This is a genomic window from Sphingopyxis sp. GW821-FHT12F08, from assembly GCF_058806755.1.
This window is the reverse complement of record NZ_JBXAQA010000006.1, coordinates 223,165-333,152: the sequence shown is the minus strand read 5'-3', so window position 1 is coordinate 333,152 and position 109,988 is coordinate 223,165. Positions and strand designations below refer to the sequence as shown.

General features: G+C 67.1%; 117 protein-coding genes (2 of these 117 only partly in view). 58 read left to right on the top strand and 59 right to left on the bottom strand.

Annotation, left to right across the window (positions count from 1 at the left end; all coding sequences use genetic code 11):
• From AC1RNQ_RS17705 to AC1RNQ_RS17675, 7 genes are all read right to left on the bottom strand, one after another.
• A protein-coding gene (locus AC1RNQ_RS17705; protein ID WP_493173207.1) for a GMC family oxidoreductase N-terminal domain-containing protein crosses the window boundary here: on the bottom strand, nt 1-1,004 show its start. It extends 1,018 nt beyond the left edge of the window; the window shows 1,004 of its 2,022 coding nt (coding positions 1-1,004); the start codon lies at nt 1,002-1,004; its stop codon lies beyond the left edge, outside the window.
• A gap of 82 nt (nt 1,005-1,086) precedes the next feature.
• Complete coding sequence (locus AC1RNQ_RS17700) at nt 1,087-1,581, bottom strand: hypothetical protein (protein ID WP_493173205.1); 495 nt, start codon at nt 1,579-1,581, stop codon at nt 1,087-1,089.
• Between the two features lie 59 nt (nt 1,582-1,640).
• Nucleotides 1,641-2,213, bottom strand: coding sequence for a hypothetical protein (locus tag AC1RNQ_RS17695; RefSeq protein ID WP_493173203.1), 573 nt, complete (start codon nt 2,211-2,213; stop codon nt 1,641-1,643).
• A gap of 92 nt (nt 2,214-2,305) precedes the next feature.
• Complete coding sequence (dmeF, locus tag AC1RNQ_RS17690; protein WP_493173201.1) at nt 2,306-3,214, bottom strand: CDF family Co(II)/Ni(II) efflux transporter DmeF; 909 nt, start codon at nt 3,212-3,214, stop codon at nt 2,306-2,308.
• A gap of 86 nt (nt 3,215-3,300) precedes the next feature.
• Nucleotides 3,301-3,723 carry a VOC family protein gene (locus AC1RNQ_RS17685; protein WP_493173199.1) on the bottom strand — a complete coding sequence of 141 codons (423 nt, stop codon included), beginning with the start codon at nt 3,721-3,723 and terminating at the stop codon, nt 3,301-3,303.
• 49 nt (nt 3,724-3,772) lie between these two features.
• The gene (locus AC1RNQ_RS17680) at nt 3,773-5,869 is read right to left on the bottom strand and encodes a malate synthase G (protein WP_493173197.1); all 2,097 of its coding nucleotides are present in this window, start codon (nt 5,867-5,869) and stop codon (nt 3,773-3,775) included.
• A 102-nt stretch (nt 5,870-5,971) separates the two neighbouring features.
• The gene (locus tag AC1RNQ_RS17675) at nt 5,972-7,618 is read right to left on the bottom strand and encodes a phage tail sheath family protein (protein ID WP_493173195.1); all 1,647 of its coding nucleotides are present in this window, start codon (nt 7,616-7,618) and stop codon (nt 5,972-5,974) included.
• 334 nt (nt 7,619-7,952) lie between these two features.
• Between AC1RNQ_RS17675 and AC1RNQ_RS17670 the strand changes: the two genes are divergently transcribed.
• The 5 genes from AC1RNQ_RS17670 (at nt 7,953) to AC1RNQ_RS17650 (ending at nt 13,674) form a co-directional block, all read left to right on the top strand.
• Nucleotides 7,953-8,651: a spermine/spermidine synthase domain-containing protein gene (locus AC1RNQ_RS17670; protein WP_493173193.1), complete on the top strand. Its 699-nt coding sequence runs from the start codon at nt 7,953-7,955 to the stop codon at nt 8,649-8,651.
• Between the two features lie 289 nt (nt 8,652-8,940).
• Nucleotides 8,941-10,152 carry a hypothetical protein gene (locus tag AC1RNQ_RS17665; protein WP_493173191.1) on the top strand — a complete coding sequence of 404 codons (1,212 nt, stop codon included), beginning with the start codon at nt 8,941-8,943 and terminating at the stop codon, nt 10,150-10,152.
• Nucleotides 10,153-10,208: 56 nt separating this feature from the next.
• Nucleotides 10,209-11,420: a hydrolase gene (locus AC1RNQ_RS17660; RefSeq protein WP_493173189.1), complete on the top strand. Its 1,212-nt coding sequence runs from the start codon at nt 10,209-10,211 to the stop codon at nt 11,418-11,420.
• Nucleotides 11,417-12,415, top strand: coding sequence for an arginine N-succinyltransferase (locus AC1RNQ_RS17655; RefSeq protein WP_493173186.1), 999 nt, complete (start codon nt 11,417-11,419; stop codon nt 12,413-12,415). Before AC1RNQ_RS17660 ends, AC1RNQ_RS17655 begins: the two co-directional genes overlap by 4 nt.
• An 8-nt stretch (nt 12,416-12,423) precedes the next feature.
• A complete protein-coding gene (locus AC1RNQ_RS17650) occupies nt 12,424-13,674 on the top strand; it encodes an N-succinylarginine dihydrolase (RefSeq protein ID WP_493173184.1) in 1,251 nt (416 codons plus the stop codon).
• Between the two features lie 164 nt (nt 13,675-13,838).
• Here the strand turns inward: AC1RNQ_RS17650 and AC1RNQ_RS17645 are convergent, their stop codons facing one another.
• The 3 genes from AC1RNQ_RS17645 to AC1RNQ_RS17635 are packed head-to-tail and all read right to left on the bottom strand — an operon-like array spanning nt 13,839 to nt 15,475.
• Nucleotides 13,839-14,279: a hypothetical protein gene (locus tag AC1RNQ_RS17645; RefSeq protein WP_493173182.1), complete on the bottom strand. Its 441-nt coding sequence runs from the start codon at nt 14,277-14,279 to the stop codon at nt 13,839-13,841.
• A 23-nt stretch (nt 14,280-14,302) separates the two neighbouring features.
• Nucleotides 14,303-14,911, bottom strand: coding sequence for a TetR/AcrR family transcriptional regulator (locus AC1RNQ_RS17640; RefSeq protein ID WP_493173180.1), 609 nt, complete (start codon nt 14,909-14,911; stop codon nt 14,303-14,305).
• 9 nt (nt 14,912-14,920) lie between these two features.
• A complete protein-coding gene (locus AC1RNQ_RS17635; RefSeq protein ID WP_493173178.1) occupies nt 14,921-15,475 on the bottom strand; it encodes a DUF4287 domain-containing protein in 555 nt (184 codons plus the stop codon).
• 104 nt (nt 15,476-15,579) lie between these two features.
• Between AC1RNQ_RS17635 and AC1RNQ_RS17630 the strand changes: the two genes are divergently transcribed.
• A complete protein-coding gene (locus tag AC1RNQ_RS17630; protein WP_493173176.1) occupies nt 15,580-16,278 on the top strand; it encodes an NRDE family protein in 699 nt (232 codons plus the stop codon).
• A gap of 81 nt (nt 16,279-16,359) precedes the next feature.
• A complete protein-coding gene (locus AC1RNQ_RS17625) occupies nt 16,360-18,063 on the top strand; it encodes a hypothetical protein (RefSeq protein ID WP_493173174.1) in 1,704 nt (567 codons plus the stop codon).
• 44 nt (nt 18,064-18,107) lie between these two features.
• Here the strand turns inward: AC1RNQ_RS17625 and infC are convergent, their stop codons facing one another.
• Nucleotides 18,108-18,644, bottom strand: a complete 537-nt coding sequence (gene infC / locus AC1RNQ_RS17620; protein WP_493173172.1) for a translation initiation factor IF-3 — start codon at nt 18,642-18,644, stop codon at nt 18,108-18,110.
• A 166-nt stretch (nt 18,645-18,810) separates the two neighbouring features.
• Nucleotides 18,811-20,043: a penicillin-binding protein activator gene (locus AC1RNQ_RS17615; RefSeq protein WP_493173170.1), complete on the bottom strand. Its 1,233-nt coding sequence runs from the start codon at nt 20,041-20,043 to the stop codon at nt 18,811-18,813.
• Between AC1RNQ_RS17615 and rsmI the strand changes: the two genes are divergently transcribed.
• From rsmI to AC1RNQ_RS17595, 4 genes are all read left to right on the top strand, one after another.
• Entirely contained in the window at nt 20,027-20,887 is an 861-nt protein-coding gene (gene rsmI, locus AC1RNQ_RS17610; RefSeq protein ID WP_493173168.1) for a 16S rRNA (cytidine(1402)-2'-O)-methyltransferase, read from the top strand. The genes AC1RNQ_RS17615 and rsmI overlap by 17 nt on opposite strands.
• Nucleotides 20,884-21,234: a YraN family protein gene (locus AC1RNQ_RS17605; protein ID WP_493173166.1), complete on the top strand. Its 351-nt coding sequence runs from the start codon at nt 20,884-20,886 to the stop codon at nt 21,232-21,234. The genes rsmI and AC1RNQ_RS17605 overlap by 4 nt, the downstream gene beginning before the upstream one ends.
• A 153-nt stretch (nt 21,235-21,387) precedes the next feature.
• Entirely contained in the window at nt 21,388-22,338 is a 951-nt protein-coding gene (gene gshB, locus AC1RNQ_RS17600) for a glutathione synthase (protein WP_493173164.1), read from the top strand.
• Between the two features lie 233 nt (nt 22,339-22,571).
• Complete coding sequence (locus tag AC1RNQ_RS17595; RefSeq protein WP_493173162.1) at nt 22,572-23,171, top strand: DedA family protein; 600 nt, start codon at nt 22,572-22,574, stop codon at nt 23,169-23,171.
• Between the two features lie 197 nt (nt 23,172-23,368).
• On the opposite strand, the gene AC1RNQ_RS17590 is transcribed toward AC1RNQ_RS17595, so the two are convergent.
• The 6 genes from AC1RNQ_RS17590 to AC1RNQ_RS17565 all read right to left on the bottom strand — a co-directional run bounded on the left by AC1RNQ_RS17590 (nt 23,369) and on the right by AC1RNQ_RS17565 (nt 27,995).
• Nucleotides 23,369-24,259 (bottom strand): tyrosine-type recombinase/integrase, encoded by an 891-nt coding sequence (locus AC1RNQ_RS17590; protein WP_493173160.1) that lies wholly within the window; start codon nt 24,257-24,259, stop codon nt 23,369-23,371.
• Between the two features lie 112 nt (nt 24,260-24,371).
• Nucleotides 24,372-25,517, bottom strand: coding sequence for a radical SAM family heme chaperone HemW (gene hemW, locus AC1RNQ_RS17585; RefSeq protein WP_493173158.1), 1,146 nt, complete (start codon nt 25,515-25,517; stop codon nt 24,372-24,374).
• Nucleotides 25,518-25,530: 13 nt separating this feature from the next.
• The gene (locus AC1RNQ_RS17580) at nt 25,531-25,797 is read right to left on the bottom strand and encodes a hypothetical protein (protein ID WP_493173156.1); all 267 of its coding nucleotides are present in this window, start codon (nt 25,795-25,797) and stop codon (nt 25,531-25,533) included.
• Nucleotides 25,794-26,429 (bottom strand): RdgB/HAM1 family non-canonical purine NTP pyrophosphatase, encoded by a 636-nt coding sequence (rdgB, locus tag AC1RNQ_RS17575; protein WP_493173154.1) that lies wholly within the window; start codon nt 26,427-26,429, stop codon nt 25,794-25,796. Before rdgB ends, AC1RNQ_RS17580 begins: the two co-directional genes overlap by 4 nt.
• A 1-nt stretch (nt 26,430) precedes the next feature.
• Nucleotides 26,431-27,147, bottom strand: a complete 717-nt coding sequence (gene rph, locus AC1RNQ_RS17570; protein WP_493173152.1) for a ribonuclease PH — start codon at nt 27,145-27,147, stop codon at nt 26,431-26,433.
• A 47-nt stretch (nt 27,148-27,194) separates the two neighbouring features.
• The gene (locus tag AC1RNQ_RS17565; RefSeq protein ID WP_493173150.1) at nt 27,195-27,995 is read right to left on the bottom strand and encodes a dienelactone hydrolase family protein; all 801 of its coding nucleotides are present in this window, start codon (nt 27,993-27,995) and stop codon (nt 27,195-27,197) included.
• Between the two features lie 247 nt (nt 27,996-28,242).
• Between AC1RNQ_RS17565 and hrcA the strand changes: the two genes are divergently transcribed.
• Together hrcA and AC1RNQ_RS17555 are read left to right on the top strand one after the other, a co-directional pair.
• Nucleotides 28,243-29,286 carry a heat-inducible transcriptional repressor HrcA gene (gene hrcA, locus AC1RNQ_RS17560; RefSeq protein WP_493173148.1) on the top strand — a complete coding sequence of 348 codons (1,044 nt, stop codon included), beginning with the start codon at nt 28,243-28,245 and terminating at the stop codon, nt 29,284-29,286.
• 4 nt (nt 29,287-29,290) lie between these two features.
• Complete coding sequence (locus AC1RNQ_RS17555) at nt 29,291-29,854, top strand: nucleotide exchange factor GrpE (RefSeq protein ID WP_493173146.1); 564 nt, start codon at nt 29,291-29,293, stop codon at nt 29,852-29,854.
• Nucleotides 29,855-30,013: 159 nt separating this feature from the next.
• Here the strand turns inward: AC1RNQ_RS17555 and def are convergent, their stop codons facing one another.
• Nucleotides 30,014-30,547, bottom strand: a complete 534-nt coding sequence (gene def, locus AC1RNQ_RS17550) for a peptide deformylase (protein WP_493173144.1) — start codon at nt 30,545-30,547, stop codon at nt 30,014-30,016.
• A 121-nt stretch (nt 30,548-30,668) separates the two neighbouring features.
• On the opposite strand from def, the gene AC1RNQ_RS17545 reads away from it, so the two are divergent.
• On the top strand, nt 30,669-30,890 hold the full coding sequence (locus AC1RNQ_RS17545; RefSeq protein WP_493173142.1) for a hypothetical protein: 222 nt from the start codon (nt 30,669-30,671) through the stop codon (nt 30,888-30,890).
• Nucleotides 30,891-30,896: 6 nt separating this feature from the next.
• On the opposite strand, the gene recR is transcribed toward AC1RNQ_RS17545, so the two are convergent.
• Nucleotides 30,897-31,493 carry a recombination mediator RecR gene (gene recR, locus AC1RNQ_RS17540; protein WP_493173140.1) on the bottom strand — a complete coding sequence of 199 codons (597 nt, stop codon included), beginning with the start codon at nt 31,491-31,493 and terminating at the stop codon, nt 30,897-30,899.
• 156 nt (nt 31,494-31,649) lie between these two features.
• Between recR and fmt the strand changes: the two genes are divergently transcribed.
• Both fmt and truA read left to right on the top strand, forming a co-directional pair.
• On the top strand, nt 31,650-32,570 hold the full coding sequence (gene fmt / locus AC1RNQ_RS17535; protein ID WP_493173138.1) for a methionyl-tRNA formyltransferase: 921 nt from the start codon (nt 31,650-31,652) through the stop codon (nt 32,568-32,570).
• A 94-nt stretch (nt 32,571-32,664) separates the two neighbouring features.
• Complete coding sequence (gene truA / locus AC1RNQ_RS17530) at nt 32,665-33,405, top strand: tRNA pseudouridine(38-40) synthase TruA (RefSeq protein WP_493173137.1); 741 nt, start codon at nt 32,665-32,667, stop codon at nt 33,403-33,405.
• Nucleotides 33,406-33,511: 106 nt separating this feature from the next.
• Here the strand turns inward: truA and AC1RNQ_RS17525 are convergent, their stop codons facing one another.
• On the bottom strand, nt 33,512-34,042 hold the full coding sequence (locus AC1RNQ_RS17525) for a CarD family transcriptional regulator (RefSeq protein ID WP_493173135.1): 531 nt from the start codon (nt 34,040-34,042) through the stop codon (nt 33,512-33,514).
• 311 nt (nt 34,043-34,353) lie between these two features.
• On the opposite strand from AC1RNQ_RS17525, the gene AC1RNQ_RS17520 reads away from it, so the two are divergent.
• Nucleotides 34,354-35,172, top strand: a complete 819-nt coding sequence (locus tag AC1RNQ_RS17520) for an SDR family NAD(P)-dependent oxidoreductase (RefSeq protein WP_493173133.1) — start codon at nt 34,354-34,356, stop codon at nt 35,170-35,172.
• Between the two features lie 19 nt (nt 35,173-35,191).
• Here the strand turns inward: AC1RNQ_RS17520 and AC1RNQ_RS17515 are convergent, their stop codons facing one another.
• The 6 genes from AC1RNQ_RS17515 to hisG form a co-directional block, all read right to left on the bottom strand.
• A complete protein-coding gene (locus tag AC1RNQ_RS17515; RefSeq protein ID WP_493173131.1) occupies nt 35,192-37,258 on the bottom strand; it encodes an alpha/beta hydrolase family protein in 2,067 nt (688 codons plus the stop codon).
• 194 nt (nt 37,259-37,452) lie between these two features.
• Nucleotides 37,453-39,567: a sodium-translocating pyrophosphatase gene (locus tag AC1RNQ_RS17510; RefSeq protein WP_493173129.1), complete on the bottom strand. Its 2,115-nt coding sequence runs from the start codon at nt 39,565-39,567 to the stop codon at nt 37,453-37,455.
• A 183-nt stretch (nt 39,568-39,750) separates the two neighbouring features.
• Nucleotides 39,751-40,680 carry a thiamine-phosphate kinase gene (gene thiL / locus AC1RNQ_RS17505; RefSeq protein ID WP_493173127.1) on the bottom strand — a complete coding sequence of 310 codons (930 nt, stop codon included), beginning with the start codon at nt 40,678-40,680 and terminating at the stop codon, nt 39,751-39,753.
• A gap of 117 nt (nt 40,681-40,797) precedes the next feature.
• Nucleotides 40,798-41,250: a transcription antitermination factor NusB gene (gene nusB / locus AC1RNQ_RS17500; protein WP_493173125.1), complete on the bottom strand. Its 453-nt coding sequence runs from the start codon at nt 41,248-41,250 to the stop codon at nt 40,798-40,800.
• Between the two features lie 7 nt (nt 41,251-41,257).
• On the bottom strand, nt 41,258-42,550 hold the full coding sequence (gene hisD / locus AC1RNQ_RS17495) for a histidinol dehydrogenase (protein WP_493173123.1): 1,293 nt from the start codon (nt 42,548-42,550) through the stop codon (nt 41,258-41,260).
• Nucleotides 42,537-43,193 carry an ATP phosphoribosyltransferase gene (gene hisG / locus AC1RNQ_RS17490; RefSeq protein ID WP_493173121.1) on the bottom strand — a complete coding sequence of 219 codons (657 nt, stop codon included), beginning with the start codon at nt 43,191-43,193 and terminating at the stop codon, nt 42,537-42,539. Before hisG ends, hisD begins: the two co-directional genes overlap by 14 nt.
• Nucleotides 43,194-43,232: 39 nt before the next feature.
• Here hisG and AC1RNQ_RS17485 point away from each other — a divergent pair, with 39 nt between their 5' ends.
• Nucleotides 43,233-44,312, top strand: a complete 1,080-nt coding sequence (locus AC1RNQ_RS17485) for a DUF2332 domain-containing protein (protein ID WP_493173120.1) — start codon at nt 43,233-43,235, stop codon at nt 44,310-44,312.
• A gap of 179 nt (nt 44,313-44,491) precedes the next feature.
• Here the strand turns inward: AC1RNQ_RS17485 and AC1RNQ_RS17480 are convergent, their stop codons facing one another.
• The gene (locus AC1RNQ_RS17480; protein WP_493173119.1) at nt 44,492-44,944 is read right to left on the bottom strand and encodes a DUF1465 family protein; all 453 of its coding nucleotides are present in this window, start codon (nt 44,942-44,944) and stop codon (nt 44,492-44,494) included.
• Nucleotides 44,945-45,076: 132 nt separating this feature from the next.
• Nucleotides 45,077-45,274 carry a YdcH family protein gene (locus AC1RNQ_RS17475; RefSeq protein ID WP_493173117.1) on the bottom strand — a complete coding sequence of 66 codons (198 nt, stop codon included), beginning with the start codon at nt 45,272-45,274 and terminating at the stop codon, nt 45,077-45,079.
• A gap of 139 nt (nt 45,275-45,413) precedes the next feature.
• On the opposite strand from AC1RNQ_RS17475, the gene AC1RNQ_RS17470 reads away from it, so the two are divergent.
• Nucleotides 45,414-45,572: a DUF465 domain-containing protein gene (locus tag AC1RNQ_RS17470; protein WP_077028729.1), complete on the top strand. Its 159-nt coding sequence runs from the start codon at nt 45,414-45,416 to the stop codon at nt 45,570-45,572.
• 77 nt (nt 45,573-45,649) lie between these two features.
• Here the strand turns inward: AC1RNQ_RS17470 and AC1RNQ_RS17465 are convergent, their stop codons facing one another.
• The 3 genes from AC1RNQ_RS17465 to AC1RNQ_RS17455 all read right to left on the bottom strand — a co-directional run bounded on the left by AC1RNQ_RS17465 (nt 45,650) and on the right by AC1RNQ_RS17455 (nt 48,255).
• The gene (locus AC1RNQ_RS17465) at nt 45,650-46,021 is read right to left on the bottom strand and encodes a PilZ domain-containing protein (RefSeq protein WP_493173116.1); all 372 of its coding nucleotides are present in this window, start codon (nt 46,019-46,021) and stop codon (nt 45,650-45,652) included.
• A 140-nt stretch (nt 46,022-46,161) separates the two neighbouring features.
• A complete protein-coding gene (dksA, locus tag AC1RNQ_RS17460; protein WP_077028727.1) occupies nt 46,162-46,623 on the bottom strand; it encodes an RNA polymerase-binding protein DksA in 462 nt (153 codons plus the stop codon).
• A gap of 714 nt (nt 46,624-47,337) precedes the next feature.
• The gene (locus tag AC1RNQ_RS17455) at nt 47,338-48,255 is read right to left on the bottom strand and encodes a hypothetical protein (protein WP_493173114.1); all 918 of its coding nucleotides are present in this window, start codon (nt 48,253-48,255) and stop codon (nt 47,338-47,340) included.
• 493 nt (nt 48,256-48,748) lie between these two features.
• Between AC1RNQ_RS17455 and AC1RNQ_RS17450 the strand changes: the two genes are divergently transcribed.
• The 7 genes from AC1RNQ_RS17450 to AC1RNQ_RS17420 all read left to right on the top strand — a co-directional run bounded on the left by AC1RNQ_RS17450 (nt 48,749) and on the right by AC1RNQ_RS17420 (nt 54,622).
• Nucleotides 48,749-49,075: an ArsR/SmtB family transcription factor gene (locus AC1RNQ_RS17450; protein WP_493173113.1), complete on the top strand. Its 327-nt coding sequence runs from the start codon at nt 48,749-48,751 to the stop codon at nt 49,073-49,075.
• A gap of 2 nt (nt 49,076-49,077) precedes the next feature.
• Complete coding sequence (locus tag AC1RNQ_RS17445; RefSeq protein ID WP_493173111.1) at nt 49,078-49,536, top strand: SRPBCC domain-containing protein; 459 nt, start codon at nt 49,078-49,080, stop codon at nt 49,534-49,536.
• A gap of 188 nt (nt 49,537-49,724) precedes the next feature.
• Nucleotides 49,725-51,005, top strand: a complete 1,281-nt coding sequence (gene serS / locus AC1RNQ_RS17440) for a serine--tRNA ligase (RefSeq protein WP_493173110.1) — start codon at nt 49,725-49,727, stop codon at nt 51,003-51,005.
• A gap of 99 nt (nt 51,006-51,104) precedes the next feature.
• Nucleotides 51,105-51,878 (top strand): 5'/3'-nucleotidase SurE, encoded by a 774-nt coding sequence (surE, locus tag AC1RNQ_RS17435; protein ID WP_493173108.1) that lies wholly within the window; start codon nt 51,105-51,107, stop codon nt 51,876-51,878.
• The gene (locus AC1RNQ_RS17430; protein WP_493173327.1) at nt 51,875-52,474 is read left to right on the top strand and encodes an SOS response-associated peptidase; all 600 of its coding nucleotides are present in this window, start codon (nt 51,875-51,877) and stop codon (nt 52,472-52,474) included. Before surE ends, AC1RNQ_RS17430 begins: the two co-directional genes overlap by 4 nt.
• A 40-nt stretch (nt 52,475-52,514) precedes the next feature.
• Complete coding sequence (locus AC1RNQ_RS17425) at nt 52,515-53,570, top strand: peptidoglycan DD-metalloendopeptidase family protein (RefSeq protein WP_493173106.1); 1,056 nt, start codon at nt 52,515-52,517, stop codon at nt 53,568-53,570.
• The gene (locus AC1RNQ_RS17420) at nt 53,567-54,622 is read left to right on the top strand and encodes a potassium channel family protein (protein WP_493173104.1); all 1,056 of its coding nucleotides are present in this window, start codon (nt 53,567-53,569) and stop codon (nt 54,620-54,622) included. The genes AC1RNQ_RS17425 and AC1RNQ_RS17420 overlap by 4 nt, the downstream gene beginning before the upstream one ends.
• Here AC1RNQ_RS17420 and AC1RNQ_RS17415 read toward each other — a convergent pair.
• Nucleotides 54,619-54,945: a DUF423 domain-containing protein gene (locus AC1RNQ_RS17415; RefSeq protein WP_493173325.1), complete on the bottom strand. Its 327-nt coding sequence runs from the start codon at nt 54,943-54,945 to the stop codon at nt 54,619-54,621. The genes AC1RNQ_RS17420 and AC1RNQ_RS17415 overlap by 4 nt on opposite strands.
• A gap of 61 nt (nt 54,946-55,006) precedes the next feature.
• Here AC1RNQ_RS17415 and AC1RNQ_RS17410 point away from each other — a divergent pair, with 61 nt between their 5' ends.
• The 3 genes from AC1RNQ_RS17410 (at nt 55,007) to rimO (ending at nt 57,676) form a co-directional block, all read left to right on the top strand.
• Nucleotides 55,007-55,504, top strand: a complete 498-nt coding sequence (locus tag AC1RNQ_RS17410) for a DUF1761 domain-containing protein (RefSeq protein ID WP_493173102.1) — start codon at nt 55,007-55,009, stop codon at nt 55,502-55,504.
• Nucleotides 55,505-55,593: 89 nt separating this feature from the next.
• A complete protein-coding gene (locus tag AC1RNQ_RS17405; protein WP_493173101.1) occupies nt 55,594-56,283 on the top strand; it encodes an alpha/beta hydrolase in 690 nt (229 codons plus the stop codon).
• A 19-nt stretch (nt 56,284-56,302) separates the two neighbouring features.
• Entirely contained in the window at nt 56,303-57,676 is a 1,374-nt protein-coding gene (gene rimO, locus AC1RNQ_RS17400; protein WP_493173100.1) for a 30S ribosomal protein S12 methylthiotransferase RimO, read from the top strand.
• A 108-nt stretch (nt 57,677-57,784) separates the two neighbouring features.
• Here the strand turns inward: rimO and AC1RNQ_RS17395 are convergent, their stop codons facing one another.
• Entirely contained in the window at nt 57,785-58,315 is a 531-nt protein-coding gene (locus AC1RNQ_RS17395) for an OB-fold protein (RefSeq protein ID WP_493173098.1), read from the bottom strand.
• Nucleotides 58,316-58,912: 597 nt separating this feature from the next.
• Between AC1RNQ_RS17395 and AC1RNQ_RS17390 the strand changes: the two genes are divergently transcribed.
• Nucleotides 58,913-60,382, top strand: coding sequence for a DUF4403 family protein (locus AC1RNQ_RS17390; protein ID WP_493173097.1), 1,470 nt, complete (start codon nt 58,913-58,915; stop codon nt 60,380-60,382).
• 1 nt (nt 60,383) lies between these two features.
• Here AC1RNQ_RS17390 and AC1RNQ_RS17385 read toward each other — a convergent pair whose 3' ends face one another.
• Together AC1RNQ_RS17385 and AC1RNQ_RS17380 are read right to left on the bottom strand one after the other, a co-directional pair.
• Nucleotides 60,384-61,397 carry an inorganic phosphate transporter gene (locus AC1RNQ_RS17385; RefSeq protein WP_493173096.1) on the bottom strand — a complete coding sequence of 338 codons (1,014 nt, stop codon included), beginning with the start codon at nt 61,395-61,397 and terminating at the stop codon, nt 60,384-60,386.
• A gap of 15 nt (nt 61,398-61,412) precedes the next feature.
• A complete protein-coding gene (locus tag AC1RNQ_RS17380; protein WP_493173094.1) occupies nt 61,413-62,537 on the bottom strand; it encodes a DUF47 family protein in 1,125 nt (374 codons plus the stop codon).
• 187 nt (nt 62,538-62,724) lie between these two features.
• Between AC1RNQ_RS17380 and AC1RNQ_RS17375 the strand changes: the two genes are divergently transcribed.
• Nucleotides 62,725-64,284: a flavin-containing monooxygenase gene (locus tag AC1RNQ_RS17375; RefSeq protein WP_493173093.1), complete on the top strand. Its 1,560-nt coding sequence runs from the start codon at nt 62,725-62,727 to the stop codon at nt 64,282-64,284.
• Here AC1RNQ_RS17375 and AC1RNQ_RS17370 read toward each other — a convergent pair whose 3' ends face one another.
• Nucleotides 64,285-64,854 carry a hypothetical protein gene (locus AC1RNQ_RS17370; protein WP_493173092.1) on the bottom strand — a complete coding sequence of 190 codons (570 nt, stop codon included), beginning with the start codon at nt 64,852-64,854 and terminating at the stop codon, nt 64,285-64,287. It abuts the gene before it with no gap.
• A gap of 238 nt (nt 64,855-65,092) precedes the next feature.
• On the opposite strand from AC1RNQ_RS17370, the gene AC1RNQ_RS17365 reads away from it, so the two are divergent.
• A complete protein-coding gene (locus tag AC1RNQ_RS17365) occupies nt 65,093-66,574 on the top strand; it encodes a hypothetical protein (RefSeq protein WP_493173090.1) in 1,482 nt (493 codons plus the stop codon).
• A gap of 283 nt (nt 66,575-66,857) precedes the next feature.
• Here AC1RNQ_RS17365 and AC1RNQ_RS17360 read toward each other — a convergent pair whose 3' ends face one another.
• The 3 genes from AC1RNQ_RS17360 to AC1RNQ_RS17350 are packed head-to-tail and all read right to left on the bottom strand — an operon-like array spanning nt 66,858 to nt 68,848.
• Entirely contained in the window at nt 66,858-67,040 is a 183-nt protein-coding gene (locus tag AC1RNQ_RS17360; RefSeq protein WP_037511241.1) for a DUF3008 family protein, read from the bottom strand.
• A gap of 24 nt (nt 67,041-67,064) precedes the next feature.
• Entirely contained in the window at nt 67,065-68,000 is a 936-nt protein-coding gene (locus AC1RNQ_RS17355; protein WP_493173088.1) for an SDR family oxidoreductase, read from the bottom strand.
• A gap of 8 nt (nt 68,001-68,008) precedes the next feature.
• Complete coding sequence (locus tag AC1RNQ_RS17350) at nt 68,009-68,848, bottom strand: DUF4163 domain-containing protein (protein WP_493173086.1); 840 nt, start codon at nt 68,846-68,848, stop codon at nt 68,009-68,011.
• A 55-nt stretch (nt 68,849-68,903) separates the two neighbouring features.
• Here AC1RNQ_RS17350 and AC1RNQ_RS17345 point away from each other — a divergent pair, with 55 nt between their 5' ends.
• The 3 genes from AC1RNQ_RS17345 to argC all read left to right on the top strand — a co-directional run bounded on the left by AC1RNQ_RS17345 (nt 68,904) and on the right by argC (nt 72,259).
• Nucleotides 68,904-70,316 carry a leucyl aminopeptidase family protein gene (locus AC1RNQ_RS17345; RefSeq protein ID WP_493173084.1) on the top strand — a complete coding sequence of 471 codons (1,413 nt, stop codon included), beginning with the start codon at nt 68,904-68,906 and terminating at the stop codon, nt 70,314-70,316.
• 76 nt (nt 70,317-70,392) lie between these two features.
• Nucleotides 70,393-71,334: a C40 family peptidase gene (locus tag AC1RNQ_RS17340; RefSeq protein ID WP_493173082.1), complete on the top strand. Its 942-nt coding sequence runs from the start codon at nt 70,393-70,395 to the stop codon at nt 71,332-71,334.
• A 4-nt stretch (nt 71,335-71,338) separates the two neighbouring features.
• Nucleotides 71,339-72,259 carry an N-acetyl-gamma-glutamyl-phosphate reductase gene (gene argC, locus AC1RNQ_RS17335; RefSeq protein WP_493173080.1) on the top strand — a complete coding sequence of 307 codons (921 nt, stop codon included), beginning with the start codon at nt 71,339-71,341 and terminating at the stop codon, nt 72,257-72,259.
• Nucleotides 72,260-72,263: 4 nt separating this feature from the next.
• Here argC and AC1RNQ_RS17330 read toward each other — a convergent pair whose 3' ends face one another.
• Nucleotides 72,264-72,494 (bottom strand): hypothetical protein, encoded by a 231-nt coding sequence (locus AC1RNQ_RS17330; RefSeq protein WP_493173323.1) that lies wholly within the window; start codon nt 72,492-72,494, stop codon nt 72,264-72,266.
• Nucleotides 72,495-72,648: 154 nt separating this feature from the next.
• Here AC1RNQ_RS17330 and AC1RNQ_RS17325 point away from each other — a divergent pair, with 154 nt between their 5' ends.
• The gene (locus tag AC1RNQ_RS17325; protein WP_493173078.1) at nt 72,649-73,992 is read left to right on the top strand and encodes a PQQ-dependent sugar dehydrogenase; all 1,344 of its coding nucleotides are present in this window, start codon (nt 72,649-72,651) and stop codon (nt 73,990-73,992) included.
• 11 nt (nt 73,993-74,003) lie between these two features.
• Here AC1RNQ_RS17325 and AC1RNQ_RS17320 read toward each other — a convergent pair whose 3' ends face one another.
• Nucleotides 74,004-74,375, bottom strand: coding sequence for a hypothetical protein (locus tag AC1RNQ_RS17320; protein WP_493173076.1), 372 nt, complete (start codon nt 74,373-74,375; stop codon nt 74,004-74,006).
• 38 nt (nt 74,376-74,413) lie between these two features.
• A complete protein-coding gene (dnaN, locus tag AC1RNQ_RS17315) occupies nt 74,414-75,529 on the bottom strand; it encodes a DNA polymerase III subunit beta (RefSeq protein ID WP_493173074.1) in 1,116 nt (371 codons plus the stop codon).
• A gap of 173 nt (nt 75,530-75,702) precedes the next feature.
• Here dnaN and AC1RNQ_RS17310 point away from each other — a divergent pair, with 173 nt between their 5' ends.
• Both AC1RNQ_RS17310 and AC1RNQ_RS17305 read left to right on the top strand, forming a co-directional pair.
• The gene (locus AC1RNQ_RS17310) at nt 75,703-76,200 is read left to right on the top strand and encodes a hypothetical protein (RefSeq protein ID WP_493173073.1); all 498 of its coding nucleotides are present in this window, start codon (nt 75,703-75,705) and stop codon (nt 76,198-76,200) included.
• Nucleotides 76,201-76,587: 387 nt separating this feature from the next.
• Complete coding sequence (locus tag AC1RNQ_RS17305) at nt 76,588-78,180, top strand: hypothetical protein (RefSeq protein WP_493173071.1); 1,593 nt, start codon at nt 76,588-76,590, stop codon at nt 78,178-78,180.
• Here AC1RNQ_RS17305 and AC1RNQ_RS17300 read toward each other — a convergent pair.
• On the bottom strand, nt 78,134-79,051 hold the full coding sequence (locus AC1RNQ_RS17300) for a LysR family transcriptional regulator (protein WP_493173069.1): 918 nt from the start codon (nt 79,049-79,051) through the stop codon (nt 78,134-78,136). The two genes, AC1RNQ_RS17305 and AC1RNQ_RS17300, sit on opposite strands and share 47 nt — an antisense overlap.
• Before the next feature lie 151 nt (nt 79,052-79,202).
• Here AC1RNQ_RS17300 and AC1RNQ_RS17295 point away from each other — a divergent pair, with 151 nt between their 5' ends.
• Complete coding sequence (locus AC1RNQ_RS17295) at nt 79,203-79,532, top strand: UrcA family protein (RefSeq protein WP_493173067.1); 330 nt, start codon at nt 79,203-79,205, stop codon at nt 79,530-79,532.
• Nucleotides 79,533-79,686: 154 nt separating this feature from the next.
• On the opposite strand, the gene AC1RNQ_RS17290 is transcribed toward AC1RNQ_RS17295, so the two are convergent.
• Entirely contained in the window at nt 79,687-80,802 is a 1,116-nt protein-coding gene (locus tag AC1RNQ_RS17290; protein ID WP_493173065.1) for an amidohydrolase family protein, read from the bottom strand.
• A 180-nt stretch (nt 80,803-80,982) separates the two neighbouring features.
• On the bottom strand, nt 80,983-81,393 hold the full coding sequence (locus AC1RNQ_RS17285; RefSeq protein WP_493173063.1) for a winged helix-turn-helix transcriptional regulator: 411 nt from the start codon (nt 81,391-81,393) through the stop codon (nt 80,983-80,985).
• Nucleotides 81,394-81,508: 115 nt separating this feature from the next.
• Between AC1RNQ_RS17285 and AC1RNQ_RS17280 the strand changes: the two genes are divergently transcribed.
• The 3 genes from AC1RNQ_RS17280 (at nt 81,509) to rlmN (ending at nt 84,205) form a co-directional block, all read left to right on the top strand.
• A complete protein-coding gene (locus tag AC1RNQ_RS17280) occupies nt 81,509-82,252 on the top strand; it encodes an SDR family oxidoreductase (RefSeq protein WP_493173061.1) in 744 nt (247 codons plus the stop codon).
• Between the two features lie 186 nt (nt 82,253-82,438).
• The gene (locus AC1RNQ_RS17275; RefSeq protein WP_493173059.1) at nt 82,439-82,783 is read left to right on the top strand and encodes a hypothetical protein; all 345 of its coding nucleotides are present in this window, start codon (nt 82,439-82,441) and stop codon (nt 82,781-82,783) included.
• A 174-nt stretch (nt 82,784-82,957) separates the two neighbouring features.
• Entirely contained in the window at nt 82,958-84,205 is a 1,248-nt protein-coding gene (rlmN, locus tag AC1RNQ_RS17270) for a 23S rRNA (adenine(2503)-C(2))-methyltransferase RlmN (protein ID WP_493173057.1), read from the top strand.
• Nucleotides 84,206-84,208: 3 nt separating this feature from the next.
• Here rlmN and AC1RNQ_RS17265 read toward each other — a convergent pair whose 3' ends face one another.
• Together AC1RNQ_RS17265 and AC1RNQ_RS17260 are read right to left on the bottom strand one after the other, a co-directional pair.
• On the bottom strand, nt 84,209-85,999 hold the full coding sequence (locus AC1RNQ_RS17265; protein ID WP_493173055.1) for a caspase, EACC1-associated type: 1,791 nt from the start codon (nt 85,997-85,999) through the stop codon (nt 84,209-84,211).
• Between the two features lie 8 nt (nt 86,000-86,007).
• Complete coding sequence (locus AC1RNQ_RS17260; RefSeq protein ID WP_493173053.1) at nt 86,008-86,394, bottom strand: hypothetical protein; 387 nt, start codon at nt 86,392-86,394, stop codon at nt 86,008-86,010.
• Between the two features lie 211 nt (nt 86,395-86,605).
• Between AC1RNQ_RS17260 and AC1RNQ_RS17255 the strand changes: the two genes are divergently transcribed.
• Entirely contained in the window at nt 86,606-87,061 is a 456-nt protein-coding gene (locus tag AC1RNQ_RS17255) for an outer membrane protein (protein ID WP_493173051.1), read from the top strand.
• 82 nt (nt 87,062-87,143) lie between these two features.
• Here the strand turns inward: AC1RNQ_RS17255 and AC1RNQ_RS17250 are convergent, their stop codons facing one another.
• Together AC1RNQ_RS17250 and AC1RNQ_RS17245 are read right to left on the bottom strand one after the other, a co-directional pair.
• Nucleotides 87,144-88,091: a CorA family divalent cation transporter gene (locus AC1RNQ_RS17250; RefSeq protein ID WP_493173321.1), complete on the bottom strand. Its 948-nt coding sequence runs from the start codon at nt 88,089-88,091 to the stop codon at nt 87,144-87,146.
• A 144-nt stretch (nt 88,092-88,235) separates the two neighbouring features.
• The gene (locus AC1RNQ_RS17245) at nt 88,236-88,949 is read right to left on the bottom strand and encodes an arylesterase (protein ID WP_493173049.1); all 714 of its coding nucleotides are present in this window, start codon (nt 88,947-88,949) and stop codon (nt 88,236-88,238) included.
• 16 nt (nt 88,950-88,965) lie between these two features.
• On the opposite strand from AC1RNQ_RS17245, the gene AC1RNQ_RS17240 reads away from it, so the two are divergent.
• Together AC1RNQ_RS17240 and AC1RNQ_RS17235 are read left to right on the top strand one after the other, a co-directional pair.
• A complete protein-coding gene (locus AC1RNQ_RS17240; protein WP_493173047.1) occupies nt 88,966-89,682 on the top strand; it encodes an ABC transporter ATP-binding protein in 717 nt (238 codons plus the stop codon).
• Entirely contained in the window at nt 89,682-92,183 is a 2,502-nt protein-coding gene (locus AC1RNQ_RS17235) for an ABC transporter permease (RefSeq protein ID WP_493173045.1), read from the top strand. The genes AC1RNQ_RS17240 and AC1RNQ_RS17235 overlap by 1 nt, the downstream gene beginning before the upstream one ends.
• A gap of 3 nt (nt 92,184-92,186) precedes the next feature.
• Here the strand turns inward: AC1RNQ_RS17235 and AC1RNQ_RS17230 are convergent, their stop codons facing one another.
• From AC1RNQ_RS17230 to thrS, 5 genes are all read right to left on the bottom strand, one after another.
• A complete protein-coding gene (locus AC1RNQ_RS17230; RefSeq protein ID WP_493173043.1) occupies nt 92,187-92,552 on the bottom strand; it encodes a type II toxin-antitoxin system VapC family toxin in 366 nt (121 codons plus the stop codon).
• Nucleotides 92,549-93,013, bottom strand: a complete 465-nt coding sequence (locus AC1RNQ_RS17225) for a DUF7662 domain-containing protein (protein ID WP_493173041.1) — start codon at nt 93,011-93,013, stop codon at nt 92,549-92,551. The genes AC1RNQ_RS17230 and AC1RNQ_RS17225 overlap by 4 nt, the downstream gene beginning before the upstream one ends.
• 73 nt (nt 93,014-93,086) lie before the next feature.
• Entirely contained in the window at nt 93,087-93,845 is a 759-nt protein-coding gene (locus AC1RNQ_RS17220) for a sulfite exporter TauE/SafE family protein (RefSeq protein WP_493173039.1), read from the bottom strand.
• Nucleotides 93,842-94,684, bottom strand: a complete 843-nt coding sequence (locus AC1RNQ_RS17215; protein ID WP_493173319.1) for a metallophosphoesterase — start codon at nt 94,682-94,684, stop codon at nt 93,842-93,844. Before AC1RNQ_RS17215 ends, AC1RNQ_RS17220 begins: the two co-directional genes overlap by 4 nt.
• Nucleotides 94,685-94,686: 2 nt before the next feature.
• Nucleotides 94,687-96,705 carry a threonine--tRNA ligase gene (thrS, locus tag AC1RNQ_RS17210; RefSeq protein ID WP_493173037.1) on the bottom strand — a complete coding sequence of 673 codons (2,019 nt, stop codon included), beginning with the start codon at nt 96,703-96,705 and terminating at the stop codon, nt 94,687-94,689.
• Between the two features lie 153 nt (nt 96,706-96,858).
• On the opposite strand from thrS, the gene AC1RNQ_RS17205 reads away from it, so the two are divergent.
• The 10 genes from AC1RNQ_RS17205 (at nt 96,859) to AC1RNQ_RS17160 (ending at nt 101,506) form a co-directional block, all read left to right on the top strand.
• Nucleotides 96,859-97,263, top strand: a complete 405-nt coding sequence (locus tag AC1RNQ_RS17205) for a MerC domain-containing protein (protein WP_493173035.1) — start codon at nt 96,859-96,861, stop codon at nt 97,261-97,263.
• A 66-nt stretch (nt 97,264-97,329) separates the two neighbouring features.
• Nucleotides 97,330-97,728 carry a VOC family protein gene (locus tag AC1RNQ_RS17200; RefSeq protein WP_493173033.1) on the top strand — a complete coding sequence of 133 codons (399 nt, stop codon included), beginning with the start codon at nt 97,330-97,332 and terminating at the stop codon, nt 97,726-97,728.
• An 86-nt stretch (nt 97,729-97,814) separates the two neighbouring features.
• Nucleotides 97,815-97,979: a hypothetical protein gene (locus tag AC1RNQ_RS17195; protein ID WP_493173032.1), complete on the top strand. Its 165-nt coding sequence runs from the start codon at nt 97,815-97,817 to the stop codon at nt 97,977-97,979.
• Between the two features lies 1 nt (nt 97,980).
• Complete coding sequence (locus tag AC1RNQ_RS17190; RefSeq protein WP_493173030.1) at nt 97,981-98,589, top strand: hypothetical protein; 609 nt, start codon at nt 97,981-97,983, stop codon at nt 98,587-98,589.
• Complete coding sequence (locus AC1RNQ_RS17185; RefSeq protein WP_493173028.1) at nt 98,586-98,777, top strand: helix-turn-helix transcriptional regulator; 192 nt, start codon at nt 98,586-98,588, stop codon at nt 98,775-98,777. Before AC1RNQ_RS17190 ends, AC1RNQ_RS17185 begins: the two co-directional genes overlap by 4 nt.
• A 64-nt stretch (nt 98,778-98,841) precedes the next feature.
• Entirely contained in the window at nt 98,842-99,096 is a 255-nt protein-coding gene (locus tag AC1RNQ_RS17180; RefSeq protein WP_137865696.1) for a DUF6356 family protein, read from the top strand.
• A 179-nt stretch (nt 99,097-99,275) separates the two neighbouring features.
• Complete coding sequence (locus tag AC1RNQ_RS17175; protein ID WP_493173026.1) at nt 99,276-100,028, top strand: alpha/beta fold hydrolase; 753 nt, start codon at nt 99,276-99,278, stop codon at nt 100,026-100,028.
• Between the two features lie 14 nt (nt 100,029-100,042).
• The gene (locus AC1RNQ_RS17170; RefSeq protein ID WP_493173024.1) at nt 100,043-100,480 is read left to right on the top strand and encodes an acyl-CoA thioesterase; all 438 of its coding nucleotides are present in this window, start codon (nt 100,043-100,045) and stop codon (nt 100,478-100,480) included.
• Nucleotides 100,481-100,650: 170 nt separating this feature from the next.
• Nucleotides 100,651-101,088, top strand: a complete 438-nt coding sequence (locus tag AC1RNQ_RS17165) for a VOC family protein (RefSeq protein ID WP_493173022.1) — start codon at nt 100,651-100,653, stop codon at nt 101,086-101,088.
• 7 nt (nt 101,089-101,095) lie between these two features.
• Entirely contained in the window at nt 101,096-101,506 is a 411-nt protein-coding gene (locus tag AC1RNQ_RS17160; protein ID WP_493173020.1) for a VOC family protein, read from the top strand.
• On the opposite strand, the gene AC1RNQ_RS17155 is transcribed toward AC1RNQ_RS17160, so the two are convergent.
• Nucleotides 101,503-103,185, bottom strand: a complete 1,683-nt coding sequence (locus AC1RNQ_RS17155) for a sensor domain-containing diguanylate cyclase (RefSeq protein WP_493173018.1) — start codon at nt 103,183-103,185, stop codon at nt 101,503-101,505. The two genes, AC1RNQ_RS17160 and AC1RNQ_RS17155, sit on opposite strands and share 4 nt — an antisense overlap.
• Nucleotides 103,186-103,311: 126 nt before the next feature.
• Here AC1RNQ_RS17155 and gloB point away from each other — a divergent pair, with 126 nt between their 5' ends.
• Both gloB and AC1RNQ_RS17145 read left to right on the top strand, forming a co-directional pair.
• Nucleotides 103,312-104,046 carry a hydroxyacylglutathione hydrolase gene (gene gloB, locus AC1RNQ_RS17150; protein ID WP_493173016.1) on the top strand — a complete coding sequence of 245 codons (735 nt, stop codon included), beginning with the start codon at nt 103,312-103,314 and terminating at the stop codon, nt 104,044-104,046.
• Nucleotides 104,047-104,107: 61 nt separating this feature from the next.
• The gene (locus AC1RNQ_RS17145; protein WP_493173014.1) at nt 104,108-104,542 is read left to right on the top strand and encodes a hypothetical protein; all 435 of its coding nucleotides are present in this window, start codon (nt 104,108-104,110) and stop codon (nt 104,540-104,542) included.
• Between the two features lie 81 nt (nt 104,543-104,623).
• Here the strand turns inward: AC1RNQ_RS17145 and AC1RNQ_RS17140 are convergent, their stop codons facing one another.
• The 3 genes from AC1RNQ_RS17140 to AC1RNQ_RS17130 form a co-directional block, all read right to left on the bottom strand.
• Entirely contained in the window at nt 104,624-106,453 is a 1,830-nt protein-coding gene (locus AC1RNQ_RS17140; RefSeq protein ID WP_493173012.1) for an AMP-dependent synthetase/ligase, read from the bottom strand.
• A 215-nt stretch (nt 106,454-106,668) separates the two neighbouring features.
• Entirely contained in the window at nt 106,669-108,360 is a 1,692-nt protein-coding gene (ggt, locus tag AC1RNQ_RS17135) for a gamma-glutamyltransferase (protein ID WP_493173010.1), read from the bottom strand.
• A 127-nt stretch (nt 108,361-108,487) separates the two neighbouring features.
• Nucleotides 108,488-109,558, bottom strand: coding sequence for a quinone-dependent dihydroorotate dehydrogenase (locus tag AC1RNQ_RS17130; RefSeq protein WP_493173008.1), 1,071 nt, complete (start codon nt 109,556-109,558; stop codon nt 108,488-108,490).
• Nucleotides 109,559-109,638: 80 nt separating this feature from the next.
• Here AC1RNQ_RS17130 and AC1RNQ_RS17125 point away from each other — a divergent pair, with 80 nt between their 5' ends.
• On the top strand, nt 109,639-109,988 hold the start of the coding sequence (locus tag AC1RNQ_RS17125; protein WP_493173006.1) for a DUF885 domain-containing protein. It continues 1,471 nt past the right edge of the window; only the first 350 of its 1,821 coding nucleotides appear in the window; it begins with the start codon at nt 109,639-109,641; the stop codon falls past the right edge of the window.

Below are 109,988 nucleotides of genomic sequence, written 5' to 3'. Positions count from 1 at the left end.
GCGCGCTTTTCGCACGGGTCGGTCGACGCGGCGGCATGCGCGTGCCAGCCGCCCAACAGGTGCGTGCCATTGTGACGCCCGCTGCGCGGTTCGGCGCGCGCGATGCCGAGCTTCGCCTGCACCGCGTCGTAACTCGCATGAAACGCGGCGGCGTCGATCGGCGCGCCGATGCTCGCCCATTTGGCCAACACGTCGGGCGCGTCGGGATGCGTCCGCCCGGGCTCGTTGATGCGCAGGCAGATGCCGTTGTTGACCGTCGATGAGCCGCCGACGCAGCGCCCCTGGAAGATCACGAAATCGCTGTTGGTCGTGGTCTGCACCCCGCCATGCTTGTAGAGCGCAGCGATCATCTCGAGCTCGTGATGGGTGATGCGCGGCGAGGGATAGAAGGGTCCCGCCTCGACGATCAGCACCTTATAGCCCTGCGCCGCGACATTATGCGCCGCGACCGCGCCGCCCGCGCCCGATCCGATCACGACGACGTCATATTCGTCGGCGAGCGTCGCGGCGTCGAGGATATGGTCGGCGTGGATTTCGCGCCCCGCGACGTCTTCGATCTCGAGTTCGGGCGGGACGATGCGGTCGCGGAACTTGGGCAGGGTGAAGCCGATCTGGGCATGCACCGGGTTCGTCTTGTTGGCGACCTGCCCGGCGTCGCGCGGCTGGTCGCCGCCCTGCCAATAGCCGTAATAGCAGGCGTAGATGATCCCGCGCAGCCGCGCCATGTCCTGGAACAGGTCGAAGTCGCTGTTCTGCAGGCGATTCGCCACGCGTTCGGCGCGGGTTTCGACCTCGAGTTCGACGAACACCGGCCCCAGCGCCAGCTCGGTCATGTCGAGCGAGAATTGCAGCTCGTCGAGCTTGGTCCCGCCGACCTTGCCGAACAAGGTCGCGACATTCTGAACGACGTCGTCGGCGGTGATGACCATGTCGACGTCGTGGAACAGCGCCTCGGTCAGCGTCTTCAGAAATTTGAGTTGCCCGAAATTGAACGGTGCCGTCATCGCCCTGCCCCCCTACTGTCCCTCACCCCAGATGCGGGCCTATAAGGAGGAAAAGCAAGGCGGTATTGTACCGGAACGGCAGCTATACTTCGCCCTCGAACATATCCTCGCGCCAGGCCGCGCGATCCGTCTCGCCGCGGGGCGAGGCGAGATAGCGGCTCCACGCCGCGCTTTCGTGCGCGACGATGCCGAGCTCCCATACACAGAAGGTCGGGCGCACGACCCCGGCGGCGGGCGGATAGGCGGGATCGAAGGCTTCGAAGGCGGTCATATCGCCCATGCGGTACCACACCGCCTCCCACAATTCGTTCGAACCGCGCCACACCGAGGCGAGCAGGAAGTGGAAATCGGCGCCGCAGCGGTGGAGGATGACGAAGCCGCAATCGCCCTCGGTTATGTCGGCGGCGGCGGGCGCGGCGAACCAGGCGTCGGCCTGCGCGGCCACCGTGTCGGGCACCGGCGCATCGGGGGCGGTCAGGTGGTAGAGCTTGAGCGCCGCGCCCCCTGCCTCGCGTAGGCCCGCGAAGCGCGCGTGCTTGGCATAGTGGCGATAGGCGGGATCGACAGCGGCGGACATGGCGAACTCCTTTTTGTTCGTTCTATGTTCTAATTGCTGCCATCGATGCTGGCAAGCGCTCAGGCGGCGTCGCGTGCCGCCTTGAGGAACAGCCCGGCCGACAGCAGCCACAGCGCGGCGAAGAGGCTCGTTCCGAGCACCGCCTCGTAAAGCCCCGCCGCGCCCGCCGAACCGAGCCCCGCCGCGAGCGCCGCGACGCCGATGCCGACCTGCACCACCGCGACCGCGGCCATCGTGCGCGCCATGCCCGCGGCGCGATATTTGCCGATCGCCGCGCCGACGATCGCGACGAGCAGCACCGCGGCGAAGAGCAGGTTCCAGACATTGCCCTCGTCGCCGAGGAAGCCGACCGCGCCATTGACCCACACGAGCAGCAGCCCCGCGAGCAGGCCGACCGCGGCGCCCGCGCGATAGAAGATGTTGCGGCTCATCCGCACCGCGACCTCGAAGCCGCAGCCGACGGTGCCGAACATCGCGCCGGCGACGAGGAAATCGCCGGCCGTCCACATCACCCCGTCGGTAAACCGCATCGCGACCAGCGGCACCGCGAGCAGCGCGAGCGCCCCGCCCCAGCCGATCAGCCGCCAGGGCATGCCGCCGCGCTTGCCCGTTTCGTTCGTCATAACGCTCATGAAAGCCTCCCGGAAAATGGAGGCCATGCCGTGCCCACCGCCGCGGGTGAGCGTCATGAGCGAAAGCTGAGCAATCGCTGAAAAGCGCGGGCTCAGCGCACCGCGACGGTCAGGTGGCCGATGCCCGCTATATGTTCGAGCCGGTCGCGGACCGCGGCGCAGGGCAGCGCGCCCTCAACCTCGACGATCGCGGCGTGCGCGCCGGGGCCGACGCGCCAGACGTGGAGGTCGACGAGGCGCACGCCGTCCATCGCCGCGACCTCGCGCTGGACCGCGTCGGCGATGCGCCCGTCGGTCTCGTCGAGCAGCACCGCGGCGGTGTCGCGCATCAGGCTCCACGACCAGCGCGCGATGACGATCGCCCCGACGATGCCCATCGCGGGGTCCATCCAGCGCATGCCGAGATAGCGCCCCGCGAGCAGCGCGGCGATCGCGAGCACCGAGGTCAGCGCATCGGCGAGCACATGCAGATAGGCCGAGCGGAGATTATTGTCGTGGCCATGCGCGTGGTGGCGATCATGGCCATGATGGTCGTGATCATGCTGGTGGCCATGGTCGCGCCCGCCCATCAGCAGCAGCGCGCTGACGATGTTCACCGCCAGGCCGATGACGGCGACCAGTGTCGCGCTGGCGAAATCGACGCGTTCGGGATCGATCAGCCGCAGCACCGATTCGACCGCGATGCCGATCGCGAACAGGCCGAGGATCAGCGCCGAGGCGAAGCCGGTGAGGTCGCCGACCTTGCCCGTCCCGAAGCTGTAGCGCGGATTGTCGCGGTGGCGCTTGGCATAACCATAGGCGACCGCCGCGAGACCCAGCGCGCCGGCGTGCGTCGCCATATGGAAGCCGTCGGCGAGCAACGCCATCGACCCGGTAACATAGCCCGCGACGATCTCGCCGACCATCATCACCGCGGTCAGCGCGACAACCCACAGGGTGCGCCGCGCATTGTCGTCGTGCGACGCGGCGAGGAAGTCGTGATTGTGCGGCGCGGCGGTCATGCGCTTCAATCGAATAGTATTTTGCCGCGTAACGCAAGGCGTGTCGGGTCGGGGTGGGTCGGCGGGGCAGCTCTTCTTGCGAGCAGTCAGGTGCCGAAGGTCACCAGCCCGCGCGCGTCAATCGTCCACGCCGGGTTCCAGGCGATTTCCCAAGCGTGGTCGTCGGGATCGGCGACATAGCCGCGAAAACCGCCGGGCGGCGGCGCATCGGGCGCGCGCAGCAGGGTACCCCCGGCGGCGAGGAGCCGGTCGATCGCGGGCTGCACCTCGGCCTCCGAGCCGACATTGTGCGCGAGCGAAAAGGCGCTGGGACGCCGGAGCCCGCTGCGGTTCATGTCGGTCTCGAGCGCGGGCTGGAGGAAGGTGCCGAGCATCAACCCGTTCATCTGATAGAAGATGATCTCCTCATTCTCGAACACCGGCGCCCAGCCGAAACCCTCGACATAGAAACGCCGCGATGGCGCAAGCGCGGCGACGCCCAGAGTGATGACCGAGATTTGCTGCTGCATGCGACGGCTCCTTTGCTGCGCCAACGCGGCGCGGCGAAGGGCGTTCCGGTCAGGCCCCCGCCTTCCTCTTCCGGCGATAGGCATGCAGCAACGGCTCGGTGTAGCCCGACGGCTGCACCACGCCCTCGAAGATCAGCGCACGGGCGGCCTGCCAGGCGATGCCGTCGGGGGTCAGTACCTCATACAGCGGGTCGCCCGCGTTCTGCGCGTCGACCTTGGCCGCCATGCGCGTCAGCGCGGCGTCGACCTGTGCCTCGCTGCACACGCCGTGGAGCAGCCAGTTGGCGAGCGCCTGGCTGGCAATCCGCAAGGTCGCGCGGTCCTCCATCAGCCCGACATCGTCGATATCGGGGACCTTCGAGCAGCCGACCCCCTGGTCGATCCAGCGCACGACATAGCCCAAAATGCCCTGGCAATTATTGTCGAGCTCGCGGGTGATCTCGGCCGCGCTCCAGTTGCGCCCCGTCGCGACCGGGATGTTCAGCAGCCGGTCCAGCGACGGCACCGCCTCGCCCGCGATCTCCTTCTGCCGCGCGAAGACATCGACCATGTGATAGTGCAGCGCGTGCAAGGTCGCCGCGGTCGGCGACGGCACCCACGCGGTGTTCGCGCCCGATTTCGGATGGCCGATCTTCGCCTCGAGCATCGCTTTCATGAGGTCGGGCATCGCCCACATGCCCTTGCCGATCTGCGCCTTGCCCGAAAGCCCGCAGGCGAGGCCGATACGCACATTGCGATCCTCGTAGCTAGCGATCCAGTCGCTCGCCTTCATCTCGCCCTTGGGGATCATCGGCCCCGCGCGCATCGAGGTGTGGATCTCGTCGCCGGTGCGGTCGAGGAAGCCGGTGTTGATGAAGACGATGCGGTCCTTCACCGCATGGATGCACGCGGCAAGGTTCGCGCTGGTGCGGCGCTCCTCGTCCATCACCCCGACCTTGATCGTGTGGCGCGCGAGGCCGAGCATATCCTCGACCGCGTCGAACAGCCGGTTCGTGAAGCCGCATTCCTCGGGCCCATGCTGCTTGGGCTTGACGATATAGATGCTGCCCGCGCGGCTGTTCTTCAGGTCGCCGAGGCCCTTCAGATCGTGGAGCGAACAGAGGCTGGTGAACACCGCGTCGCAAATCCCCTCGGGCACTTCGCTGCCGTCGGCGAGCCGGACCATCGGGGTCGTCATCAGATGGCCGACATTACGCACGAACATCACGCTGCGGCCCGGCAGGACGAGATTTTCGGCCGCGGGTGTGACCCAGTAGCGGTCGGGCTCCATCGCGCGGGTGACGGTCTCGCCGCCCTTGTCGAAGCGCTCGACGAGATCGCCGCGCATCAGCCCGAGCCAGTTGGCATAGCCGAGGACCTTGTCCTCGCCGTCGACCGCCGCGACACTATCCTCAAGGTCGATGATCGTCGTCAGCGCCGCCTCGAGCCGCACGTCGGCGATGCCCGCGGGATCGGTCTTGCCGATCGGATGCGTCAGGCTGCGCACGACATGGATGTGCAGGCCGTTGTGGCGCAGCAGGAAATCACTGTCCATCTTGCCCGCGAGCTGCGCGGAATCGGCGAGCTCGAGAACCTTGCCGTCCCAATCGGCCCACGAACCCGACGCCAGCGGCACCGTTTCGTCGAGGAACGCCTTGGCGCGCGCGATCACCGCCGCACCGCGCTCCGCATCATAGCCGCCGGGCTTCGCCGGCGGTGCGGCGAGCGCGTCGGTGCCGTAGAGCGCGTCGTAAAGGCTGCCCCAGCGCGCATTGGCGGCGTTGAGCGCGAAGCGCGCGTTCAGCGCGGGCACGACGAGTTGCGGCCCCGCCATCGTCGCGATCTCGGGATCGACGTTCGTCGTGCCGACCTGAAACGGCGCGGGTTCGGGCGCCAGATAGCCGATGTCGCGAAGGAACGCCTGATAAGCAGCAGCGTCATGCGGCTGTCCGGCCCGGGCCTCGTGCCAAGCGTCGATCTGCGCCTGCAAATCCTCGCGCTTCGCGAGCAGCGCCGCATTTTCGGGAGCGAACCTGCCGAGCAGCGCCGCGAAGTCGCTCCAGAATTTGTCGGCGTCGAGCCCGGTTCCGGGCAGCGCGCGATCCTGCACGAAATCGACCAGCCGCGCATCGATCGACAGCCCGTGGCGGTCCAGAAATTCGGTCATTTAAGTACCCTTTGGTTCGGCGCGTTCGCGCCTGTTGGTCCGGGGAGGAAAGGGTGCCGCCCTATGCCGCGAATGGCGCATATTGGCAATGGGCGATGGCGGCTAGCTGCCCATCGTCTGACTGAACGTCAGCACGATGAATTCGGCCGGATGCGTGATCGCCAGCGTCACCGAAACGATCATGGTGCCGTCGAGGACATTCTGCCCCGTCATCGTCGTACCGAGGCCGCACTGCACCCGAAAGGCATCGCTTGCCTTGTCGCCCACCAACCCGCCCTGCTGCCACAGGCCTGTCAGGAAGCCGGAAATCGCGGCGCTGACCGTCGCCCAGGTGGTCGCGTCGTTGGGCGCGAAGGCAAAGGATTGCAGCGCAGACTTGATCGACTGCCCGATATAGATCAACTCGCGCCGCACCTGGACATAGCGATAATCTAGGCTGTTGCCGTTCAGCGTCCGCGCGCCCCACACCACGACCCCACGCCCCGGCTGCGACCGCAATATGTTGATCGCCAGCCCGTTGACCGGGGCGTTAAAACCGCCCTGCTCGTCGTCGGTGAAGACCCACAATGGCGAGGCTACCGAGGCGAGCGCGATATTCGCCGGCGCGCTCCACACGCCGTTTAGTGCGTCGTTCTGCACCCATATGCCCGCGACGATGCCGCTCGGCGGCTGGACGTTCAGCGCATCGGCCATCGCCTGCTCGATCCGCCGATACAGCGGCAGCGTGCTAGAGAGCAGATCGTCGAGCGCGGTCTGCCATTCCGCCAGCGTCTGGGGCGGCGCGAGCGGTGGATAGGCCGACCCGTCGGCCGAATATTGCGCGCCATTGCCGCTGATCCCCGCCGACGGCGGAAAGGCGGTCGCGATCGCCGCCTGCACCGATGCCAGTAGCTCGCCCCGATAGAGCGGAATCGCGCTCGCCGTCAGCAGGCCATTGATCGCATCGTTGCCGCCGTCGCCGGCCGCGAGCAACTGGGTGTAGCTGGTGTCGCTCAACGCGACGATCGATGCATTGACCGCGGGCGCATAGGCGGCGCCATAGCTGACGCCGGCAAGCGCCGGGGCGATGGCGGTCCAGAAGTCGTTCTGCGCAGCGGTCAGCAATGTGAAGCTATCGGCCGCGAGGCAGCCCGGCAGGTCGAGGATCGCGACACGGTCCTGCAAATTGTCCGCCTGCGTCAGCATCGCGCAGGCGACGCTGGCGTAATCGGCGAGGTCCAGCTGGCACGCCTCGGGCACCACCAGCATCGTCGGCCCGATCGCATAGCCCGCGGCATTGACCCCGCCGATCAGCGCGGCGGCGCCGATGGCGCCCGGCGGCGCGCTACCGATGGTCGCTTCGCTGACCGGGTAGTCGCCGTCGACATAGCTGCCCACCGAGACGACGAAACAGTCGCCACCGCCATTGGCGAAGAACAGGCGCATCTGCCAATGGAGGTTGAAGGCGTCGGGCCCCGCGGCTCCGGCCGCGGGCGCGAGCGAGAAGCCGTCCGGCGCCGCCGCATCGGTCGCGACTGCAAAGCGCCGCGCCGCCGGACCGCCGAAATAGCTCGCGAACTCGGCCATCGACGCAATCGCCACCGGCGTGTTGTACAGCGACGCCCCCGTCACCGGATCGCCCGCATATTGCGTATATCCGACGAAGATGGGCACCGCGGTCGCGACACTGACGATCGCGTTGCCGAAGGCATCGACCTCGGTGACATAGACCCCCGGCGTTGATCGGTTCAGATAAGATCCGCTGGCCATCGACAATCCCCCTGCGGCCTTGTGGCAGAGAATGGGCCCGGCAGCCACCGGATGATGAGGAGTATGGTCGGGATAGGGAGCTGCCGCCAAAGTTCCTCCCCGGAACGGGGAGGTGGCAGCCCGCGGGGCTGACGGAGGGGTCGAAACCTCGCGTCATGACGCACCGTCCCGACCCCTCCACCATGCTTCGCATGGTCCCCCTCCCCGTTCCGGGGAGGAACCGGGAACGTCCGCTTCCGCCCAAAACCGGCCGTCAACACCCGACACCCGGCACAATCGCCGCATCTCCGCCGAGGGGTGCAAAACCCCGCCTCGCCGCCTATACGCCCCCGCCATGACTCCGCGCGAACTCCTCGCCACGGCGGCCGTCCCCGGCGGCGGCACACTTCGCCTGTTCCGGCGCGGCGCCGATTATTTCATCACGCTGGGGCACAGCGAGCTGATGACCAGCCGGATGAGCGGGTCCGAGGAAGCGCTCGCCGAAATGAGCTGCGACCGGCTCGGCGGAAATGCGGCGCCGCATTTGCTGGTCGGCGGTTACGGCATGGGTTTCACGCTGCGCGCCGCGTTGGCGCGGTTGGGACCCGACGCCCGCGTCACCGTGGCAGAGCTGGTGCCCGAGGTGATCGACTGGGCGCGCGGGCCGATGGCGGCGCTGACCGCGGGATGCCTGGGCGACCCGCGCGTCGATGTCGTGCTGGGCGATGTCGGGGCGGTGATCGGCGGAGCCCCGGCGCGCTTCGACGCGATATTGCTCGACGTCGACAACGGACCCGACGGGCTGACGCGCGAGGGCAACGACCGCATCTATTCGATGGCCGGCCTCGCCCGCGCCCGCGCGGCGCTGCGGCCGGGCGGTATCCTGGCGATCTGGTCGGCGGCGCCCGACGCGCGCTTCACCCGCCGGCTGAAGGAGGCGGGCTTCGCGGTCGAGGAGGTCCCGGTGCGCGCGCGGAGCGGCGGCAAGGGCGGTCGGCACATCATCTGGTTCGCGGGGGCGCTAGGGCGGGGCCTCCGGTCCGGCGCGGCATAGGCGGGTTTCGGATGGAACACGACATTCGCGTGATCCACATCCGTCACCCCGGGCTTGACCCGGGGCCTGCCTTGTCTTGAAGAAAAAGGCGGATCCCGGATCAAGTCCGGGATGACGAAGAGTGGGACAGCAGGGTCCGCTCCCCACCCCAAAGCCGGCACGCTCCCCCCGCGCTCCCGCCCCCGATCCCGCTCACCGTGCCCCGCGATCCCGCCTGGCCGGGGCGAGGCTTGCCGCGGCGCCGCGCCATGCTATGCGGACGCGCCTCCCCATCATGGAAAGATCGATCGTGCAGAAGTTGATTGGACGCCGCGCCCTCGCCGTTGCCGCGCTGCTGCTGGCTGCGGCCCGGCCCCCGCTCGCGGCCGCCCAAGAGGCGAGGACGCGCGTCGCGATCCTCGGGGTCGACCATGCCGCGCAGCTCGTCGCCGAAAAGGATCAGCCGGGGACGCTCGCCGCGTGGCTCGACATGGCGAAGCCCGACGCGGTCTGTATCGAGCGCCCGCCCGAACAGGCGTCGCGGCACGATTATTACGAGTTCACCTACGAGGTGCAGGGCATCATCCTGCCCTGGGCGGCGGCGCGCGGGACCGATCTCTGTCCGATCGACTGGACCCCGCCGATGGACGACCAGCTGCTCGGCTTCGGGCTCGACCTCGACACCCCGCCCGAAGTCCGTAGGGCCCAGGGGTTCCAGGGGTTCCTGACCTTTTCCGATCCCAAGACCCTCGGCTGGGATTTCTTCGCCGCCGAGGATCCTGCGACGCTCGCCCCGCTCCAAAAATGGGCGGGCGAGCCCGCGCCACGCACCGACCGCGACTTGCCGCGCCGCCTCTATCTCTATCGCACCTATATGCAGGCGCAGCGCATCCGCGCCGCCGCGAAGGCGCGCCCGGGCAAGATGGTCGTCGTCGTCGTCGGCTATTTCCACAAGCCCGATATCGAGGCGATTCTTCAGCACGACGCGGCGATCGAACTCGTCGCGCCGACAAGCCTCGGCCGCCCCGACGAGGCGACGGTGCGCGCCGCGACCACCCCCGAGCATCGCGGCGCGATCCTGGCGTTCAACCTGCTCGGCATGCAGGCGGGCACGGGCAATGTGAATTGGGATTGGGTGGGGCGTGTGCTCGCCGATTTCGGCAATGCGAGCCCCGAAGCCAAGCTGTTCGAAACGCGCCATGCGCTGCTGACGGGCAACATCGCGCCCACGGAAGCCGCGCGGCGCTACGAAGCGATCGCCGCCGATCCCGCCGCGGCGACGCCGCTCACGTGGAACGGCGTCAAGGACGGCGCGCGGATCGACAGCTTCTTCGACCCCTTCGGCAATCTCGACGTCCGCCAACGCGCGCGCGCCGAGCTGGCGCGCAGCCTGTTCGCGCTGGGCAAGGCGAAGCAGGCCGAGGCCGAACTCGCCCGCCTCGTCGCCGAGCTATCCCCGCGCAAAGCGCTACAGCTGCACGGCTATACACCGCTGTTAAGGCCGGCCGCGAAGGCGCCCTGACGCCCCGGCTCCGACAGGGGGTGCAAAACCCTTTCCCCGCTCGCTATAGCGATCCGATGACCACCCTCACCGCCCCCGAAAGCGCGACGCTCGAAGTCGCCGCCGATGCGCCGATGCTCGCGCTGGTCGAGCGCTGGGCGGCGGTGAACAGCGGGACGGGCAATCTCGCGGGGCTGAAGACCGTCGCGGGCATGCTCGCCGATGCCTTTGCCGTGCTGCCCGGCGATATCCGCCTCGTCGCGCCCGATCCGGTCGAGAGCGTCGATGCCGCGGGCAACATCCGGACCACGCAGCGCGGCGATCACCTACACCTCCGCGTGCGGCCCCAAGCGCCGGTGCAATTGCTGCTGACCGGCCATATGGACACGGTGTTCGCCGCCGATCATCCGTTCCAGACCTTGCAATGGCTGGAGCCCGGCATACTCAACGGCCCCGGCACCGCCGACATGAAGGCGGGCATCTCGGTGATCCTCGCCGCGCTGACCGCGCTCGAAGCCTCGCCGCTCGCGGAGCGCGTCGGTTACGACGTGATGATCAACAGCGACGAGGAGACGGGCAGCCACGCCTCCGCCGCGCTGATCGCCGAGCTGGCGCAGGACAAGACCGCCGCCCTCACCTACGAACCCGCGCTTCCCGACGGCACGCTGGCGGGCGCGCGGCCGGGGAGCGGCAACTTCAGCGTCATCATCCACGGCCGTTCGGCCCATGCCGGACGCAACCCCGAGGAGGGTCGCAACGCCTTGCTCGCCGCCGCCGACCTCGCGCTGCGGCTCGCGAAGCTCAAATCCCCCACGCTCAAGGTCAACCCGGCGAAAATCGACGGCGGCGGGCCGAACAATGTCGTGCCCGACAGCACGATCCTGCGCGTCAATATGCGCCCCTCGACCCCCGAGGCGATGGTCGCGGCCGAGGTGGCGCTGCGCGATGCGATCGCCGCGGTATCGCGCGACCACGACGTCCACTGCCACCTCCACGGTGGTTTCAACCGCCCGCCCAAGCCGCTGGACACCGCCGCGACGCGATTGTTCGAGCTGGTGCGCGACTGCGGCGCCGACCTCGGCCTGCCGCCGATCGGCTGGAATGCGACCGGCGGCGTGTGCGACGGCAATAATATCGCGGCGTGCGGCGTGCCCGTGGTCGACACGATGGGCCCGCGCGGCGGCGCGATCCACAGCGCGGACGAATTTCTGATCGTCGACAGCCTCGCCGAGCGGGCGCAATTGTCGGCGCTGACCATGTTGAGAATAGCGGAACGGGGGACGGCGTGAATTATGTGATCCGGGCGGCCAAGCCGGGCGATTTGCAGAGCATTTACGAAATGGCGAAGCTGACCGGCGGCGGCTTCACCAACCTGCCCCCCGACAGACAAGCGCTGCGCGCCAAGCTCGAACGCACCGAGGCGTCGTTCGCGAGCGAGAAGGAATATCCCTCGGATGAGCTTTACCTGCTCGTGCTTGAGGACCTCGACAGCGGCGAGGTGCGCGGGACATGCCAGGTCTTCGGCCAGGTCGGCCAGCGCTGGCCCTTCTATAGCTACCGCATCGGCACCGACAGCAAGCATAGCGAGCAGCTCGGCCGCACTTTCCACGCGCAGGTGCTGATGCTCAGCAACGACCTCAACGGCGCGAGCGAGGTCGGCGGATTGTTCCTCCACCCCGCGGCGCGCGCCGGCGGACTCGGGCTGCTGCTCGCTCGCTCGCGTTATCTGTTCATCGCGCGGCACCGCGCGCGCTTCGGCGACCGCATCCTCGCCGAGCTGCGCGGGGTGATCGACGAAGCGGGCGGTTCGCCCTTCTGGGACGGGGTCGCAGGCAAATTCTTCGGGATGAGCTTCCAGGAAGCCGACCAGTTCAACGCGGTGCACGGCAACCAGTTCATCGCCGACCTGATGCCCAAGCACCCCGTCTATATCGCGATGCTGAACGACCATGCCCGCAGCGTCATCGGCGTGCCGCACCCCAGTGGGCGCGCGGCGATGCGGATGCTCGAGAATGAGGGCTTCGCGTTCGAAAATTATGTCGACATCTTCGACGGCGGCCCGACGATGACCGCGCGCACCGACCAGGTCGCGAGCGTGCGCGACGCGAAGCATGTCGAGGTGAAGGGCATCGCCGACGGCAACGAAGATGCGCTGGTCGCGACGGGGAAGCTCGCCGATTTCCGCTGCTGCTTCGGCAAGGTCGGCGACGGCACGCTCGACGCCGAGGCCGCGGGCCGGCTGGGCGTGGCGGCGGGCGACGCGATCAGCTGGATCGGACGCTAGGACCCCATATGCTCACCGAAATCAATTTCGACGGAATCATCGGCCCAACCCACAACTACGCGGGGCTCAGCCGCGGCAATATCGCGTCGGCGAGCAACGCAGGCGACGTGTCGCAACCGCGCGCCGCGGCGCTGCAGGGCCTCGACAAGATGCGCCACAACCTCGCGCTCGGGCTGCCGCAGGGTTTCTTCGCGCCGCTCGACCGGCCCGACGCGCCGTGGCTAGAAGTGCTGGGAACGATGCCCGAAGCCGCCGAGCCGCATCTGCGCGCGCAGGCATGGTCGGCCTCGTCGATGTGGGCCGCGAACGCCGCGACGGTCTCGCCCGCGCCCGACAGCGGCGACGGCAAATGCCACCTGACCGTCGCGAACCTCGTCACCATGCCGCACCGCAGCCACGAGTGGCAGGGGACGCTGAAGCAGCTGCGGTTCGCCTTCGCGAACCCGGCCTTCGCGGTGCACGGCCCCGTCCCGGCGCCCTTCGGCGACGAGGGCGCGGCGAACCATATGCGATTGTGCGAGAGCCATGACGCGGCGGGGGTCGAGATCTTCGTCTATGGCGTCGGCGGCGGGCGCTATCCGGCGCGCCAGCATCTCGACGCGTCGAAGGCGGTCGCGCGCCACCACCGGCTCGATCCGGCGCGCACGCTTTTCATCCGCCAGTCGGACACCGCGATTCAGGGCGGCGCCTTCCACAACGACGTCGTCGCGGTCGCCAACGAGCGCGTGCTCTTCACCCACGAAACCGCCTTCCACGACCGCGAGGCGGCGCATGCCGAAATCCGCGCGGCTTTCCCTGCGGTCGAGATCGTCGAGGTTCCTGCCGAGGCCGTCAGCCTGCCCGACGCGATCAAATCCTATCTGTTCAACGCCCAGCTCGTCAGCCTGCCCAACGGCGGCGGCATGGGCCTGGTGCTGCCGACCGAGGCGCAGGCGACGCCAGCGGTGTGGGACTGGCTGGAGGCGCATGTCGCCGGCAACGGCCCGATCCGCCGGCTGCTCCCCGTCGATGTCCGCCAGTCGATGGCGAACGGCGGCGGCCCGGCGTGCCTGCGGCTGCGCGTCGTCGCCGATCCGGCGACGGTCGATCCGCGCTTCATGGCCGATGCGGATAAGCTCGACCGGATTTCGGAGGTGGTGGCGCAGCACTGGCCCGAGGCGATCGCCGCGCGCGACCTCGGCTCGGTGGGGCTGACCGCCGATGTCCGGCGTGCGCGCGCGGCGCTGCTAGCGGCGCTGGGGCTGGACGAGCTGGCGTAGAACGGCGGGTTATTGGCAAACCCGCTCTCTCCCCTTCAGGGGAGAGATACGCAGGCTTGCCGGTTTACCGGCTAGCCGGAGTTGAGAGGGGGTTGGATGCATTCCCCCTCTCCCAACCCTCTCCCCTGAAGGGAGAGGGCTTTGTCACATCCAAACCACCAATCTCAGCGCAGCACGCCCTTCGCCTTCATCGCGCGCGCGTAGAAGATCAGCGCGAGCAGGATCACCCAGATGGTGATGCTGATGTACAGCGGAACGTCGCCCAAGGCCTCCTTGAAGGCATCGCCATTCGCGACAAGCTGATAATAGGTCACGCCGGCGAGCCCCACCGCCGACACGAGGAAGGCCGTCAGCGCATGGCGCGACCGGAACAGCAGCAGCAGCAGCGAGCCGAGGAACGACCCGAAACCGCCGAGCGCCCAGCAGAGGTTCGACCAGGCTGGCGCGCCGAGGACGAGCGCGCGCTGCGCCTCGTTATATTGCGACAGCCAGGCTTCGCTCTGCAAATTGGTCATCGTGAAATCGACCACTGGAAAGGCGTTCCACAGCAAGGACAGCGCACCGATGACCCACAGGTGCCACGGCGTTTTTACAGCGTCGGTCATGATCTTCTCCCCCTCCGGAAAACTCAGGCGAAGCTACCAGATTTTGCGCCCGCCAGCAACGTGGTGATATAGTCGCGCAATACAGCGATGTTGCGGTCGAAATAGCCGATGTCGCGATAGGTGCGCGCCTGCATCACCGCGCCTTCCATCACCGTCAGCACGAACTCGCCGAGCGCCTTCGCGTCGCGGCCGGGCGGCAGGCGGTCGGCGGCCGCATCGAAACAGCCGGCGATCGCGGTGGACCAGTTGGTGAAGTTCGCCGCCATCAGATCGCGCACCACCGGGTCGGGCTCGTGGATCTCGAGCGCGAGGCTGCCGATCGGGCAGCCGTAAGTGCAGTCGGTGACGATCAGGTGCGTGCGATAGCCCGCCAGCAGCGCGAATATCTTGTCGATCGGGTCGTCGACCCCCTCCCAGTTCGGCGCGAGCAGCATCTCGTCGATGCCGTCGCGATAGAGTTCGAGCACGCCGACGAGCACGTCCTGCTTGCCCGGGAAAAAATGATAGAGGCTGCCCGAATGGACCTGGCTGCGCGACAGAATGTCGGAGACCGAGGTCGAGAGATAGCCCTTCTCCCAGAACAGCTCCATCGCGGTCATCAATATGCGGTTGCGCGTATCGGCGGCGTTCATGGCATCCTCCTATCCGGCGCGGTCATAGGCGGCGCGCAGCCAGCCCGCCACCTGGTCGTCGGCCTCGGCCTCGGCGGCGATGCGTATGCGGTGCGACACCATCGCGTTCCAGCTGCCTGCGAGCTCGAGCCGCCCCGCGGGCGCCTCGCCCTTGAGCGCGAGGCCGATGTCGAAGCGGTCCTTGGTCGAGGGCATCAGCAGTGCGAACTGCTTCTTGCGGCGAAGGCTGACATAGCCCTTCTTGGGCGCCAGTTCGACGTCGCCGCCGAACCCTTGCACCAGCGTCACGAGCCGGTCGTAGAGCGGGCGCCAATGCGCCTTGGCCCCGTCGAACGCCGCCGCGACCAGCGCGTCGTCGTCGTGCGACAGCGAGGAGGAGGCGTTGGCGGCGTGCACCACCATATTGGCATAGCCGTGCCCCAGCCCGTGCTCGGCCTTCAGATGACCCACCAGCGCCATATGCCCGCCGATCCCGCTCGCCCGCGCCACCGCGATCCATTCGTCGAGCGTCTTGCCCGTCTTCGCGCGGAGATTTTCCGCCATCGTCGCAAATTCGTCGGCCATCCTATGCCTCCCTGGGCGAGTCTTCCAACGACTTGATTGAATACTCAATCAAGTCGTTCGTCAAGCGCCTTGGCAAAAGGCGCGCCAGCCCCGATATGCGCGCCATGTGCGTCGTCGCCCTCGCCCACCGCGTCCATCCCGACTGGCCCTTGATCCTGGTCGGCAACCGCGACGAGTTCCACGGCCGCCCCGCCGCGCCGCTGCACGCGTGGGACGATGGCAGCGGCATCGTCGCGGGCCGCGACCTGCAGGCGGGCGGGACCTGGCTCGGCGTGCACGCACCGAGCGGCCGCGCGGTGGTCGTTACCAACGTCCGCGGCACGATGCCCGATCCCGCGAAGGAATCGCGCGGTGCGCTCGTGACCGACATGCTACGCGGATCGGGGCGCTTCGCCGATCCGCCGGCCGAGGACTTGGGGCGTTTCAACGCCTTCAACCTGTTCGCGGTCGGCGATGGCGCAGCGCGCCTCTTCACCAACCGCCCGGTGCCGCTGATCATGGATCTGGAACCCGGCGTCCACGCGCTCGCCAACGAACCCGTCGACCAGCCCTGCCCGCGCGCCGAGCGGCTGCGCGCCGCGCTCGCGGCGACGGTCGCGGCGGGCGCCGATCCCGAAACCCTGCTCGATACGCTGGCGGCCGAGGACGATCCCGCGCTGTTCCTGCGCGGCGACGTCTATGGCACGCGCGCCTCGACTTTGGTCGCCATCGCCGCGGACGGGCGCGTTTATATGGCCGAGCGCCGCTATGCCGCGGGCGGCGCACCCGCCGGAACGACCGCGCTCGACTTCATAATCGGCTGACCCGCCGCGCCCGATTTTCCCGCTCGACGAATGGCTTGGCGCCCGCCATGAACGGAGCCGGGACAGGGGGAGATTTCCGGGGTGGCGACAATGCGTGCGATGATGCTGGCCGCGGCGATGAGCGCGGCGGTTATGGCGCCAGTTGCACTGGCCGACGACAAGAAGCCGGGACTCGAGGATTTCGTCGCCTGCGACCGCCAAGGCTATCCCGAACGCGACGACGGCTATGGTGACGTCACCTGGACCCCGCAGCCGGCCTTCGGCCCCGGGCGCCAGTCGGAATTGTTCGCCGTACGCAACACGACCTCGCTCGGCGGGACGCGCGCCGCGGCGTGCGACCGCGCGTTGCAGAACCCGGCGCTGCTGCCGCAGCAATTCCCGCGGCGTGCCAATCTGCTACGCGCCCGCGCCTTTCACCAGGCCAAGACCGGCGAGTTCGACGCGGCGCTGGCCTCGCTCGATGCAGCCGACGCCGAGCTGGCGAAGACGCCGGTGTGGATCGACCAGGAAAGCTTCGTGACCGGGAGCGACATGCTGCGCGCCCACCTGCTGATCGAAAAGGGGCGCAAGGACGAGGCGGGCGAAATCGTCACGCGCTTCGCCGCGCGCTGGCCCTATTCGGACATGGTCCAGGTCGCGGCGCAGGCCTATCGCATGCGGATCGACGGCAGCCGCGAGAATGAGCTGAAGCTGCTCGACCAGCGCAACATCCGCTCGCCGCTGTTTCTCTATCGCCAGGTTGCGCGCGCCGCGGCCTTCGGCAAATATGACGTCGTCGACCGGCTCGCCGGGCTGATCCGCACGACGCCGCCCGAGCCGCTGCCCGGCTGGACGCCGTCGCCGCGGCCACGCGACCAGAACCCGCTAGTCCTCGACGCGCAGATGGCCGGGCTCTGGGCCTATGCCGCGCTCGTCCAGGGCCGCCCCGCCGACGCCGCGCCGCGGCTGGGCGCGATGCGCGCGCGGGTCGCGGCGACGATGACCCCGCCGCCCCCGCCGCCCGAGGGCAAGCAGCAGCGCAAGTCGGTGACCGAGGATTATCAGCTGCGCCTCAGCATCGCGGGCCATGCCAACCGCGCGCTCGACCAATGGGCCGAGGCGATCAAGCTGCGCGGCGAGATCGCCACCATGGATGCCGCGGCGGCGTTCGGCAAGATCGAGACCAGCAACCTGCCGCCCCCCGCGATCCTGGATCTGATCCGCACGCTCGCGCTGCTCGACAAGGACAATCCCGAGGCGAAGACGGCGATCGCGCAGTTCGAGACGATGATCGACGGCGAGGCCGAAAAGGCACGCTTCCTCTACCTCGACGATGTGTATCGCGCGGTCCCCGACCTGATGACCAAGGCCGAACTGCCGGGGTTCAAGCGCTCCGACGGCGTGTGGCTGACCAACGACAACGGCTATTCGGCGAAGCGCGAGGGGCCCGAGGACAGCGACATCTGGACGGTGCGCTTCACCCACGCCTGGGCGCCCGCGCATGTCGTCGACGAACTGCTCGAAATGGCCTGCGCCAAATATGCCCGCGACAAGGGCTATGACGGCTTCATCTTGCTGAACCGTCAGCTCGTCCAGCGCACCTACACCGGCTATGTGGCGGGCGCCGCGGGGTTCGAGGCGGGGGCGCGGCTGGTCTTCGTGCGCAAGGCGGCGCTTCCGCCCGAATATGAGGGCGAACGCTGGCGCATCGTCGACGCCGCGACGACCTTCGACCAGATCTATGCGAAGCATTTCGCCCAGCAGGCGAAGATCAAGGCCGAGAAGGGCTACAAGCTGCGGCCCTAGAGCGAGACCGTCGGGCCACCGCGCGGCGGCGGCCCGTCGGCGCCTCACTTCGGCGCGAGCACCATCAGCATCTGCCGGCCTTCGGTGCGCGGGTGCGCCTCGACCTTGGCGATTTCGGCGGTCATCTCGGCGACGCGCTGCAACACGTTGAGGCCGAGCTGGGTGTGGCTCATCTCGCGGCCGCGGAAACGCATGGTCATCTTGACCTTGTCGCCCTCGCCCAGGAAGTCGAACACCTTGCGCATCTTCACGTCGAAATCATGATCGTCGATGTTCGGACGCATCTTGATCTCCTTGATCTCCTGCGTCTTCTGGCTCTTGCGCGCGAGGTTCGCCTTTTTCTGCGCCTCATATTTGAACTTGCCGACGTCGAGGAACTTGCACACCGGCGGATCGGCGTTCGGAGACACTTCGACCAGGTCCAGCCCGACGGATGCGGCCTGCTCGATCGCTTCGGCCGTCAGCATTACGCCCAGATTTTCGCCTTCCTCGTCGATCACACGAACTTTGGGAGAGGCGATGAATTCATTGTATCGCGGGCCGTTTTTCGGCGGCAGCGGCGCCATCGGGCGGCGGGTCATGGGCGGTGGTATAGCTGTATCTCCTGGTCGTTATAGGGACGCGCGGAATCGATGCGTCGCGCGCGCCATGCTCATATAGTGAACGCGCGGCCAGCGTAAAGGCTGCGTGCGTCGCCGCGCTGCCGCTTTTTCGCCGACTGTGGCGGCTAAGTCACTACCTTCGGCGTCAGGGCCATTTGGCCGGCGCGGGGTCGATGACGCGGAAGCCGCCGGCGCCGACCTCGCTGACCTCGAGCGCGCGGATCGCAATGCCGCGGTTGTTGAAGCGGAAAATGCCGTCGATCCCGCCGAAACCATCGGCGGCGAGCAGCCGGCTCGCCGGAAAGGCGGTCCCCGGCTTCCACTCGCGCGCGATGCGCACCGTCAGCAGCACCGAATCATACCCCAGGCTCGCCAGCCGGTACGGCGCGCGGCCGTAACGCGTGCGATAGCTGCCCGCCATCTGGCCATAGAGGCCGTCGGAAACGCTCGCGAACCACGAGCCGCGCATCGCGGCGTTGCTGCCCAGCGACGCCTCGGTGTTCCAGAGCTCGGTGCCGAGGATCTGCTTGCCGCCGGTGCCCTTGACGATCGGCACCGCGCGGATCGCGTTGCTACCCGAATCGGCGATCAGCACCGCGTCCATCGCGCCCGCATTGGCGATCCGCCGCGCCGCGCCGGTCAGCGCGGTCGCGCTGCGGTCGTAGCTTTCGACCGCGACGAGCGTGCCGCCCGCCTCGGTCACCGCCGCGCGGAACGCCGCGGCCGAGCGGTCGCCATAGACATTCCTGGGCACCAGCGCGCCGAAGCGGACGTGCCCCTTTCCGCGCGCATAAGCGACGACGCGCTCGACCGACTGGCCGGGGACGAAGCCCATGATGAAGACGCCGTTGCCCGCGACGCCGCTGTCGTTCGAGAAGCTCAGCACCGGCACCTTCGCCTCGCGCGCGATCGGCGCGACCGCGGTGACGTCCTCGGTCAGAAGCGGCCCGAGGATCAGCTTGTTGCCGTCGGCGATCGCCTGCCGAGCCGCCGCCGCCGCACCGAGCGCAGTGTCGTAAGTGGTGATGCGCACGCGCTCGGTCTTGGTGTCGAGCAGCGCCAGCGTCGTCGCATTGGCGATCGCGTTGCCGACGTCGGCGTTGGGGCCCGTCTGCGGCACCAGCAGCGCGACGCGGTGGCGGTCGGTGTCGGTCGGCAGTCCGGGTTCGATCCCGGTTTCGGGCGGGCGCTCGGGCGGCGGCGCTTCGACCGGCCCGGTCGCCTTGGGCACCATCTGGCACGCCGCGAGGAAACCCGCCATCGCGCCCGTCATCGCAAACTTCGCCGCCATGCGCAGCATCTGCCGCCGCGGCGACGCAATCTTTTGGCGCTGCGCCGCAGTTTCTGCCATCTGCTGCGTCATGCCGAAATCCACCATCTCAGATTCTCCCTTGCCCGGTCTCTATATCGTCGCGACCCCCATCGGCAACCTCGGCGACATATCCGCGCGCGCCGCGGCGACGCTCGCGCGCGCCGATGTGATCGCCGCCGAAGACACGCGTGTGACGGCGAAGCTGCTGGCGCACCTGGGTTTGCGGATTTCGATGACCCCCTATCACGACCATAGCGACGAACGCACCCGCGCCGCGCTGGTTGCGCGGATGGAACAGGAAGTCGTCGTCCTGGTTTCCGACGCGGGTACCCCGCTGATCAGCGACCCCGGCTACAAGCTGGTGCGCGACGCGCGTGCGGCGGGGCGGCATGTCACCACCCTGCCCGGCCCCTGCGCCGCGATCGCCGCGATCACCCTGTCGGGGCTGCCGAGCGACCGCTTTCTCTTCGCGGGTTTCCTGCCGAACAAGGCCAAGGCGCGGACCGACACCATCGCCGAATTCGCGGGACTGCGCGCCAGCCTCGTCTTCTACGAAAGCGGCCCGCGCCTGTCCGCCGCGCTCGCAGCGCTCGCCGAGGGGCTCGGCGACCGCGACGCCGCGGTCGCGCGCGAGATCAGCAAGCTCTACGAGGAATGCCTCACCGGCACGCTCACCGAGCTTTCGGCGCGCTACGCCGAGGCGCCGCCCAAGGGCGAGATCGTGATCGTCGTCGGCCCGCCAGGCGAGGCCGCAACCGAAGAGGCCGACGACGCCACGCTCGACGCGGTTTTGCGCGAAGCGATGGCCGACAAGCCGGTGGCCCAGGCGGCCAAGACGGTCGCCAAGCGCTTCGGGCTCGACCGCCACGAGGTTTACGCCCGCGCGCTCGCGCTGAAGGACGCCGGGTGAAACGCGCCGAGGCCGAGGCGCGCGGGCGCAAGGCCGAGCGCCGCGCCGCCTGGTGGCTCCGCCTCCACGGCTGGCGCATCCTCGGCCAGCGGCTCCGCGTGCCCGTCGGCGAGGTCGACCTCGTGGCGCGGCGCGGCCGCATGGTCGCCTTCATCGAGGTGAAGTGGCGCGACAAGGCCGAAGACCTCGATCTCGCGATCGATCCCTGGCGCCTGCGCCGCGTCGCCGCCGCCGCCGAAATGCTGTCCCCACGCTTCGCCCGGCCGCAGGACGACATCCGGATCGACGTGATGCTCCTTGCGCCCGGCCGCCTGCCACGCCATCTGGTCCACGTCTGGCAGCCTTAGGGGTGCGGCAACATAGCTCTTGTCGTCATCCCGGCGAAGGCCGGGATCTCGCCGGTGCGTTCTGTTGCGACGACGAGATCCCGGCCTTCGCCGGGATGACGAAGTGGGTTGGACGGCGCAGATCTTCGCGTGGGTCCAGATAAGGAGCAAGACATGACCCTCCGCGCCGCGGTGCAAATGGACCCGATGGATGGCATCAACATCAATGGCGACAGCAGTTTCCACCTGATGCTGAAGGCGCTCGAACGCGGCTACACCCTCTATCATTACGATGTGCGCGGGCTGACGTGGGAGGCCGGGCGGCTGACGACGAAGGCGCACCGCGTGCTCGAAGCCAAACGCGAGACCGGCGCACACTACAAGTTCGGCGAGGAAATACTGCTCGACCTCGGCCGCGACATCGACGTGGTGCTGATGCGCCAGGATCCGCCCTTCGACCTCGGTTATCTCACCGGCACCTGGCTGCTCGAGCGGATCAAGGGCGAAACGCTCGTCGTCAACGACCCCGCCGCGGTGCGCGATGCCCCCGAAAAGGTCTTCGTCCTCGACTTCCCGCAGTTTATGCCGCCGACGATGGTCACGCGCAGCCTTGAGGCGACGAAGGATTTCCAGGCGCGCTACGGCGCCGTCGTGATCAAGCCGCTCCACGGCAACGGCGGCAAGGCGGTGTTCAAGATCGACGCCGACGGCAGCAATCTGGGTGCACTGGTCGAGCTGTTCGGCCAGGTGTGGCCCGAGCCCTTCATGGTCCAGCAATTCCTGCCCAGCGTCAGCGAGGGCGACAAGCGCATCGTGCTCGTCGACGGCAAGGTCGCGGGCGCGATCAACCGCAAGCCCGGCGAGGGCGAATTCCGCTCGAACCTCGCCGTTGGGGGTTTTGCCGAGGCGGCGGAGCTCACGTCGCGCGAAAAGGAAATCTGCGCGGCGCTCGGCCCGGCCTTGCGCGAACGCGGGTTGGTTTTCGTCGGCATCGACGTGATCGGCGGTGAATGGCTGACCGAAATCAACGTCACCTCGCCCACCGGGATCGTCGCGATCGACCGTTTCAACAACAGCGACACGGCGGGCCTGATCTGGGATGCGATCCTGCGACGGATCGGCTGACGCATGCCCCCTGCACCTTCACCCCTCCCCCTCGATGGGGGAGGCAGCGAGACTTGGCAGCTTGCTGCCTTAGTCGCAGCGGTGGGGGTGCGCTTTCATCCTGACACGACCGTGCAAAGACGCACCGTCACCCCCATCCAACTGCGCCTAGCGCCTGCGGCGCAAGGCTTCGTATCCTTCCCCCATCGAGGGAGAAGGGAAACTTCGGCGGCTCGCGCGGCGTTCCTTTCCGCATGACCGATTTCATCCTCAACCTGATCCAGTCGTGGGGCTATGCGGGCATCTTCGTGTTGATGCTGCTCGAAAATGTCTTTCCGCCGATCCCCTCCGAAGTGATCATGGGGCTCAGCGGCATCGCGGTCGCCAAGGGGCGCTTCGATTTCTGGACGCTCGTCGCAGTCGCGGTCGCGGGAACCACGCTCGGCAATTATGTGTGGTACGCGATCGGCCGCTGGATCGGTTACGAGCGGCTCAAACCCTTCATCGACCGCCACGGCCGCTGGCTGACGCTCGACTGGGGCGAGGTCGAAAGGCTGCACAATTTCTTCCTGCGCCACGGCCCCGCGATCGTCTTCGTCGCGCGCTTCATGCCCGTCGCGCGCACGATGGTGTCGCTGCCCGCGGGCATGGCGCGGATGAATCAGGCGAAATTCCTGTCCTGGACCGCGGCAGGTTCGACGATCTGGATCGCCGCGCTCGCGGGCGCGGGCAACTGGTTCGGCGGGCAGTTCGCCAATCTCGACGCCTTCGTCGGCCCCGTGGCGCTGGTGGCGATCGGATCGCTGGTGCTGGTCTATGTCTGGCGGGTGGTCCGGTGGAGGCCGAAGGCGTGACCATATTCCCCTCTCCCCTTGCAGGAGAGGGATGCGCAGACTTGGCAGCTTGCTGCCTAGTCGAAGCTGGGTGAGGGGTATGCGGTCGCGACGCGACCGCGCGAGCCCGTGGCTCGCAGCCCCCTCATCCAACTGCGCCTAGTCGCTTCGCGAAGGCTTCGTATCCTTCTCCCGTAAGGGGAGAAGGAAACCATGCTCTAGGCCCGCGGGTGCGCGCTGCGATAAATGTCCAGCAGATGCGCTGCGTCCACGGCGGTATAGACCTGCGTCGACGCGAGGCTCGCATGCCCCAGCAACTCCTGCAGCGACCGCAGATCGGCCCCGCCCGCCAGCAGATGCGTCGCGAAGCTGTGGCGCAGCGCGTGCGGCGTCGTCCGCTCGGGCAGCCCCAGCGCGCGCCGCGCCGACCGCACGCTTGCGCGCACCACGCCGGGCTGGAGCGGCCCACCGCGCGCACCGAGGAACAGCGGCACCTCCTTGCCCATCGGCCAGGGGCAGGCATCGACATAGCGCGCCACCGCCGCCGCCACTGCAGGCAGGATCGGCACCACGCGCGTCTTGTTCCTCTTGCCCGTCACGCGCAGCACACCGCCAAGCGGCAGCACCGCGCCCGTCAGCGACAGCGCCTCACCGATGCGCAGCCCCGCGCCATAGAGCAACAACAGCAACGCAAAATCGCGCGCTCCGACCCAGCCTTGCCGTGCATTGTCCTCGACATCCTGCGCCAGCTGCAAAGCCTCGGCGGGCGCCACCGGACGCGGCAGCCCCTTCTTAACGCGCGGCCCGCGCAGCGCGGGCAAGGTCGCCTCCTCGCCCCCCACGAAACGCAGGAACCCCCGCAGCGCCGACAATTCGCGCGCCGCGGAGGCATTGCCCAGCCCCTCGCCCCGCCGCGTCGCGAGATAGGCACGCAGGTCGTTGGCGCTCGTCCGCCGCAGCATGCCCGCATCGACTTCGCCGCCATGATGGCCCGACAGAAAGGCGGCAAACCGCTCGGCGGTCGCGACATAGGCGCGCCGCGTATGCTCCGACCGGCGCTTCTCATGCGCCAGATGGGCATCCCAGTCGCGGATCAAATCTTGCGCCAAAGCACTCCCCCGGAATCCCTATCGGATGGAAACCGTAGCCCTGAGCCTGTCGAAGGGCGCTTCTCTGATAGGCGCCCTTCGACAGGCTCAGGGCTACGGTGAGGCCTATAGCCTAGCTTGTCCGCACCACCTCGGAAAGGATCGAGTCGAGCAGCAGTATCCCCTCGTCGGTCACCGCCAGCCGGTCACCCTCGCCGCGCATCAGCCCCACGCCCGCAAGCCGCGCTACCGCGTCGCCATCGACGAACGCGTCGCGCCCCAGCCCGCTCCGCGCCTCGACCCGCGCCAGGTCGACGCCTTCGCTCAGCCGCAGCCCCATCAGCATCGCCTCGGTCGCGCGTTCGTGCGCGGGCAGGTCGCTCTCGACCTTCAGGCCGTGGCCGTTGCGTGTCACGGCGGCGATGAAATTCTCGGGCTTCTTGTGCCGCTCGGTCGCCTGGCCCAGCCGCCGCCCATGCGCCCCTGGTCCGATCCCGGCATAATCGCCATGACGCCAGTATGTCAGATTGTGCCGGCTCTCCTCGCCCGGCCGCGCATGGTTCGACACCTCGTAGCGCGGCAGCCCCGCGGCGCGCGTCATCGCCTGCGTCGCGTCGAACAGGTCCGCCGCCGCATCGCCATCGGGAATGACCAGTTCGCCCTTCGCCGCCAGCGTCGCAAAGCGCGTCCCGGGCTCGATCGTCAGCTGGTACAGCGACAGATGCCCCGTGCCGAACGCCAGCGCGGCCGCCAGTTCCTGTTCCCAGTCAGCCAGCGCCTGGCCCGGCCGCGCATAGATCAGGTCGAAACTGGCGCGGTCGAAACAGGTTTGCGCCGCCGCGATCGCCCGCCGCGCCTCGTCGCCGCTGTGCGCCCGCCCCAAGAACTCAAGCACTTGCGGATCGAAGCTCTGAACCCCGATCGAGACGCGATTGACCCCCGCGACCGCCAGATCGGCAAACGCGGCAACTTCCACCGAATTGGGATTGGCTTCCAGCGTGATCTCGCAATCTTCCGCGAGCCCCCAAAGCGCCTCCGCCTCGGCAATCACCGCCGCGACGGTAGCAGGCGGCATCAAACTCGGCGTCCCGCCCCCGAAAAAGATCGACGACACGGTCCGCCCCGGCAGCAAAGCCGCCTCATGCCGCAAATCCGCCAGCAAAGCCGCGCGCCAGACCTCTTGGTCGACGCTCTCGCGCACATGGCTGTTGAAGTCGCAATAGGGACATTTGCTGACGCAAAACGGCCAATGGACATAAAGGGCGAGCGGTTCGGCCACTATCTTGTGTCGTTCAGTTTCGCACTTGGCGACGACTTAGATATTCATCTTGGATGTACCGTTCCTCTTCCGTGTAGGGCTCATCGAGAGCGTCGTCGGGCCAGATGGAATCAATCTCGCACCAAAGATCGTACAGATGCTGCGCCTCTCTGAAAGACCGTGCGCGAAAGCTATGCACGATGCGACTGCTTGTCGAACGCCGAACATCGTTGGATTCCTTGACCGCACCCATCTGCTGACCGAGGTCGTCTTCCCAAACTTCAATCAGCAATTCGATCATTTTCCCGACCCGAAGGCCCCCGCCACCAGCTTGGCAAAAGCATCGGCTCGATGGCTGATCCGATGCTTCTCTGCCGGATCAATCTCTGCGAAAGTCAAGGTGTTACCGACCGGAACGAACACCGGATCATAACCGAAGCCCAGCTTGCCCCGCGGCGGCCAGGTCAATGCACCTTCCGCGGCACCTTCGTAAACATCGACATGCCCGTCGGGCCATGCGAGCGCCAACGTGCACACGAAGCGCGCGCTGCGGTCGGCGTCCGGCCCCTGCTCGGCGAGCAGCCCCTCGACCTTGCCCATCGCCAGATACCAGTCGCGCCCCGGATTGCCCTCGAAGCGCTGCCGCTCGGCCCAGTCGGCGGTATAGACCCCCGGCCGCCCGCCCAATGCCGCGACCTCGAGCCCGCTGTCGTCGGCGAGCGCGGGCAGCCCCGCCGCCGATGCGCTCGCATGCGCCTTGAGCAACGCATTCTCGCGAAAGGTCGTCCCCGTCTCTTCGGGCTCGGGCAGGCCGAGGTCCCCCGCCGACACCGGCTCGATCCCGAACGGCTCGAGCAGCGCGCGGATCTCGCGCACCTTGCCCGCATTATGGCTCGCGATGACGAGCTTGCCGGGGGCGAGCTTGCGGTTCACCTCAGCGTCCCACCGCCTTCGCCTGCGCGGCGAAGATGTCGGCGCAGCCGATGCGCGCGAGGCGGAGCAGGCGCAGCAGGCCTTCCTCGTCATAGGTCGCGCCCTCGGCGCTCGCCTGCACCTCGACGATCTGGCCGCGCCCGGTGAGCACGAAATTGCCGTCGGCCTCGGCGACCGAATCTTCGTCATAGTCAAGGTCGAGCACCGGCGTGCCCTTGTAGATGCCGCACGAGATCGCCGCGACCTGGTCCTCGATCGGGTCGGCGGTGATTGCGCCCGAGGCGATCAGCTTGTCGACCGCGAGCCGCAGCGCGACCCACGCGCCCGAAATCGATGCGGTGCGCGTGCCGCCGTCGGCCTGGAGCACGTCGCAGTCGATCACGATCTGCCGCTCGCCCAGCTTCTGGAAATCGACCACGGCGCGAAGGGACCGGCCGATCAGCCGCTGGATTTCCTGCGTGCGCCCCGACTGCTTGCCCTTCGCCGCCTCGCGGCTGCCGCGCGTGTGCGTCGCGCGGGGCAGCATGCCATATTCGGCGGTGACCCAGCCCTGGCCCTTGCCGCGCAGGAAGGGCGGCACCTTCTCGTCGACGCTGGCCGTCACAAGCACCTTGGTGTTGCCGAAGCCGACGAGCACGCTGCCCTCGGCATGGATGGTGAACTCGGTCTCGATGGCGATGGGGCGCATCTGGTCGGGCGCGCGGCCGGAAGGGCGCATGGATGATCCTTTCGATTAAAGATGCCGAGGCCCTTAGGCGCGCGCGCTCAATCGCTCAACCGCATACGAAAGAAATCGAGGATTTCGTCGCGCGCCTGCACCGTCGGCTGGCCCGCTTCGTCGATCAGGTGGATCGTCACCACGCTGTGCGGATTCTTCATCGGGCTGTCGGGGTTCGCCGCGTCGTCGGGCAGCACCTTGCCGATGAAACGGTCGCCGAGCGCATCCTCATAGGCCGCGAAGCGCGCCGCCTTGCAAAATTTGTCGCCCTCGAAGCGATAGGCGAGCACGGTCAGATCCTCGACCTCCATCCGCGCCTTCACCGCGGCGAGTTCGTCGGGGGCGATATGCATGCCCGCGTGATCGTTCAGCGGCAGCGAGGGCTGCGCGAGCACCGGCGCGAGCACCGCGGGTTCGAGCATCATCGACAGCGCAAAATTCCCCGTGAAGCACATGCCGATCGCGCCGACGCCCTTGCCGCCGCATTCCTGATGCGCCTGCGCCGCGAGCGCGCGCAGCCACCGCGTCGCGGGCGAGCTTTCATTGGCCTGGAACGCCCGGAACTGGCGGCTGATGCACCCGCCGATCATCGTGAACAGCGCGCCCGGCATCCGCACCACCGCGCCGTCCTTGCCGAAGATATGCGGCATATAGACGGTGAAGCCCGCACCCACGACCCAGCGCGCGAAGCGCGCGACATGCGGGCTGATGCCGGGCATTTCGGTCATCACGATCACCGCGGGGCCGCTCCCCATCGTATAGACGCGGTGCTTGCGGCCGAGCAGGACGATGTCGCGATGCTCGAAATCGTCGAGCGGGTCGTCCTGGTTGAGCGGGCGTGTGGTCATATGTGTCTCCCCCGGTGGGGAGGCTAGGCAGAAGGCGCCCCCAATGCACCCACTTTCGTCATCCCCGCGAAAGCGGGGATCCAACTTCCTTCTTTCGCTCTTTATCTTTGTGCCTTTGTGCCTTTGTGTGAAATCAGAAAAATCTCACGCAAAGGCGCAAAGAAGGAATAAGCTGGATCCCCGCCTTCGCGGGGATGACGATTTGGTGACGCTTGCCCCATCCCCTCCCCATCCCTAAATCCCTTCCATGAGCACCCCGCCGATCACCGAACTCACCACGCGCGCGCGCGACGTGTTCCGGCTGGTGGTCGACGCCTATCTCGAAACCGGCCAGCCGGTGGGCTCGCGCACGCTATCGAAGCTCGCCAGCCTCAACCTCTCGCCCGCCTCGATCCGCAACGTCATGCAGGACCTCGAGGAGTTCGGCCTGCTCGCCAGCCCGCACACCAGCGCGGGACGGCTGCCGACCGAACAGGGACTGCGGCTCTTCGTCGACGGCATGATGCAGGTCGCCGAACCCAGCGCCGAGGACCGCGCCCAGATTGAGGCGTCCTTGTCCGACGCCGGCCCGATCGAAAGCGCGCTCGCGCAGGCGACCTCGGCGCTGTCGGGGCTCTCCGCCTGCGCCGGCCTCGTGCTCGTGCCTAAGCATGAGCGGGTGCTCAAACAGCTCGCCTTCGTGCCACTGTCGGCGAGTCAGGCGCTCGTCGTGCTGGTCGCAGGTGACGGGTCGGTCGAGAACCGCGTCATCGCCATTCCGGCCGGCCTCAACCCCTCGGCGCTGGTCGAGGCGGGCAATTATATCAGCGCGACGCTCAGCGGCCTCACTCTCACCGAAGCCATGGCGCGTGTGCGGCACGAGATCGAGGCCGAACGCATCGCGATCGACCGCGCGGCACAGGACCTGGTCTCGCGCGGGCTCGCCATCTGGTCGTCCGACGGCGCCGACCGCCCGGTGCTCATCGTGCGCGGCCAGGCGAATCTGCTCGACGACAGCGCGGTCGGCGACCTCGACCGCGTGCGGCAACTGCTCGACGAGCTCGAGACGAAGCAGGATATCGCGCAGCTGCTCGACAGCGCGCGCGAAGGCAGCGCGACGCGCATTTTCATCGGGTCGGAGAATAAATTATTCTCGCTTTCGGGCTCGTCCGTGATAGCGGCGCCCTATCGCGGCGCGGACGGGCGCGTGGTCGGCGTGGTCGGGGTCATCGGCCCCACGCGCTTGAACTATGCCCGGATCGTACCCATGGTGGATTTCACCGCTCAATCGCTCTCCAGACTGATACGATAGGTTTATGACGAATATGGACAATGATACGCCCGTCGAAGACGACGCGCTGACCCCCGAGAATATCGCCGCCGAAGCCGACGCGACCGCGCCTACGCCGGGCGAGAATGACGAAGTGGCGAAGCTCGCCGAACAGGTCGCGGCGCTGCAGCAGGACCTGCTCTATGCGCGCGCCGAGACGCAGAATGTCTCGCGCCGCAAGGACAAGGAGATCGCCGACGCGCACGCCTATGCCGCGACCAAATTCGCGCGCGACATATTGTCGGTTGCCGACAATCTCGGCCGCGCGCTTGCCGCGCTGACGCCCGAGCAGCGCGCCGACGAAGGAATCAAGCCGCTCGTCACCGGGCTCGAGGCGACCGAGCGCGAACTGCTCGGCGTGTTCGAACGCAACGGCATCACGCGCATCGCGGCGATCGGCTTGCCGCTCGATCCCAACCAGCACCAGGCGATGCTCGAAATCCCGAGCGACAAGGCGCCCGGCACGATCGTGCAGGAAATGCAGGCGGGCTATATGATGAAGGACCGGCTGCTGCGCCCGGCGATGGTGGGCGTGGCGAAGGCGGGGTAATCTTCTCCCCTCCCGCTTAGGGAGGGGATCAAGGGGTGGGTGCGCGGCGCGTCTGCGCCGCAATAGAATCTGCTCCGGTTCGACATTTCACAACGAAGAACTCGCGCCCTGCGGGCGCGATACCCACCCCCGGCCCCTCCCTTTCAGGGAGGGGAGTTCTCACGCCGCCTTGCGCATCTTCGCGAGCTTCTTCAGCACCATCTCGCGCTTCAGCCGCGACAGATGGTCGATGAAGAGAATGCCTTCCAGATGGTCGTGCTCGTGCTGGATGCACGTCGCCATCAGCCCGGTCATGCGCTCGCGGTGCTTGTTGCCGTCCTCGTCCTGCCAGTCGACGGTGACCTCGGCGGGGCGCGTCACATCGGCATATTGCTCGGGGACCGACAGGCAGCCCTCCTGATAGACGCTATGCTCCTCACTCTCGTCGGAGAAGACGGGGTTGATGAACACGCGCGGAGTGCGGATCAGGCGCTTGCCTTCCTCGTCCTCGGGATCGATTTCCTGCAGGTCGATGACCAGGATGCGCTTCGGCACCCCGACCTGGATCGCGGCAAGCCCGATACCGGGGGCGTCGTACATCGTCTCGAACATGTCGGCGACCAGCGTCTTCAATTCGGCGTCGAAGGTCTCGACCGGCTTCGAAATGACGCGCAGCCGCGGATCGGGGGTCTCTATGATGGGTAAAAGGGCCATGGCGTGCAGGTATGGTCGCGGGGGCGTTGGGTCAAGGGGGGACCGGGGTGATCTAGCTAGACTGCGATATTGCGGAATGTTTCAGCTCAATGTAGAACAAATAAAGAACTAGGAGGCAACGATGGCGGCTTCGCAGATCGGGACGATTGAATTCCAATGTGGCGAATGTGGAAGCGATCAAATTCGCGTCGAAGGCGACGGCTCGCCTTCTGACAAATTCCATTGCGCAAAGTGCGGAGCGTTTCTGGCAACTCGGGCTGGCGCGATTGAGGCAGCAAAGCAAACTGCTAAAAGTGCGGTGCCCGACATTGCGGCGGCGATTAGAAAATCGCTGAAGCTGTAGCTTGCCTCACCCCACCGGTCGCCTAGCCCTGAGCGCCTGCGCCAGCGTCCCCTCGTCGAGATAATCGAGCTCGCCGCCGACCGGCAGGCCATGCGCGAGCTGCGTCAGCCGCACCGGATAACCCTCGAGCCGCTCCGCCAGATAATGCGCCGTCGTCTGCCCCTCCAGCGTCGCGTTCATCGCCAGCACCACCTCGTCGATCCCGCCCGCCGCGACGCGCGCCACCAGCGCATCGATACTGAGGTCCTGCGGCCGCACGCCCTCCAGCGCCGACAGCCGGCCGCCGAGCACATGATATTTGCCCGGGAAAAGACGCGACTTGTCGAGCGCCCAGAGGTCCGATACCTCCTCGACGACGCACAGGCTGCGGTCGTCGCGGCGCGGGTCGGCGCAGATCGCGCATGGGTCCTGCGTGTCGACATTGCCGCAGATGGTGCAGGTGACGAGCCGCTCGGACACCGTCTGCAGCGCCGCGAGCAAGGGCGCGAAGCTGCTCTCGCGCTTCTTCATCAGGTGCAGTACCGCGCGCCGCGCCGAGCGCGGACCGAGGCCCGGCAGGCGGGCGAGTTGCTGGACGAGGGCTTCAATCTCTTGCGATGCCATGACGGATGGTCTTAAGCGGCGCGCGAGAAATAACAATCACCTCCCAAACCCGCTCGGGCCGAGCTTGTCGAAGCCCCGTCCTTTCTTCGGACAGCGGCAAGGGGAAGAACGGCCCTTCGACAAGCTCGGGGCGAACGGAAAAGGACAGGCACGCTCTTGCGCATCGCCTTCATGGGAACGCCGCCCTTTGCGGTGCCGACGCTCGCCGCGCTGCATGCGGCGGGGCACGAGATCGCGGCCGTCTACACCCAGCCGCCCCGCCCCGCGCAGCGCGGCAAGAAGGTGCAGCAGAGCGCCGTCCATAATTGGGCCGAAGAACATGGCCTGCCCGTGCGCACACCGAAGAGTCTGAAGGGCGAAGAAGCCCAGGCCGAATTCGCCGCGCTCGACGTCGATGTCGCGGTGGTCGCGGCTTACGGCCTGATCCTGCCGCAGGCGATCCTCGACGCGCCGCGCGAGGGCTGCCTCAACGTCCATGGCTCGATCCTGCCGCGCTGGCGCGGCGCGGCGCCGGTCCAGCGTGCGATCCTGGCGGGCGATGCCGGGACCGGCGTAACGATCATGCAGATGGATATCGGCCTCGACACCGGCGCGATGCGGCTGGTCGAGACGACGCCGACCGCGGGCAAGAGCGCGGGCATGCTGACCCACGAGCTCGCCGAGATGGGCGCGCTGATGATGGTGAAGGTGCTGAGCGACCCCCACGCCTTTGCGCCGCACGCGCAGCCCGATGCGGGCGTCACTTACGCCGCGAAGATCGACAAGAGCGAGGCGCGGCTCGATTTCCTGACGAGCGCGGTACAGGTCGAGCGCCAGGTCCGCGCCTTCAACCCGATGCCGGGCGCTTTCTTCGAACTAGACGGCGAGCGCTATAAATTGCTCGCCGCGGAGGTTGTGCATCCCGCCGAGACCGTCGCGGGCGCCGCACCCGGCGTCACGCTCGACGATGCGCTGACGATTGCGTGCAACCCCGGCGCGATCCGCGCGACGCGTGTCCAGCGCGCCGGAAAGCCGGCGATGAACGCCGCCGAGCTGCTGCGTGGCCGCGCAATTCCGAAGGGCACGCGCCTAGCCTAACCCCGTTCGTGTCGAGCGAAGTCGAGACACGCGAAGGCAGGCACGGCCGATGGGCATCTCGACTTCGCTCGATGCGAACGGCTAAGGGGCGGCGATGACAAGATTTGCCCTCACCATCGAATATGACGGCCGCCCCTATATGGGCTGGCAGCGGCAGGCGCATGGCCCCAGCGTCCAGCAAACGATCGAGGAGGCGATCCACCGCTTCACCGCCGAGACGGTGGCGGTGTTCAGCGCCGGGCGCACCGACGCCGGGGTGCACGCCATCGCGATGCGCGGCCATGTCGACATCGAGAAGCCGCTGACCCCGTTCAAGCTGACCGAGGCGCTCAACGCGCAGCTGCGTCCCGCACCGATCGCGATCACCGGCTGCGAGATCGTCGCCGACGACTGGCACGCGCGCTTCGCCTGCATCGGCCGCGCTTACGAATATCGCATCGTCAACCGCCGCGCGCCGCTGACCTGGGACAAGGGGCTGGCGTGGCAGGTCGCGCGCCCGCTCGATGCCGAAGCAATGCACGCCGCCGCGCAGCAGCTGGTCGGGCTGCACGATTTCACGACCTTCCGCTCAGCGCATTGCCAGTCCGAAAGCCCGGTGAAGACGCTCGACGGGCTGTCGGTCAGCCGCCACGGTGAGGAGATCATCATCAAGGCCGCGGCGCGCAGCTTCCTCCACCATCAGGTGCGCTCGATGGTCGGTTCGCTGGCGCTGGTGGGGCACGGCAAATGGTCGGCGCGCGACCTGAAGGCGGCGCTCGACGCGGCCGACCGGCAGGCGCTGGGGCTCAATGCGCCGCCCGATGGGCTTTATTTCGTGGGGGCAAAATATCCGTAAATTCCTCTCCCGTCGGGAGAGAGAAATAAAAAGGGCGGCCCTTTCGGACCGCCCTTTTTCATTCGCAGAGAACCCGGCCCGCGCCGGGATGGGCTGCCGCTTCGCGTCAGCCCACCTTCTCCACATAATATTTCGGCGCATGCTCGTTCAGAATCTGCAGGATCTTCGCCTGCGCCGTCTTTTCGTCGCTCTCTTCCATCGCGCCCAGCTCGCGCGCGAGGCGGCTCGAGGCGGCTTCGAAGATCTGGCGTTCCGAATAGCTCTGCTCGGGCTGGTCGTCGGCGCGGAACAGGTCGCGGGTCACTTCGGCGATCGACACCAGATCGCCCGAATTGATCTTCGCTTCATATTCCTGCGCGCGGCGCGACCACATGGTGCGCTTGACCTTCGGTTTGGTGGTCAGCACCTGCAGCGCTTCCTTCAGCGTCTTGTCCGACGACAGCTTGCGCATGCCCACGCCCTCGGCCTTGTTGGTCGGGACGCGCAGGGTCATTTTTTCTTTTTCAAAGCGCAGGACATAAAGCTCGAGCTGCATGCCGGCGATTTCCGACCGCTGCAGTTCGATGACGCGCCCCACGCCATGTTTGGGATAAACGACATAGTCACCGACTTCGAAGAGGAGGGTGTTTGCGGACATGCAGTTTCCTTTCTGTGCCTTGTCGGAACGGCGAAGCGTCAAAGCCAGTGCATCCGGCCCTCCCGTGGAGGTGGATCGAAGCATTTTGGCGGCGCTAGCCAGTCAGAGTGACAAGGGATATGGCTCCATCGGAAACGCCGATCGCGCCCCAGCCCAGCGACGGGAAGAGGCAGAATGTCGGCGTGTTGATATTTATTATAACAGAGTCGCAACAAAATTGCCACCCCTGCACGGAAATGCGTGGGTGGGCGCCTTGACGGCCCCTCGGGACCGTTTCAGGCTGGGACGAAATCACAAATGGGAATGCCGCGATGCGAGATCAATGCTGGTGGATTACAGGGGCTTCGTCGGGGATCGGCGCGGCGCTGGCGCGGGGACTTGCGACGCGCGGCGCGCGACTGATTCTCTCGGGCCGCAACATTGCCGCGCTCGAGGCGGTGGCCAAGGATTGCGGCGCCGGCACGATGATCCTGCCGTTTGAGGCGACCGACTATGCCGCGCTGCCGACGATGGTCGAGGAGGCGTGGAACTGGTGCGGGCGGATCGACGGGCTGGTCAACAATGCCGGCATTTCGCAGCGCAGCCTGGCGATCGAGACCGACTTTTCGGTCTATGAAAAGATCGTCGCGGTCGACCTGCTCGCCCCGATCGCGCTGACCCAGGCGCTGCTGCCGCGCATGGTCGCCGCGGGCGGCGGACAGATCGTCGCGATCTCCAGCGTCGCGGGGATCGCCGGAGTGCCGCTGCGTAGCGCCTATTGCGCAGCGAAGCATGGCCTCATCGGTTATCACGACAGCGTGCGCGCCGAGAACGAGCATCTGGGGCTGAACGTGCTGGTGGTCGCGCCGGGATCGGTCGCGACCAACGTCAGCCGCAACGCACTCAACGCCGACGGCAGCGTCCGCGGGGAAAGCGACAAGGCGATCGAAAACGGCCTGTCGCCCGATTTCGCCGCGACGCAGATCCTCGAAGCGGTCGCGGCGGGGACGCGCGAACTGGTCGTCGCCGAGGGCGCCGAAGCCGCGATCCCGGCGCTGCGCCGCGGCGACCCCGACGCGCTGTTCGACCGCATGAGCGCAATGGTCCAGGCGGGCTATGCCGCGCAAATGAAAGCGGGCCGCGAGGGATAGCCCCCGCAGCCCGCCTCGATCAGGGGGCGGTTGCAGCCACCACCTGGGCACCGACGACAATCGGCACCGGCTTGTCGTTGTCGGTGGCGATATAGGCCGGGTTGTGCTTGCCCAGCCATGTTTCGACCGCCTTCAGCCATTCGATGGCGACATCGTCATAGGGCAGGTTGTGGGTGTTTTTCGGCTGCTCGAGATATTCGAAATCGACGCCTTCCTTCTTGCCGGCCGACTTCAGCGCCGACACCAGCGTGCGCGCCTGCGCAACGGGCACGCGCTGATCGCGCACGCCGTGCACGATCATGATCGGCGCCCACTTCCCCTCGGCATTCTTCGCCGGCGAGACCGTGCCTAGTTCTGCCGCACCCTTGGCGAGATAATTGGAGCCGAAGCTGCCGAGATAGCCTTTGTCGTAGCTGCGCATCATCGCCAGGTCGTAAACCCCGGCACCCGCGATCGTGCAGCGATATTTGTCGGCATTGCGCTGCGCCGCGCGCGCCGACGCGTAGCCGCCATAGGACCAGCCCATCATGCAAACGCGCCTGGGGTCGATCAGCCCCTGCCCCGCGAGATGGATGATGACATCGTCGAGATCGTCCTGCATGCGCAGCCCGAACCCGTTCGATCGGCCTTTCTTGATGAACTCGGCGCCGTAGCCGCCCGACCCGCGATAATTGGGCTGGACGACGACATAGCCCATTTCGGCGACCGACTGCGCCCAATTGTCAAAATCCGCGGTATCGCGCACACCGAACGGACCGCCGTGTGTCAGAATGACGAGCGGCAGGCCCTTTGCCTGCTTGCGATGGCGCGGCATCGTCATGATCGCTTCGATTTCCTGCCCGTCGGAGGCGGTGTAGCGAAAGGCCGAGACCGGATTGAGTTCGGCATCGCCGAGCGCCGCCGCGCGATGGCCGAGCAGCTTCATCTTTCCGCTCTGCGTGTCGTAGATATAATAGGCGCCGGCCTGGTTGGGCTTGGCTGCGAAAACGACGAACTTCTTTTCGCCGCGGTCGCTCGACACGATCTGGCTGTTACCGGCGCCAAACATCTCGTCGAGACCCGCCATCACCTCGCGGTAGAGCGGATCGGTCCACACCGTTCGCGCGCGCGCCTCGGTCACCGTATAGCCCACCACGCGCTTGCCCAGATAGTCGGCCTCGACGCCATCGACGTCATAGCCCTTCGATTGGAACACCAGCCGCTCGGTCCCGCTGGGGTTGGTCATATTGACCTTGTAGAGCTTGGAATAGCCGTCCTTGTTGTCCGACACGAGCATCATGTCGGGTTCGGGAAGGAACATGATCGGCTTCATCCCGGCACCCGTGAAATCCTTGTCGGCCTCGTTGGTGACGGTCTTGACCGGCCCCTTGGCGTCCGACCGATACAACAGACGCTGCTTGCCCGTGTCGCGGTCGTAACCGACCCCGCCGCGCACGACGCCGTCGGGGTCGGCGAACCAGCTGCCGACCACCGGGTTGGGCCGCATGACGGTCGTGATCTTGCCGGTGCGGACATCGACCGAAACCACCTCGGGATCGTTCCAGGCTTCGGTATTCTCGTGCTTGTAGGTGCGCTCGATCAGCAACGTCTGCTTGTCATGGTCGACGTGCAGGATGCTGCCGCCATCGGCCGCGACGCCGTCCCACGCCAGCGGGGAGACCTTGCCGGTCTTGAGATCGTAGGTCGCAAGGCGGCGGATATCGCCGCGTTCGCCCCCGAAATTCTCGCGCGCCATCAGCGTCAGCACCAGCATGTCATTGCCGACCCAGTTCCAGCCGCTCGTGGTCCGGTCGCCGGCCTCGCGAAACTCCTCGGTTGTCGCGATCATCTGCGGCTTGGCGGCAGGGTCGTTGAGATCCAGCCACACGAGATACTCACGGCCCTCCTGCGTCATCTTGAGCGCGACCTTGCTGCCGTCGGGCGACATGCGTACGCCGCTCATCGACGGCCGTTTGCCGAACAGCGCCGTATCCACGCGCCCCTTTTGTGCCGTCACCACGATATCGCTCGCCTGCTGCGCCGCCGCGACCGCAGGCGCCCCCATTGCCGACGCCAGCAATGCCGTGGCAAACATCTTCTTGATCATCATCGTCTCCGTCCTCGCGCCCTGACGAACGGCGCAACCCACTGGCTTGCGGGCCGATTGCCCGCAGCTACCCCATAGGGCGAGCCTAGGAAGGCGGCCCGGCGATGGCAACAAACTTAAGTTGAATTTGAAACCAAAAAGCCCCGCCGGATCGCTCCGGCGGGGCCTTTCGTTGCCCGCAAGGGCGGTGCAGCCTAGGCCGCGCCGTGCGCCAGCGCCGCGAGGAGCAGGATCGCCACGATGTTGGTGATCTTGATCATCGGGTTGACCGCCGGACCCGCGGTATCCTTGTACGGATCGCCGACGGTGTCGCCGGTCACCGCGGCCTTATGGGCCTCGCTGCCCTTGCCGCCGTGGTTGCCGTCCTCGATATACTTCTTGGCGTTGTCCCATGCGCCGCCGCCCGAGGTCATCGAGATCGCGACGAACAGCCCGCCGACGATCACGCCGAGCAGGAGCGCACCGAGCGCCTCGAGCGCTTCGGCCGGACCGGCCACAGCGCGGATCACGAAATACACGACGATCGGCGCGAGCACCGGCAACAGCGACGGAATGATCATTTCCTTGATCGCCGCCTTGGTGACCAGATCGACCGTGCGCGCATAGTCGGGCTTCGATTCATAGGTCATGATGCCCGGGTTGCTCTTGAACTGCTCGCGAACATCCTTGACCACTTCGCCCGCCGCGCGGCCCACCGCGGTCATGCCAAACGCACCGAAGAGGTACGGCAGGAGCGCGCCGAGCAGCAGCCCGACGATGACATAGGGCGACGAGAGCGAGAAGGTCAGCGGTTCGGAAATGCCGAGCTTCGCCGAATATTCGGCGATGTCGGCGGTGTAAGTACCGAACAGCACCAGCGCCGCGAGACCCGCCGAACCGATAGCATAGCCCTTGGTCACCGCCTTGGTCGTGTTGCCCACGGCGTCGAGCAGGTCGGTCTTTTCACGCACGCTGTCGTCGAGGCCCGCCATTTCGGCGATGCCGCCGGCGTTGTCGGTAACGGGGCCATAAGCGTCGAGCGCGACGACCATGCCGGCGAGCGCCAGCATTGCGGTGGCGGCAAAGGCGATGCCGATGATGCCGGCGATCTGATAGGCGATGATGATGCCCGCACAGATGACGAGCGTCGGCAGCGCGGTCGATTCCAGGCTGATCGCCAGGCCCTGGATGACGTTGGTGCCATGCCCCGTTTCCGACGCCTTGGCGATCGACCGCACCGGGCGGTAATTGGTGCCGGTGTAATATTCGGTAATCCAGATGATCAGCCCGGTGATGACGAGGCCGAGCAGCGAGCAATAGAAGAGGCTGCGGCCGTTGAAATCCTGGCCCGCGATCATCGTTTCCATGTCGCCGAGCGCATATTGCGTCGAGAACCAGATCGCCGGGATCGACAGGATCGCGGTGACCAGGAAGCCCTTGTACATCGCGCCCATGACATTCTTTCCGCCGCCGAGACGGACGAAATAGGTGCCGATGATCGAGGTGATGATGCACACGCCGCCCATCAGCAGCGGCAGGCTCATCAGCGGAATAAGCGCATCGCCCGTCCCCTTCAGGAGCAGGGCGATCAGCACCATGGTGGCGCCGACGGTGACGACATAGGTCTCGAACAGGTCGGCCGCCATGCCCGCGCAGTCGCCGACATTGTCGCCGACGTTGTCGGCGATCACCGCGGGGTTGCGCGGATCGTCCTCGGGGATTCCGGCCTCGACCTTGCCGACCAGGTCGGCGCCGACGTCGGCCGCCTTGGTGAAGATACCGCCGCCGAGACGCGCGAAGATCGAGATCAGCGAGGCGCCGAAAGCGAGCGCGACGAGCGCGTCGACCACGGTGCGATCCTCGCCGCCGACGGTGTAGCCGCCGACTTCGAGCAGATACCAGAAGAAGACCGAGATCGCGAGGAGCGCGAGGCCCGCCACGAGCATGCCGGTGATCGCGCCGGCGCGAAACGCCATGGTCAGGCCTGCCTGCAGCCCGGTCTGCGCCGCGGCCGCGGTGCGGACATTGGCCTTCACCGAGATATTCATGCCGACGAAGCCGGCAACGCCCGACAGGATGGCGCCGATCAGGAAGCCTATGGCCGAAACCTCACCGAGGAACCACCAGACGAGCACCGCGACGACGACGCCGACGATGGCGATGGTGCGATATTGCCGGCCAAGATAGGCCTTGGCGCCTTCCTGGATGGCGGCGGCGATTTCCTGCATCTTTTCGTTACCGGCCGAGGCGCCGAGCACCTGCCGGGAGGTAACGAAGCCATAGAGCACGGCCAAAAGGCCGCACGCTATCGCGATCAAAACCGGATTCATGCGTGTCTATTCCTTCCCCATTGAGAAGGGCGAACGCGAAGATAGCAGTCGAACGTCCGACTTATTGATGCCGGTTCGCTCTCTCCCCTGATGCGACCGCCCCAAATTTGGACGCCGCGTTATGGGAAGAAAGAAAGCGCAGGGCAACCCCGCTTTTTCCGCAATTTTCCGCAAGTTTCGCCGCTAGTGCATGAAACCGAGACGCGCCGGCAGCGCGATACGCCGGGCGCGGTGGGTGAGCGTGATTCCCTGCCCCACCCCGACATGGCCGATCGGCGTCGCCGCGACGTTCAGCCCCGATGCGATGTCGCGGATCGCGGCCGCCGCATTGGTATCGGCGCTGAACAGCAGCTGGTAATCGTCGCCCGCCGTCGCCGCGGCGAGCCGCGTGTCGAGCACGTCGGGGCGAACGCCAAGCAGCGCCGCCGACAGCGGAATCGATTCGATCATGATACCGAACTCGCAGCCGCTGGCGTCGGCCATGCGCTGCGCGTCGATGAACAGCCCGTCAGACACGTCCATCATCGCATGAACGTGGCGCGCGACTGCCTGGCCGAAGGTCAGCTGCGGCTGCGGCCGGCGATAGGCGGCAAGGCAGGTCTCGTTCGCCTCCTCCTGCCCCAGCCGCATCGCGAGCCCCAGCCCGGCGTTGCCGATCGTCCCGGTGACCCAAATCTGGTCGCCCGGGCGCGCGCCGCTGCGCGGCGGCGCCCCGCCCTCGGGTGCGCGGCCGATCGCGGTGAGCCCGAAGCTGCGCGGCGCCCCCGTGGGCACGCGCACCGTATCGCCGCCGAGCAGGATGATCCCGAAGCGGCGCAGCGCGACGTCGAGCCCGTCGGCGAAAGCCTCGTCCCACGCCGCATCGCCAAGGCTGTAGCCGACGAGCACAGCCAGCGGCGCGGCGCCCTTGGCGGCAAGATCGGACAGGTTCACCGCGACGAGCTTCCACGCGACGTCCTGCGGCGTGTCGTCCGGGAGGAAATGGATGCCCTCGACGATCATGTCGTGGGTGAGGATCAGCCCTTCCCATTCGGCCGCGTCGTCCACTAGCCCGCGCGCAGCAGGGTCGGTCGCGATGGCCTGCAGGCGGGCGATGAAATCGGCTTCGCTCAACGCTTTCCCTCTTCCGTTCGCCCTGAGCTTGTCGAAGGGCCGTTCTTCCTTTTGCGTCTAACAGAAAAAAGACGGTCCTTCGACAAGCTCAGGACAAACGGCATTATTGGTAGCGTCTTAACTTTTCGCCCGCACATCCTTGCCGATCGCGTCGAGCAGGCCGTTGGCGAAGCCCGCTTCGCGCCCGTCGAAAAAGGCTTTCGCAACATCGACATATTCGCTGACCACCGCGCCGACCGGCACGTCGCCGCGCGCGATGAGTTCATAGGCGCCCGCGCGCAAGATCGCCTTCATCGTGCGGTCGAGCCGCTCCATCGACCAGCCGCTCGCGAGCCGCGCGACGATCGCCGCGTCGATCTCGGGCAGCCGCGCGAGCGCACCCTTCACGATGTCGTCGAAGAACGCGACATCGGCGTCGGCATATTCCTCGTCCTCGATCGTCGCGCCGATGCGGTGCTGGTGAAATTCATGGATCAGCCGGGTGACCGGCGTCCCTTCCATCTCGTGCTGGTAGAGCGCCTGCACGGCGGCGAGGCGGGCGGCGGAGCGGGATTGGGCGCGTTTGTTCATGGCTTTTCTATTTCAGTCTGTTCTGGACGCTCAGCGCGTGGGCGGGCAGCCCCTCGGCGCGCGCGAGCGCGACGGCAGCGGGGCCAATAGCGCCTAGCGCCGATTCGTCCAGCGCAAGGAAGCTGGTGCGCTTCATGAAATCGGTCACCGACAGCCCGCTCGAAAAGCGCGCGCGGCGTCCGGTGGGCAGGACATGGTTCGGCCCCGCGACATAATCGCCGATCGCTTCGGGCGTGTGCCGGCCGAGGAAGACCGAGCCCGCATGCCGCACCTTCGCGAACAGTGCATCGGCGACATCGGCATCGACCGCAAGCTCGAGATGTTCGGGCGCGAGCCGGTCACAGAGCGGGATCGCGTCGGCCAGCGTGGGAACGACGATCACCGCGCCATTGTCGGCCCAGCTCGCCTGCATCGTCGGCGCAGTGCTCAGCGTCGGAATGACATGAGCGACTGCCGCCGCGACCGCGTCGGCAAAATCACCGTCGTCGGTGAACAGGATCGACTGGCTGGTCGGATCGTGCTCGGCCTGGCTCAGCAGGTCGGCGGCGATCACATGCGGTTCGTTGCGCGCGTCGGCGACGACGACGATCTCGCTCGGCCCCGCGACCATGTCGATGCCGACCACGCCGTAGAGCTGGCGCTTGGCCTCGGCGACCCAGGCGTTGCCGGGGCCGGTGACGACGTCGACCGGTGCGATGCGGCCGGTGCCATAGGCGAGCGCGGCGACCGCCTGCGCGCCGCCGACGCGCCAGATTTCGTCGACCCCGCCGATATGCGCGGCGGCCATCACCACCGGATTGACCTCGCCGTCCGGGGTCGGGGTCATCATCACGATGCGTTCGACCCCCGCGACTTTGGCGGGGACGACGTTCATCAGCACCGACGACGGATAGGCAGCGCGCCCGCCGGGGACATAGACCCCCGCGGCGTCGACCGCGCTCCACCGCGCACCGAGCCGCGCGCCGATGCCGTCGCGATAGTCGCGGTCCTCGGGCAGCTGCGCGGCGTGATAGGCGCGGATGCGCTCCGCCGCGAGGTCGAGCGCATCGCGGAGCTCGGGCGCCAGCGCCTCATAGGCGGCGGCGCATTCCTCCTTCGAGATGCTCCAGCCGCACGCGTCGAGGTCGAAGCGGTCGAACGTCGCGGTATAGCCGGCGAGCGCCACATCGCCCTCGGCCTTCACCCGCGCGACGATCGCCGCGACGTCGGCCGACACGTCGGACGCGCTTTCGCGCCGGTCATTCACCAGCGCATCGAATTCGGCGGCGAAGCCGGGGTCGGAGGCGTCAAGCCGCCGCATCGCCGACCGCCTGGCGGAAGCGCTCGACCAGCGCCGGCACCTCGGCCGAGCGCAGCTTGAACGCAGCGCGATTGACGATCAGCCGCGCCGACACGTCGCTGATCACCACCTGCTCGGCGAGCGCGTTCTCGACGAGCGTGCGCCCGGTCGAGACGAGGTCGACGATGTGCGAGGCGAGCCCCAGCTTGGGCGCGATTTCCATCGCGCCGTTCAATTTGATGCACTCGGCCTGGATGCCCTGCGCCTCGAACCAGCGGCGCGTGGTGCCGGGATATTTGGTGGCGACGCGGATGTGGCTTGCGCCGATCCCCGGCGGCGCAGCGTCGGCCGGCCCCGCGAGCGACAGCCGGCAATGGCCGATGCCGAGATCGACCGGCGCGTAAAGCTCCGAATAGTCGAATTCGTCGATCACGTCCGAGCCGACGATGCCGAGCTGCGCCGCGCCATGCGCCACGAAAGTGGCGACGTCGAAGGCGCGCACGCGGATCAGCGAGATGTGCGGCTGGTTGGTGCCGAACACCAAAGCGCGGCTCTTCGGATCGAAGAAATCCGCCGCGGGCTCGATGCCGACCGCCGCGAGCAGCGGCAGCGCCTCGTCGAGGATACGCCCTTTCGGGATGGCAAAGATGATCGGTTCGGGCATAAGCGCGCCAGCCCATAGAAGGCGGCGGGAGAAAGGGCAATGAGCGAGCGGTATCAGGCGATGGAACTCGGCGACACTGGCGCCGACGCGGTGCGCGCCGCCTTTGCCAACCAGGTCCTCTATTGCCGCGCCAACGATGCGCCGGTGACCGCGCGGATCGTCGCGGCGCTCGCCACCTTGCTCGACAAGCCCACGACCGACTTTGCCCGGCGCATCGCCGAGTGGCAGCGCGCGCCGCTCGCCGATGCGCTGCCGCTGCGCGCCGCGGGCGGGCTGCACGCGCTGCACCTCGCGGGCGCGGCGCGCGAGCTCGCGCCCGTCTATGCCGATGCCGACGGGATCAATGACGCGGCGATCGTCGCGGGGGTGGTGCGGCGGCACGAGGCAGCGCTGCTGCCCTGGCTCGACGGCCCGCCGCAGACCAACGAGGCGGGGCGCTCGGCCAATTTCGTCGCGGCGATGCTGTGGCTGGCCGAGCAAGGGCTGCCGCCGCGCTTCCAGTGCCTCGAGATCGGGTCGAGCGCGGGGATCAACCTGATGCTCGCGCGCTATCATTACGATCTCGGCGGGGTGCAGGTCGGGCCCGAGCCCGGCGTCATGGCCTTCACCCCCGAATGGCGCGGGCGGCATCCGCCGCAGCACAAGATCGAGATTATCGACACGAAGGGCTGCGACGTCGCGCCGGTCGACCTGACCGATCCGGCGCAGGCGTTGCGGCTCAAGGCCTATATCTGGCCCGAGCATCGCATCCGCTTCGAGCGGATCGAGGCGGCGATCGCCGCGGCGCGCGAGGACAAGCCCGACATCGTGGCGATGAATGCCGCCGATTTCGTCGAGGCCGAACTCGCGAAGCCGCAGGCCGCGGGGACGGCGCGCGTGCTGATGCATTCGATCGTCTGGCAATATGTCCCCGCCGACCAGCAGGCGCGCGTCACCGCGGCGATGGAGGCCGCGGGCGCGCGGGCGACCGCGGACCGCCCGCTCGCGTGGATCGCGCTCGAGGCGAACCGCACGGTGCACAGCCATGAACTGGTGGTGCGCTATTGGCCCGGCGACGCGGCGGCAAAGATGCTCGGGCGGTCGCACGCGCATGGCGCATGGGTGGAGTGGCTCAGCTAAGCCCCTCCCCCTCGATGGGGGAGGCAGCGAGACTTACGAACTTGTTCGTTAGTCGCAGCGGTGGGGGTGCGGTCTCGGTCTGAAGCGACGGCGCAAGGACGCGCCCTCACCCTCATCCAACTCCGCCTAGCGCCAAAGGCGCAAGGCTCCATATCCTTCTCCCATCAAGGGAGAAGGAGTTACAGCCGCGCTTCCAGTCGCGCGAGCAGCGCCTGCACCGGCGGCGGTGTCACCGGGGCTTCCCATCCCGCCTCCAGCGCCGCAATGCGTTCGAACAGGCGTTCGCTCGCCGCGATGATGCGGCGGATCGGCGATTCGAACTGGATGCAGATGTCCCAGTCGGCCGCGACCGGATCGCCGATGCGCGCCGCGCTGTCGTTCGATCCCGCGCCGGGGTCGCCCGCGATCATCGCGCGGCGGTGGAGCAGCCAGGCGATGATGTGCATCAGCCGCGTCGTCGTCTTCAGCGATTCGCAGGCGAGCCCGATGTGGAGCAGGCTGTCGCGGCTGCCCGCCTCGCCCAGGTCGCGCGCCGCGGCGAAGGCGGTGTGCGCCTCGTCGGCGAGCACCATCGCCTCGACATAGAGATTCTCGACCTGCGCGCGCTGCACCGGCAAGCCGATCGGCGCCAAATCTGGAAGCCTCCTGTTCATGCGAAAAAATATGCCACGAGCGCCGGCCCGGTAGCAACGCCGCTAACCATCATTTCGCAGGTGCGCGGCGTCCCGTTTTGAATCAGGCCGTTTTGAACCAGGCCGCTTCGATCAGGCGATGATGTCGGGGACCAGCTGGTCCTCGCACCAGGCGATCTCGTCGCGCAGGCGCAGCTTTTTCTTTTTGAGGCGCGCGAGTTGCAGCTGATCGGGCACCGCGGCGGCGCCGAGCGCGATGATCGCGGCATCGAGGTCGCGATGTTCGACACGGAGCAGTTCGAGGCGCTGGCTGATCTCTTCGGGGGTCACGCCAAGCCTAGTGCCAGAATCGCAATTTGTCCGCAACGGGGACCGGCTCGGCGAATCGGCGCGTTAACCGCTCCACAATCGCTTCGATCCATGTTTTACTTCCCCTGCCAACCGAGTCGAAAATGAAGGAGACTGGCCGATGAACATGTCGCACCTTTCCGCCCTGAAGTCCCGCCACGCGGACCTCGACGCGAAAATTGCGAATGAAGAACGGCGCCCGTGCCCCGATGTGGGCGTGCTGGCACAGCTCAAGAAACAGAAGCTCAAGATCAAGGAAGAGCTTTACGCGATCGGCTGACGATCGCCGGGGGTCTGTCACAGACCCCGCAAGTCAGGCCGCCGGTTGCCGGCTGCTCCTTCCAAGCGTGGAACGGGTCAGCGCGGACGGATCGGCGGCCGGCCCTTGTTGAGGCGCAGCCCGGCAAGCGTCGGCGGCACCTCTTCCGCCTTGGGCGCCACGTCGCGGCGCACCGCCTGCGGGTTGATCGCGCGGTCGAAGGCAATCCCGAATTTCTTCTCGCCCGTCCATACGATGCGTCCCGGCACCGGGCCGACGTTGCGCAGTTCGACCTCGACCGCCGTGCCCTGGGCGACCGGCACCGGGCTTTCGGCGAGCATGCCGCCCGCCGACAGGTTGCGCACGCGGACACTCACCGGTTCGGCCTTGCCGGCGACCGCCACACTGGCCTGCATGAACAGGCTGTCGCGGTCGGCGCCGCGCGACAGCGCTGCCACTTCTTCGTCCACCGATGTCGGTCCCCGCGAATCCATTGCGACCCGTTCCCCGCGTTAGAAAGTCAGGTCCGGGAATCTAGGGCGCAGGCCTTGCGGAAACGTAAAGAAGGCGAAGCCGTCCCGATCCGGGGCAGAGTTTCGCGAACTCGGGCTCAGTCTTCGCGCGAAATCCGCTCGTTGCGCTCGTGGCGCTCCTGCGCCTCCAGCGTCATCGTCGCGATCGGGCGCGCCTGCAGCCGCGCGAGCGAGATGGGCTCGCCGGTCACCGCGCAATAGCCATATTCGCCCTCGTCGATGCGGCGGATCGCCGAATCGATCTTCGAGATCAGCTTGCGCTGGCGGTCGCGGGTGCGCAGCTCGATCGCCCAGTCGGTCTCGCTCGACGCGCGGTCGGCCAGGTCGGGTTCGCGCAGCGGACCGTCCTGCAGCTGCGCCAGCGTCGATTCGGATTCGGTCAGGATCGATTTTTTCCAGGCGAGGAGCAGGCCGCGGAAATAATCCTGCTGCCGCGGGTTCATAAACTCCTCGTCGTCGCTGGGGACATAGTCCGAATCGAGGTTGGATTTGGCTTCGCGGAGCGCGTCGGCGCCAATATCGGCGGTCTGTGTCGGCATGACGGGCTCTAACGTCCTTTCGTCTCGCGGTCCCGCCGGACGTGGCGGACCGGGGGAGTGGCGCGCCTATAACCAGCCGTTCGATACGACACAAGCACGGAAGCGGCGGATAGAGTTTGTGGGGTGAAGCGCGGCTGAACCGCCGCCCGCGCCAAGCCGACTCCCGGGCCGCTCGCGGCACGCGCCCGGGACAAGATTTCGGCCCGAAAGTTAACCAAGCATAGGGAATCGCGGCAACTTCCGTCCGGTTTTGGGACAGTCGGCCGGATGGGTGTTGATTCCCTCGACCTTTTCCCGCTGCTGGACAGTCAAACGCGGTTAACGCCGTGGACGCGTTCACGAAGCTTTGGCCATTTGGCCCTAGCAAGAGGTGCAAGCGGGTGCCGGGGTGTGGCGCCTTCCCACCAAGCAACGGGAAAAGAGAGAGAAACCTATGTCAGTCCGAATGGCCCTCGCAAAGCTCTGCGCCTGCACCTGCGGCGGCGCGATCCTCGGCACCGGCGCAATGCAGATCAGCGACGTGCCCGCGGCGGCGCAGGTCCGCAAGGTGAGCAGCTGCTCGCCCTGCGGCAAGAAACCGGTCGTGCGCAAGCGCTACGCGGCGAAGAAGCCGGTCAAGCGCGTGCGCCGGGTGGTCACCACCAGGAAAGTCATTCGCACCGCGACCCCGCAGACGCAGGTCGTCACCCAGACGATTCCCCTGCCCCCGATCCCTTACGCACCCTTCCCGCAGCGCGGCGGCTGGGAAGGCGGCGGCGGTGGCGGCGGCGGTGTGACCGTGGTCGGCGGCGGCTTTGGCGGCGGTTTCGGCGGCGGCTTCTTCGGCGGTTTCTTCGGTGGCTCGTCGTCGGGCGGCGGGAGCAGCGGCAGCATCGTCGTCACCTCGACCACCACCGGCGGCGTCAGCACCTCGTCGAGCACGTCGAGCGGCGTGTCGACTTCGACCGGCGGGGTCAGCACCTCGACCTCGACGGGCGGCGTGTCGACCTCGACCGGCGGGGTCAGCACCTCGACCTCGACAGGCGGCGTTTCGACCTCGACCGGCAGCGTCTCGACGTCGAGCGGCGTCTCGACCTCGACGGGCAGCGTGTCGACCTCGACCGGCGGGGTCAGCACCTCGACCGGCGGCGTTTCGACCTCGACCGGTAGCGTCAGCACCTCGTCGGGCAATGTCTCGACCTCGTCGGGTAACAACGCCTCTTCGTCGAGCAGCAGCTCGTCGTCGAGCTCTTCGTCGTCGTCCTCTTCCTCGTCGAGTTCGTCGTCGGGCGGCGGCAGTTCGTCGAAGGGCGGCTCGTCGCATGGTTCGTCCCACGGCAGCTCGCATGGCTCGTCGCACGGCAATTCGTCGAAGGGCAGCTCGGGCTGGGGCGGTTCGTCGCACGGGTCGAGCGGTGGTTCGGGCGGCTCGGGCGGCAGCTCGTCGTCGAGCGGCGGTTCGGGCAGCAGCAGCTCGTCCTCGTCGAGCTCGTCCTCCTCTTCGTCGAGCAGCAGCACCTCCTCGGGCGCGACCTCGTCGGGCGCGACGGGCGGCACCAGCAGCTTCGGCTCGACCGGCAGCACAAGTTCGTCGTCGTCGAGTTCCTCGTCCTCATCCAGCTCGGGCGGCAGCAGCGGCACTTCGTCGGGCACCCCGACGCCCGTCCCCGCGCCGCCGATGCTCCTGCTCTTCGGCGCCGCCGCCGCCGCGCTCGTCGCGCGCCGCCGCGCGGCGAACCGCAACGACCAGGAACAGGAAGCGGCCTAAGCCATCCACTGGCGGTCGGCTTATGCCGGCCACCGATCGAAGGCCGCCCCACGGGGCGGCCTTTTTTTTGGTCGGAAGGGCGGCTTTGGGGTGGGAAGCTGCCTTTGCCTTATTCCAAAGTTCAGGAAAGTTCAGCCCAGTGCGCCTCCGGACAGGACCTCAGCAACCGCTTTTATCGACCGAGTGAAAGGGCCGGGTTCGACGCTTGCACAGCCAGATAATGTAGGAAAGGCCTTTTTTTGAGGCCGGCGGCTTTGGGGTGGAACTAAGCCATTCCCCTCCCTGGAAGGGAGGGGAGATCAACGTCGCGTTCCGCCCGAAACCAGCCATCCCAACAAAGGTTTGCCAAACGGCAAAGTTTCCTTCATAGTTTGCCATATGGAAAACCAAAAGCCCACGCTCGACCCTGTCTTCCACGCCCTCGCCGATCCGACGCGGCGCGCGGTCGTGGGCCGGCTGATGCAGGGCGCGGCGCCGGTCAAGGCGCTCGCCGAGCCTTTCGCGATGGGACTGCCCGCCTTCCTCAAGCATCTCGGCGTGCTCGAAGCGGCGGGGCTGATCCGCAGCGAAAAGCAGGGCCGCGTGCGCACCTGCCGCGTCGATGCCGCGCGGCTCGCCGCGGCCGAGCAGTGGCTCGCCGAACAACGCGCCCTCTGGCAGGCGCGCGCCGACCGCCTCGCCGCCTTCGTCGAAAATCAGGAGTGACCATGACCGAATCGACCCTCGTCATCGACCGCTTCATCGCCGCGCCGCCCGCCGCGGTGTGGGACGCGTGGCGCGATCCCGCAAAGCTTTGCCGATGGTGGATCCCCGCACCGCTCGCCTGCGAGGTCGTCCAGCTCGACCTCCGCCCCGGCGGCGGTTTCGAGACGCGGATGCGCGAAGAGGGTGGCGCCTGGCAGCCGCATGTCGAGGGCTGTTTCCTCGACGCCGTGCCGAACGAGCGGCTCGTCTGGACCACTGCGCTCAAGGCGGGCTGGCAGCCGGTCGAACCCTGGCTCGCGCTGACCGCGATCCTGAGCTTCGAGGCGCAGGACGGCGGCACGCTGTACACCTCGCGCGTGCTGCATCGCTCGCCGGAGGATGCGGCGAAGCACGAAGAGATGGGGTTCAACGACGGCTGGGGCACGGTGCTGGGGCAGTTGGCGGCGCTGCTGGAACGCTAAGATCCTCCCCATCGCGAAGCGTTGGGGAGGGGACCGCGCCCGAAGGGCGTGGTGGAGGGGTTGAAAGGTCGCGCCGACGCCTGACGGCGTCGCCCCCTCCGTCAGCCCTGCGGGCTGCCACCTCCCCATCGCTGCGCGTGGGGAGGATCGGGGTTGCGCCCAGCCAGCGCCAACGCCATAGCGCGCGCATGCACGATATCCGCCTGATCCGCGAAAACCCGCAAGCCTTCGACGCCGGCCTCGCCCGCCGCGGGCTTGCACCCCTGTCCGCCGAAATCCTTGGCATGGACGCGTCGCTGCGCGCGCTACAGACCGGGATGCAGGCCGCGCTCGCGCGCCGCAACGAGGCGTCGAAGCTCATCGGCCAGGCGATGGCGCAGGGCGACAAGGACCGGGCCGAGGCGCTGAAGGCCGAGGTCGCCGATCTCAAGACCGCGCTCCCCGCGCAGGAAGAGGCCGAACGCGAGCAGCTCGCGGCGCTGCACGACAGGCTCGCGGCGCTCCCCAACCTCCCCGCCGCCGACGTCCCCGAAGGCGAAGACGAAGAGGGCAATGTCGAGATTTCGCGCTGGGGCACGCCGCGCAGCTTCGATTTCACCCCGCAGGAACATGCCGATTTCGCTCCCGCGCTCGGCCTCGATTTCGAGACCGCGGCGAAGATGTCGGGCGCGCGTTTCGCTTTCCTCAAGGGGCAGATGGCGCGGCTCGAACGCGCGCTCGGCCAATATATGCTCGACCGTCAGACGATCGAGCAGGGCTACACCGAATGCGCGACCCCGCTGATGGTGCGCGACGAGGCGGCTTTCGGCACGACCCAGCTCCCCAAGTTCCGCGAGGATCTGTTCCAGACCACCGACGGCCGCTGGCTGATCTCGACCTCCGAGATGAGCCTGACCAATGCGGTGCGCGAGGACATATTGGCCGAAGAGCAATTGCCGATCCGCATGACCGCGCTCACCCCCTGCTTCCGTTCGGAGGCGGGGTCGGCGGGGCGCGACACGCGCGGCTATATCCGCCAGCACCAGTTCTGGAAGGTCGAGCTCGTCTCGATCGTGCGACCCGAGGACTCGGGCGCCGAACTCGAGCGCAAGACCCGCGCCGCCGAGCTGATCCTCGAAGGGCTCGGCCTGCCCTACCGCAAGATGCTGCTCTGCGCGGGCGACATGGGCTTTGCCGCGCGCAAGACCTACGACCTCGAAGTCTGGCTGCCCGGCCAGAACAGCTATCGCGAGATTTCGAGCTGCTCGAACTGCGGCGATTTCCAGGCGCGGCGCATGAACACGCGCTTCCGCCGCGAGGGCGTCAAGGGCAATGAGTTCGTGCATACGCTGAACGGCTCGGGGCTCGCGGTGGGGCGGACGCTCGTCGCGATCCTGGAGAATTACCAGCAGGCCGACGGCAGTGTCACGATTCCGGAGGCGCTGCTGCCGTATATGGGCGGGATCACCAAGCTCGAACCCGCCAACTGACTTATCGTCACCCCGGGCTTGACCCGGGGTCCCGCTTGGCAACGTCGATCAGCGGGACCCCGGATCAAGTCCGGGGTGACGCAAGAAGAAAGAAAAACAGTGCGCATCCTCCTCACCAACGACGACGGCTATCACGCCCCCGGCTTCGCGGTCCTCGAAGCGATCGCGCGCGAGCTTTCGGACGATATCTGGGTCTGCGCACCGGCCGAGGAACAGTCGGGCGCGGGGCATTCGCTCACCCTGTCGCGCCCCGTGCGCATCCGCGAGCATGGCGCGCGCCGCTGGTCGTGCACCGGCACGCCGACCGATTCGGTGATGATGGCGATCGGCAAGCTGATGCCCGAAAAGCCCGACCTGATCCTCTCGGGGGTCAACCGCGGCGCCAACCTCGGCGACGACATCACTTACTCGGGCACCGTCTCGGCGGCGATCGAGGGCGCGCTCGCGGGCATCCGCTCGATCGCGCTGAGCCAGGTCTATGCGCGCGAGGGCATGGGCGACACCGTCCCCTTCGGCGCCGCCGAAGCATGGGGCGTCAAGGTGCTGCGCCCGCTGCTGGGCATGGAGATGCCGCCGCGCACGCTGGTGAACGTCAATTTCCCCGCGATTCCCGCCGACGCGGTCAAGGGCATCCGCGTCACGCGGCAGGGGTTCCACGATTACGGCCGCGGCTCGATCGTCGAGGGCACCGACCCGCGCGGCTATCGCTATTACTGGTTCGGCCTCCACGGCATCGAACACAGCCTGGGCCACGACAGCGACCTCGAGGCGATCGACGACGATTATATCTCGGTCACCCCGCTCCAGCTCGACCTGACGCATGACGCGTCGCTGGCGGCGCTGCGCGGCGCCTATGGGGCCGCGTCGGCCTGACCCGCCTCTATCGCCTCGACGCCCCCGCCGCCGACATTGCGGCGCGTTTCGGCGCCGAGGCGGGCAAGGACCCGTGGACCGGCGACTATGTCGCCCCCGGCCGCCCCGCGCCGGTCGTGATCCGCGACGAAAAATGGCGCGTGCGGCGGGTGCGGCCGATGTTCTGGGGCGTCCCGCCGCCGCCGCGCGGCAGCGATCCGATCACCAGCGTGCGCAACCTCGAAAGCCCCTTCTGGATCGGCACGCTGCGCCACACCGAATTCCGCTGCCTGATCCCCGCGACCAGCTTCGCTTTATGGTCGGGGCCTGCGGGCGCCCGGCGCCAGCACTGGTTCGCTGTCGCAGAGCAGCCGATTTTCGCGATGGCGGGCATCGTCCGCTTCGCCGACGAAATCCCGACCTTCGCGATGCTGACGACCGAACCCAACCGGCTGGTCGCGCACCATCATCCGGGCACGATGCCGCTGATCCTGCCCGCCGAGGCGCACGAGCGCTGGCTCACCGCCGACTGGAAGGACGCGCGTGAGCTCGTCGTGCCTTTTCCGGGCCAGGCGATGACGGTGTCGGACACGCCGCCGCATCCGCCCGCGTCGTGACAGGCTGGTCAAGCGCGCAAGGCTTTGGCAGATAAGACGCATGGGGGACCGGCGCCGCATCTTGACCATCCTGCTGCTGACGGCGCCGCTCGCCGCCTGTATCCCCGCCTCGGCGCCCCCGCAGCGACCCGCCGCGCCCACCACGCCCGTCCCGCCGTCCCTCGCCTATGACGATGTGTCGGGCGGCGACAGCCAGCCGACCTGGGCATTGAAGCCGGTGGCGACCAATGCGACCACCGTCGCCGCGGCCAGCTACACCGTCCGCCGCGGCGACACGCTGCGCGCGATCGGCGAGATGACGCGCGCTGGGTCCGAAGCGATCGCGATGGAGAACGACCTCGCCCCGCCCTACACCCTCGTTCCCGGCCAGCGGCTGCGCATCCCCGCCGGCCTCTATCACCGCGTCGCGGCGGGCGAGACGGGCATCGGCATCGCCAATGCCTATGGCGCCGACTGGGGCGAGATCGTCACGATCAACGCGCTCAGCGAGCCCTATATATTGCGCGTCGGCCAGCGGCTGCGCCTGCCCGCCGACGCGCGCGCGCTGCCGCGCAAGGACGTCGACATCGCGGCGCGCGCCGCCGCGTTCAACCTCGACATCGACGATATCGCGACCGGCAGCCAGCCCGCGCTCGCCGCGAACAAGGCGCCCGCCGCCGCCAGCGCCGCGCCGCGCGGGCCGGTCACCGCCGCGATCGCCACCCCCGCCGCCTTCACCGGCCGCTTCGTCTGGCCGCTGCCGGGCAAGGTCATCGCGCGCTTCGGCCCGCTTGCCCCGGGCAAGGTCAGCGACGGCATCAACATCGCGGCGCCCGCGGGCACGCCGATCCACGCCGCCGCCAACGGCGTCGTCTCCTATGCCGGCGACCAGATCGCGGTCTATGGCGGGCTGATCCTGATCGACCATGGCAGCGGCTGGGTCAGCGCCTATGGCCATGCGCAGCAGATCGACGTCCAGCGCGGCCAGGCGGTGAAGGCGGGCGATATCATCGGCCTCGCCGGCGCCAGCGGCCAGGTCCAGACCCCGCAGCTGCATTTCCAGCTGCGCAAGAACCGCATACCCGTCGACCCGCTCAGGCAATTGCCTGCGCGATGAGCCGCAAATCGAACGACAAGCTGCACCTGCAGCATATCTTCCGCCCGCTCAAACGCGCGAGCAAATGGCCGATCTGGGCCGATGTTCTGGCGCGGCTCGGCGTCGCCTTCTTCCTGATCGCGGTCGTCGTGCTCGTCCACTGGATCGACCGCGCGGGGCTGAAGGACAGCCACGACGGCCAGATCAGCTTCCTGGACGTCGTCTATTTCACGATGATCTCGGTCACCACCACCGGCTTCGGCGACATCGCCCCGGTCTCGGACCGCTCGCGGCTGATCGAGGCGGTGATCGTGACCCCGATCCGCATCATGGTGCTCTTCATCTTCGTCGGCACCGCCTATAATTTCGTCCTCAAGCGCACATGGGAAAAATGGCGTATGGCCCGCATCCAGGCAAAGCTCACCGACCATATCGTCGTGCTCGGTTACGGCACCAGCGGGGCCGAGGCGGTCCGCGAACTGATCGCGCGCGGCACCCCGCCGCACGGCATCGTCGTCATCGACCAGGCGGGGAACCGCGTCGCCGCGGCCGAGGCGGCGGGCTGCAATGTGCTCCAAGGGGACGCGTCGAACGACGACACTTTGCTCGACGTCCATGTCGCGCGCGCGCAGAATGTCCTCGTCTCAGCGGGCCGCGACGACACTTCGATCCTGATCGTGCTGACCGTACGTCACCTTGCACCCAAGGTGCCGATCAGCGTCGTGATCCGCGCGCAGGACAATGAACTGCTCGCGCGGCAGGCGGGCGCCAGCAACGTCATCAACCCGGTCAGCTTCACCGGGCTGCTGCTCGCCGGATCGGCGCAGGGCGAGCATGTCGCAAGCTATATGGCCGATCTCGCCGCGGTCGGCGGCAAGGTCCAGCTACGCGAACGCCCGGTCGGTGCCGAGGAAGTCGGCCGCAGCCTCGACCAGCTCGCGAGCGGCGGCCGCGGCCTGCGCATCTACCGCGGCGGCAAGCCGCACGGTTTCTGGGAAGACGAAGTGCGCGCGCTGCAGGCGGGCGACGTCGTGGTCGAGGTCATTCCGTGCGAGGTGTGCGAGGCGGATTAGGCCTTCCAGTACATCCACGCCGCCCACAGCCAGCCGGCGATCAACAGCGTCCCGCCGATCGGCGTCACCGCGCCCAGCCATTTCGGCCCGCCGAGCGCCATCGCATAGAGCGTTGCCGCAAAGATCGCGCCGCCCGCGAGCAGCATGATCGCCGCGCCGCGCGCGAAGCCCATGATCGCGAGCGCGGCGACGGCGTGGACCAGCTGGTACATCCCGCCGGTCCGCAGCCACTCGGCCTCTTGCGGCCCCGCCGCGCCATGCGCCCCGAATGCGCCCGCCGCCACCGCCATCGCCGCCGAAATCGCTGCAAATACGCCAATCATCATTCAATACCCCTGCAATGCCTTACGACGCGCCGCGCTATCATCACGCGAGAGGGAGACCATGATCGTCCCGCTGTTGGATCATAACGCCTCCGGTGATAAATGGGCAGCGGGGATAGGTGCACAAGCCGTGCGTCTGTCGCGGAGGGGAATGACAATGTGGGAAATTAGCTGGCTCGCGGTGGTATTGGCCGCGCTGGTGACCTTTGTGGTTGGGGGACTATGGTATGGCCCCTTGTTCCTGAAAGTCTGGCAGCGGGAGGCCGGCGTTACCGAAGCGTCGATGCAGAAACGCCATCCCGCCTATGTGTTCGGCGGTGCATTCCTGCTCAACCTGTTTGCCGCCTATATCCTTGGCCATGTGCTCGCGACCTATGGCCAGCCGCCGCTCGCGGTCGATATTATGATCGCTTTTGGCGTCGCCGCAGGGTTCATCGTCACCGCGTTCGGGGTGAATTATCTGTTCGCGGGCAAATCGTTCACGCTGTTCGCCATCGACGCGGGCTATTGGATCGTTACCTACAGCTTGATGGGCGTGATTTTCGGCTATCTCGGCTAGGTTCTGCCTCCAGGGTCAGGCGCCAGTCGGCTTGGCACATCTCGCAATCGGAGCAGGCGATGGCCCGCGACATACCCCTTCCCACGGGATTGAAGTCGCCCAGTCGGCGCGCACAGCTTGGCGAGCTTGCGCTGCCGTTCGATCTGCTGCGCTATGGTCTGTCGGGCTGGCACCTGATCAGCGCCCCGCGCGGTGACGGGCGACCCGTAGCGCTGCTCCCCGGCTATGGCGCGTCCGAACTCTCGATGCGCCCGCTCGAAGCCTGGCTCCGCCACCTAGGCTATCACGTTCGCGACTGGGGTATGGGCCGCAACAACGGCCGCGTCGCCGCCGACGTCGAGCGCTTTGCCGCGCAGGCGGCCGAATGGGTCAAAGCCGACGGCGCGCCGCTCACCCTGATCGGCTGGAGCCTCGGCGGCGTCATCGCCCGCGAGACCGCGCGCGAATATCCGCACCTCGTCCGCGCGATCATCACCATGGGCACCCCTATCATCGGCGGTCCCAAATATACAGCGCTCGCCCGGCGCTTTGCAGGCCGCGATTTTGACGCGATCGAACGCGAAATCCATGCGCGGAACCTTAAGGGCCTGACCCAGCCGCTGACCGTGATCTACTCCGACCGCGACGGCATCGTCGGCCCCGACATCGCTGTCGACACCTACAATGCGCAGGCGCGGAACATAAAGGTGGACAGCACCCACCTCGGCCTCGGCATCAACCCGCGCGTGTGGAGGATCATCGCGAATATATTGGCAGGCGTGACAAACCCCGAAAAATAGACTAGGGGCGCCGCCAATCATGACAGTCAAAACCCTCCCTACCCAGCCGAAGGTCGGCATGGTGTCGCTCGGCTGCCCGAAGGCGCTCGTCGACAGCGAACGGATTCTCACCAAGCTGCGCGCCGACGGCTATGGCCTGTCACCCGACTATGCGGGCGCCGATGTCGTGCTCGTCAACACCTGCGGCTTCCTCGACAGCGCCAAGGAGGAGAGCCTCGAAGCGATCGGCGAGGCGATGGCCGAGAATGGCCGCGTCATCGTCACCGGCTGCATGGGCAATGAGGCCGAGGTCATCCGCGCGCGCTTCCCGAAGGTGCTGGCCGTCACCGGCGCGCACCAATATGAGCAGGTCGTCGACGCCGTCCACGACGCCGCACCCGCGACGCAGGGTCCGTTCGTCGACCTCGTGCCCGAGGGCGGGCTGAAGCTCACCCCGCGCCACTACAGCTATCTGAAAATTTCGGAAGGCTGCAACCACAGCTGCTCCTTCTGCATCATCCCCGACTTGCGCGGAAAACTGGTCTCGCGGCGTATCGACGCGGTGCTGCGCGAGGCCGAAAAGCTCGTCGCCGCGGGGACGAAGGAATTGCTCGTCATCAGCCAGGATACCTCGGCTTATGGTGTCGATATCCGCCACGACCCGCGCCAGTGGCACGGCCGCGAGGTGCGCGCGCACATGACCGACCTCGCCCGCGAACTCGGGCAGCTCCGGACCAGCGAAGGCCGCGCCCCGTGGGTCCGCCTCCACTATGTCTACCCCTATCCGCACGTCGACGCGGTGATCCCGCTGATGGCCGAGGGGCTGCTGACTCCTTATCTGGACATCCCCTTCCAGCACGCGAGCCCCAGCGTGCTCAAGCGCATGAAGCGCCCCGCGAACGAAGCGAAGGTGCTCGAACGCCTCAAGAGCTGGCGCGCGATCGCCCCCGACATCGCGATCCGGTCGAGCTTCGTCGTCGGTTTCCCCGGCGAGACCGAGGCCGATTTCCAGTACCTGCTCGACTGGCTCGACGAGGCGCAGCTCGACCGCGTCGGCGCCTTCCGCTTCGAACCCGTCGCGGGCGCGCAAGCCAATGCCCTCGACGACCCGGTGCCCGAAGAGCTCAAGGAAGAGCGCTACCAGCGCATCATGGACAAGACCGCCGCGATCAGCGCCGCCAAGCTCGAAGCCAAGATCGGCCGCACGCTGCCCGTGATCATCGACGAGGTCGGCGAGGCGGACGAGGACGGCAGCATCGGCGCGACGGGTCGGTCACAGGCCGATGCGCCCGAGATCGACGGCCATGTGTATCTGCGCGACGTGGCGGCGACACTGAAGGCTGGCGATATCGTCGATGTCGAGATCGAGGACGCCGACGAGCATGATCTGTTCGGGGTGGTTGCGGGGAGCTGACACTTCGTCACGATAGCGTGCCCCGAAAAGCCAAATACACCGGTTCGAATGGCGCCGAGAAATTGGCTTCCAGAGCACACCACATGATCGCTCGGGATTCGTCTTAGCCTATTCCGCGAAGCTGCATTCCTTCAGCATCGGCATGCCCGCCAGTTCCGACACGTCATTGCACAGCAGCACCACCTGCTGCCCTTTTGCCAATTGCGCCGCATTTGGCTGATCCGCATCGACCAATCGTGCTTGCGCCGACATGAACTGGTTGTCCGTGCGCAGTTTGACATAGGGCTCGTCACTGAAATCCAGGTCCACGCCATCGACGATCCCGGTCACCTCCAAAAGGCGATCGCCATATTGCTGCTGCGCGGCCGCTTCATTCGCATCATAAGCCCGGAAAAGTTCGCGCGCGGTGACTTTCACCGCTGCAGCGCGTGCTGCCTCGCGCGTGGCTTTTTCCTCTACCGCTTCGGCTTGAACCTGTTGCTGTTTTTCCGCCTCGCGAGCCGCTTTTTGCTCCGGTGTCGGCTCGGGCAAGAGCGATCCGATGATGACCAGAGCGACGAACACGCCCAAACCCACCAACATCCAGAATCCGCAGCCCCGCTTCTTTTTCGGCGCCTCGACTCCCGCATCATTCGTCATGACATTCCCCCAGCAAAAAGATCAGGATCGAAGCTATCCGGCGTTCCATTTTAATCAACTGGAAATAGTCCGGCATCACTCTAGCTTCGAATTTCGGCATATCGCGGCATGACAAAAAAATCGCTGTCCTAATTTATTTGACGTGCATAGCCTCGGCCCATGCTTGACCTCGCCTTCCTCTTTCAGTCCCGCGCACGGGTACGCTCCGTCACCCCTGATGACAGGCGAATCTCTTCGCTTAAACCGACAAAGGAGACATTTTCGATCCCTTCATCCGTATCCTTTGTCGCTTTAGCGTCCTCGGCAAACCGGAATAGCCGGTGCGCGCCATGCGATTTCAGAATGAAGTTACGCAGTTTTCCGCCGTCAGGCGCGAGTTGCCCTCCGCGTCACCCCGAACTTGCCCCGGGGGTCCCGCTGGCGGGCGTCGAAATGCGGGACCCGGGGTCAACGAACGAAGCGCGGCCTTCCGCACGGAATGCGATTTCAGAGTGAAGTTGGGCGGATTCCTAACCTTCTCCGCATTGCCAGTCTTCGCAAGGAACGGCTTAACTGCTTTGAGATTATGATGGGCAAGTACCGCATCGAGGGCGCCATATGCGACTGATCCCACTGGTAGCCACATCTTTGCTGCTCACCGCCTGCGATCCCGCCAAGGGCGGGGCCGAGGCGCCGCCGCGCGCCACCGATATGGCGCCCTCCCCGTCGCAGACTTCCCTGATCGCGGTCCCGATCGACGCCGACATCGGCCCGCTGAAGCGCGAACTCGAGCGTGCGGTGCCGAAGACCTTGTGGACGATCGACCGCCGCGAGAAAGCGTGCGTCACGCCGCAGCGGGTCAAACTCTTCGGCAAGAAGATCAAGCTCACCCCGGCCATCCCCTGCACCATCGTCGGGCAAGTGACGCGCGGGCCACTGCGGCTGCGCGGCGAAGGCGACGAGATTGTCATCGATGTGCCGCTCACCGCGACGATCAGCGCGCGCGACGTCGGTGGGGTGCTGAAGGGCGAGACCGCGACCGGCGCCGCGATGGCGCATGCGCGGGTGCGGATCGAGCTGACCTCCGACTGGATAACACGCGGCCGCGCGCGCGTCACCTATGGCTGGACGAAGGCGCCGGGAATCGATTTCCTGGGCAAGCACATCACCTTCACCGACGAGGCCGACGCCAAGCTGAAGCCCGTCGTCGCGGGGGTCGAGCGCGAAGTGAACCGCGAAATCGCCAGGATCGATATCCGCAAACAGGCGGCCGAGGTCTGGCGGCAGAGCTTCACCACGCTCGAGCTCAACCGCGAGAAACCGCCGGTGTGGATGCGGGTGACGCCGAAGCGCATCCTTTACGGCGGCTATCGCCTGAACGGGCAGAAGCTGAACCTCAACCTCGGCATCGAGGGGGTGACCGAGACCTTCGTGTCGGAGCGCCCCGCCGACCCCGCGCCGACCCCACTGCCAAAGCTGGTGCGCGAGGCGCCCAAGCCGCACCTCGACGTGCGCGTCCCCGTGATCGCCGACTATGCCCAGCTCCAACCGGTGGTCGACCGCGCGCTCGCCAAGCGCGCGACGCGGCCGTTCGTGCTCCCCGAGCTCGGGCCGATGGACGTCGCCTTCGGCAAGTCGACCATCTATGGTGCTCCGGGCGGGCGGATCGCGGTCGGGGTCGATGTCGAGGCGCGGCTCGAAAGCCGCAAGGGCGAGCCGACGCACGGGCGCATCTGGATGACCGCGATCCCGCGCAACGCGGCGGGGTCGGCCGAGGTGCGCTTCACCGACCTGGTGATCAACGGCGACAGCGACGGGGTGGGCGGCGATCTGCTGATCCTGCTCGGTCGTAGCGAAGGCTTCGCGCCGCTGATCGCCGACGCGCTGACCCAGAATTTCACCGGCGACCTCGAAAAGCTGCAGGGCAAGATCCGCCGCGCAGTGGGCCAGCGCCGTGAGGGCGCCTTCCTGATCCGCACGCATGTCGACGGCTTCGCGATCGGCGAGATCAAGGCCTATGGCAACGGGCTGTACCTGCCGGTCCAGATGACCGGCAGCGCGACGGTCGATTACCGCCCGGTGAAATGAGCTAGAACAGCCGCGTCAGCGCGTAGAAGAGCGCCGCCACCACCGCGCTCGCCGGGATGGTGATGAACCAGGCCGCGACGACATTGCCCGCGACGCCCCAGCGCACCGCGCTCGTACGCCGCGCGACGCCCGCGCCGATGATGCTGCCGGTGATCGTGTGCGTCGTCGACACCGGGATGCCGAGCAGGCTGGCGGTGAACACCATGATCGACCCGCCGGTCGAGGCAGCGAAGCCCTGATGGTGCGACAGCTTGGTGATACGCCCGCCCATCGTCTCGATGATCTTCCACCCGCCCGACAGCGTACCCAGCGCGATCGCGACATAGCAGCTGAACGCCACCCAGTGCGGCACATGGAATTCGCCCTGCAGATAGCCGGTCGAATAGAGAAGCACCGCGATGATCCCCATCGTCTTTTGCGCGTCGTTGAGCCCGTGGCTGATCGAATAGGCGGCCGACGAAAAGAGATGGAGGTGGCGGAATGTCCTTTCGGCGAAATTGGCGGTCGCGCGGCGCAGCGCCCAGCTGCTCACCAGCATCACCAGCATCGCGAGCAGCATGCCGAGCATCGGCGACAGGAAGATCGCGATCACGGTCTTGTTGAGCCCGGTCCACTCGATCCCTTCGAAGCCGGCGTGCGCGACGCCCGCGCCGACGATCCCGCCGACCAGCGCGTGGCTCGACGAGGAGGGAATGCCCTTCAGCCAGGTCACCACGTTCCAGAACATCGCGCCGACCAATGCGCCGAACACCACGGCGGGGGTCACCAGATCCTTGTCGATGATCCCCTTGCCGATCGTCTCGGCGACCTTGTGGAGTTCGGGAAAGATGACCGACAGGAAATAGGCGGCGAAATTGAAGAAGGCCGCGAACAGCACCGCCTGTACCGGGCGCAGCAGCCGCGTCGCGACGACGGTCGCGATGCTGTTCGCCGCGTCGTGCAGGCCGTTCAGGAAGTCGAACGCCAGCGCAAGGAGGACGAGGCCGACGAGGAGCGGGAAAGCGAGTTCGTGCATGGATCGCGCCCCCGCTTACGCGTGGTCGATGACCAAGCCGTCGATCTCGTTCGCGACATCCTCGAAGCTGTCGGTGACGCGCTCGAGATGGCGGAAGAGTTCGCGCGTGATCAGGAAGCGCGTCGGGTTCGATTCGCCATGCTCGCGGAACAGGCGCTTGAGCCCGGCGGCATGAATCTCGTCGGCATGCCCTTCCATCCGCACCAGCCGCTCGGTCAGCTCGTGCAGCCGCGGGCCGTTGGCGCCGATGTTACGGAGCAGCGGGAGCGCTTCCGCCGTCAGCCGCGCGGCGTCGACGATGATGCCCGCGATATCGCGCATCTCGGGCTCGAATTCGGTGACGTCGTAGAGGTCGACCGCGCCCGCGGTCTTCTGCATCTCGTCGATCGCATCATCCATCGAGGCGATCAGGTCGGTGATCGCGCTGCGGTCGAACGGCGTCAGGAAGGTCCGGCGAACGGTCTGGAGCACTTCGCGGGTGATCGCGTCGGCGTCATGCTCGCGCTCGATGATTTCCTGGACATGGTCGGCCATGCCCTCGCCGCCCTGCAGCATGCGCGACAGCGCGTTGGCGGCGGCGACCAGCGTCGCGGCGTGGCTTTCGAACAATTCGAAGAAATTTCCCTGTCGCGGCAGCAAACGCTGAAACCATGCGAACATCCAGCTAACCCCTGTCTTGTCGGCTACATTCTGAACGGCGCCGCGCGGCTGGGCGACAGCGCGGAAACCGCCATCGCCGAACGAGCGGATCAGCGCCTGCAGGTCGGGTTCCTCGACCGCCGCCGCGGCATCGCGGAACGAGAACCACCTGCGGTCGCGTTCGTCCATTTCTTTCCATTCGTCCAGTTCGTTGGTCACCGCGAGCGGAAAGACCTCGACCTGGTACATGATCGACGCGCCATTGGCGCGGCGCTTGCGATATTCATAGCTGCCGATCGGCGTCGGGCACACCGCGCCGATCACCCCCGCTTCCTCCTCGGCCTCGATCGCCGCGGCGGCGTGGCGCTCCATCCCGGTCAGCGGATTGCCCTTGGGCACCACCCAGCGCTTGGTCTCGCGCGAGGTGATCAGCAGGATTTCGGTCGGCCCGTCCTGCGCCGGTCCGCTGAACCGATAGGGAAGGACGGCGATCTGACGCATCGGGCTTTCATCCTTTCCAGTGGTTTCCGCCGCATGACGGCTCAAGTGACAAACAGGTTACGCCCCTATGACAATAATGTGACAGCGACAAGGCGGCTTCGCCCCCCGAACGCACCCCCGTCTAATCCATTGCAAAATGCAACGCGGTGCGTAAGCTGCCCGCCAAAGACAAATGGGAGACGAGATCATGGCAGACAGTGCGACCATGGAACGCGCGAGCAGTACGGCGGATGCAGCGGTCGATCAGGATGTGCTGATCGTCGGCGCGGGCATTTCAGGCATCGGCATGGCCGTGCACCTGCAGACCCACGCCCCCGACCGCAGCTTTACGCTGGTCGAGCGCCGCGCCGACTTGGGAGGCACGTGGGACCTGTTCCGCTATCCCGGCATCCGGTCGGACAGCGACATGCACACGCTGGGCTTCGTCTTCGAACCGTGGAAGCACGAGAAGTCGATCGCCGACGGTCCCGCGATCCTCGACTATCTGAACCGCATCGTCGACGAGCGCCACATCCGCGAGCGCATCCGTTTCGATCGCAAGGTGGTCGGCGCCGACTGGGACAGCGCGGCGGCGCGCTGGACGGTGACGATGGAGGACGAAGCGGGCGGCACCTCGACGACGACCGCGCGCTGGCTGTACCTCGGCGCGGGCTATTACGACTATGACTCGCCCTTCGACGCCGATTTCACCGGGCGCGACGATTTCCAGGGGCAGATCGTCCATCCGCAATTCTGGCCGAAGGACTTCGATTACAAGGATAAAAAGGTCGTGGTGATCGGATCGGGCGCGACCGCGGTGACGATCGTTCCGGCGATGACCGATCCCAGGAACGGCCCCGGCGCGGCGCATGTCACGATGCTCCAGCGCACCCCGACCTGGTTCGCGATCCGCCCCGCCAAGGACGGCATCGCCAATTTCCTGCGCAAGATCCTGCCCGAGCAGCTCGCCTACAAGATCACGCGCTTCAAGAATGTGAAGATGCAGGACATCGTCTTCCAGAAGGCGCGCACCAAGCCCGAGAAGGTCCGCGACTTCCTGACCAAGCAGGTCCAGAAAACGCTGGGCGACCGCTACGACGCCGAAGCCTTCACCCCGCCCTACAATCCGTGGGAGCAAAGGCTGTGCCTGGTTCCCGACGCCGATTTCTTCGAGGCGATCAAGCGCGACAAGGCGTCGGTGGTCACCGACCATATCGAACGCTTCGACGCCACCGGTATCCAATTGAAGTCGGGCAAGCATCTCGATGCCGACATCATCGTCACCGCGACCGGGCTCAGCCTCGCGGTCGCGGGCAAGATCCCCGTGCGGGTCGACGGCGACCTCGTCGACTGGAGCGAGCATTATTATTACAAGGCGTGCATGTTCTCGAACGTCCCGAATTTCTCGGCGGTGTTCGGCTATCTCAACGCCAGCTGGACCTTGCGCGCCGACATCGTCGCCGAATATGTCTGCCGCGTGCTCAACCATATGCAGGCGACCGGGACGACGGTCGCGACGCCCGTGCTCCCCGATCCGGCGAGCCTGACCGAGGAGAATATCTTCGACTTCTCGTCGGGCTATATCCAGCGCTCGCTGCACATCATGCCGAAGAATGCCGACAAGCTGCCGTGGCGGCTCAACCAGAATTATCTGCAGGACCGCGTCGACATGCGCACCGGGACGATCGACGACGGCGTGCTGAGCTTCGCCAATGCGCGCGCCGCGGCGGCCGAGACCGAAGCCCCGGCGCTCGAAGCCGCCGAATGATCAGGCGGGCGGGGCGGGGCGCTTCGCGCGGCGCCGCCTGACCAGCCAGAAGATCAGCCCGCCGATCGCCAGCAGTACCAGCGGCACGACGATGCGCGCGGTCTTCGCGACCGAGTCGTAAGTCTCGATGGTCGCCAGCGCCTCGGGCTTCGTCGGGCTCGCAACGACGTTCCACTCGGTGATCCGCATCGGCGCGTCATTCTCGGCATAGAAGCGCAGCGACACCGTCGTCCACTTGGCCCCGGCGTGGCCGACGACGACGACGTCCTCCTGCCGCTGGCTCAGCCCCGGCGTCGCATTGGTTTTCCATTCATAGGAGGCGAGCTGCCAGGTCGCGGCCCCTTCGGGGCATTCGCGCGGCAGCAGCGGCGCGGCCTCGACCGCGGTGTTCGCAATCTCGGGATGGAGCAGGCTCACCGTGCTCGCGGGGTCGGTGCAGAAACGCTCGCCGATGGCGATGATTTCCTTTTGCCGCTCGGGCGAGACCATCTTGTCGAGCGCCGCCTGAAAGCTGCACCCCGCCAGCAGCAAGGCCAGCAGCCCCACGAACCCCGTCCCAATCGCACGCATCGCACCCTCCCCCCGATGTCCGACCCGCCCCGATGATGGCGGATCACCGGGCCCGAAGCCAGCGCGTTCATGCCTCGCCCCGCTGCCCCGATCTGTGCTGCCGGACACACCCCGCGCGCCGGTCGCAACCATATTGGCAGCAATATTTCTCGAGCTCCCGACTTCTTAAGTGCACTCACGATATTTACTCTATTCACAAACTATAATAGTCTGCTTGCGATCAGGGGGAGGTCGCATCATGAAATTTTCGGAAACGATATTTGCTCGATTACCGCTTCGCAGCATCGCACTCGCGCTGGCGGCGCCGCTTCTTCTCGCCGGCTGCCAGGACGGCGGCTATGGCGACAAGAAGGAAGTCGCCGCCGCGGGCGGCTGCCCCGAGGGCTTCGGTTGGGCCGAGGGACTGCAGGGCTATCTGAGCCCGACCGCGACGATGCCGACGACGATGAGCGCGACCGCCAACGACTGCCTGTTCAACCAATGGTCGTGGGAAGCCTTTGTCTGGGCCAATGCCCCGATCGACGGCACGCCGCGCTTCCTGACCTGGCAGGTCCCCGACGACCTGCTCACCAACACGTCCGAGGTTCCGCGCACGTCGCTGCTGCGACTCGACGCGCATATGAAGCCGCTGCACATGGCCGACGGCGCACCCAGCCAGGACGGGGCGATCGTCGAGGCCGACGGCAGCATGCTGATCGGCCCGAACGGCTATCCGGTCTATGCGTCGAGCCACATGACCTCGAATTATTTCGACGTCGTCAAACGCAATCTGATCGCCACCGGCGCCTATCAGAATAACCCGAACCAGGACGATTATTTCAGCGTCGGCGACGCGATCGTGAAGGCGACCTGGTACCGGCTCGCCGCCGGCGAGGCGGCGCCCGCGGGCGCCTATACGACGCAGGCCGAGGTGCCGGTGCTACAGAACAACTGCAACGGCGCGAGTTGCGCCGTCGTGCCGAGCGGCAAATATGAGACGGTGACCGTCGCGCTCGTCGGCATGCACGTCGTCGGCTATACCGAGAACCATCCCGAGTTCGTCTGGGCGACCTTCGAGCACAAGCTCAACGCGCCGATGTTCCCCGACAACACGTTCGTGTTCGACGCGAGCCAGAGCAACCCCAATAATTTCACCTTCTACAAGGCGGGGACGCCCTATTCGCAGCAAGCTTTGCTCGTCGAGACCAACACCAACCCCGCGACGGTCAGCTTCGACGCTGCGACGGGCAAATTCTCGCCGGCGACGCAGGTCGTGCAGATGAACCAGACCGGCGGCGACACCCAGCCGAACGGCCCAACGAACATCACCGCGATCAACACCGCATCGCAGGGGGCGGCCAAGAATTTCCCGAACAATTCGCCGCTGCAGAATTACAATCTGATCGGGACGGCGTGGTTCAAGCCGAACACCTATGTCACGACCAACGCGAATTGGGCGAGCCTCAACCAGACCAATGCGGTCGGCGCGATCAGCCTGATGAACACAACCGCGGAAACCTTCCTGCAGAGCGCCAAGGGGCAGCAGGGCAATAATTGCTTCGAATGCCACAGTGCGACGAGCTTCTCCTATCAGGGCATCCAGCCCAAGGCGCTGACGCCACGCCGCATCGCGATCAGCCATCTGGTCGCGATGGGCTCGGCCTATGAAGTGCCGAACACGCTGCCGGTGAAATCGGGTGGAACCGTACCGGCACCGGCCAAGGTGGCGCCGAAAAAATAGAGCTGCACTGGGTCGCAGTCGCGTAACCCCGGGTCCGATAAAGGCCCGGGGTTATGTGTTTTGGGATAGATGGCGGGTTTGGGGTGGATTCGAGACCTGAACCCCTCCTCTTCAGAGGAGGGGCCGGAAATGGCCAGTTTCACCCGAAAGCGGCCGCACTGCACCCGATCAAATCAATGCGCGCAGAGGCGCAGAGACCGCAGAGAAGAAAGATCGTCCTTCTCTGCGCCTCTGCGCGAATATTCTAAATAATCTGCAGCAGCTGCCGCCCTTGCCCCACCCCTCAGTCCACATGCTCGGGCTTGCCCTTGGTCGAACCCTTGGCGAAATCCTCGAGCTGCTTTTCGGTCATGCTTTCGGCCATTTCCTTCGACGCACCTTTCAGCTTCGATTTGGGCGTATCGCCGCGCTTGGCGCTGAGCGCGGCACCCGCGGCTTTCTGCTGGGCCTTGGACTTGGCTGGCATCGTCTTTCTCCTGCCTGCTCCCCGCTATCCGTTAACGATCGTCCCGCCGTTGGGATGCAGCACCTGGCCCGACATATAGCTGCTGTCGTCGCACGCGAGGAACAGGAAGCAGGGCGCGACCTCATTGGGTTCGCCGGGGCGCTTCATCGGCGTGCTTTCACCGAAGGTCGCGACCTTCTTCGCGGGCGCGCCGCCGCGCGGGTTGAGCGGGGTCCAGATCGGGCCAGGCGCGACGCCGTTGACGCGAATGCCCTTCCCCACCAGATTTTCGCTCAGCGAGCGCGTGAAGGCGGTGATCGCACCCTTGGTCGCGCTATAGTCGAGCAGGCCCGCCGAGCCCTGGTACATGGTGACGCTGGTGCAATTGACGATCGCCGCGCCCTTTTTGAGATGCGGCAGCGCCGCCTGCACCAGATAGAACATGCCGAAGATATTGGTCGCGAAGGTTCGCTGCAGCTGCTCGGGACTGATGTCGCCGATGTCCTCGGCGGGATGCTGCTCGCCGGCATTGTTGATGAGGATGTCGAGCCGGCCGAGCTTCTCGACGGTCTTCGCGACGATCTTCGCGCCCGCATCGACCTTGCCGACATCGGCCTTGATGATGATCGCGCGCCGGCCCTCGGCTTCGACGATCGCCGCGGTTTCGACCGCGTCGGCGCGGTTGTCGCGATAGACGATCGCCACATCGGCGCCCTCGCGCGCGAAGAGCGCAGAGACCGCACGGCCGATGCCGCTGTCGCCCCCGGTGACGATCGCAACCTTGCCGCCCAGCCGCCCCGATCCCGGATAGCGCGGCTGCCACTTGGGCGCGCGGTCGAGATCGGCTTCGCGGTCACGGGGCGGTTTCCGGATCGTCTTGCCCGCGCCGACCTCTTTCTTCAGCTTCGCCGCGGCGCGCTTCTTGCCTTTCTTTTCGGCCGGGGTTTCGCCGACCTTGCCGGCTTTAGGTTGCTTGGCCATGGTTGATCCTATCGGGTGGGGAGGAAATCGCGCGCGTAATCGGGCTTCACGACCCGCGCGAGTTTCGCCGTGATTGGCAGGTTGATGCGGTAATCGCCCTCGGCATAGGCGCCGATCTCATAGGGCGCGATCGCGATCGTCATACGGTCGATATGGCGCCCGTCGGACGAGCCGAGCCAGACAGTCTGCGCCGACGCCGGCGGGCATTTGGCGAAGGCAGAGTCGGACTCTTCGCCGGGAGGCTGGATGCCCTTCGCCGCCTTTGCGCGCTTGATCGCGGCGCAGAAATCGTCGCGGATCGCCGCGTCGAACGCCCCGCCGCTGGTAAACAGGTCGAGCGGCGCGCGCCTTTCGCCGGTGTTGCGGTCCCAGATCAGCGTGTCGAAACTCGTCATGCCGTGCGCACCGCCGGTATAGGTGTCGATTTCGCTCGACAGGCTCAGGAAGCGCGGGGTGTTCGCGACGCGCTGCCATTTCTGGAGATGGCTGTGCGCGCGATAGGGAAAGCCCTCCTGCTGCGCGAGCGCCTGGTCGCGGCGCGATTCGGCAACCAGCGCGTCGCGCTTGGCCGCGCGATCATTGTCGAGCCACTCGGCGAGCCGCGGGATCTGCGCCGCGTCCACGGGATAGCTATAGGCGAACTCCATCAGCTCGCTTTTTTCCTCGACATTCGACGCGGTGGCATCGGCGGCCTTCAGGTCGTCGGACGCCCCCGGCGGCGCGCCCGGCACCTTCGCGGCGGCCTCCTTTTCGGCCCGGGTCGGCGCGGGTTCACCCGAACAGGCCGAAATAAAGAGGATCGCCGGGACGAGCGCCGCGGCGAAGCGGCGGGGGGCAGTGATCGTCATCCCCGAACAACGCCGGGAATCGACAAAGTTTCCGTGTCAGCCTAGCAACCTGCGCATGATCGACTATTCCGACCTGATCCAGCCCGACAAGGGGCAGGCCGCGCGCGCCATCCATCTGGTGGACAAGAAGAGCTACGACGGCTGGCTCAACGGGCGCAGCGCGCGCGAGCGCGCGCATCTCGCCGCGGTCGGGTTCAAGCCCGACGCCTTTGTCCATGCGATCCTTCCCGGCGACGATCCCGAGAAATGGGGCGTCGTCACCGCGGTGGCCAGCATCGACAGCCTGTCGACCTGGTGCCTGGCCAAGCTGGGCCAGATCCTGCCCGAAGGCCGCTACCGCGTCGAAGGCGCGCAGCCGGGCAAAGCTATGTTCGGCTGGATGAGCGGCCAATATCGCTTCGACCTTTATCGCCCCAAGGCCGAGCCGCGCGCGCCGCGCGTGCTGCTGACGAGCGACGTCGCCGCGATCGCGCCGATGGTCGCCGAGATGCGCGCGACCGCGCTGGTGCGCGACATGGTCAACACCCCCGCCGCCGACATGGGGCCCGCGGCGATCGAAAAGGAAGCCGAGCGCATCGGGAAGGCGCATGGCGCCAAGCTGACCGTCACCAAGGGCGAGGCGCTCGAACAGGGCTATCCGATGATCCACGCGGTCGGGCGCGCGGCGGCGAAGCACCATGCGCCGCGGCTGATCGAGATCGTCTGGGGCAAGGACAGCCACCCCAGGGTCGCGCTCGTCGGCAAGGGGATCAGCTTCGACAGCGGCGGGCTCGACATCAAGCCCGCGGCGGGCATGCGGCTGATGAAGAAGGATATGGGCGGCGCCGCGCATGTGCTGGCGCTCGCCGAGCTGGTGATGGCGAGCGGGCTGCCGGTGCGCCTGCACTGCCTGGTCGCCGCGGCGGAGAATGCGATTTCGGCCGACGCTTTCCGCCCCGGCGACGTGCTGAAGAGCCGGTTGGGGCTGACGGTCGAGATCGGCAACACCGACGCCGAGGGGCGGCTGGTGCTCGGCGACGCGCTGGCCAAGGCGAGCGAAGACAAGCCCGAGCTGATCGTCGATTTCGCGACCTTGACCGGTGCCGCGCGCGTCGCGCTCGGTCCCGACCTGCCGCCGCTCTTCGCCAATGACGATGCGCTGGCGGAGGCGATGCTCGCGGGCGGCATCGAGCGCGACGACCCGCTGTGGCGCATGCCGCTGTGGGACGGCTATGCCGACCTGCTCGAGACCGACATCGCCGACCTCGGCAACGCCGGCTCGTCGCCCTTCGCCGGGACGATCACCGCCGCGCTGTTTCTCAAGCGCTTCGTCGGCGAAGGCATCGTCTGGGCGCATATCGACACCTTCGCCTGGCGCCCCTCGGCGAAGCACGGCCGGCCCAAGGGCGGCGCGGCGCTCGGGCTGCGCGCGACATGGGCGATGCTGCAGCTACGCTACGACCGGCGGCGCAAGAGCGATCCGGCTTGATAAAGGCCATGCCGCTGGGCTAATGCGCCGCGATTGGGCGCCGGACGGCGGTTTTGACGACATATCGGGACAGCGAGTGACAGCAGAGGGCGAACATCTGGCGGCGGGTCGCATCCGCATGGGGCGGCCCGGCGCGGCCGGCGCGGGGCGCGACCGTTTCGGGCTGAGCGGGACGTCGCAAAGCTATGACCCGCGCGTCGTCGCAATCCGCCCCGACCTCGCCGATATCGCGGTCGCGGGGCAGCATTTCGCGCCGCATTATGCCGCACCGATGATGAGCAGCTGCGTGCTGCCCTCGGCGGTGCTGCGCGGCGCGCCGTCGCTCGACGCCGACCAGACGAGCGAATTGCTCTACGGCGAAGGCTTCGCGCTACTCGACCTCACCGGCGGCTGGGCGTGGGGCTATTGCCTCGCCGACCATTATGTCGGCTATCTCGCCGCCGACGCGCTCGGCGCGCCGATCGCGCCGACACACCGCGTGCGCGCGAGCGAAGCTCTGCTGCACAGCGCCCCCGACGCCGCGAGCGGCGGATCGGCGGTGCTGCCGCGCGGCGCGCTGGTGATGGGCGTGGCCGAGGGCGAATGGCTCGCGACCGCGCATGGCTATCTGCCGCTCGCCGCGCTGGTCGAGGCCGATGCCGAGGAGAGCGACGCGGCCGCGATCGCCGAGGACCTCGTCGGCGCCCCCTATCTATGGGGCGGACGCACCGCCGCGGGGATCGACTGCTCGGGACTGGTCCAGCTCGCCTGTGCGTCGGCGGGCGTGCAGCTGCCGCGCGACAGCGACCTGCAACTCGCATCGCTCGGCGCCGACAAGGATGTCGATCCGGCCGCGCTCAAGCGCGGCGACCTCGTCTTTTTCCCCGGCCATGTCGGGATCATGGCCGACGCCACCAACATCATCCACGCCAGCCGACGATGGATGGCAGTGAAGGTGGAGCCGCTGGCCGACGTGATCGCACGCTCGGCCGCCAAGGGACATGAGCCGCCGGTGAGCGGCACTAAAAGACTGGCATAACATCATGACACAGACGGTTTTCATCGACGGCGCGGCGGGAACGACGGGCCTCGAAATCGCCGAACGCCTTGCAGGGCGGAACGAATTTTCGCTGCTGACGCTGGACGAGGCGCGGCGCAAGGACGCCGAGGCGCGGCGCGAGGCGCTGAACGACGCCGATTTCGTGATCCTCTGCCTGCCCGACGCCGCGGCGATCGAGGCGGTGACGATGATCGCGAACGACCGCACCAAGGTGATCGACGCCTCGACCGCGCACCGCGTCGCGCCGGGCTGGGCCTATGGCTTTCCCGAGCTGACCGCCGGGCAGCGCGATGCGATCGCGGCGGCGGCGCGCGTCAGCAACCCCGGCTGCTATCCAACGGGTTTTCTCGCGCTCGTCGCGCCCTTGGTTGCGGCGGACATCGTCGCGAAGGACGCGCGGCTCAGCGTCAACGCGGTGTCGGGCTATTCGGGCGGCGGCAAGGAGCTGATCGCGCGCTTCGAGGCCGGGCCCGACATCGGTTTTCGCAGCTATGGCCTGTCGCTGGCGCACAAGCATGTGCCCGAGATGCAGGCGGGCGCGGGCCTCGCCTATCCGCCGCTGTTCGCGCCGGCGGTGGTGCCGGTCTATCGCGGGATGCTGGTCGAGGTGCCGCTGATGTTCGACGCGCCGACCGCCGACGCCGCCTATGACGCGCTCGCGGCGCATTATGCAGGGTCGGCGCTGGTCAGCGTCCGCCGCGCGGGCGACGAGAGCGAGCTGTTGCTGCGCAAGGACGACGCCGCGACCGACGCGATGGAGTTAATGCTCTATGCGAGCGCCGACGGCCGGCAGCTCCGCCTCGTCGCGCGGCTCGACAATCTCGGTAAGGGCGCGAGCGGCGCGTGCGTGCAGAATCTGAATATCATGGCGGGCCTGCCCGAGACCGCGGGGCTGCGCCTCTAAGGCCTCAGTGCACCGTGCCGAGCACGTCCTCGATCGACAAATAGGTGATCAGCCGCTCGATCTGCCGCCAGCGCGCGAAGTGGATATGGTTGCCGAGCACGCGATATTGCTCGGCGCGCGCCGCCGCGGCATAGCCCGCCTCGTCGCCGTGGCGCGCGATCATCGCATGCGCCTCGTCGACCGCGGCGCGGTCGGGCAGATAAGGTGCCGGCAGTTCCATGGTGTCCCCGATCATGTCGGGCACCGCTCTACGCGTGCCGCCTCACCGCGCCGTTCCCAATAGTGCTGAACGCGTGGGTAAGGTTAATCGCGGGCAGCCTTTGGTTAACCATGCCGTGCCCGCGTTTCGCCTCTTTGCCACCGCGCGCCGCCCGTGTAGACAGGCTGCCATGCGCAAGATCCTGAAATATGTCCTCCTCGCCCTGCTGCTGATCCTGATCGTCGGGGGCGTCACGCTCTACATCCTATCGCGGCCCGATGTGGCGCGCTTTTCGGTCGCCGAGACGAGCGGCCGGGTCCCGGTGATGGGCGCGCAGGACGCGCAGACCATTCCCACGACCAACGTGCCCGAGGCGACGAACTGGCCCGCGGGTCAGGCACCGCGCGCCGCGGCGGGCCTCGCCGTCCAGCGCTTCGCCGAGGGGCTCGACCATCCGCGCACCATTCTTGTGCTCCCCAACGGCGACGTGCTGACCGCCGAAAGCCAGAGCCCGCCGCGCGACACGTCGGGCATCGAGGGCGCGGTGATGAGCAAGCTGATGACCAAGGGCGGCACCGGTCGCCGCCCGTCGGCGAACCGCATCACCCTGCTCCGCGACGCCGACGGCGACGGCAAGGCCGAGGTCAAGACCGCCTATATCACCGGCCTCAACTCGCCCTATGGCATGGCGCTGGTCGGCGACACGCTCTATGTCGCGAACACCGACGCGCTGCTCGCCTTCCCCTATGTCGCGGGCGAGACGAAGATGAGCGGCAAGCCCACCAAGATCGTCGACCTGCCCGCCAAGGGCACCAACCGCCACTGGACCAAGAGCCTGGCGGCGGCGCCCAACGGCTGGCTCTACATCGGCGTCGGCGCCGATTCGAACATCGGCGAAAAGGGCATGAACCGCGAGTTCCGCCGCGCCAGCGTGCTCGAGGTGCGGCCGGCGCAGAAATATATCCGCACCTTCGCTGCGGGCATCCGCAATCCCGTCGGGATCGCCTTCTATCCCGGCAGCGACCAGCTGTGGACCGTGGTCAACGAGCGCGACATGCTCGGCAGCGACCTGGTCCCCGACTATCTGGCCGAGGTCGACGAGGGCGATTTCTATGGCTGGCCCTGGTATTATTGGGGCGGCTTCGTCGACCCGCGCGTCGCGCCCGAAGGCGAAGATCGCCGCCAATATGTCCGGCGCCCCGAATATGCGCTGGGCGCGCACACCGCGCCGCTGGGCATGACCTTCACCCAGGGACTCGACCTCGGCGAGCGCTTCGCGAACGGCGCGCTGGTCGCCCGCCACGGCTCGTGGAACCGCGAGCCGGTGTCGGGCTATGACGTGGTGTTCGTGAAATTCGGCGCCAACGGCAAGCCGGCCGAGGCGCTGCCGATCGCGCTGCTCGACCAGTTCCTCGGCAAGGACGGCAAGACCACCCGCGGCCGGCCGGCCGACGTCAAGGTCGCGAAGGACGGCAGCGCGCTGATCGCCGACGACACCGGCGGGGTGATCTGGCGGGTGGCGAAGGCGGGGTGAGCTTTGCCTTGCTATGGCACCGGGTCGACTTTTACCGCCTGCTTCAAATCTCGCCCTGCAGCTTCGAGTTCGACGCCAAATTTCATGCCTTCATCGGCGCACCGTTGCATCGACGAATCCAATTCAGGTTGAAGCGATGCCGCATAGTCAGCACTGAACAGATCGGCGAGTTTCAATGAGGGGTGACGACCTCTAATCTTGCCGACAAAATAGTTTAGCACGCCTGTTAGGCCGAGCTTTAATTCAACTGGAGCGTCATCCGGAAGCGTACGCCAAGCGCGACCAAGGACACCTAAGCAAATCGCATCAGCTTTGTCCTGAGAAGTAAATCCTGAAGGCGCCGCATAGGTCGGGATGGCTACGCACACGAGCGCCGTAGCCATCAAAGAACCGACCAGTCGTCGGCAACCCCTCATCTCAACTACACCCGCATCGGCATCAGGACATAGAGCGCCGGGCTCTTCTCGCTTTCGCGGATCAGCGTCGGGGCGTTGGCGTCGGCCAGATGAAGCTCGACATTGTCGCCGTCGACCTGCCCGAGGATGTCGCTGAGGTAACGCGCGTTGAAGCCGATCTCCATCGCCTCGCTGTCATAGACCGCGGCGAGTTCCTCGGCGGCGGTGCCGTTCTCGGGGCTCGTCACCGACAGCGTGATGCGGTCCTTGTCGAGGCCGACCTTGACCGCGCGGGTCTTTTCGCTGGCGATCGTCGACACGCGGTCGACGCCCTGGAACAGGCTCTTCGGGTCGACCTTGAGCAGCCGGTCGTTCGCGGTCGGGATGACGCGGCTATAGTCGGGGAAGGTGCCGTCGATCAGCTTCGAGGTGAGCACCGCGTTGCCGAGCTGGAAGCGGATCTTGGTCGCCGACAGGCTGATCTCGACATTGCCCTCGGCCTCGTCGAGCAATTTCCGGATTTCGCCGACGCATTTGCGCGGCACGATGACGTCGGGCATCGACGCCGCGCCGTCGGGGCGCGTCACCGTGTAGCGTGCGAGGCGGTGGCCGTCGGTCGCCGCGGCCTTCAGCACCGGACCCGTCGCATCCTCAGCGACGTGGAAGAAGATGCCGTTCAGATAATAGCGCGTTTCCTCGGTCGAGATGGCGAAGCGCGTCTTGTCGATGATCTCGATCAGCTCGGCGACGGGCAGCTCGAAATTGGTCGGCAGGTCGCCTTCGGCGATCATCGGGAAATCGTCGCGCGGCAGCGTCGGCAGGTTGAAGTTCGAGCGGCCGGCCTTGACCTGCATCTTGCCCTCGGCGGCGGCGAGGCTGACCTCGGCGCCCTCGGGCAGCTTGCGGGCGATTTCGAACAAAGTGTGCGCCGAGACGGTGGTGGTGCCGGCGGTTTCGACCTTCGCGGCGATCGTCTCGACGACCTGCAGATCAAGGTCGGTCGCCATCAGCTTGAGCTGGCCGGTGGCATCGGCCTCGATCAGCACGTTCGACAGGATCGGGATGGTGTTGCGCCGTTCGACCACCGACTGGACGTGGCCGAGGCTCTTCAGAAGTACCGCGCGTTCGATCGTCGCTTTCATTTGTATTCCGCCATCCTAATGCTCGTGCGGGAGAAGCCCCTGGAGGGTCAAGGGCGCCGCGGGCATGAATGCCCCGATTCCCTGCCCCCGAAAATGTCACCCATCCTTAACGCGCGCGTGGCGGGGTGCAAGCCATGCTTGCAAAGCATCCCCAATCGCGCAATCGAGGCGCGATGCGCCGCCTCCCTCCCCTTTTGCTCATGCTGGCGGCGGTGCCCGCCATGGCGGCTGCAGCGCCGCGCGCCGCGCTCGGCATCTTCGACGGCTGGGGCGCCTTCCGCGACCCCGCCACGCCGCGCTGCTATGCGATCGCCGCGCCCTCGGCGACCGTCGGCACGCCGCAGGTGAAGGCCTATGCCAGCGTCGGTTACTGGCCCAAGTCGCGCATCCGCGGGCAATTCTATATCCGCCTGTCGAAGGCGCGCCGCGCCGACGCCGAGCTGCGGCTGACGATCGGCAGCCGCCGCTTCGTCCTGACCGGCAACGGCGCGCACGGCTGGGCGAGCGACGCGCGCATGGACGCCGCCATCGTCGCGGCGATGCGATCGGCACCGAGCATGAGCGTCGAGAGCGTGTCGGGCAGCGGCGGGTCGATCGCCGACACCTATCGCCTGCGCGGCGCCGCGACGGCGATCGACGCGGCGGCGCTGGGATGCGCAAGGCTGGGCTGAGGCCGGACGGGAAAAGCGCATAATTCCGCCGAACTTCACTGTGGAATCATGTTCTGCGGGACGATTCCATGCCGTCACTCCGGGCTTGACCCGGGGCCTGTCTTTCTTTGCGGCATCGGAAGAAAAGGCGGGCCCCGGGTCAAGCCCGGGGTGACGAATGGAGAGGAATGGCGGAAAACTGCGCAACTTTACACTGGAATCGCGGTTCGCCACGCCGGCGACGGGTGCCGGGCAGGCAAGGCATGTCACACGGGCGCAACGGGCTGGAGAAGCGATGGTCGTCATCCATCAGCTTGGATCACAAACGAATATTTTAGGAAAGCGCTTTTTGCGGGCGTCGCCATCCTAACCCAAGTGAAAGGAAAAGCCGCTAGGAGCCGGCCTAGGATGGCGGGGCGGAGCGGCATGGTGGTCGGCGGTATTGTGCGGAAATTGGGATTTCGCTGGATCTTCCCGATCGGGACGATGCCGATCCCCTATCACCCGCTGATCGGGCTCGCCTTTTCCTTCGGGCCGATCCTGTGGGTGGCATGGCTCGCGCTGTCGGCGGTGATCGAGCCCGGCGGCAGCCTTGCCTGGTGGCAGCCTTTGCTCGCCGCGCTGTTGCTCGGCATTCCGATGTCGATCCCGATCATCGCCTGGGGCATGATCGCCTTTCGTGCGCATCTGGCACAGGCGGTGCTGATCGCCGGGGCGATGCTGCTCGTCGCCATCGACGTCGTCACGGGGCGCGCGGCACCCTGGTGGGGCCTGCTGCCGCTGGGGTTCGCCGCGCTCTATCTGGTCCAGCGTCTCGGCGGCAAGAAGGCGCTCGCCGAGTTGCAGCGGGGCGCCGCCGAATGGGCGACGATCGACCCCGGCGACAGGCTGCTGATCGTTCCCGCCGAGACCGACACCGGTGCGAGGGCGCGCCAGTTGGTCGAACGATGCAATGTTGCGCGTGCGCTGTCGTTGCCCGGCGCTGAAGGACATCGGGGCAAGGCCCGCCGCGTCATGCTGCACCGCCTGTCGGACGCGGGCATGGCGCAGCTCCGCGCCGCGTGCGAAGGCGTCGCGCCCGCGGGGTGGCACTGGCCGCGCGAAGGCAAGCCGCCCGTCCTGCAACGCCCGGTGGACGAGGATTTTGACGCCGACGTCGATACGGCGCTGACCGTCACCTCGGGACGCCACGAGGTGCCGCTGGGACTGGTGACCGGGCCGATGTTTCGGATCCGTGTGTCGGGCGCGGAGGGCGACCGCACCGTCGTGTGGGGCCGCGCGCAGATCGTCGGACGGTTGCCCGTTTTCACCGTCTTCCATTGGACCGCGATCCTCGGCGGCAAGAGCGAATGGCATATCGGCTTCCTGCGCGACCGGCCGGTGCCGCTGGGCCCCGAGTGGAGCAACGAATATGTGATGGTGCCCAAGGCCTTCGTTCCGCGCCCCGCGGACGGTGGCCGCAACGACGATGCGCGGCTGTTCGCCAAGGACGGCCCGGTCACCGCCGCGATGATCGCCGCCGCGGAGACCGAGCGCGAGCGCGTCGCCGCCTTCTGGCGCGAAATCGCCGAAACGCCGTTGGCCGACGCCGACACCGCGGCGGCGCAGCGCCTGCGAAGCGCGAACGGCCTGTTCCGCCCCGGCGATGGGCTGCGGCTGGTCGCCTGGCTGAAGGCCGCGCGCGACGGGCGCCATTTGCGCAACGTCCGCCGCGCCGCAGCGCTGCTCGAGGCGCTGCCCGAGGAGGAATTCGCCGCGACGGGTCCGGCGCTGTTCGACATCGTCAACAGCCGCGTCCTCGCGGGCGAGTGGGAGATCGGGCCGCAGCTCGACCTCAAGAAAGTGCCCAGGGATTGCCCGCGCTTCGGCAAGGTCGGCGGCTATGGCCTCGCACTGTACGAACCGCGGCTCTACACGCGCTACGCCCGGCTCGGGCCCGAGGAAGCCGCGCTGGTCAGGGCGCTGGGCGACTCGCTCGATGGCCATCATTTCCTGAAGTGAGCGGGCGCGTCAGCGCGGCGGCGAGGAAGTCGAGCACCAGCCGCACGCGCGGCACATGCCGCAGCCGCTCGTGGGTCAGCAGCCACAGCCCGGTGGTATCCTCGCTCTTGGGCGGGATGCAGCGGACAAGGTCGGGTTCGCGGTCGGCGAGGAAGGCGGGCAGGATGGTGAGGCCCATGCCCGAGCGCACCCCGGCGAGCAGCCCGGTGCCGGTGTCATATTTCATCACCACCGACTCCTCGAGCCCGTGCTGGCGCAGCCACGCCTGATAGGGTTCCCAGACATAGCCGCCGCCGCCGATAAAAGGATGCATCGCCAGTTCCTCGCGCGTGTGCGGGATGCCGTGGCGGTCGGCATAGTCGCGGCTGCAATAGACGGTCCACGGATTGTCGGCGATGCGCCGCCCGACGAGGCCGCCGCCGCTCGGCTGCTTGCTGCTGCGGATCGCGATATCGGCGGCGCCGGCGGCGAGGTCGCGCGGCTCGTCGGTCGTGTCGAGATGGATGTGGATACCGGGATGCGCCGCGCGCAGGTCGCGCAAGATCGGCGGCAAGATCGTCACCGCGAAGATCTCCATCGTCGTCAGGCTGACCGTGCCGCCGGCGTCGCGCGACTTCGCGCCGGCCGCGTCGCCGAAGCGGTCGGCGGCGTCGCGCACCGCAGCCGCGCTCGCCAGCATCGCCTCGCCGACCGGGGTCAGCGCATAGCCCGCCTGCCGCCGCTCGAAGAGGTTGAGCCCGGTCGCTTCCTCGAGCGCGGCGATGCGCCGCGCGACGGTGGTCTGGCTGACGCGCAGCGCCTGCGCCGCCGACAGCGTGCTGCCGGTCTCGGCGACCGCGAGAAAGGCCTTGAGATCGTTCCAGTCGTACATGGCGTCTTGTGCGACATAATGGAGCGCGCGCCATTCTGCAATTTTGCAGAATGACCCGGCAACATCGTTGCTCCCGCGGCGTCCTCCCGAGGCCTATTTGTGTCCTACCGGCTTCCTCCCCTCCCCTTCAGCCGGACGATGGAGACATGAGATGAAAAAGCTTCTGATCCTCGCCGCGCTCGCCACCGCCTCGGTCGGCCAGCCCGCTTTCGCCCAGGACGCGCCCGCGAACCCCAGCGTCGTCGTCCAGCACAAGGACCTCGACCTCGGCACCAGGGCGGGTGCGAAGACGCTCGACCGCCGCATCTGGCGCGCCGTCGTCGAAGTCTGCGGACCCGTTTCGAATTTCGACCTGGCGGGCACGAACGACGTGCGCGAATGCCGCCGCGAAACGCGACTGCTCGCGACCGCGAAGGCCGAGGCGGTGATCGCCGGCATGGCGCGCGCCGAACCGATCCGGGTGAGTTCGATCCAGAAATGATCGGACGACACCGGACCGATCATTCCAATTTCGTCATTCCCGCGAAAGCGGGGCCACCATATGCGCCGAGTGGCAATGTTGACATCGCACTCGCTATCAGCCGTCCGGCCGCTTTCAGGCGAGCCGGCGGCTGTAGCGATAGGTCAAGACTGCTTCATGCCAGATGGAAAAGGCGCTCCGCATTGCGGTGGAAGATACTGGCGCGCTGATCGATGCTCAGTCTCGCCCCTTCGATGAAGGCCACCGCATCGCGTGAACTCTCATAAGGGTAATCGATCGCCCACATCATATTCTCGATTCCCGCGGTCTTGATCACCAGGTCGAGCACGTCGGGAGCCTCGAAGCCGCTGGTCGTCACGGCAAAATTGCGCCGGAAATACGCGCTCGGCGCCAGCGACAGCGGCTTCATCCGCCCGTCCTTGGCCCGGCGTTCCGCCATATGGTCGAGACGCCACATCCAGAAGGGCAGCGCTTCGCCCATATGGCCGAGGACGATGCGCAGTCGAGGATAGCGGTCAAACACGCCGCTGAGGATCATCCTCACGGCATGCGTTCCGGCCTCGACTCCGAAACCCCAAATCGACCCGCCCATGCTATAGTCGCGAAACGGAGCCGCCATGCCGTTCGATGGTGCGCGCGGGTGCAGATAGATCGGCCGGTCCAGCGCCTGCGCGGCCTCCAGAATCGGCGCGAAGCGCGGGTCGTCCAGATAGAGATTGCCGGTGTGGGAGTTGACGATGAAACCGTTCAGCCCGAGCGTGTTCACCGCGCGCTCCATCTCCTTGGTGGCCCGCACCGGATCTTGCGGAGCGAAGCAGGCCAGTCCGGCGAAGCGCCGGGGATGGCGCGAGATCGCCGCGGCGAGATGATCGTTGGTGGCGATGGCCAGCGCGCTTGCCGCAGCGGGCTCGAACATCTGGACTCCCGGGATCGTGACCGAGAGAATCTGCACATCGACGCCCGCCTGATCCATGTCGGCGAGGCGCTCCGCATCGAGGTCGAGCAGTTGCCGGCGAAACCGGTCCTGATTGGAGCCCGGGCGCGGATTGTCGAAGATCGAGAGAATGCCGGTCTGCACATCAAGGCTCGACCCGGGATCGGCCCGCGCGATCTCCAGCCAGGCCTTGACGAGTTCGGGTGTCGCGAACGCCTCTTCGGTGGCGATTTTGCGGATCGGGGCCTTACCAGCCTGACCGCCCGCCGATGTGGTCACGCCCGCCACCGCGAGCCCCGTCGTTCCGGTCAGGAATCCCCGACGACTCGTGTCCATGGTCGGCCTCCGTAACCGTTTCCTACATGTCCTATGCCAAAACCGACAGCCGCTTTACCGAAACTTGGACATGCTCTCCCATTCGGATCAACGAAGGCCCTCCTCCTCGCGAGGCGGTGTTCAAATGGTCACCTCCAGTGAGTTATAATATCGGTGTACCCGCGAAGGCGGGAATGACGGTCATGTTTGCATCGAGGCCTGAGCGCGCCCGTCGAATTCGGCGCGCGCCTCCTCGACCGCGCAAAGATGCGCCTCGGCCCATTGCCAGACACCGCAAAAGGCCTCGCCGAGGCTGTGGCCCAGCCCGGTCAGCCGATATTCGACCTTGGGCGGGATCACCGGGTGGACGGTGCGGTGGACCAGCCCGTCGCGCTCCATGGCACGCAGGGTCTGCGTCAGCATCTTCTGGCTGATCCCCGGCACCAATTGCGCCAGCCGCGTGAAGCGGCACTCGCCATGCTCCTCGAGCACCTCCAAAGTCAGCAGCGTCCATTTGTCGGCGACTCGGCCGATCAGCTCGTTGACCAGCGCCTCGACGCGCGGGTCGACCGGCGCGTCGGGGTCGTAGGAATTTTTTTTGGGGCTGTGCATCGCGGAAAATCCAAAACTCTCTTTTCGGTAACTATAGCACTTTTGGGTGCCTTCTTCCTTTTGGAGAGTATAGGGGTATCTAGCCGGTCTCACTAGCCCCCAATGGAGGAAGACCATGAAGACCACAGGCAACACCATCCTCGTCACCGGCGGCGGTTCGGGCATCGGGCTGGCGCTCGCGCAGCGCTGGCACGACGCGGGCAACCGCGTGATCGTCACCGGGCGCGACGCCGCGAAGCTCGACGCCGCGGTCGCGGGGCGCGCGAATATGGCAGTGGCGGCGCTCGACGTCACCGACGCCGATGCGATCGCGGCCTTCGCGAAGGACATCGTCGCGCGCTATCCCGGCCTCAATATACTGGTGAACAACGCCGGGATCATGAGCGCCGAGGATGCGAGCACGCGGCGCGACCTGACGCATGCCGAGGCGACCGTGATCACCAACATCCTCGGCCCGATCCGGCTGATCGACGCGCTGGTCGACCATCTGGCGGCGCAGGGCGACGCGGCGATCGTCAACGTCACCTCGGGCCTCGCCTTCGTGCCGCTGCCGGGGGCGCCGACCTATTCGGCGACCAAGGCGGCGATGCACAGCTATACGGTGGCGCTGCGCATCCAGCTTGAGGGCAGGGTCGAGGTGATCGAGCTGGCGCCGCCCGCGGTGCGCACCGACCTGACCCCCGGCCAGTCGACGCGCGAGGGCTATATGCCGCTGAGCGACTTCGCCGACGAGGTGATGGGGCTGTTCGCAGAGGTGCCGACGCCCGAGGAGATATTGGTGCAGAATGTGCTGCCGCTGCGCACCGCCGAGGCGAATGGTACCGTGCCGCAGGTGCTGGCGATGCTGAAATCGCTCTGACCCACGCCATCCCCTCCCGCCAGGCGGGAGGGGATATTGCGCATTTCTCCCGCGTTGAGACACTTAGTTACATAAGCGCTTGCCCAAGGCCCCGACTCAGCGCATGATCCCTCGCGAACCATACGGAAAGACGCCCTCACGGCGCGCCGTTCGGTCGCAAACGGCAACGGAGAGGGAGATGCCGGAATGACTGTAACCAGCCGCTGTGATGCGGAAGCCCGCGAGCGGCACCGGACGCTCGATTTCATTGGCCTGCGCGCGCATGCGACCACCGTCGGGCTGATCCAGCTATGCGAGGAACTGCTCAACGCGGGCATATTGACCGCCGAGGGACTCGAGCGGATCAAGGGCGCGATCCGTTCAGAACTCACGGTGTGCAACGCGCGCATCTCGAACCAGCCGACTTTCGACGACACGCTGAAGCGCCGGCTCGACGCGATCTTCCCCAAATGCGCGGGCGTGCCGCCCGAGGAAGCCGTGGGCTGCGCCGAGCCGTTTGCGGAAGCTTTGGGCGAAGCGCGGGCGCACTGACCAAGGTTTATCCCTCCCCTTCAGGGGAGGGCAGCGAGACTTGCCAGCTTGCTGGCTTAGTCGCAGCGGGTGGGGTTTCGCAGCCTTGCGCCACATTGCGAGACCCCCCCTCCCCTGAAGGGGAGGGGCTTAACGTTGCACAAATCGCCCTTCCCCCCTATATCGCCGCGCATCATGCAGATCCCCGGCCATATCGATCCCGTCACCACGGGCACCGTTCCCTTGCGCGGGGGCAACCGCATCGACCTGGTCGGGCTGACCCGCGACGCCATCGGCGGCGTGCTGGTCGAGGCCGGGCTCGACGCCAAGGCGGCGAAGCTGCGCGCCAAGCAGATCTGGCACTGGATCTATCACCGCGGTGTCAGTGATTTCGAGGCGATGACCGACATCGCCAAGGCGATGCGCCCGTGGCTGACCGACCGCTTCATCATCGGCCGCCCGACGGTGCGCGAGGCGCAGGTGTCGAGCGACGGCACGCGCAAATGGCTGCTCGCCGCCGCCGACGGCCAGGAATATGAGATGGTGTTCATCCCCGACGCCGATCGGGGAACGCTCTGCGTGTCGAGCCAGGTCGGCTGCACGCTCAATTGCCGCTTCTGCCACACCGGGACGATGCGCCTCGTGCGCAACCTCGGCGCGGGCGAGATCGTCGGGCAGGTACTGCTCGCGCGCGACGCGCTCGGCGAATGGCCCAAGGGCACGATGGCGGGCTTCGGCCCCGATCCCGAGGATGACGACGCCGGCGAAGACGTCGGCCACTACACCGCCGACGGCCGGATGCTCACCAATATCGTGATGATGGGCATGGGCGAGCCGCTGTATAATTTCGACGAGGTCAAGGGCGCGCTGAAGATCGTGATGGACGGCGACGGGCTCGCGCTGTCGAAGCGCCGCATCACCCTCTCGACCAGCGGCGTGGTGCCGATGATGGCGCGCGCGGGTGAGGAGATCGGGGTCAATCTTGCGGTCTCGCTGCACGCGGTGAACAAGGAAATCCGCGACGAGATCGTGCCGCTGAACCGCAAATATGGCATCGAGGAGCTGCTGCAGGCGTGCGCCGATTATCCGGGCGCGAACAATGCGCGGCGCATCACCTTCGAATATGTGATGCTGAAGGACAAGAATGACAGCGACGACGACGCGCGCGAGCTCGTCCGGCTGATCAAGCAGTATAAATTGCCCGCGAAGGTCAATCTGATCCCCTTCAACCCCTGGCCCGGCGCGCCCTATGAATGTTCGACCCCCGAGCGGGTGCGCGCGTTCAGCAGCCTGATCTTCAAGGCGGGGATTTCGGCACCGGTGCGCACCCCGCGCGGGCGCGACATCATGGCAGCGTGCGGACAGCTCAAGAGCGCCGCGACCAAGCCGACGCGCGCCGAACTCGACCGGATTGCCGAAGAGAAGCAGGTCGCGCTCGGCTGAGCGCTACATCCCGCTCGGCGCCAGCCGGTCGCGGCTGGTGCAGCCGTTGCTGATCCCGAGCGTGCACGCCCGATCGTAAGCGGTTCGCGCGGCAGGGGTGTCGGGGAGCAGCCGGTTCTCGTACAGCCAGCCGAGCTTGTCGCAGGCGATGCCGTCGTCCTTGTTGCAGGCCGCGCTTAAGAATATCTGCGCGCGCGTCCAGTCGGTCGTCACCCCGCCCGTGCTGTCGGTCAGCCGCGCCCCGGCATTGGCGCAGCCGAGCACCGAGCCGTAATAGCAGGCCTTTTCGTAGAGGATCGTCGCGACGACGAAATCGGGTGCGCCGCCGTCGCCCTTTTCAACGATCACCCCCAGGCTGTTGCACGCGTCGGCGGTCGCGGTGGTCGTGCCGCTGTTGCACTGCTCGGCGAGCGCCGAATTGGTCACGCTGGTCACCTGATAGGCCGAATAGGCGCTGCTGCCGGTGCCGAAATAAGAGCCATCGGCGCTGGTGATTTCGGGCGCCGCGGTGACCGGGGGATCGACCGGCGTGACGGGCGGATCGACGGGATCGAGGGGTTCCGACCCGCCGTCGTCGCCGGGAAGCGCGGCGATCAGCATCGCGAGCAGCAGGACAAGGAACAGCGCGATGCCGATCTTCGCGCCCTTGTCGAGCCCGGGCTTGGGCGGGACGGGTTCGCCGGCGCCGGTCGTATCGGTCTTGCCGGGCTCGGGCGTGGTCAGCAGCCCGAGGCGCTGGGTCGTGTCCACGGGCGCGGCCGGCGTCTCGGTCTTCTCCGTCTTGGCGAGCGACGGCGCGGTCTTCGCGCCGGGCGCCGTATCGACCGCGAGGCTCTCACCCGCCTGCGCCAGCTCGTTCTGCGCGCGGCGCTTCACCCGGTCGTCGGGATCGTCGGCGAGCGCGCGCAGCGCGGTGAGCGCCGGCGCCTTCTGCTCGCCGCCGCGCATGACGATCTCGCCGAGCGCGATGCACGCGCCCGCGCGCGATTCCCAGTTGCGGCTCGCGACCTTCTTGAGCAGCCCGGCGGCGAGCGGCGCCGCGCGGCGCACCGGGTTGCGCGCGATCACCATGTCGCCGTCGATCGCGTTGAGGCGCTTGGGCTCCTGCCCCGGCCCCTCCTTGCGCAGCGCGCCGCGCACATAGTCGAACAATTCGTCGAGCGTGATCGTGCCCGTGCCGTTCGCGTCGGCGGCGCCGGTCTCGATCCCCTCGATCAGGTGGCGCGTGAAGCGCGACTGCATGCGCCCGCCGGCATCGGCCTCGCTCGCGAGCTGGGTGCTCGACGCCGCGGTGATGATCGCGGTGCCGCGGCCTCCCCCAGAACCCGCAACGTCGCCAAAGTCTTCCGCGCTGATCGCCGCAGCGCCCGATTTGAAGACATGCCCCTTGGCAAAGGCGCCGCTGTAGCAGGTGTCGATCAGCAGCACCTTTTGCCCCGCGCGGCTGCGCGCCGCCTGGCGCGAGACGAAATTGGCGCCGATCGCGGTCGCCGAGAGCAGATCGCGATCGCTATCCTGCGCGAGGAAATAGAGGTCACCGTCGGCGTCCTTGTCGCCATGCCCCGAAATGAACAGCAGCAACGTGTCGCCCGAATCGGCCGACTGGAAATAGCGCTCGATCGCGACGCGCTGCGCGCGCTGGTCGGCGTCGGACAGCATCGTCACCTCATAGGGCCCGACATCGGGGCGGACGAGCAGCAGGCGCAGCCGCTCGGCGTCGGGGACCGGCGATTTGAGCGGGGTGATCCGGCTGTCGGCGTAGGTGCCGGTCGCGAGGATCAGCGCCTTTTTCACGGGGCCGCCTAGCTGCTCGGCCGCTGGAGGAAGGGGTTGAGCTTTTCGAACACGTCGTCGGGCGCGGCGCCGGTCACATTGACCTCGAAATATTCGCCGTCGGCATTCTTGCCCTTCAGCGTCAGCGTCGTTTCATTGTCCTGCCGCTTCAGCCAGTGCTGGATCGCGGGCACCGCCCAGGAGGAAGCGAGCGCGCCGAGGCTGATCACGACTTCGGCGGTCATCGCCCATTCGCCCGCCTTCGATCCCGGCGGCGCCTCGGTCCGCGCCAGCCCGGCGATGCCGGCCTGATGTTCGTTGAGTTCGGACGCCAGCGAACGCGCGAGCGCCTCGCGGGCCTCGTCGTCGAGGCCGCGGCTGTCGACCTGGATCAGCAAAGACTGTGCGTCGGCCATGACACCCCCTGTCCGCCGCGATTAACCGCCACCCGCGCCATGCTGTCAAGCATTTGCAATTGAAACCAACTGTGTTGCAAAAACAACACAGGTAAGAAAATTGTCATATTCTGAACGGCCTATTCATTGACGCGACAGCTTCGAACGCCATTTAGGCCCGCGGGTCGCGATCAACAAAATGAAGTGATCCGTCAAAGCAAAGGAAAAGAAAATGAAGAAGTTCGCAGTTGCAGCCGCTCTCCTCTCGGCCGTTGTCGCCACCCCGTCGTTCGCTGCCGAAGGCGGCGAAGGCCGTATCGAAGCCCGCGGCGGTATCGCCTGGGCCGGTGGTAGCGAAGAAGCCGTTGCCGGTGTCGCCGCTGGTTATGATTTCGACCTGGGTTCGAGCGCCTTTGCCGGCGTCGAAGCTTCGGCCGACAAGATTCTCGTCGGTGGCACCGACGTCGTGTTCGGCCTGACCGGCCGCGTCGGCGCCAAGCTCGGCGACTCGGGCAAGCTCTATGCCGCTGCCGGTTACAGCTTCAACGACGGCGACGCCGCGCACATCGGCGCCGGCTACCAGCACAAATTCGGTTCGAACGTGTATGGCAAGGTCGAATATCGCCGCTTCCTGCTGGACGGCACCGACATCAACACCGCGGTTGCCGGCCTCGGCTTCGCCTTCTGATCTGAAGGCCTGACGGTTAAGGGAAGGGGCGGTCCGAAAGGGCCGCCCTCTTTCGTTGCATCTCGGGCCCGGGCAGCGCCGCCTAGCCTCTGCGGCGGAGCAGAAGCCAGGTCGCCCCCGACGCCGCTATCGCCAGCGCGCCTGCGAACAGCGTGCCGCCGATGCTGTCCGCAAAGGGCAGCCCGCCCGTATTCATCCCGAAAAAGCCGGTCACCAGCGTCGCGGGTAGAAGCAGCGCGCTCATCATCGACAGGACATAGAGGTTCTGGTTGGTGCGCTGCGCAGTCTGGAGATCGAGTTCGTCGCGCAACATCCTGAGCTGCGTCTGCACGCCGCCGACATCGGCGTCGAGCGCATGCAGCCGCTGCACGGCATGTTCGGCCACCGGGGTCAGCGGCGGCGGCAGATCGGGGTCCATTTCGAGCCGGTGCAGCGCGGCGCGCATGCCGCCGATCAAGCGGTGGAGCCGCGCCGCGCGTCGGCGGATGGCGACCAGGTCGCGCGTCGCGGGCGACTGGCGCTCGTTGAGGAATTCGTCCTCGGCGGTCTGGATATCGACCGCGAGCGCACGGACGAGCTGGCTCAGCCCGTCGGCCATCGCGCCGACCATCAGCCCCAGCGCCGCGGCGCTGTCGCAAACGTCGAGGCCCTGCGCGATGCGTTGCCGGACGATATCGGCCGAACGAAGCGGATGATAGCGGCCCGTGAGCATCATGTCGGGCATGATCACGATGTGCAGGGCGCCGATCTGCATCGTTTGCGCGACGTCGAAATCGCGTTCGAAATCCTGGAGGACGAGGCCAACGATTCCCTGCTCGACCATTGCCTGCGCGTGGGTGTCGCGCGACAGCATCAACTCGTGGATCGCGCGTGGCATCGGCACCTGGCGTTCAAGCCAGCGCAGCGTCCGCTGGTCGGCGAGGTTGAGGTGGAGCCAGCGAAAGCTGGCGTCGCCGCCTTCGTCGCATTCCTCGATCAGGCGGGTGCCGTCCACCGTCCGCGCGCAGCCCCAGATCAGCCCGGGCTGCATCACGATCGCCTCAAAGGCCTGGAACGGCGAATCCTCTAGGCTGGCCGTGGCGGTGATCCTTTGAACGATAGCGACCGCGGCGCGTATAGCATGCTCGTCGGCAGGATCGAAACGCCGAGTGGCGGGCGCGCCGCCGGCGACAGCCTAGCCGGTGCCCGGCAGCGCGTCCTCGACCAGCGGCGCCAGCCCCTCGACGATGACCCCGACCCCCTTGGCGTTGGGATGGACGTTATCGCCGAGCATCAGCGCCTTGTCGGTCACCACATTGTCGAGGATGAAGGGATAGAGGCTCGCGTCATATTTGGCGGCGAGTTCGGGATAGATGGGGTTGAACGCGCCGGCATAGTCGCTGCCCATGTTCGGCGAGGCCATCATGCCGGTGAGGACGACCGGGATGTCGCGTTTCTTCAGTTCGGCGAGCATCGCGTCGAGATTGGCCCGCGTCTCGGCGGGCCGGATCCCGCGCAGCATGTCGTTGCCACCGAGGCCGAGCAGGACGAGCGCTGGCTTTACCCTGGCATTGTCGAGCACGAAGCTCAGCCGCTGGCGCCCCGCCGCGGTGGTGTCGCCCGAGACGCCCGCATTTTGGACGCGCGCGACCACGCCGTCGGCGGCAAGCGCGGCCTGGAGCTGCGGCGCGAGACCCTCCTTCGGGCCGAGCTGGTAACCCGCGTAGAGGCTGTCGCCGAAGGCGATGACGAGCGGAGCGTCGGCGGGGATCGCGGCGGCCTTGGTCGAAGCGGGTCCCTCCTTCGTCGAAGCGGCGGGACTTTCCGCCGATCCGCACGCGGCGAGCGGTTGGCAAAGCGCGAGGGCGCAACCATATATCGCAAACGAGCGCCATCCGGCCTTGTTCATTCCAAAGGGTCCCTTCTTGACCGATCTCTCCCGACCGCCTGCGGATGCGGCGATCGCCGCCCATAATGTGACGCTCACGCTCGGCACCGACAAGGCCCCCGTCGAAATATTGCGCGGCATCGACCTCAGCGTCGCCGCGGGGGAATCGGTGGCGCTGCTCGGGCCCTCGGGATCAGGAAAGAGCTCGCTGATGGCAGTGCTCGCCGGACTCGAGCGCGCGAGCGGCGGGACGATCCATGTCGCGGAAACCGACTTCACGACGCTCGACGAGGACGGGCTGGCGCGCGCGCGGCGCGGGCGGATCGGCATCGTACTGCAGGCCTTCCACCTGCTGCCGACGATGACGGCGCTGGAGAATGTCGCGGTACCGCTGGAGCTTTCGGGCCATGCCGATCCCTTTGGCCGCGCGGCGAAGGAACTGGAAGCAGTCGGGCTGGGCCATCGCCTGACCCATTATCCCGCGCAGCTTTCGGGCGGCGAGCAGCAGCGCGTCGCGATCGCGCGCGCGATGGCGGGCGAGCCCGCGATCCTGTTTGCCGACGAACCGACGGGCAACCTCGACACCGCGACGGGGCATGCGATCGTCGACCTGCTCTTCGCGCGCGGCAAGGCGCTCGGCGCGACCTTGCTGGTCATTACCCACGATCCCGACCTCGCCGAACATTGCGACCGGGTGCTGGTGATGCACGACGGGCGGATCGACGAGGAACGCACCGGCAGGACGCCGCGCTGATGCTCCCCCTCGCCGCCCTCTGGCGCATCGCAAGACGCGACCTCGCGACGCGCATCCGCGGGCTACGGCTGCTCGCGGTGTGCCTGTTCCTCGGCGTTGCGACGCTCGCCGCGATCGGTAGTTTGACGCGCGGCATCACCTCAGAACTCGAGGTGCGTGGGCAGACGATCCTCGGCGGCGACATCGAATTCGGCCTGCCGCAGCGGCAGGCGAGCAACGCCGAGATGGCGGCGTTTCGGGGTGTCGGCGATGCTTCGGCCACGGTGCGGATGCGCGCGATGGCCAATGCCCCCGACGGCGAAGCCTTGCTGTCCGAACTCAAGGCGGTCGATAGCGCCTATCCGCTCTATGGGACGATGCGGCTGGAAAGCGGCGTCCGGCGCGGACCACCGCCGACGGGTTCGATCTGGGTCGGGGCAGATCTGGCGTCGCGGCTGGAGCTGAAGGTCGGCGAGCAAGTGAAGTTCGGCGACAAGAGCTTCCGGATCGACGGCATCATCGCCGACGAACCCGACCGGCTTGGCGAAGGCTTCACGCTGGGGCCGGTGGCGATCATCGGGCTCGGCGATCTCGAGGCGACCAAGCTGATCCAGCCGGGCAGCCTCTACGAGAGCAAATACCGCGTCCGCCTGCCCGATAGCGCCAATCTCGAAGCGGTGGGCAAGCAGCTGACCGAAAAATTCCCCGAGGCGGGGTGGGAGATCACCGACCGCAGCAACGGCGCGCCGGGAACGCGGCGCTTCATCGAACGCATGGGGCAGTTCCTGTCGCTCGTCGGGCTCGCAGCGCTGGTGATCGCGGGGATCGGGGTCGGCAATGGCGTCGCCTCCTATCTCGCGGGCAAGCGGCCGGGGCTGGCGACGCTCAAGGTGCTCGGCGCCGACAGCGGCACGGTGATGCGCATCTATGGCCTGCAGATCCTGGCGGTTGCGGCGGTGTCGATCTTTGCGGGGCTGGTCGTCGGCGCGCTCGCGCCTGCGGCGATTTCGGCGATCGCGGGCGATGTGCTGCCGGTGAAGCCGGGCGTCGCCATCTATCCGCTGCCGCTGGCGATCAGCGCGGCGTACGGCCTGCTCATCGCCATCGCCTTTGCCCTACCCCCGCTCGCGGCAACGCGGCGCGTACCCGCGGCGGGGCTGTTCCGCGCGACGATCGACGGCGCCGGACGGCCCGAGGCGCGCACGATCCTCGCGGTCGGCGCGGCGCTGGCGGCGATCGTCGCGCTCGCTGTGGGGACGGCGCGCGAGCCTTTGTTCGCCTTGGGTTTTGTCGGCGCGGCGGCGGGGCTGCTGCTGCTGCTCGTCGGCATCGGCTGGCTGGTGCGCAAGGGCGCGAGCCTCGTCCCACGGCCGAAGCAGCCGCTGCTGCGCCTCGCGGTCGCGAACCTGCACCGGCCGGGCGCGGCGACCGGCGCGCTCGTCGTGGCGCTGGGGCTCGGCCTCACCTTGTTCGTGACGCTCGCGGCGATCCAGACGAGCATCACCGCCGAAATCGCCCGCACCGTGCCGCAGCGCGCGCCGAGCTTCTTCGTGCTCGACATCCCGCGCGACGGTGCGAGCGAGTTCCGCTCTATGGTGACCAGGGCCGCACCCGATGCCGACATCAACCTGATCCCCGCGCTGCGCGGCAGCGTCACCGAATTTGCGGGCCAGCGCGTCGACGAACTCGCCGAATTGCCCGAGGGCGCGTGGGTACTGCGCGGCGACCGCGGGCTGACCTATAGCCCGTCCCTGCCCAACGGCAGCGAGTTGACCGCAGGCGGCTGGTGGGCTGCCAGCTACAAGGGGCGGCCGCTGGTCAGCGTCGAGCAGGAGGTCGCAACCTCACTCGGGCTCAAGATCGGCGACACGCTCTCGGTCAATGTGCTGGGGGTCGAGGTGCAAGCGAAAGTGGCGTCCTTCCGCACCGTCGAATGGGACAATTTCGGGCTCAACTATGTGCTCGTCTTCTCGCCGGGCAGCTTCGACGCCGCGCCGCACAATATGGTCGCGACGGTCGCGGTGCCGCCCGCCGCCGAGGCGGACCTCGCGCGCAGCATCCCGCGCGCCTTCCCCTCGGCATCGCTGATCGCGGTGCGCGACGTGATCGGACAGGTCACGACCTTGCTGACCCAGATGAGCCAGGCGATAGCGGCGGCGGCGAGCATCGCGATCCTCGCCGGCATCGCAGTGCTGATCGGCGCGATCGCGGCGAGCCGCGAGCGGCGCGTCTACGACAGCGTGATCCTGAAGCTGCTCGGTGCGACGCGGGGGCAGATTTTGGGGGCGCAGGGGCTGGAATATGCGGTGCTGGCGCTGATTCTCGCCGCGCTGGCGCTCGGGCTGGGGCTCGCGGCGGGCTGGTATGTCGTGACGCAGCTCTTCGACTTCGGCTTCGCGCCCGATCCGTTCATCGTCGGCATGACCCTGCTCGGCGGCGCGGGGCTGGCGTTCCTGATCGGCATCGCGGGCAGCTGGCCCTTGCTCTCGGTACGGCCGGCGAGCGCGCTCAGGAGTTTGTAGCGGTTACAGCAGATAAGAGAGGCCCAGCCGGTCCGACTGTTCAGCCAACCTCTTGTCTTTGGTCCAAAGCCGCGCTTCGTCATCATACGCTGCCGATGCGAGGAGATGCGCATCGACCATGCCAAGGCCAGTGCCAAATAGCCGGTGCTGCGTCACAAAGCTTAGCAGCGCCGACTGCTCGACTACCGGGGCGGCAGGAAGAAGCCCCAGCATCCCTATGAATCGATCGCGCTGCGCGAGCGAACCGAGGGCGAGTTCCGCCGTGACAAATGGATGCTGGACAATGCGCCCCTCGGCGAGCGCCACGGCCAAAACGGCATTCGCGCCACGCAGATGGTCGATCCAGATCGAACTATCGACCAAGATCATTCGAACGGCCGTGTACGTGGCGCCGATGCCGCGTTACCATCAGTCCCGCCCATCAACGCGAGCGCACGCGCTGCCTCGCGTTGGATCAGCGCGGTAACGGCCGCCCGTTCCAACTCCATTCGATCTTCGATGCCGGTCATTCGTGCTGCCTCTACCCACAAATCTTGTCCGGCCTCAGGTCGGCCGCTGAACGACGATGTGTCACTCCGAGCCTTTCGCACGCGCTCGAACCGGATACGCCCGCGCGCCTGATCGACATCGCGGGTTTCCCACCCGGCCTCGACCCAAACCGCAGCTTGGCTGTGATTGCCTCCGTTGTGATTCGACCACCAGGCTCGGTGGTCACGCGCGCTGTTGGGCAATCGAAAACCTAGAATGCGTTCGATTTCATCGAAGCTAGCGTTCCAGCGATCTTCCGGCAGGGTCCGCAGATGATCCCCAAGCGGCTCATATTTTCCCATGCTTCTTCTCCTCTGAGTCGAAACATATACTATTCCAAAAACATGTCAAATAGTAACCATCCTTGATATGTTCCTATATCAGCCGCACAACCGCCGACACCGCCGCCAGTCCCAGCACCGCCGCGACCATCGCCTGCCACATATGCGCGGGGACGCGGCCGAAGTGGCGGGCGCCGACCCAGTTGCCGAGCCACATTGGCGGGAAGAGCAAAAGCGCGATCAGGAGCAGCTTCGCCGTCGCGATGCCGACCCATAGCGCCGCGAGCGTGCCGGCGATCGCGGTCGCGAAAAAGATCAGCAGCATCGACGCGCGCGCAACCTTTGGATCGAGCGAGCGGCGGAGGTAGAAGGGCACGACCGGCGGCCCCGGCATCGCCGCGAAGCCGGTGAGGATGCCCGCGGCGAAACCGGTGCCCGCCACCGCCGCGCGCGTCGGTTGGTGGCCGTCGGGATGCTTGGGGAGCAGCACCGCGACGAAGGCGAGCACCGCCGCCAATGTGATCAGCAGCCGCGCGATGTCCGACGGCGTCGCATCGAGCGCGACCATGCCGAGCGGCGTCGTGACCATCGCGAGCAAGGCGATCGGGATCGCGGTCGAGCGGTCGGCGTCGGCCAGGATGATGCGGAGGCCGACCGGCCCGATCAAGAGCTGGAGCAGGATGCCGAGCACCACGGCCTCTTCCGGACTGATGATCAGCCCGAGCAGCGGCACGAGGATGATCGCCATGCCGAACCCCGTCAGCCCACGCACATAGGCAGCGCCAAAGGTCATCACGGCGGCACCGGCCAGGGTCAGTGGCGCGATGCCTGCGAGTTGCTGGGTGCCGCTCAACCTTCCGGCCCCAGCGTCACCAGCCACACATCGGGCGGCACGCCATAGCGCAGCGGCAGGATGCTGGTGCCTAGCCCGGCGCCGACGAACAGCCGCTGCTTGCCGTCGGTCATGTCGCCGCAGCCGAAGCGGTCGCCATAGGCCGAGGCGTAGCTGAGCGCCCCCACCAAGGGCAGCGCGATCTGGCCGCAATGGGTGTGCCCCGCGAAGACCACGGCGACGGGCGCGGGCAGGTCGGGGACGATGTCGGGGCTGTGCGTCGTCAGGATGCGCGGCCCCGGCCCGAGCGCATCCATCGCAGCATAAGTGCGCGCCAGATTATCGTGGTTCGTGACCTCGTCGTCGACCCCGCCGATAATCAGCGGCCCGCGGCGCACCGCCTGGTTGCGCAGCACGGTTACGCCCGCGGCGTTCATGCCCTTGGCGATCGGCTCGGGCTGGAACCAGTAATCATGGTTGCCAAGCACTGCGATCACGCCATAGGTCGCCTTGGCCTCGGCGAAGGGCGCGGTCAGCTCGGCCGCCGAATAATGGCGCGTCGATAGCGCCTTGCCGCTGTGGAAATCGCCCGCGAGCAGGATCAGATCGGGCTTCAGCGTATTGAAGCGGCGCATCAGCGCGGCGAGCCGCTCGGGCGGCATGTCGGGGCCCGCGATATGCGTGTCGGAGACGAGCAGGACGCGCATCGGCGGCGCGCCCGCGGGCCAGTCGGCGAGTTCGACCGTGGCGGTGCGGACGATCGGGTCGGCGCCGGCATTCCAGAGGCCGCGCCCGATCAGGGCCAGCCCGAGCAGGACGAACAGCAGCGCCCAGCGCCGCCAGCGCCGCCGCGGTGTCACGCTCAATCTTTGAGGTCCGGCGGGGTCGCCTCGCCCTTCAGCATCGCGATCGCCTCGGCGAGCGGCATGATGCGCTGACCGTCCTGCCCGAGGGTACGGATCGCGACGGTGCCTTCCTCGGCCTCGCGCTTGCCGACGACGAGCAGATAGGGGACCTTCTGCAGGCTGTGCTCGCGGACCTTGTAGTTGATCTTCTCGTTGCGCAGGTCGCTGTCGGCGCGGATGCCCGCGGCGGTGAGCTGGGCCACCGCATCCCTGGCATAGTCGTCGGCGTCGCTGACGATCGTCGCGACCACCGCCTGCACCGGCGCGAGCCAGGTCGGGAAGCGGCCCGCGAAATGCTCGATCAAAATGCCGATGAAGCGCTCGTAAGTGCCGAGGATCGCGCGATGGAGCATCACCGGGCGGTGCTTTTCGCCATCTTCGCCAATGTATGCCGCGTCGAGGCGTTCAGGCATCACGCGGTCGGACTGGATCGTCCCGCACTGCCAAGTGCGGCCGATCGCATCGGTCAGGTGGAATTCCAACTTCGGCGCGTAAAAGGCGCCTTCGCCCGGCAATTCTTCCCAACCATAATCGTCGTTCGCCATGCCAGCGCGTTCGACCGCTTCGCGAAGCTCGGCCTCGGCCTTGTCCCACATCTCCTCGGTGCCGAAGCGCATGTCGGGGCGCAGCGCCAGCTTCACCGCATATTTCTCGAAGCCCAGCTGCTTGTAGACCCGGTCGAGCAGTTCGCAGAAGCTGCGCACTTCCTCGACGATCTGGTCCTCGCGGCAGAAGATATGGCCATCGTCCTGCGTGAACTGGCGCACGCGCATGATGCCATGCAGCGCGCCATGCGGCTCGTTGCGGTGGCAGCAGCCCATTTCGGCCAGGCGCAGCGGCAGATCGCGGTACGACTTCATCCCCTGTCGGAAGATCAGGACATGCGCGGGGCAGTTCATCGGCTTCAAGGCCATCCATTCGGCGCCGTCCGAGACCAACGGACCTTCGTCCCCGATGTTCGGCACCTCGTCGGGAATGACGAACATATTCTCGCGATATTTGCCCCAATGGCCCGATTGTTCCCACTGTTTGGCGTCCATCACCTGCGGCGTCTTGACCTCCTGATAGGCGGCGCCGTCGATCGCGCGGCGCATATAGGCCTCGAGCTCGCGGTAGATCCGGTAACCCTTGGGGTGCCAGAAGACGCTGCCGTGCGCCTCTTCCTGCAGGTGGAACAGGTCCATCTCGCGGCCGATCTTGCGATGGTCGCGCTTCGCGGCTTCCTCCAGCCGGACGAGATGCTCGGCGAGCTGCTTCTTGTTGAGCCAGCCGGTGCCATAGATGCGGCTGAGCTGCGCATTCTTCTGGTCGCCGCGCCAATAGGCGCCCGAGACGCGCGTCAGCTTGAACGCGGCGGGATCGAGCTTGCCCGTCGAGGCGAGGTGCGGCCCGCGGCACATGTCCATCCAGCCCCCCTCCCCTTCCTGGCCGCCGCTGCGATAGACCGTCAGTTCCTCGCCCGCGGGCAGTTCGTGCGCCCATTCGGCCTTGAACGTCTCGCCGTCGGCGCGCCATTTGGCGATCAGCTGGTCGCGCTCCCACACTTCGCGCGTCAGCGGCAGGTCGGCGGCGATGATCCGGCGCATCTCTTCCTCGATCAGCGGCAGTTCCTCGTCGCGGAACGGGCCATGTTCGGCGGTCGGCGCGAAATCATAATAGAAACCGTCGCCCGTCGAAGGGCCAAAGGTGATCTGCGTGCCCGGGAACAGGTTCTGCACCGCCTCCGCCAGCACATGCGCATAGTCGTGGCGCACCAGTTCGAGCGCGTCGGCCTCGTCGCGGCTGGTCACCAGCGACAGGTTCGTGTCTTCCTCCAGCGGGCGCATGATGTCGCGCAGCTCGCCGTCGATCTTCGCCGCGAGCGCGGCCTTGGCGAGCCCGGGTCCGATGTCGGCCGCGATCTGGGCCGGGGTAGTCCCGCGCGCGACTTCACGGGCAGAGCCATCGGGAAGGGTGACGCGGATCATCTGGGACATCGAAAAATCGGCCTTTCTGGCGGGCTAAAACTGCGCCCCTTTGCCAGCATGCGATATGGGCGGCAAGGGTGCTGTTCGCAACGGCGCGGTCGATCGGGCTTGCAATGATACATTATATCCTTATCTGGGCAGGCCAGCCGCGAAAGTTCTCCCATGCCTCTGCCCGCCGCGCGCCCGCGCCTCGCCGACCTTGCCGGGCTGGCGCTGTCGGCGACCTGCCTCATCCACTGCCTCGCGCTGCCGATGCTGTTGCTGCTTGCGCCAGCGCTCGGCCACTGGGTCGCGCTGCCCGAGTGGACCCACGCCGCGATCCTGACCCTTGCGCTGCCCGCAGCGTTTTTGGCGATGCGCGGCGGCTGGCACCGGCATCGCCGGTCTGCACCGGGGCTGGTCGCCGCGGCGGGCCTCGGCCTGCTCGCGCTGGGGCTGGCGGCGCACGAGGGATGGATCGCGGTCGATGACCCGTCAGCCGCCGACACGCTGCTGACCTCGCTCGGCGCGCTCGGCCTCGCGGCGGCGCATCTCGCCAACTGGCGGCTGGACCATCGCGCGCCTTAGGTGCGGGCGCGCGCTTGCCATGCGGCGGGCCCCGCCTAGGATCGCGCGCAACCGGAGGAGCCCGCCATGACCGATCAGCCCGCGCACAGCATCGCCGCAATCCTGCCCTGCACCGACCTCGACGCCAGCACCGCCTTCTACGAACGGCTCGGCCTCCGCGTCGAAAGCGACCATGGCAGCTATCGTATCCTCGGCGACGGCGCGGGGTGGCAGCTGCACCTGACCAACGAGGCGCCCGAGGACTGGCTGGTCCCCGACCAGAATCCCTTTGGCCTCTACCTCTACACCGCGCGCGTCGAGGAGCTGGCCGAGGCGCTGCAGGCCGACATCCTCGAACGCGAGGGCTGGGCGACGCACAAGCCGTGGGGCATGTACGAATTCGCGCTGTCGGACCCCGATGCGACGCTGGTGCGTATCGGCTGGCCGAGCCGGCTGGTCGATCCTTCCTTGCCGGCATCCTCATAGCATCCTTGTCACTTTGTCAATGTTGCTTGACAATCGCGACTCATCATGTCATTGTTCCTTTACTGATCAACAAGGGAGCTTGACCAATGCCAGTGATCGTCAGGGCCATCTGCTGGGCCATCGCCATCCTCTGCATCGCGCTCGCGGGCGCCTTCGGGATCATCGCCGAACGCGTCGCCACCAGCCTGACGACGGTGCTGCCGATCGCGACGATGCCGCGCCGGTCGTGCGCCCGTGTGAAGGCGGCCTGAGATGGACGAGGCGATGGACGATAGCACGGCGCTGCAGGCACAGGCGCGGCGCGAGACGATCCTGTGGGGCGCGGCCTTCGTGACCGGCACCTTCGGCGTCGGCATCCTCAACCTGTTCGTCGACCTGGGGTCGGCGCTGAGCGCGGCGCTGTTCTTCGCGGCGATGCTGCTGCTCTTTCCCTTCGTCCGCGCGGGCGAGCGGCTGCAATTGGTGTCGGGCAGCGGTTCGCTGGCGATGCGGCGCTACAACCGGCGCTTCATGATCGCCTCCTTCGCCTATGTCGTGACCCTGATGGGGGCGATCTGGCTGACCAAGATCGGCAGCTACAACGCGCCGGTCTATGTGCTGATCGCGATCGCGCCGTCGCTGCCGATCCTGCTGATGATCTGGACGATGGCGCGGCTGCTGCAGGAGGAACAGGACGAATATCTGCGCAGCCGGCATATCCGCCACGCGCTGGTCGCGACCGGCTTCATCCTCGCCGCGGCGACGATCTGGGGCTTTCTGGAACAGTTCAACGTCGTGCCCCATGTGCCGAGCTACTGGGTCTTCCCTGCCTGGGCGATCGGGCTGGGCGGCAGCCAGATCTGGTCGAAGCTGCGGTCGTGAGGAACCGGCTCAAGGTCCTGCGCGCCGAGCGCGACTGGAGCCAGGGCGACCTTGCCGAGCGGCTCGAAGTGTCGCGCCAGTCGGTCAATGCGATCGAGACCGGCAAATACGATCCCTCGCTGCCCCTCGCCTTTCGCATCGCCGACCTGTTCGGCCTGCCCATCGAAGCGATTTTCCTGAGAGACTGATCCCGCGCTCCTTGCCCCGCCGCGCCGTGCCCGCTAGGGCGGCAGCCGGAAAGGAGCATCCCCCATGTTCAAGCGCCTGTTCGTCGACCATCCGAAGAGCGTCGACGAAAATTATATCGAACATTTCGGCGTCGCGTCGAAATTCGGCGTGACGATGATCTGGGGCGGGATGTGCGCGCTGGTGCATGCGGTGGTCCCCGGCTGGTGCATCACCACCGGCAGCGACACCATCGCGCGGCTCAACAAGATCATGGTCGAACAGCGCCGCGCCAAGGGGCAGGCGGTGATGCAGATGAGCACGATCGACTGGGTGATCTGAGCGGCGTGATTCCCGCTAAGACGCCAAATTCCCCGTTCGCATCGAGCCCTTCGACTGCCCGCAGGGCGGGCGCTCAGGATAAACTTCAGCCTTCGGCTGAAGTCGAGATGCCCATCAGTGGTGCACGCCTTCCGGGTGTCTCGACTTGGCTCGACACGAACGGGAAAGGTTAGGCGAGCATGAGCGATACCGTGGAGTATCTCGAACGCGCCGCGCGCCCGCGGCTCGCCTATCGCCATATCGCGGGCACCGGCCCGGCGATCATCTTCCTGCCCGGCTATATGTCCGACATGGCCGGCGGCAAGGCCACCGCGCTGTTCGACTGGGCCGCGAGCGAAGGCCGCGCGTGCCTGCTGCTCGACTATGCGGGATGCGGCCTCTCCGCCGGGCTGTTCGCCGAGCAGACCCTGCTCGACTGGCGCGGCGATGTGCTCGACCTGATCGATGCCCGCGTCGAGGGACCGGTCGTGATCGTCGGATCGTCGATGGGCGGCTGGCTGATGCTGCTCACCGCGCTGGCGCTGACCCAGCGCGACGGCCCGGGCCGCGTCGCGGGGCTCGTCGGCATCGCCGCGGCGCCCGATTTCACCGACTGGGGTTTCACACCGCAAGAAAAGGCGATCATCCTCGCCGAGGGCGAGCTCCGCGAAGAGACGCCCTACAGCGACCAGCCCTATGTCACGACGCGCGCCTTCTGGCAGTCGGGCGAGGCGAATCGCCTGCTCGGCGGCACCATCCCCCTCGCCTGCCCGGTACGGCTGCTGCACGGGCAGGAGGATGGCGACGTCCCGCCCGAAATCAGCCTGCGCCTCGCGGCCGCGCTCGCGAGCGGCGATGTCCAGGTGACCCTGGTCAAGGGCGGCGATCACCGGCTGTCGCGCGATACCGACATCGCGCTGCTGATCGACAGCGTCGCGCAGCTCACCGACTAGACCGAAGGACTCCCATGGCTCGCAGCGACTTTCGTTTCCACGTCCCCAAGCGCGTCCGCTACGCCGAGATCGACGCGCAGGCGGTGGTGTTCAACAGCCGCTACCTCGAATATTTCGACATCGGCATCACCGAATATTGGCGCGCCGCCGGAGTCTACGACCGCTGGCCCGAGCGCGAGAGCCCTGAGTTCCACGTCGCGCGCGCCGAGGTCGACTATAAGATGCCGATCCTGCTCGACGAGGAGATCGACATCTGCGTGCGCTGCTCGCGCGTCGGGCGCAGCTCGATGACCTTCCTGTTCGAACTCCACGGCAAGGGCGCCGAGGATTTGCGAGCGACCGGACTGGAGGTCAGCGTCCACGTCGCCGAAGCCCGCGGCGCGCCGGCGCCGGTGCCCGAAGCGTTCGTGGAATTGTTCGAGGCTTATGAGGGGAAGAGCCTCAGGGGCTGAGGCGAAGGGGCGGCGTTCGGGCAGGGGCGGACATAAGTGATCCTCCCCGTTCCGGGGAGGATCGTCAACGGCAGCTCCTACCCCAAAGCCGCCACATCCCACACCCGAAAACGGCACCGAAAATCGGCTTGGACGTTTCCAATCGCGCGCCCTTCGCTTATGTTCGCGCCATGACCAAATATCTCCACACCATGATCCGCGTGTCGGATCCCGACGCCACCGTCGACTTCTTCAAGCTCGTCGGGCTCGAAGAGGTCCGGCGCTTCGATAATGAAGGCGGGCGCTTCACCCTGATCTTCCTGGCGCCGCCCGGACAGGCCGGGGTCGCCGAGGTCGAGCTGACCTACAACTGGCCGCCCGAAGACGGCAGCGCGGCGGAAAGCTACACCGGCGGGCGCAATTTCGGGCACCTCGCCTATCGCGTCGAGAATATCTACGACACCTGCCAGCGGCTGATGGACGCGGGGGTGACGATCAACCGCCCGCCGCGCGACGGGCATATGGCCTTCGTTCGCTCGCCCGACGGGATTTCGATCGAACTGCTGCAGGACGGCCATCTGCCGCCGCAGGAGCCTTGGGCGTCACTGCCGAACACGGGCGTCTGGTAGGACGCGGGTGCCGGGCCTGCTGATCAATATCGACGTGCCCGACCTCACCGCCGGCGAGGCCTTTTACACCGAAGGGCTCGGCCTCACCGCCGCGCGGCGCTTCGACGAGGATATCGTCGAACTGCTCGGCGCCGGCGTCCCCATCTATCTGATCGTCAAGCCCGGCGGATCGGCGATCGGCCGGGCCGGCGGCGGCGCGCGTCGCTACGACCGCCACTGGACGCCGGTGCATCCCGATTTCACCGTCGACGATCTCGATGCGGCGGTGGCGCACGCGCTGGCGGCAGGCGCGGTGCTCGAGGACGGCCCGCTCGACCTGCCCTATGGGCGGCAGGCGATGTTCGCCGACCCCTTCGGCAACGGCTTCTGCCTGATCGAATTCAACGACCGCGGCTATGACGCGCTGATCGACGGCTAGGCCGCGGCACCTACCGTGCCCGTAGCCGACGGTGCGGGCTGTTGCCAGCGGTCGGCGACCATGCAGTCGCGCCCGCTATGCTTGGCGGCATAGAGCAGCCGGTCGGTCTCGGCGAACAGCCGGTCGAAGTCGAGCGCCGCGCCCTCGGTCCGCGCTTCGAAGATTAGCAGCCCGCCGCTGGCGCTCACCGGATGCGGGATCTGCGGCACATCGGCGGCGATGCGCCGCGCGATCGCCTGGCGGCAACGCTCGGCGGTGCCCGCCGCGTCGGGGCGGTCGATCAGCAGGAAGAATTCCTCGCCGCCGATCCGCGCGACGATACCGCCATGGCCCTCGCGCAGCCCGGCGGCGGCGGCGCACAGCACCGCATCGCCGACCTGGTGGCCGTAGCGGTCGTTGACCGACTTGAAATGGTCGATGTCGATCAGCGCCGCAGCGGTGAAGCGCCGCGCGTCGGTGGCGAGCAGATTTTCGAGCCCGCGGCGGTTGGTGAGCCGGGTCAGCGGATCGGTCTGCGCCGCATCCTCCATCGCCCCGGCACGCACCTGTGCGCGGTCGCGCTCGCGGCGCATGATCATGAAGCGGTCGGCGACGCCGAGCGCGGTGATCACCAGCTCGAGCGCGATCGCGAGATAGAGCAACTGGTCGAGCCAGGGCGGTCCGATGTAAAGCCCGATCCCGCGCGCGACGCGTTCGAAGCCGCAGGCGATGATCGGCGTCCACGCCGCGGCCTGATATTGCGCCGCGCGGCTGCCGCGGCGGCAGGTGCGCGTCAGCACGACGACATAGGTGACCAGCACCGGCAGATAGGCCGCGAAATAGAGCTGCCCGCCCCACGGCCGGATCGCCTCGACCGGCGCCATGGCGACCGCGCCGAACAGTGGAATCCACAGCACGCAGGCGAAAAGCGCGCGCCGCTCGCCGCGGGTGATCTTGTCGGGCTCGAGGAAGTTCAGGCAGAACATCGTTGCGGCCACGATCCCGGCGCTGAAGCTGATCTGCGACACATAGCCATAGGTGAGCGCGCTGATCCCCGGCACCACGGCAAAGGCGAGCCCCGACGACAGGCTGGTGTGCAGGATGATGCAGACGGCGAGCGCCATGTGCCAGAGCAGGAAGCGTTCGCGCAGCACGCGGAAAAAGGCGATGTTGAAGACGATCGGCGCGAGTGCGAGCCCGGTGAACAGCGCGATCAGCAGCATCGTCCCGGTCGACCAACCGCCCGTCCCGGCGGGCGTCAGCCGCGCGGTCTTGAGCGTCGTCAGATAGCTCAGCCGGTCGAACGCGACAGCGATCTCGACCGGCGGCGAGGCGCGTTGCGGCACGGCGAGGTAAAAATCGGGACCCGCGAGGCGGTAGGGCATTGCCTGCCGTCCGTCGCGCACGATACTCGTGACCGTGCCGTCGGCGTAGCGGACGAACATCGCAATCTGCTGGAAGCGGCTGGTGCGCGCGTTGAACTCGATCGGGCCCGCGCCAGCCGCGGCGATGGTGCGCGCATCGAAGAAAAGCCAGCTTCGCGGGCCCTCAAGCGACCAGCGGTCGGCGTCGCAATCGCGCTGAACGCCCGCCTGCGACACGGCGTCATAGCCGGTGGCGAGGTCAGATTGCAGCGTGCACGGCGCCGCTCGTGGCGCCGCCTTTGCGGGTGCCCAGCCCGCGAACAGGGTTATCGCCAAAAGGATCAATGCCAGACGCTGCAACGACTCTTCCCCGTACCGCCGCGCACCATGCTAGTCCCAACGCTTTTCAACATGGTTAACTTGGCGGTCGACGGCGGCCCGTGCTCGGGTTATTCTTCGTGCATGCTCGAAATCGTCCGTATCCCCGTCCTCAGCGACAATTATGTCTGGCTGGTCCACGAACCCGAAAGCGGCGCGACGATGGTCGTCGATCCCGCGGTCGCCGACCCGGTGCTCGAGGCCGCGGCGGCGCGCGGCTGGACGATCAGCGACATCTGGAACACCCACTGGCACCCCGACCATACCGGCGGCAACGCCGCGATCAAGGAGGCTGCCAAGGCATGGGGCGGCTGCACGATCACCGGCCCCGCGGCCGAATTTGCACGCATCCCGACGCTCGACGTGCAGGTCAAGGGCGGCGACCGGGTGAAGCTGGGCGATGTCGAGGCCGCGGTCTGGGACGTGCCCGCACACACCGCGGGGCATATCGCCTATTATTTCGCCGACGACGCCGCGATCTTCGTCGGCGACACGATGTTCGCGATGGGCTGCGGCCGGCTGTTCGAAGGCACCGCCGAGCAGATGTTCGCGAACATGCAACAGCTAGGGACGCTGGACGACGCGACGCGCGTCTATTGCGCGCACGAATATACGCTGTCGAACGCGCGCTTTGCGGTGACCGTCGAGCCCGACAATGCGGAGCTGGTGGCGCGGCTGGCCGCGGTCGAGTCGGCGCGCGCGGCGGGCGAGGCCACGGTGCCGACGACGATCGGCGCCGAGCGCGCGACCAACCCTTTCCTTCGCGCGGCGAGCGCTGCCGAACTGGCACGCATCCGCGCGCTCAAGGACGCTGCCTGAGGAGGCTTCAGCAACCATTCATCGCCTTGTCCGTAAACTGTAACAGTCGCAGGAGCCTATCATGGCGAAATCCATCTTCATCTCATTCGTGCTGGCGCCGCTGCTCGCGAGCTGCGCCGCGAGCGACAGCGGCGCGCCGCGCGCCGAGGCGCTGACCCCCAAACAGGCCGAGCGGCTCGACAAGCAGCTCGCGGGCAAGGTCGCGGGCGAGCCGGTGCGCTGCCTGCCCTCCACCGCGAGCGCCGAGACGATCCGCATTTCGGACGATATCCTGCTCTATCGCCAGTCGGGCCGCGTCGTGTATCGCAACACGCTCAAGAGCAGCTGCCCGGGGCTCGGCCGCGACAGCGACATCATGGTCGTCCGCCAGTTCGGCAGCTCGACGTGCAGCGGCGATTTTTTCCACCTGGTCGACCGGTCGAGCGGCATCCGCGGCCCGACCTGCGTGCTCGGCGATTTTGTCCCCTATCGCAAACCGGCGGGGGACGAAGGCTGAACCCAAAGGGTTCGGCGATGGGCGGGGTCCGGTTTGCGCCGAGCTCTTCGGGTCGCACCCCCGCCTGTCATTCGATACGCATCACCCCTTGTACATCGCCGCGATCTTGTCGGCGTAGACGTCGCGCAAAACATGCCGTCTTATCTTCATCGACGGGGTCATCTGTTCATTCTCGATCGTGAAGGCTTCGTCGGCGAGGTCGAACTTGCGCAGCTTCTCGATCACCGACAGCTGGCCATTGACGCGATCGACCGCGGCGCGCAGCGCGGCGCGGAATTTCTCATGCTCGCGCAGTAGCTTGATATCCTTGGGCAATCCCTCGGATTCGGCCCATTCATTCGTCCATTCGGGGTCGGGCACGAGGATGCCGACGAGGTGCGGGCGCTTGTCGCCATAGACCATCGCCTGCAGGATCTCGGGCTGGAGCGTCAGCATACCCTCGACCCGCTGCGGCGAAACATTGTCGCCCTTGTCATTGACGATCAGGTCCTTCTTGCGGTCGGTGATGACGATGCGCCCCGCCTCGTCGATATGGCCGATGTCGCCGGTGTGCAGCCACGGCCCGGCATCGGGTTCGGCGGGATCGACGACGAGCACGCGCTCGGTCTCCGCGCGGTTGCGCCAATAGCCTTTCATGACGAGTTCGCCGCGCACCAATATCTCGCCGTCGTCGGCGATCCGGACCTCGGTGTTCATCAGCGGCGGGCCGACGGTGTCCATCTTGATACCCGCACTCGGGCGGTTGCAGCTGATCACCGGCCCCGCCTCGGTCTGGCCATAGCCCTGCAGCAGGGTCAGCCCGATCGAGTGGAAGAAGACCCCGATTTCGGGATTGAGCGGCGCGCCGCCCGACACCAGCGCCTTCATCCGCCCGCCGAAGCGCTTGCCGATCTTGGGCCGGAACAATTTGTCGAGCAGCAGGTCGACCGGGCGGTCGAGCAGCCCGAGGCGATGTTCGTAATCCTTCTCGCCGACGCGCAGCGCCTGGCCGAGCATCCAGTTGGCGAGCTTGCCCTGTTTCTCGACCGACTTGATCATCCGCGCGCGGATCACCTCGAACAATCGCGGGACGACGACCATGATCGTCGGCTTGGTCTCCTCGATGTTCGAGACGAGCTTTTCGAGCCCCTCACTGTAATAGATTTGCGCACCGACCATGATCGGCAGGAACTGCCCGCCCGAATGCTCGTACGCGTGGCTCAAGGGCAGGAAGGACAGGAACACCTCCTCGTCGCCGATGCCGAAGTCGTTGACCAGCACTTCGGCCGCGCCCGCGGCATTGTGCAGGATCGCGCCATGATGCTGCATCACCCCGCGCGGCGCGCCGCCGGTGCCACTGGTGTAGATGAGGCAGGCAATGTCCGCGCGCTTGACGCCGAGCCCGCGCGCCTTGGTCTCCTCAACGTAAGTGGCGCCGTCGGCGACGAGCGGCGCCCAGTCGAGTACGCGCACGTCACCCTGCTGCCCGATGCGCAGGCTCTCCATCGTCACGACCAGGCTGGCGTCGGAGCGCATCACCGCGGGCATCAGCGCGCGTGCGAGCTTGGCGGTCGAGACGACCACCGCCTTGGCGCCGCTGTTGTCGAGGATATGCTGGTGATCGCGCTCGGTGTTGGTGGTGTAGGTCGGCACGGTGATGCAGCCCGCGGCCATGATACCGAGGTCGGCGATGCACCATTCGGGGCGATTCTCGCTGACCAGCACGACGCGGTCGCCTTCCTTCAGCCCCAGCTTGCGCAAATTGTGCGCGAGCGCCGAGACCTGTTCGGCGACCTCGCGCCAGCTCAGCGGCTGCCAGGCGCGGTCGGCCTTGCGCCACAGGAAGGGGTCGTCACCGCCCCTTTCGGCGCGGTCGAAGAACATCGCGACCAGGCTCGGGAAATGGTCGAGATGGGGGTTTTCCAGCTTCATGCCGCTTGCTCTCCCGGGAGGGTTTGATTGTTTTGCCTGCTTCTAAAGACAATCAGCGCGCGATTGAAGTCATTAAGCCCCTCCCCTTCAGGGGAGGGGTTGGGGTGGGGGCCTGCGGCCTTGCGCGAGGCCGATGGCCCCCACCCCGCTCGACTAGGGTCCGGCTATGCCGGACCGAGTCTCACTGCCCCTCCCCTGAAGGGGAGGGGATAAAATTAGCCCTGCGGCGGCGCGCCGTCGACCGACGAGCTGCCCGGGCCGCGCGGGTCGGCGGCGCCGTGCCAGACCTCGCCGACGCGCTGTGCGGCGTTGAGTTTCGAGCCGAGGCTGGTCGGGACGAAGGGATAACCGAAGGGCTTCATCTTGTCGGCGATCGCCTTGCCCGCGGCGACATCCTCGATCAGCACGCCCTGCTGGCCGAAATAGAGATTGGGCAGCGCGATCGCATCCTCGGCCAAAAGCCCCCAGTCGAGCACGCCGACCAGCGTCTTGGTGACATGCATGATGATCCGCTTGCCGCCCGCCGAGCCGATCGCGAGCACGACCTTGCCGTCGGGGCCATAGACGATCGTCGGCGACATCGACGACAATGGGCGCTTGCCCGCCTGCACGCGGTTCGCCCCAGGCGCGTCGCCCTGCACCGGGTCGAGGTCGAAATCGGTGAGCTCGTTGTTGAGGAAAAAGCCGTTGGCGTTGAGGTTGCTGCCGAAGATGCTCTCGATCGTCGAGGTCATCGACGCGACATTGCCCTCGCGGTCGACCGCCACGAAATGCGTCGTGCCCTGTTCGGGGACCGGGCCCGACGGCGTGCGCGGCTGCGCGCCCGGCGGATTGCCCGCGGGATAGGCGGCGGCACGGCCAAAGGGCGAGATCAGCTGGCGGCGTTCGGACAGATATGTCTTGTCGAGCAGGCCCGCGACCGGGACGTCGACGAAATCGCCGTCGCCCAGATATTTTTCGCGGTCGGCATAGGACAGCTGCATCGCTTCGGACAGCAGGTGCCAGCTCATCGGATTGTCCTTGCCCATCGCCTTCATGTCCCAGCCCTCGATCATGCCGAGGATACCGAAGACGGTGGTCGCGCCCGACGACGGCGGGCCCATGCCGCAGACCTTGTAGACGCGGTAGGTGGTGCAGACCGCGGGCTTGTCCTGCGCCTTATAGGCCGCGAGATCCTTCGCGGTCAGCACCGCGGGGTTGCGCGCTGATTTCGCCACCGCCTCGCTGATCGCCCTGGCATTGGCGCCGGTGTAGAAGGCGTCGGGGCCCTTGGCCGCAATGTCGCGCAGCAGCCTGGCATAGGCGGGGTTCCTGATCACCGTGCCGACCGGCGCGGGCTTGCCGTCGACATAATAGAGAGAGCGCGCGGCGGGGAAATCCTTCCACGTGTCCTGGAAGCGGTCGAGCCAGCCGTAGAGTGCGGGCGTGACCTGGAACCCTTCGTCGGCGAGCTTGATCGCGGGCTGGAACAGCGCCTTCCACTCGAGCCGGCCCCATTTCTTGTGCGCCATTTCCATCAGGCGGACATTGCCGGGGACGCCGACCGACAGGCCGCCGGGGATCACGTCGCCATAGCCGCGCGGCTTGCCGTCGGGGCCGAGGAAGCGGTCGGGTTTGGCCGAGGCGGGCGCCATTTCGCGGCCGTTGATCGTGCCGATCTGGTCGGTCTTGGCCTCGTGATAGACGAGGAAACCGCCGCCGCCTACACCGCTCGACTGCGGTTCGACGAGCGTCAGCACCAGCATCATCGCCATCGCCGCGTCGGCCGCCGAGCCGCCGTCGTGGAGGATCTGCCGCCCCGCCTCGGTCGCGCGCGGATCGGCGGTCGAGGTCACCCCCTGCGCCGCGGCGAGCGAGGGAAGAGCGGTGAGGAAAAGGGCGACGGCGGCGAAGAGTCTCTTGTTCATGCGCGGGACATTGGCGCGGGGCGAAGCATGGCGCAACCCCGTCCCTATTCCTACCCGTCGCGAAGCGATGCAGAGGGGTTATGGCGCCGGCGTGGCCCGCCTCTCCATCATCAAGCTTCGCGAAGGTTCAGTCCGCCACCCCCACCGCATCGGCGACGCGCGTGAAGCCGTCGCGCACCGCCAGATTCTCGAGCCCGCGCGCGATGCGCTGCGCGAGGCCGGGCCCGGCGAAGACCATCGCCGAATAGATTTGCACCAGGCTGGCCCCCGCGCGGATGCGCGCCCACGCCTGCTCGGCGCTGGCGATACCGCCGACGCCGATCAGCGGCAGCGTGCCGCCGCTTGCGGCGCGGAAATCCTTGAGCCGCTGGAGCGCGAGGTCGTGGAGCGGCGCGCCCGACAGCCCGCCCGCCTCTTGCGCGTGAATCGACTTCAACGCCGGCCGCCCAATCGTGGTGTTCGACACGATCAGCGCCGCCAGCCCCTTGTCGAGCGCCACCGCGACGACATCGTCGATATCGGCGGGTTCGAGATCGGGCGCGACCTTCAGGAACACCGGCTTCGCGCCGCCCGCAGGCTGCGCTGCGTTCACCGCATCGAGCAGGCCTTCGAGCGCGCCCTTGTCCTGCAGCGCGCGCAGCCCCGGGGTGTTGGGCGAGCTGATGTTGACCGTCAGATAATCGGCGAGCGGCGCCATCGCCGCGACGCCCTTGGCGTAATCGGCGATACGGTCGTCGCTGTCCTTGTTCGCGCCGATGTTGATGCCGAGCGGCACCGCCATGCCGCAGGCACGCAGTCTGGCGAGGCGTTCGGCGGCCGCAGCCTGCCCACCGTTGTTGAACCCCATGCGGTTGATCACCGCGCCGTCCTCGACCAGCCGGAACAGCCGCGGGCGCGGATTGCCCTCCTGCGGCAAGGGCGTGAGCGTACCGACCTCGACGAAGCCGAAGCCGAAGCGCGGCATTACCGCAGCGGCGCGCGCATCCTTGTCGAAGCCGGGGGCGAGCCCGACCGGGTTGGGAAAATGCAGCCCCGCGACCTCGGTCGCGAGGATCGGGCTGGTCAGCGCGGTGTGCGCGCGCGGCAGCGGTTCGAGCGCGGCGATGGTCAGATTATGCGCCGCCTCGCCGTCGCTCGCATGGACGATCGGGCGGACGAGCGCATAGGCGGCATCGGTGAGCGAGGCGAAGAGCGACATGGCCCGCCATTGCGCGCCGCCAGCCCCTATGGCAAGCCCCTCGAAGACCAGCAAAGTCCAACGATAAGCCGGAGAAAATCGTGTCGCACCCCCGCCTTGCCACCAGCCTGTCCACCTGCCTCTTCGCGCTCGCTATCGCCGGCTGCACGCCGACGGCGACCGAACAGGCGCCCGCGACCGTCGCGCCGCCGCCCGCCGCCGAGGCCGCGCCGGCGGGCGCGAACCTCGCCGAATTCTTCGACAAATATGATGCGGCGCAATTGTCGCTCTCGCCCGAGACCAAGGCGCGGCGCGGGGTGCGCGACGGCGATTATGGCCAATGGGACGATGTGTCGGACGAGGCCGATGTCGCGCGCTTCAAGCTGCAGACCGCGACCGCCGAGGCGATGCACGGCAGCTTCGACCCCAAGGCACTGACGACCGACGAAGC

Coding starts and splice junctions, on each gene's coding strand:
- AC1RNQ_RS17230 (WP_493173043.1), bottom strand. CDS start 92,552: ATGATCTTGGTCGATAGTTCGATCTGGATCGACCATCTGCGTGGCGCG.
- AC1RNQ_RS17330 (WP_493173323.1), bottom strand. CDS start 72,494: ATGATCGGGGACACCATGGAACTGCCGGCACCTTATCTGCCCGACCGC.
- AC1RNQ_RS17395 (WP_493173098.1), bottom strand. CDS start 58,315: ATGACGAATGATGCGGGAGTCGAGGCGCCGAAAAAGAAGCGGGGCTGC.
- AC1RNQ_RS17300 (WP_493173069.1), bottom strand. CDS start 79,051: ATGTACGACTGGAACGATCTCAAGGCCTTTCTCGCGGTCGCCGAGACC.
- AC1RNQ_RS17450 (WP_493173113.1), top strand. CDS start 48,749: ATGGAAAACCAAAAGCCCACGCTCGACCCTGTCTTCCACGCCCTCGCC.
- AC1RNQ_RS17695 (WP_493173203.1), bottom strand. CDS start 2,213: ATGAGCGTTATGACGAACGAAACGGGCAAGCGCGGCGGCATGCCCTGG.
- AC1RNQ_RS17650 (WP_493173184.1), top strand. CDS start 12,424: ATGCTCACCGAAATCAATTTCGACGGAATCATCGGCCCAACCCACAAC.
- AC1RNQ_RS17305 (WP_493173071.1), top strand. CDS start 76,588: ATGGCGGGGCGGAGCGGCATGGTGGTCGGCGGTATTGTGCGGAAATTG.
- dnaN (WP_493173074.1), bottom strand. CDS start 75,529: ATGAAAGCGACGATCGAACGCGCGGTACTTCTGAAGAGCCTCGGCCAC.
- AC1RNQ_RS17250 (WP_493173321.1), bottom strand. CDS start 88,091: ATGCAGCCCGGGCTGATCTGGGGCTGCGCGCGGACGGTGGACGGCACC.
- AC1RNQ_RS17520 (WP_493173133.1), top strand. CDS start 34,354: ATGCGAGATCAATGCTGGTGGATTACAGGGGCTTCGTCGGGGATCGGC.
- AC1RNQ_RS17145 (WP_493173014.1), top strand. CDS start 104,108: ATGGCGAAATCCATCTTCATCTCATTCGTGCTGGCGCCGCTGCTCGCG.
- AC1RNQ_RS17645 (WP_493173182.1), bottom strand. CDS start 14,279: ATGACCGACGCTGTAAAAACGCCGTGGCACCTGTGGGTCATCGGTGCG.
- dksA (WP_077028727.1), bottom strand. CDS start 46,623: ATGCCGACACAGACCGCCGATATTGGCGCCGACGCGCTCCGCGAAGCC.
- AC1RNQ_RS17510 (WP_493173129.1), bottom strand. CDS start 39,567: ATGAATCCGGTTTTGATCGCGATAGCGTGCGGCCTTTTGGCCGTGCTC.
- AC1RNQ_RS17190 (WP_493173030.1), top strand. CDS start 97,981: ATGGACGAGGCGATGGACGATAGCACGGCGCTGCAGGCACAGGCGCGG.
- AC1RNQ_RS17140 (WP_493173012.1), bottom strand. CDS start 106,453: ATGAAGCTGGAAAACCCCCATCTCGACCATTTCCCGAGCCTGGTCGCG.
- ggt (WP_493173010.1), bottom strand. CDS start 108,360: ATGAACAAGAGACTCTTCGCCGCCGTCGCCCTTTTCCTCACCGCTCTT.
- serS (WP_493173110.1), top strand. CDS start 49,725: ATGCACGATATCCGCCTGATCCGCGAAAACCCGCAAGCCTTCGACGCC.
- AC1RNQ_RS17580 (WP_493173156.1), bottom strand. CDS start 25,797: ATGATCGAATTGCTGATTGAAGTTTGGGAAGACGACCTCGGTCAGCAG.
- AC1RNQ_RS17565 (WP_493173150.1), bottom strand. CDS start 27,995: ATGACCACACGCCCGCTCAACCAGGACGACCCGCTCGACGATTTCGAG.
- AC1RNQ_RS17365 (WP_493173090.1), top strand. CDS start 65,093: ATGAAATTTTCGGAAACGATATTTGCTCGATTACCGCTTCGCAGCATC.
- AC1RNQ_RS17410 (WP_493173102.1), top strand. CDS start 55,007: ATGATCGTCCCGCTGTTGGATCATAACGCCTCCGGTGATAAATGGGCA.
- AC1RNQ_RS17420 (WP_493173104.1), top strand. CDS start 53,567: ATGAGCCGCAAATCGAACGACAAGCTGCACCTGCAGCATATCTTCCGC.
- hisD (WP_493173123.1), bottom strand. CDS start 42,550: ATGCGGCGGCTTGACGCCTCCGACCCCGGCTTCGCCGCCGAATTCGAT.
- hisG (WP_493173121.1), bottom strand. CDS start 43,193: ATGCCCGAACCGATCATCTTTGCCATCCCGAAAGGGCGTATCCTCGAC.
- AC1RNQ_RS17285 (WP_493173063.1), bottom strand. CDS start 81,393: ATGCACAGCCCCAAAAAAAATTCCTACGACCCCGACGCGCCGGTCGAC.
- AC1RNQ_RS17700 (WP_493173205.1), bottom strand. CDS start 1,581: ATGTCCGCCGCTGTCGATCCCGCCTATCGCCACTATGCCAAGCACGCG.
- AC1RNQ_RS17380 (WP_493173094.1), bottom strand. CDS start 62,537: ATGCGTCAGATCGCCGTCCTTCCCTATCGGTTCAGCGGACCGGCGCAG.
- AC1RNQ_RS17425 (WP_493173106.1), top strand. CDS start 52,515: ATGGGGGACCGGCGCCGCATCTTGACCATCCTGCTGCTGACGGCGCCG.
- AC1RNQ_RS17680 (WP_493173197.1), bottom strand. CDS start 5,869: ATGACCGAATTTCTGGACCGCCACGGGCTGTCGATCGATGCGCGGCTG.
- AC1RNQ_RS17470 (WP_077028729.1), top strand. CDS start 45,414: ATGAACATGTCGCACCTTTCCGCCCTGAAGTCCCGCCACGCGGACCTC.
- AC1RNQ_RS17350 (WP_493173086.1), bottom strand. CDS start 68,848: ATGACGATCACTGCCCCCCGCCGCTTCGCCGCGGCGCTCGTCCCGGCG.
- AC1RNQ_RS17175 (WP_493173026.1), top strand. CDS start 99,276: ATGAGCGATACCGTGGAGTATCTCGAACGCGCCGCGCGCCCGCGGCTC.
- AC1RNQ_RS17370 (WP_493173092.1), bottom strand. CDS start 64,854: ATGCGTGCGATTGGGACGGGGTTCGTGGGGCTGCTGGCCTTGCTGCTG.
- AC1RNQ_RS17290 (WP_493173065.1), bottom strand. CDS start 80,802: ATGGACACGAGTCGTCGGGGATTCCTGACCGGAACGACGGGGCTCGCG.
- AC1RNQ_RS17635 (WP_493173178.1), bottom strand. CDS start 15,475: ATGGCCGACGAATTTGCGACGATGGCGGAAAATCTCCGCGCGAAGACG.
- AC1RNQ_RS17275 (WP_493173059.1), top strand. CDS start 82,439: ATGACTGTAACCAGCCGCTGTGATGCGGAAGCCCGCGAGCGGCACCGG.
- AC1RNQ_RS17615 (WP_493173170.1), bottom strand. CDS start 20,043: ATGGTGGATTTCGGCATGACGCAGCAGATGGCAGAAACTGCGGCGCAG.
- recR (WP_493173140.1), bottom strand. CDS start 31,493: ATGGCATCGCAAGAGATTGAAGCCCTCGTCCAGCAACTCGCCCGCCTG.
- AC1RNQ_RS17525 (WP_493173135.1), bottom strand. CDS start 34,042: ATGTCCGCAAACACCCTCCTCTTCGAAGTCGGTGACTATGTCGTTTAT.
- AC1RNQ_RS17670 (WP_493173193.1), top strand. CDS start 7,953: ATGACTCCGCGCGAACTCCTCGCCACGGCGGCCGTCCCCGGCGGCGGC.
- gshB (WP_493173164.1), top strand. CDS start 21,388: ATGACCCTCCGCGCCGCGGTGCAAATGGACCCGATGGATGGCATCAAC.
- AC1RNQ_RS17205 (WP_493173035.1), top strand. CDS start 96,859: ATGCCTCTGCCCGCCGCGCGCCCGCGCCTCGCCGACCTTGCCGGGCTG.
- rsmI (WP_493173168.1), top strand. CDS start 20,027: ATGCCGAAATCCACCATCTCAGATTCTCCCTTGCCCGGTCTCTATATC.
- rph (WP_493173152.1), bottom strand. CDS start 27,147: ATGCGCCCTTCCGGCCGCGCGCCCGACCAGATGCGCCCCATCGCCATC.
- AC1RNQ_RS17280 (WP_493173061.1), top strand. CDS start 81,509: ATGAAGACCACAGGCAACACCATCCTCGTCACCGGCGGCGGTTCGGGC.
- AC1RNQ_RS17415 (WP_493173325.1), bottom strand. CDS start 54,945: ATGATTGGCGTATTTGCAGCGATTTCGGCGGCGATGGCGGTGGCGGCG.
- AC1RNQ_RS17640 (WP_493173180.1), bottom strand. CDS start 14,911: ATGAACGCCGCCGATACGCGCAACCGCATATTGATGACCGCGATGGAG.
- AC1RNQ_RS17675 (WP_493173195.1), bottom strand. CDS start 7,618: ATGGCCAGCGGATCTTATCTGAACCGATCAACGCCGGGGGTCTATGTC.
- AC1RNQ_RS17375 (WP_493173093.1), top strand. CDS start 62,725: ATGGCAGACAGTGCGACCATGGAACGCGCGAGCAGTACGGCGGATGCA.
- hrcA (WP_493173148.1), top strand. CDS start 28,243: ATGAGCACCCCGCCGATCACCGAACTCACCACGCGCGCGCGCGACGTG.
- argC (WP_493173080.1), top strand. CDS start 71,339: ATGACACAGACGGTTTTCATCGACGGCGCGGCGGGAACGACGGGCCTC.
- AC1RNQ_RS17195 (WP_493173032.1), top strand. CDS start 97,815: ATGCCAGTGATCGTCAGGGCCATCTGCTGGGCCATCGCCATCCTCTGC.
- thrS (WP_493173037.1), bottom strand. CDS start 96,705: ATGTCCCAGATGATCCGCGTCACCCTTCCCGATGGCTCTGCCCGTGAA.
- AC1RNQ_RS17595 (WP_493173162.1), top strand. CDS start 22,572: ATGACCGATTTCATCCTCAACCTGATCCAGTCGTGGGGCTATGCGGGC.
- AC1RNQ_RS17345 (WP_493173084.1), top strand. CDS start 68,904: ATGATCGACTATTCCGACCTGATCCAGCCCGACAAGGGGCAGGCCGCG.
- AC1RNQ_RS17360 (WP_037511241.1), bottom strand. CDS start 67,040: ATGCCAGCCAAGTCCAAGGCCCAGCAGAAAGCCGCGGGTGCCGCGCTC.
- AC1RNQ_RS17255 (WP_493173051.1), top strand. CDS start 86,606: ATGAAGAAGTTCGCAGTTGCAGCCGCTCTCCTCTCGGCCGTTGTCGCC.
- AC1RNQ_RS17485 (WP_493173120.1), top strand. CDS start 43,233: ATGAGCGAGCGGTATCAGGCGATGGAACTCGGCGACACTGGCGCCGAC.
- truA (WP_493173137.1), top strand. CDS start 32,665: ATGACAAGATTTGCCCTCACCATCGAATATGACGGCCGCCCCTATATG.
- AC1RNQ_RS17685 (WP_493173199.1), bottom strand. CDS start 3,723: ATGCAGCAGCAAATCTCGGTCATCACTCTGGGCGTCGCCGCGCTTGCG.
- AC1RNQ_RS17660 (WP_493173189.1), top strand. CDS start 10,209: ATGACCACCCTCACCGCCCCCGAAAGCGCGACGCTCGAAGTCGCCGCC.
- AC1RNQ_RS17170 (WP_493173024.1), top strand. CDS start 100,043: ATGGCTCGCAGCGACTTTCGTTTCCACGTCCCCAAGCGCGTCCGCTAC.
- AC1RNQ_RS17320 (WP_493173076.1), bottom strand. CDS start 74,375: ATGGCTACGGCGCTCGTGTGCGTAGCCATCCCGACCTATGCGGCGCCT.
- AC1RNQ_RS17180 (WP_137865696.1), top strand. CDS start 98,842: ATGTTCAAGCGCCTGTTCGTCGACCATCCGAAGAGCGTCGACGAAAAT.
- AC1RNQ_RS17445 (WP_493173111.1), top strand. CDS start 49,078: ATGACCGAATCGACCCTCGTCATCGACCGCTTCATCGCCGCGCCGCCC.
- infC (WP_493173172.1), bottom strand. CDS start 18,644: ATGACCCGCCGCCCGATGGCGCCGCTGCCGCCGAAAAACGGCCCGCGA.
- AC1RNQ_RS17555 (WP_493173146.1), top strand. CDS start 29,291: ATGACGAATATGGACAATGATACGCCCGTCGAAGACGACGCGCTGACC.
- rlmN (WP_493173057.1), top strand. CDS start 82,958: ATGCAGATCCCCGGCCATATCGATCCCGTCACCACGGGCACCGTTCCC.
- AC1RNQ_RS17385 (WP_493173096.1), bottom strand. CDS start 61,397: ATGCACGAACTCGCTTTCCCGCTCCTCGTCGGCCTCGTCCTCCTTGCG.
- AC1RNQ_RS17235 (WP_493173045.1), top strand. CDS start 89,682: ATGCTCCCCCTCGCCGCCCTCTGGCGCATCGCAAGACGCGACCTCGCG.
- dmeF (WP_493173201.1), bottom strand. CDS start 3,214: ATGACCGCCGCGCCGCACAATCACGACTTCCTCGCCGCGTCGCACGAC.
- AC1RNQ_RS17260 (WP_493173053.1), bottom strand. CDS start 86,394: ATGGCCGACGCACAGTCTTTGCTGATCCAGGTCGACAGCCGCGGCCTC.
- AC1RNQ_RS17310 (WP_493173073.1), top strand. CDS start 75,703: ATGCGCCGCCTCCCTCCCCTTTTGCTCATGCTGGCGGCGGTGCCCGCC.
- AC1RNQ_RS17515 (WP_493173131.1), bottom strand. CDS start 37,258: ATGATCAAGAAGATGTTTGCCACGGCATTGCTGGCGTCGGCAATGGGG.
- AC1RNQ_RS17630 (WP_493173176.1), top strand. CDS start 15,580: ATGTGCGTCGTCGCCCTCGCCCACCGCGTCCATCCCGACTGGCCCTTG.
- AC1RNQ_RS17200 (WP_493173033.1), top strand. CDS start 97,330: ATGACCGATCAGCCCGCGCACAGCATCGCCGCAATCCTGCCCTGCACC.
- AC1RNQ_RS17245 (WP_493173049.1), bottom strand. CDS start 88,949: ATGAACAAGGCCGGATGGCGCTCGTTTGCGATATATGGTTGCGCCCTC.
- def (WP_493173144.1), bottom strand. CDS start 30,547: ATGGCCCTTTTACCCATCATAGAGACCCCCGATCCGCGGCTGCGCGTC.
- AC1RNQ_RS17130 (WP_493173008.1), bottom strand. CDS start 109,558: ATGTCGCTCTTCGCCTCGCTCACCGATGCCGCCTATGCGCTCGTCCGC.
- AC1RNQ_RS17325 (WP_493173078.1), top strand. CDS start 72,649: ATGCGCAAGATCCTGAAATATGTCCTCCTCGCCCTGCTGCTGATCCTG.
- AC1RNQ_RS17295 (WP_493173067.1), top strand. CDS start 79,203: ATGAAAAAGCTTCTGATCCTCGCCGCGCTCGCCACCGCCTCGGTCGGC.
- AC1RNQ_RS17225 (WP_493173041.1), bottom strand. CDS start 93,013: ATGGGAAAATATGAGCCGCTTGGGGATCATCTGCGGACCCTGCCGGAA.
- rimO (WP_493173100.1), top strand. CDS start 56,303: ATGACAGTCAAAACCCTCCCTACCCAGCCGAAGGTCGGCATGGTGTCG.
- AC1RNQ_RS17355 (WP_493173088.1), bottom strand. CDS start 68,000: ATGGCCAAGCAACCTAAAGCCGGCAAGGTCGGCGAAACCCCGGCCGAA.
- gloB (WP_493173016.1), top strand. CDS start 103,312: ATGCTCGAAATCGTCCGTATCCCCGTCCTCAGCGACAATTATGTCTGG.
- AC1RNQ_RS17390 (WP_493173097.1), top strand. CDS start 58,913: ATGCGACTGATCCCACTGGTAGCCACATCTTTGCTGCTCACCGCCTGC.
- nusB (WP_493173125.1), bottom strand. CDS start 41,250: ATGAACAAACGCGCCCAATCCCGCTCCGCCGCCCGCCTCGCCGCCGTG.
- AC1RNQ_RS17165 (WP_493173022.1), top strand. CDS start 100,651: ATGACCAAATATCTCCACACCATGATCCGCGTGTCGGATCCCGACGCC.
- AC1RNQ_RS17545 (WP_493173142.1), top strand. CDS start 30,669: ATGGCGGCTTCGCAGATCGGGACGATTGAATTCCAATGTGGCGAATGT.